This window comes from Paenibacillus sp. 2RAB27, assembly GCF_052115445.1.
In the GTDB taxonomy this organism is placed as follows: domain Bacteria; phylum Bacillota; class Bacilli; order Paenibacillales; family NBRC-103111; genus Paenibacillus_E.
This window is the reverse complement of the sequence record NZ_JBFRGR010000023.1, coordinates 1-113,612: the sequence shown is the minus strand read 5'-3', so window position 1 is coordinate 113,612 and position 113,612 is coordinate 1. Positions and strand designations below refer to the sequence as shown.

Annotated in this window: 106 protein-coding genes, 2 pseudogenes and 1 riboswitch; of the genes and pseudogenes, 53 read left to right on the top strand and 55 right to left on the bottom strand. The window is 47.9% G+C overall.

From position 1 onward, the window contains the following. Window positions 1-392: 392 nt before the first annotated feature. Both AB4114_RS25675 and AB4114_RS25670 read right to left on the bottom strand, forming a co-directional pair. Window positions 393-1,907: an ATP-binding protein gene (locus AB4114_RS25675; RefSeq protein ID WP_441991002.1), complete on the bottom strand. Its 1,515-nt coding sequence runs from the start codon at window positions 1,905-1,907 to the stop codon at window positions 393-395. Next, the gene (locus tag AB4114_RS25670) at window positions 1,904-2,587 is read right to left on the bottom strand and encodes a response regulator transcription factor (protein WP_056610663.1); all 684 of its coding nucleotides are present in this window, start codon (window positions 2,585-2,587) and stop codon (window positions 1,904-1,906) included. The genes AB4114_RS25675 and AB4114_RS25670 overlap by 4 nt, the downstream gene beginning before the upstream one ends. Before the next feature lie 214 nt (window positions 2,588-2,801). Between AB4114_RS25670 and AB4114_RS25665 the strand changes: the two genes are divergently transcribed. The 3 genes from AB4114_RS25665 (at window position 2,802) to AB4114_RS25655 (ending at window position 6,193) form a co-directional block, all read left to right on the top strand. Then, the gene (locus AB4114_RS25665; protein ID WP_441991001.1) at window positions 2,802-3,734 is read left to right on the top strand and encodes an FAD:protein FMN transferase; all 933 of its coding nucleotides are present in this window, start codon (window positions 2,802-2,804) and stop codon (window positions 3,732-3,734) included. A 212-nt stretch (window positions 3,735-3,946) separates the two neighbouring features. Next, window positions 3,947-5,206 (top strand): NAD(P)/FAD-dependent oxidoreductase, encoded by a 1,260-nt coding sequence (locus AB4114_RS25660; protein WP_441991000.1) that lies wholly within the window; start codon window positions 3,947-3,949, stop codon window positions 5,204-5,206. Window positions 5,207-6,034: 828 nt separating this feature from the next. Then, a complete protein-coding gene (locus AB4114_RS25655) occupies window positions 6,035-6,193 on the top strand; it encodes a hypothetical protein (RefSeq protein WP_171632838.1) in 159 nt (52 codons plus the stop codon). Window positions 6,194-6,258: 65 nt separating this feature from the next. On the opposite strand, the gene AB4114_RS25650 is transcribed toward AB4114_RS25655, so the two are convergent. The 4 genes from AB4114_RS25650 to AB4114_RS25635 all read right to left on the bottom strand — a co-directional run bounded on the left by AB4114_RS25650 (window position 6,259) and on the right by AB4114_RS25635 (window position 10,736). Further along, entirely contained in the window at window positions 6,259-7,614 is a 1,356-nt protein-coding gene (locus AB4114_RS25650; RefSeq protein WP_171632839.1) for a dicarboxylate/amino acid:cation symporter, read from the bottom strand. 178 nt (window positions 7,615-7,792) lie between these two features. Then, window positions 7,793-8,533 carry a hypothetical protein gene (locus AB4114_RS25645; protein WP_441990999.1) on the bottom strand — a complete coding sequence of 247 codons (741 nt, stop codon included), beginning with the start codon at window positions 8,531-8,533 and terminating at the stop codon, window positions 7,793-7,795. Window positions 8,534-9,383: 850 nt separating this feature from the next. After that, window positions 9,384-9,800, bottom strand: coding sequence for a hypothetical protein (locus AB4114_RS25640; RefSeq protein WP_441990998.1), 417 nt, complete (start codon window positions 9,798-9,800; stop codon window positions 9,384-9,386). An 87-nt stretch (window positions 9,801-9,887) separates the two neighbouring features. Next, window positions 9,888-10,736, bottom strand: coding sequence for an inositol monophosphatase family protein (locus AB4114_RS25635; protein WP_441990997.1), 849 nt, complete (start codon window positions 10,734-10,736; stop codon window positions 9,888-9,890). 170 nt (window positions 10,737-10,906) lie between these two features. On the opposite strand from AB4114_RS25635, the gene AB4114_RS25630 reads away from it, so the two are divergent. Continuing rightward, window positions 10,907-11,872 (top strand): aldolase catalytic domain-containing protein, encoded by a 966-nt coding sequence (locus AB4114_RS25630; protein WP_441990996.1) that lies wholly within the window; start codon window positions 10,907-10,909, stop codon window positions 11,870-11,872. An 86-nt stretch (window positions 11,873-11,958) separates the two neighbouring features. On the opposite strand, the gene AB4114_RS25625 is transcribed toward AB4114_RS25630, so the two are convergent. Then, window positions 11,959-12,282, bottom strand: coding sequence for a hypothetical protein (locus AB4114_RS25625; protein ID WP_441990995.1), 324 nt, complete (start codon window positions 12,280-12,282; stop codon window positions 11,959-11,961). Between the two features lie 181 nt (window positions 12,283-12,463). On the opposite strand from AB4114_RS25625, the gene AB4114_RS25620 reads away from it, so the two are divergent. The 8 genes from AB4114_RS25620 to AB4114_RS25585 all read left to right on the top strand — a co-directional run bounded on the left by AB4114_RS25620 (window position 12,464) and on the right by AB4114_RS25585 (window position 20,261). After that, window positions 12,464-13,558, top strand: a complete 1,095-nt coding sequence (locus tag AB4114_RS25620; protein WP_441990994.1) for a GerAB/ArcD/ProY family transporter — start codon at window positions 12,464-12,466, stop codon at window positions 13,556-13,558. A gap of 14 nt (window positions 13,559-13,572) precedes the next feature. Then, window positions 13,573-15,009, top strand: a complete 1,437-nt coding sequence (locus AB4114_RS25615; RefSeq protein ID WP_441990993.1) for a spore germination protein — start codon at window positions 13,573-13,575, stop codon at window positions 15,007-15,009. Next, on the top strand, window positions 15,006-16,172 hold the full coding sequence (locus AB4114_RS25610) for a Ger(x)C family spore germination protein (RefSeq protein WP_441990992.1): 1,167 nt from the start codon (window positions 15,006-15,008) through the stop codon (window positions 16,170-16,172). The genes AB4114_RS25615 and AB4114_RS25610 overlap by 4 nt, the downstream gene beginning before the upstream one ends. Then, entirely contained in the window at window positions 16,172-16,381 is a 210-nt protein-coding gene (locus tag AB4114_RS25605; RefSeq protein WP_441990991.1) for a hypothetical protein, read from the top strand. Before AB4114_RS25610 ends, AB4114_RS25605 begins: the two co-directional genes overlap by 1 nt. Window positions 16,382-16,457: 76 nt before the next feature. Next, window positions 16,458-17,327 (top strand): PIG-L deacetylase family protein, encoded by an 870-nt coding sequence (locus AB4114_RS25600; protein ID WP_441990990.1) that lies wholly within the window; start codon window positions 16,458-16,460, stop codon window positions 17,325-17,327. Window positions 17,328-17,373: 46 nt separating this feature from the next. Beyond that, the gene (locus AB4114_RS25595; protein ID WP_441990989.1) at window positions 17,374-18,114 is read left to right on the top strand and encodes a response regulator transcription factor; all 741 of its coding nucleotides are present in this window, start codon (window positions 17,374-17,376) and stop codon (window positions 18,112-18,114) included. Then, window positions 18,111-19,475, top strand: a complete 1,365-nt coding sequence (locus AB4114_RS25590) for an ATP-binding protein (RefSeq protein WP_441990988.1) — start codon at window positions 18,111-18,113, stop codon at window positions 19,473-19,475. The genes AB4114_RS25595 and AB4114_RS25590 overlap by 4 nt, the downstream gene beginning before the upstream one ends. Window positions 19,476-19,712: 237 nt before the next feature. After that, window positions 19,713-20,261, top strand: coding sequence for a C40 family peptidase (locus tag AB4114_RS25585; protein WP_441990987.1), 549 nt, complete (start codon window positions 19,713-19,715; stop codon window positions 20,259-20,261). Between the two features lie 477 nt (window positions 20,262-20,738). Here AB4114_RS25585 and AB4114_RS25580 read toward each other — a convergent pair whose 3' ends face one another. Next, on the bottom strand, window positions 20,739-21,197 hold the full coding sequence (locus AB4114_RS25580) for an Hsp20/alpha crystallin family protein (RefSeq protein WP_441990986.1): 459 nt from the start codon (window positions 21,195-21,197) through the stop codon (window positions 20,739-20,741). Window positions 21,198-21,420: 223 nt separating this feature from the next. Here AB4114_RS25580 and AB4114_RS25575 point away from each other — a divergent pair, with 223 nt between their 5' ends. The 5 genes from AB4114_RS25575 to AB4114_RS25555 all read left to right on the top strand — a co-directional run bounded on the left by AB4114_RS25575 (window position 21,421) and on the right by AB4114_RS25555 (window position 23,430). Next, window positions 21,421-21,645: a spore germination protein gene (locus tag AB4114_RS25575; RefSeq protein WP_056610720.1), complete on the top strand. Its 225-nt coding sequence runs from the start codon at window positions 21,421-21,423 to the stop codon at window positions 21,643-21,645. Between the two features lie 34 nt (window positions 21,646-21,679). Further along, complete coding sequence (locus tag AB4114_RS25570) at window positions 21,680-21,889, top strand: spore germination protein GerPB (protein ID WP_441990985.1); 210 nt, start codon at window positions 21,680-21,682, stop codon at window positions 21,887-21,889. A gap of 88 nt (window positions 21,890-21,977) precedes the next feature. After that, window positions 21,978-22,688, top strand: a complete 711-nt coding sequence (gerPC, locus tag AB4114_RS25565) for a spore germination protein GerPC (protein WP_441990984.1) — start codon at window positions 21,978-21,980, stop codon at window positions 22,686-22,688. Window positions 22,689-22,734: 46 nt separating this feature from the next. After that, window positions 22,735-22,917, top strand: coding sequence for a spore gernimation protein GerPD (locus tag AB4114_RS25560; RefSeq protein ID WP_441990983.1), 183 nt, complete (start codon window positions 22,735-22,737; stop codon window positions 22,915-22,917). Window positions 22,918-22,920: 3 nt separating this feature from the next. After that, on the top strand, window positions 22,921-23,430 hold the full coding sequence (locus AB4114_RS25555; protein WP_441990982.1) for a spore germination protein GerPE: 510 nt from the start codon (window positions 22,921-22,923) through the stop codon (window positions 23,428-23,430). Window positions 23,431-23,787: 357 nt separating this feature from the next. Here AB4114_RS25555 and AB4114_RS25550 read toward each other — a convergent pair whose 3' ends face one another. Next, the gene (locus tag AB4114_RS25550; RefSeq protein ID WP_441990981.1) at window positions 23,788-25,416 is read right to left on the bottom strand and encodes an S-layer homology domain-containing protein; all 1,629 of its coding nucleotides are present in this window, start codon (window positions 25,414-25,416) and stop codon (window positions 23,788-23,790) included. Between the two features lie 188 nt (window positions 25,417-25,604). Next, window positions 25,605-26,525 (bottom strand): diguanylate cyclase domain-containing protein, encoded by a 921-nt coding sequence (locus AB4114_RS25545; RefSeq protein WP_441990980.1) that lies wholly within the window; start codon window positions 26,523-26,525, stop codon window positions 25,605-25,607. Between the two features lie 331 nt (window positions 26,526-26,856). Between AB4114_RS25545 and AB4114_RS25540 the strand changes: the two genes are divergently transcribed. Further along, a complete protein-coding gene (locus tag AB4114_RS25540) occupies window positions 26,857-27,558 on the top strand; it encodes a response regulator (protein ID WP_441990979.1) in 702 nt (233 codons plus the stop codon). A 3-nt stretch (window positions 27,559-27,561) separates the two neighbouring features. Here the strand turns inward: AB4114_RS25540 and AB4114_RS25535 are convergent, their stop codons facing one another. After that, the gene (locus AB4114_RS25535) at window positions 27,562-28,299 is read right to left on the bottom strand and encodes a DUF554 domain-containing protein (protein ID WP_441990978.1); all 738 of its coding nucleotides are present in this window, start codon (window positions 28,297-28,299) and stop codon (window positions 27,562-27,564) included. 120 nt (window positions 28,300-28,419) lie between these two features. Between AB4114_RS25535 and AB4114_RS25530 the strand changes: the two genes are divergently transcribed. From AB4114_RS25530 to AB4114_RS25520, 3 genes are all read left to right on the top strand, one after another. Beyond that, the gene (locus tag AB4114_RS25530; RefSeq protein WP_056610744.1) at window positions 28,420-28,653 is read left to right on the top strand and encodes a hypothetical protein; all 234 of its coding nucleotides are present in this window, start codon (window positions 28,420-28,422) and stop codon (window positions 28,651-28,653) included. 123 nt (window positions 28,654-28,776) lie between these two features. Then, entirely contained in the window at window positions 28,777-29,412 is a 636-nt protein-coding gene (locus tag AB4114_RS25525) for a thiamine diphosphokinase (RefSeq protein WP_441990977.1), read from the top strand. Window positions 29,413-29,614: 202 nt separating this feature from the next. Beyond that, window positions 29,615-29,896: a response regulator transcription factor gene (locus tag AB4114_RS25520; protein ID WP_056610750.1), complete on the top strand. Its 282-nt coding sequence runs from the start codon at window positions 29,615-29,617 to the stop codon at window positions 29,894-29,896. A 126-nt stretch (window positions 29,897-30,022) separates the two neighbouring features. On the opposite strand, the gene AB4114_RS25515 is transcribed toward AB4114_RS25520, so the two are convergent. The 4 genes from AB4114_RS25515 to AB4114_RS25500 form a co-directional block, all read right to left on the bottom strand. Beyond that, window positions 30,023-30,514, bottom strand: coding sequence for a GAF domain-containing protein (locus tag AB4114_RS25515; protein WP_441990976.1), 492 nt, complete (start codon window positions 30,512-30,514; stop codon window positions 30,023-30,025). Window positions 30,515-30,819: 305 nt separating this feature from the next. Then, window positions 30,820-31,509, bottom strand: coding sequence for an L-ribulose-5-phosphate 4-epimerase (gene araD, locus AB4114_RS25510; RefSeq protein WP_441990975.1), 690 nt, complete (start codon window positions 31,507-31,509; stop codon window positions 30,820-30,822). 122 nt (window positions 31,510-31,631) lie between these two features. Beyond that, on the bottom strand, window positions 31,632-32,861 hold the full coding sequence (locus tag AB4114_RS25505) for an S-layer homology domain-containing protein (RefSeq protein ID WP_441990974.1): 1,230 nt from the start codon (window positions 32,859-32,861) through the stop codon (window positions 31,632-31,634). A gap of 209 nt (window positions 32,862-33,070) precedes the next feature. Continuing rightward, entirely contained in the window at window positions 33,071-33,520 is a 450-nt protein-coding gene (locus AB4114_RS25500; protein ID WP_441990973.1) for a hypothetical protein, read from the bottom strand. A 289-nt stretch (window positions 33,521-33,809) separates the two neighbouring features. On the opposite strand from AB4114_RS25500, the gene AB4114_RS25495 reads away from it, so the two are divergent. Both AB4114_RS25495 and AB4114_RS25490 read left to right on the top strand, forming a co-directional pair. Next, window positions 33,810-34,376, top strand: a complete 567-nt coding sequence (locus AB4114_RS25495) for an RNA polymerase sigma factor (protein WP_441990972.1) — start codon at window positions 33,810-33,812, stop codon at window positions 34,374-34,376. Next, window positions 34,363-35,673, top strand: coding sequence for a hypothetical protein (locus AB4114_RS25490; RefSeq protein ID WP_441990971.1), 1,311 nt, complete (start codon window positions 34,363-34,365; stop codon window positions 35,671-35,673). Before AB4114_RS25495 ends, AB4114_RS25490 begins: the two co-directional genes overlap by 14 nt. Window positions 35,674-36,283: 610 nt before the next feature. On the opposite strand, the gene AB4114_RS25485 is transcribed toward AB4114_RS25490, so the two are convergent. The 3 genes from AB4114_RS25485 to AB4114_RS25475 all read right to left on the bottom strand — a co-directional run bounded on the left by AB4114_RS25485 (window position 36,284) and on the right by AB4114_RS25475 (window position 40,012). Continuing rightward, complete coding sequence (locus tag AB4114_RS25485) at window positions 36,284-37,774, bottom strand: HD domain-containing phosphohydrolase (RefSeq protein WP_441990970.1); 1,491 nt, start codon at window positions 37,772-37,774, stop codon at window positions 36,284-36,286. A gap of 201 nt (window positions 37,775-37,975) precedes the next feature. Further along, entirely contained in the window at window positions 37,976-39,421 is a 1,446-nt protein-coding gene (locus AB4114_RS25480; protein ID WP_441990969.1) for a flotillin family protein, read from the bottom strand. 51 nt (window positions 39,422-39,472) lie between these two features. Then, window positions 39,473-40,012 (bottom strand): hypothetical protein, encoded by a 540-nt coding sequence (locus AB4114_RS25475; RefSeq protein WP_441990968.1) that lies wholly within the window; start codon window positions 40,010-40,012, stop codon window positions 39,473-39,475. Between the two features lie 206 nt (window positions 40,013-40,218). Between AB4114_RS25475 and AB4114_RS25470 the strand changes: the two genes are divergently transcribed. Both AB4114_RS25470 and AB4114_RS25465 read left to right on the top strand, forming a co-directional pair. Then, window positions 40,219-41,733 carry a copper amine oxidase N-terminal domain-containing protein gene (locus tag AB4114_RS25470; protein ID WP_441990967.1) on the top strand — a complete coding sequence of 505 codons (1,515 nt, stop codon included), beginning with the start codon at window positions 40,219-40,221 and terminating at the stop codon, window positions 41,731-41,733. Between the two features lie 111 nt (window positions 41,734-41,844). Then, complete coding sequence (locus AB4114_RS25465; protein ID WP_441990966.1) at window positions 41,845-42,198, top strand: acetyl-CoA acetyltransferase; 354 nt, start codon at window positions 41,845-41,847, stop codon at window positions 42,196-42,198. 57 nt (window positions 42,199-42,255) lie between these two features. Here the strand turns inward: AB4114_RS25465 and AB4114_RS25460 are convergent, their stop codons facing one another. Beyond that, window positions 42,256-43,620, bottom strand: coding sequence for an 8-oxoguanine deaminase (locus AB4114_RS25460; RefSeq protein ID WP_441990965.1), 1,365 nt, complete (start codon window positions 43,618-43,620; stop codon window positions 42,256-42,258). A 59-nt stretch (window positions 43,621-43,679) separates the two neighbouring features. After that, a riboswitch (purine riboswitch) is annotated at window positions 43,680-43,776 on the bottom strand. Between the two features lie 224 nt (window positions 43,777-44,000). Here AB4114_RS25460 and AB4114_RS25455 point away from each other — a divergent pair. Both AB4114_RS25455 and AB4114_RS25450 read left to right on the top strand, forming a co-directional pair. After that, window positions 44,001-44,201, top strand: coding sequence for a cold-shock protein (locus tag AB4114_RS25455; RefSeq protein WP_028555458.1), 201 nt, complete (start codon window positions 44,001-44,003; stop codon window positions 44,199-44,201). 65 nt (window positions 44,202-44,266) lie between these two features. Beyond that, window positions 44,267-44,467: a cold-shock protein gene (locus AB4114_RS25450; protein WP_441990964.1), complete on the top strand. Its 201-nt coding sequence runs from the start codon at window positions 44,267-44,269 to the stop codon at window positions 44,465-44,467. A gap of 78 nt (window positions 44,468-44,545) precedes the next feature. Here AB4114_RS25450 and AB4114_RS25445 read toward each other — a convergent pair whose 3' ends face one another. From AB4114_RS25445 to AB4114_RS25410, 8 genes are all read right to left on the bottom strand, one after another. After that, entirely contained in the window at window positions 44,546-44,941 is a 396-nt protein-coding gene (locus tag AB4114_RS25445) for a general stress protein (protein ID WP_171629954.1), read from the bottom strand. 77 nt (window positions 44,942-45,018) lie between these two features. Continuing rightward, the gene (locus tag AB4114_RS25440; RefSeq protein ID WP_171629953.1) at window positions 45,019-45,183 is read right to left on the bottom strand and encodes a DUF1328 domain-containing protein; all 165 of its coding nucleotides are present in this window, start codon (window positions 45,181-45,183) and stop codon (window positions 45,019-45,021) included. A 641-nt stretch (window positions 45,184-45,824) separates the two neighbouring features. Continuing rightward, window positions 45,825-46,793, bottom strand: coding sequence for a CheR family methyltransferase (locus tag AB4114_RS25435; RefSeq protein ID WP_441990963.1), 969 nt, complete (start codon window positions 46,791-46,793; stop codon window positions 45,825-45,827). Further along, window positions 46,688-49,465, bottom strand: a complete 2,778-nt coding sequence (locus tag AB4114_RS25430) for a CHASE3 domain-containing protein (RefSeq protein WP_441990962.1) — start codon at window positions 49,463-49,465, stop codon at window positions 46,688-46,690. The genes AB4114_RS25435 and AB4114_RS25430 overlap by 106 nt, the downstream gene beginning before the upstream one ends. A 101-nt stretch (window positions 49,466-49,566) precedes the next feature. Further along, entirely contained in the window at window positions 49,567-50,340 is a 774-nt protein-coding gene (locus AB4114_RS25425; RefSeq protein WP_441990961.1) for a sigma-70 family RNA polymerase sigma factor, read from the bottom strand. Continuing rightward, window positions 50,337-50,783, bottom strand: a complete 447-nt coding sequence (rsbW, locus tag AB4114_RS25420; protein ID WP_441990960.1) for an anti-sigma B factor RsbW — start codon at window positions 50,781-50,783, stop codon at window positions 50,337-50,339. Before rsbW (AB4114_RS25420) ends, AB4114_RS25425 begins: the two co-directional genes overlap by 4 nt. Next, complete coding sequence (locus AB4114_RS25415) at window positions 50,780-51,151, bottom strand: STAS domain-containing protein (RefSeq protein ID WP_441990959.1); 372 nt, start codon at window positions 51,149-51,151, stop codon at window positions 50,780-50,782. The genes rsbW (AB4114_RS25420) and AB4114_RS25415 overlap by 4 nt, the downstream gene beginning before the upstream one ends. A gap of 13 nt (window positions 51,152-51,164) precedes the next feature. Then, entirely contained in the window at window positions 51,165-51,623 is a 459-nt protein-coding gene (locus AB4114_RS25410; RefSeq protein WP_441990958.1) for a DUF948 domain-containing protein, read from the bottom strand. Window positions 51,624-51,792: 169 nt separating this feature from the next. On the opposite strand from AB4114_RS25410, the gene AB4114_RS25405 reads away from it, so the two are divergent. After that, window positions 51,793-52,260, top strand: a complete 468-nt coding sequence (locus tag AB4114_RS25405; RefSeq protein ID WP_441990957.1) for a Dps family protein — start codon at window positions 51,793-51,795, stop codon at window positions 52,258-52,260. Between the two features lie 29 nt (window positions 52,261-52,289). Here AB4114_RS25405 and rsbW (AB4114_RS25400) read toward each other — a convergent pair whose 3' ends face one another. The 3 genes from rsbW (AB4114_RS25400) to AB4114_RS25390 all read right to left on the bottom strand — a co-directional run bounded on the left by rsbW (AB4114_RS25400) (window position 52,290) and on the right by AB4114_RS25390 (window position 54,278). Next, window positions 52,290-52,733 carry an anti-sigma B factor RsbW gene (gene rsbW / locus AB4114_RS25400; protein WP_441990956.1) on the bottom strand — a complete coding sequence of 148 codons (444 nt, stop codon included), beginning with the start codon at window positions 52,731-52,733 and terminating at the stop codon, window positions 52,290-52,292. After that, the gene (locus AB4114_RS25395; RefSeq protein ID WP_441990955.1) at window positions 52,730-53,062 is read right to left on the bottom strand and encodes an STAS domain-containing protein; all 333 of its coding nucleotides are present in this window, start codon (window positions 53,060-53,062) and stop codon (window positions 52,730-52,732) included. The genes rsbW (AB4114_RS25400) and AB4114_RS25395 overlap by 4 nt, the downstream gene beginning before the upstream one ends. Window positions 53,063-53,141: 79 nt before the next feature. After that, entirely contained in the window at window positions 53,142-54,278 is a 1,137-nt protein-coding gene (locus AB4114_RS25390) for a SpoIIE family protein phosphatase (protein WP_441990954.1), read from the bottom strand. Window positions 54,279-54,541: 263 nt separating this feature from the next. Here AB4114_RS25390 and AB4114_RS25385 point away from each other — a divergent pair, with 263 nt between their 5' ends. Both AB4114_RS25385 and AB4114_RS25380 read left to right on the top strand, forming a co-directional pair. After that, window positions 54,542-54,886: a YtxH domain-containing protein gene (locus tag AB4114_RS25385; RefSeq protein WP_441990953.1), complete on the top strand. Its 345-nt coding sequence runs from the start codon at window positions 54,542-54,544 to the stop codon at window positions 54,884-54,886. 44 nt (window positions 54,887-54,930) lie between these two features. Next, window positions 54,931-55,347, top strand: coding sequence for a hypothetical protein (locus tag AB4114_RS25380; protein WP_441990952.1), 417 nt, complete (start codon window positions 54,931-54,933; stop codon window positions 55,345-55,347). Window positions 55,348-55,684: 337 nt separating this feature from the next. On the opposite strand, the gene fumC is transcribed toward AB4114_RS25380, so the two are convergent. Then, window positions 55,685-57,073 carry a class II fumarate hydratase gene (gene fumC, locus AB4114_RS25375; protein ID WP_441990951.1) on the bottom strand — a complete coding sequence of 463 codons (1,389 nt, stop codon included), beginning with the start codon at window positions 57,071-57,073 and terminating at the stop codon, window positions 55,685-55,687. A gap of 195 nt (window positions 57,074-57,268) precedes the next feature. Here fumC and AB4114_RS25370 point away from each other — a divergent pair, with 195 nt between their 5' ends. Next, window positions 57,269-57,661, top strand: coding sequence for an acyl-CoA thioesterase (locus AB4114_RS25370; protein ID WP_441990950.1), 393 nt, complete (start codon window positions 57,269-57,271; stop codon window positions 57,659-57,661). A 273-nt stretch (window positions 57,662-57,934) separates the two neighbouring features. On the opposite strand, the gene AB4114_RS25365 is transcribed toward AB4114_RS25370, so the two are convergent. Then, window positions 57,935-58,504, bottom strand: coding sequence for a pyridoxamine 5'-phosphate oxidase family protein (locus AB4114_RS25365; RefSeq protein WP_441990949.1), 570 nt, complete (start codon window positions 58,502-58,504; stop codon window positions 57,935-57,937). Window positions 58,505-58,705: 201 nt separating this feature from the next. Here AB4114_RS25365 and AB4114_RS25360 point away from each other — a divergent pair, with 201 nt between their 5' ends. From AB4114_RS25360 to AB4114_RS25340, 5 genes are all read left to right on the top strand, one after another. After that, the gene (locus tag AB4114_RS25360; protein ID WP_441990948.1) at window positions 58,706-60,145 is read left to right on the top strand and encodes a spore germination protein; all 1,440 of its coding nucleotides are present in this window, start codon (window positions 58,706-58,708) and stop codon (window positions 60,143-60,145) included. Continuing rightward, on the top strand, window positions 60,142-61,242 hold the full coding sequence (locus AB4114_RS25355; RefSeq protein ID WP_441990947.1) for a GerAB/ArcD/ProY family transporter: 1,101 nt from the start codon (window positions 60,142-60,144) through the stop codon (window positions 61,240-61,242). Before AB4114_RS25360 ends, AB4114_RS25355 begins: the two co-directional genes overlap by 4 nt. Next, entirely contained in the window at window positions 61,239-62,339 is a 1,101-nt protein-coding gene (locus tag AB4114_RS25350) for a Ger(x)C family spore germination protein (RefSeq protein ID WP_441990946.1), read from the top strand. The genes AB4114_RS25355 and AB4114_RS25350 overlap by 4 nt, the downstream gene beginning before the upstream one ends. A 128-nt stretch (window positions 62,340-62,467) precedes the next feature. Beyond that, window positions 62,468-62,632: a hypothetical protein gene (locus tag AB4114_RS25345; protein WP_441990945.1), complete on the top strand. Its 165-nt coding sequence runs from the start codon at window positions 62,468-62,470 to the stop codon at window positions 62,630-62,632. 153 nt (window positions 62,633-62,785) lie between these two features. Next, window positions 62,786-63,415 carry a DUF3298 domain-containing protein gene (locus tag AB4114_RS25340; RefSeq protein ID WP_441990944.1) on the top strand — a complete coding sequence of 210 codons (630 nt, stop codon included), beginning with the start codon at window positions 62,786-62,788 and terminating at the stop codon, window positions 63,413-63,415. Window positions 63,416-63,421: 6 nt separating this feature from the next. Here the strand turns inward: AB4114_RS25340 and AB4114_RS25335 are convergent, their stop codons facing one another. Together AB4114_RS25335 and AB4114_RS25330 are read right to left on the bottom strand one after the other, a co-directional pair. Next, window positions 63,422-64,468 (bottom strand): TRM11 family SAM-dependent methyltransferase, encoded by a 1,047-nt coding sequence (locus AB4114_RS25335; protein ID WP_441990943.1) that lies wholly within the window; start codon window positions 64,466-64,468, stop codon window positions 63,422-63,424. Window positions 64,469-64,504: 36 nt separating this feature from the next. After that, window positions 64,505-65,395 (bottom strand): LysR family transcriptional regulator, encoded by an 891-nt coding sequence (locus AB4114_RS25330; protein WP_441990942.1) that lies wholly within the window; start codon window positions 65,393-65,395, stop codon window positions 64,505-64,507. Between the two features lie 131 nt (window positions 65,396-65,526). On the opposite strand from AB4114_RS25330, the gene AB4114_RS25325 reads away from it, so the two are divergent. Then, window positions 65,527-66,597, top strand: a complete 1,071-nt coding sequence (locus AB4114_RS25325) for a branched-chain amino acid aminotransferase (protein ID WP_441990941.1) — start codon at window positions 65,527-65,529, stop codon at window positions 66,595-66,597. 419 nt (window positions 66,598-67,016) lie between these two features. On the opposite strand, the gene AB4114_RS25320 is transcribed toward AB4114_RS25325, so the two are convergent. After that, entirely contained in the window at window positions 67,017-67,451 is a 435-nt protein-coding gene (locus AB4114_RS25320) for a YkvA family protein (RefSeq protein WP_441990940.1), read from the bottom strand. A gap of 268 nt (window positions 67,452-67,719) precedes the next feature. Here AB4114_RS25320 and AB4114_RS25315 point away from each other — a divergent pair, with 268 nt between their 5' ends. Continuing rightward, complete coding sequence (locus AB4114_RS25315) at window positions 67,720-67,911, top strand: CDGSH iron-sulfur domain-containing protein (RefSeq protein ID WP_171629932.1); 192 nt, start codon at window positions 67,720-67,722, stop codon at window positions 67,909-67,911. Window positions 67,912-68,137: 226 nt separating this feature from the next. Continuing rightward, window positions 68,138-69,358, top strand: a complete 1,221-nt coding sequence (locus AB4114_RS25310) for an MDR family MFS transporter (protein WP_441990939.1) — start codon at window positions 68,138-68,140, stop codon at window positions 69,356-69,358. A gap of 150 nt (window positions 69,359-69,508) precedes the next feature. On the opposite strand, the gene AB4114_RS25305 is transcribed toward AB4114_RS25310, so the two are convergent. From AB4114_RS25305 to AB4114_RS25285, 5 genes are all read right to left on the bottom strand, one after another. Beyond that, window positions 69,509-71,296, bottom strand: a complete 1,788-nt coding sequence (locus tag AB4114_RS25305; RefSeq protein WP_441990938.1) for a glycoside hydrolase family 20 zincin-like fold domain-containing protein — start codon at window positions 71,294-71,296, stop codon at window positions 69,509-69,511. A 100-nt stretch (window positions 71,297-71,396) separates the two neighbouring features. Beyond that, window positions 71,397-76,667, bottom strand: a complete 5,271-nt coding sequence (locus AB4114_RS25300) for a cadherin-like beta sandwich domain-containing protein (RefSeq protein ID WP_441990937.1) — start codon at window positions 76,665-76,667, stop codon at window positions 71,397-71,399. Window positions 76,668-76,709: 42 nt separating this feature from the next. Beyond that, on the bottom strand, window positions 76,710-78,281 hold the full coding sequence (locus AB4114_RS25295; protein ID WP_441990936.1) for an extracellular solute-binding protein: 1,572 nt from the start codon (window positions 78,279-78,281) through the stop codon (window positions 76,710-76,712). Window positions 78,282-78,337: 56 nt separating this feature from the next. Further along, window positions 78,338-79,204: a carbohydrate ABC transporter permease gene (locus AB4114_RS25290; protein WP_441990935.1), complete on the bottom strand. Its 867-nt coding sequence runs from the start codon at window positions 79,202-79,204 to the stop codon at window positions 78,338-78,340. A gap of 16 nt (window positions 79,205-79,220) precedes the next feature. After that, window positions 79,221-80,204 (bottom strand): ABC transporter permease, encoded by a 984-nt coding sequence (locus AB4114_RS25285; protein ID WP_441990934.1) that lies wholly within the window; start codon window positions 80,202-80,204, stop codon window positions 79,221-79,223. 285 nt (window positions 80,205-80,489) lie between these two features. Between AB4114_RS25285 and AB4114_RS25280 the strand changes: the two genes are divergently transcribed. Both AB4114_RS25280 and AB4114_RS25275 read left to right on the top strand, forming a co-directional pair. Next, window positions 80,490-82,760 carry a helix-turn-helix domain-containing protein gene (locus AB4114_RS25280; protein WP_441990933.1) on the top strand — a complete coding sequence of 757 codons (2,271 nt, stop codon included), beginning with the start codon at window positions 80,490-80,492 and terminating at the stop codon, window positions 82,758-82,760. Between the two features lie 93 nt (window positions 82,761-82,853). Next, on the top strand, window positions 82,854-83,483 hold the full coding sequence (locus AB4114_RS25275; RefSeq protein ID WP_441990932.1) for a carbohydrate-binding family 9-like protein: 630 nt from the start codon (window positions 82,854-82,856) through the stop codon (window positions 83,481-83,483). Window positions 83,484-83,546: 63 nt separating this feature from the next. On the opposite strand, the pseudogene AB4114_RS25270 reads toward AB4114_RS25275, so the two are convergent. Beyond that, a pseudogene (locus tag AB4114_RS25270) lies at window positions 83,547-83,938 on the bottom strand (6-phosphogluconolactonase); the annotation flags it as partial. A 53-nt stretch (window positions 83,939-83,991) separates the two neighbouring features. Beyond that, window positions 83,992-84,315: an EthD family reductase gene (locus AB4114_RS25265; RefSeq protein WP_441990931.1), complete on the bottom strand. Its 324-nt coding sequence runs from the start codon at window positions 84,313-84,315 to the stop codon at window positions 83,992-83,994. Window positions 84,316-84,495: 180 nt separating this feature from the next. On the opposite strand from AB4114_RS25265, the gene AB4114_RS25260 reads away from it, so the two are divergent. Beyond that, on the top strand, window positions 84,496-84,828 hold the full coding sequence (locus AB4114_RS25260; RefSeq protein ID WP_441990930.1) for a PadR family transcriptional regulator: 333 nt from the start codon (window positions 84,496-84,498) through the stop codon (window positions 84,826-84,828). After that, on the top strand, window positions 84,821-85,339 hold the full coding sequence (locus AB4114_RS25255) for a DUF2812 domain-containing protein (RefSeq protein ID WP_441990929.1): 519 nt from the start codon (window positions 84,821-84,823) through the stop codon (window positions 85,337-85,339). Before AB4114_RS25260 ends, AB4114_RS25255 begins: the two co-directional genes overlap by 8 nt. Window positions 85,340-85,386: 47 nt before the next feature. Here the strand turns inward: AB4114_RS25255 and AB4114_RS25250 are convergent, their stop codons facing one another. The 5 genes from AB4114_RS25250 to AB4114_RS25230 all read right to left on the bottom strand — a co-directional run bounded on the left by AB4114_RS25250 (window position 85,387) and on the right by AB4114_RS25230 (window position 90,533). Next, window positions 85,387-85,893 (bottom strand): ankyrin repeat domain-containing protein, encoded by a 507-nt coding sequence (locus tag AB4114_RS25250; RefSeq protein WP_441990928.1) that lies wholly within the window; start codon window positions 85,891-85,893, stop codon window positions 85,387-85,389. A 177-nt stretch (window positions 85,894-86,070) separates the two neighbouring features. Next, a complete protein-coding gene (locus tag AB4114_RS25245; RefSeq protein ID WP_441990927.1) occupies window positions 86,071-87,780 on the bottom strand; it encodes a methyl-accepting chemotaxis protein in 1,710 nt (569 codons plus the stop codon). Between the two features lie 212 nt (window positions 87,781-87,992). Beyond that, window positions 87,993-88,613, bottom strand: a complete 621-nt coding sequence (locus AB4114_RS25240; RefSeq protein WP_441991006.1) for a LysE family translocator — start codon at window positions 88,611-88,613, stop codon at window positions 87,993-87,995. Window positions 88,614-88,616: 3 nt separating this feature from the next. After that, a complete protein-coding gene (gene aguB, locus AB4114_RS25235; RefSeq protein WP_173120578.1) occupies window positions 88,617-89,492 on the bottom strand; it encodes an N-carbamoylputrescine amidase in 876 nt (291 codons plus the stop codon). Window positions 89,493-89,498: 6 nt separating this feature from the next. After that, window positions 89,499-90,533 carry an agmatine deiminase family protein gene (locus tag AB4114_RS25230; RefSeq protein WP_441991005.1) on the bottom strand — a complete coding sequence of 345 codons (1,035 nt, stop codon included), beginning with the start codon at window positions 90,531-90,533 and terminating at the stop codon, window positions 89,499-89,501. A gap of 260 nt (window positions 90,534-90,793) precedes the next feature. On the opposite strand from AB4114_RS25230, the gene AB4114_RS25225 reads away from it, so the two are divergent. Beyond that, window positions 90,794-91,429 (top strand): FMN-dependent NADH-azoreductase, encoded by a 636-nt coding sequence (locus AB4114_RS25225; protein WP_441990926.1) that lies wholly within the window; start codon window positions 90,794-90,796, stop codon window positions 91,427-91,429. 422 nt (window positions 91,430-91,851) lie between these two features. Here the strand turns inward: AB4114_RS25225 and AB4114_RS25220 are convergent, their stop codons facing one another. After that, complete coding sequence (locus AB4114_RS25220) at window positions 91,852-94,014, bottom strand: hypothetical protein (protein WP_441991004.1); 2,163 nt, start codon at window positions 94,012-94,014, stop codon at window positions 91,852-91,854. 108 nt (window positions 94,015-94,122) lie between these two features. Here AB4114_RS25220 and hmpA point away from each other — a divergent pair, with 108 nt between their 5' ends. Further along, entirely contained in the window at window positions 94,123-95,340 is a 1,218-nt protein-coding gene (gene hmpA / locus AB4114_RS25215) for an NO-inducible flavohemoprotein (RefSeq protein WP_441990925.1), read from the top strand. Window positions 95,341-95,977: 637 nt separating this feature from the next. Here hmpA and AB4114_RS25210 read toward each other — a convergent pair. The 3 genes from AB4114_RS25210 to AB4114_RS25200 form a co-directional block, all read right to left on the bottom strand. After that, window positions 95,978-96,484 carry a Crp/Fnr family transcriptional regulator gene (locus AB4114_RS25210; protein WP_441990924.1) on the bottom strand — a complete coding sequence of 169 codons (507 nt, stop codon included), beginning with the start codon at window positions 96,482-96,484 and terminating at the stop codon, window positions 95,978-95,980. A gap of 73 nt (window positions 96,485-96,557) precedes the next feature. Further along, the gene (locus AB4114_RS25205; protein WP_441990923.1) at window positions 96,558-97,064 is read right to left on the bottom strand and encodes a hypothetical protein; all 507 of its coding nucleotides are present in this window, start codon (window positions 97,062-97,064) and stop codon (window positions 96,558-96,560) included. A gap of 237 nt (window positions 97,065-97,301) precedes the next feature. Continuing rightward, the gene (locus AB4114_RS25200; protein WP_441990922.1) at window positions 97,302-98,477 is read right to left on the bottom strand and encodes an ROK family protein; all 1,176 of its coding nucleotides are present in this window, start codon (window positions 98,475-98,477) and stop codon (window positions 97,302-97,304) included. A gap of 173 nt (window positions 98,478-98,650) precedes the next feature. On the opposite strand from AB4114_RS25200, the gene xylA reads away from it, so the two are divergent. Beyond that, window positions 98,651-99,970, top strand: a complete 1,320-nt coding sequence (gene xylA / locus AB4114_RS25195) for a xylose isomerase (protein ID WP_441990921.1) — start codon at window positions 98,651-98,653, stop codon at window positions 99,968-99,970. Window positions 99,971-100,950: 980 nt separating this feature from the next. Here xylA and AB4114_RS25190 read toward each other — a convergent pair. The 4 genes and pseudogenes from AB4114_RS25190 to AB4114_RS25175 all read right to left on the bottom strand — a co-directional run. Beyond that, on the bottom strand, window positions 100,951-101,673 hold the full coding sequence (locus AB4114_RS25190) for an S-layer homology domain-containing protein (RefSeq protein ID WP_441990920.1): 723 nt from the start codon (window positions 101,671-101,673) through the stop codon (window positions 100,951-100,953). Next, on the bottom strand, window positions 101,670-102,317 hold the full coding sequence (locus AB4114_RS25185; RefSeq protein WP_441990919.1) for a hypothetical protein: 648 nt from the start codon (window positions 102,315-102,317) through the stop codon (window positions 101,670-101,672). The genes AB4114_RS25190 and AB4114_RS25185 overlap by 4 nt, the downstream gene beginning before the upstream one ends. Window positions 102,318-102,402: 85 nt before the next feature. Next, window positions 102,403-102,717 (bottom strand): YiaA/YiaB family inner membrane protein, encoded by a 315-nt coding sequence (locus AB4114_RS25180; RefSeq protein WP_441991003.1) that lies wholly within the window; start codon window positions 102,715-102,717, stop codon window positions 102,403-102,405. Continuing rightward, window positions 102,694-102,831 (bottom strand): annotated as a pseudogene (locus tag AB4114_RS25175) (YiaA/YiaB family inner membrane protein); the annotation flags it as partial. The gene AB4114_RS25180 and the pseudogene AB4114_RS25175, both read right to left, overlap by 24 nt. A gap of 221 nt (window positions 102,832-103,052) precedes the next feature. Between AB4114_RS25175 and AB4114_RS25170 the strand changes: the two are divergent. The 7 genes from AB4114_RS25170 to AB4114_RS25140 all read left to right on the top strand — a co-directional run bounded on the left by AB4114_RS25170 (window position 103,053) and on the right by AB4114_RS25140 (window position 113,219). Next, window positions 103,053-103,634: a TetR/AcrR family transcriptional regulator gene (locus tag AB4114_RS25170; protein ID WP_441990918.1), complete on the top strand. Its 582-nt coding sequence runs from the start codon at window positions 103,053-103,055 to the stop codon at window positions 103,632-103,634. Between the two features lie 60 nt (window positions 103,635-103,694). Continuing rightward, window positions 103,695-105,617, top strand: coding sequence for an alpha/beta fold hydrolase (locus tag AB4114_RS25165; protein WP_441990917.1), 1,923 nt, complete (start codon window positions 103,695-103,697; stop codon window positions 105,615-105,617). Window positions 105,618-106,389: 772 nt separating this feature from the next. Further along, the gene (locus AB4114_RS25160; RefSeq protein WP_441990916.1) at window positions 106,390-107,679 is read left to right on the top strand and encodes a glycosyl hydrolase family 18 protein; all 1,290 of its coding nucleotides are present in this window, start codon (window positions 106,390-106,392) and stop codon (window positions 107,677-107,679) included. Between the two features lie 180 nt (window positions 107,680-107,859). Next, a complete protein-coding gene (locus AB4114_RS25155; protein WP_441990915.1) occupies window positions 107,860-110,460 on the top strand; it encodes an Ig-like domain-containing protein in 2,601 nt (866 codons plus the stop codon). Window positions 110,461-110,627: 167 nt separating this feature from the next. Further along, the gene (locus AB4114_RS25150; protein WP_441990914.1) at window positions 110,628-111,029 is read left to right on the top strand and encodes a hypothetical protein; all 402 of its coding nucleotides are present in this window, start codon (window positions 110,628-110,630) and stop codon (window positions 111,027-111,029) included. A gap of 146 nt (window positions 111,030-111,175) precedes the next feature. Further along, a complete protein-coding gene (locus tag AB4114_RS25145) occupies window positions 111,176-112,306 on the top strand; it encodes a carbohydrate kinase (protein ID WP_441990913.1) in 1,131 nt (376 codons plus the stop codon). Between the two features lie 4 nt (window positions 112,307-112,310). Further along, complete coding sequence (locus tag AB4114_RS25140; RefSeq protein WP_441990912.1) at window positions 112,311-113,219, top strand: pseudouridine-5'-phosphate glycosidase; 909 nt, start codon at window positions 112,311-112,313, stop codon at window positions 113,217-113,219. The last annotated feature ends 393 nt before the right edge of the window (window positions 113,220-113,612 follow it).

Below are 113,612 nucleotides of genomic sequence, written 5' to 3'. Positions count from 1 at the left end.
AGTCCAAGCCGATATCATGAGGCCTGGAAGGCAAATAAATTAGGGGTAGTGGAGATTACCCTTTAAAAAAGGTTGAATACGAAAAATGAGAAACTGCGAGAAAGCAAGTATTCAGCAGATAGACTCCATAATTAAGGGGCCGAACCGGATTTCAGTGAAATCAGCCACTTCAGCTGAATTTAGCTACATGAAATCCATCTATTTGCTCAAAAGCAGGATTTTCATCCAAATTAACTGTATGAAATCCATCTATAACCCCGCTTAGGCTGCATACTCGGCATGAACCTGCTATGCCCCCCACTCTGGGCTTCTTTAGCCATCCTATCTCCCCACTCACCACGCCAACAGACCAGAAGAGGCCAACGCCTCAGCGTCAGCCTCTTCTCTACTACCTATCCCGGCAACCGCACGATAAACGCGCTTCCCTCACCGACGCTGCTCTCCACATGAATGGATCCGCCATGCAGCTCCACGATGGAGCGCGTAATCGAAAGGCCTAAGCCCGCTCCGCCGCTGCGTCTTGCCCGCGAGGAGTCGATGCGGTAAAACCGATCAAACAGATGCGCGATATGCTCCGGCGCAATTCCTGAACCATTATCGCGTACAGCGATCTCAACGCCTGCGTCCGTTCTCGTCAGTGAAACCCTTACCTCACCTGTCTCGGGATGCGTATGCTGGACCGCGTTATGAAACAGGTTGAGGATGACCTGCTTGATTTTATCCGGGTCGCAATGACACAGCGTATCCGGTTCCAAGAGGAAGGTAACTGCCCTCTCGCCTGCTAGCAGACGCAGCTGATGCTCCATTTCATGAAGCACATCGTCCATGGCTACCTCCGTCTTATGGAAAGACGGTGTTCGGTCCAAACGGGCCAACAACAGCAGGTCCTCAACTAATTTATTAATGCGGACGGATTCACCGTGCATGCTTTTCAAAGCTTTCAACAGCGGTTCGGGCTGTTGATACGCCCCGCGCAGCAGTACCTCCAGGAAGCCATGAATGGAGGTCAGCGGTGTGCGAAGCTCATGCGAGGCATCCGCGGCAAAACGCCGCATCTGCTCCTTCGCTTCCTTTTCCGCCTCAAAAGAAAATTCCAACCGCTCTAGCATACTATTGAAGGAAGTCGCCAAGCGATCCATCTCCGCCTGCCCTTGATGGTCAGGGAAACGTTCATTCAAGTTACCGGAATCAATACTTTTTACCGTATCTACCAAATTAGATAGTGGCACAAGCGTCCGCCGCAGTACAGGCAGGAAACCTAACAACCCAATGACCATCGCCAACATCGATAGAAATAGGAACGTTAACAGCTGCCTTAGTAGGACATCCTTAATCGGCGCTGTGCTTGTGCTTGCTTGAATGAGCCCCTGGTAGCCGCGGGAACGATCCGGTTCTCCTCCCCCGATTTGATGAAACACAATTAACTGCTCATTCCCTTTGCTGTCATTCATGATCAGGTGATCCTGTTTCTTTGTACGCTTTTGCAGGATTCTCACATATTCTTCTTTGTCCAACTCTAACGTCGACTGTTCATCTTGGGAGGATACAAGTTTATAGGTCCCTTTGTCATCAATCAGTGCAATCGTTAAATCCGGTACGAAAATCCGCGGACCTTCGCCGAAATTATCCTGTCGATTGTTGCGCATGAAATCCTGCCTAGGCAGAAATGGGCTCGTATTCTTATCGCCCCCTAGCTCAGCCCGAAGCCACACGTTAGGCGGCAGCGCTGCAAGCTGGTTCCGAATTGTCTCTGCTTTATTTTGAAACATAAACTGCTGCATGAATACATATTGAAACACGCCGATCAACAGTAAGAGTGCAGACATGACTAGCAGCGTGCGAGATAAAATTTGAAACTTTAATGATCTCGTCTCCAAGACAGCTGCGAACCAACCGCGCGTCTTCATGTCAAATCCATCCGATACCCCGCCCCGCGAATGGTGCGAATCAGCTTGTGCTCCTTATCTCCTAACTTGTCACGCAGGGAGCGTATGTACACTTCCACAATATTTTCCTCGCCGCCAAAATCATAGCCCCACACTTTATCCAGAATCATCGTCTTACTCAGCACAAGACCGTGATTGATGGCCATGAATTTAAGCAACTCGTATTCCGTTGGCGACAGTTCTAAGATCCGATCATGCATACTTATCTCTTTGCGGCGATCATCCATACGAAGCGGTCCAATAACAACTTCCCCGAACAAGTTTGGAAAATGGTTCCGAATCCGCGCATAGATCCGCGCCAGCAGCTCCTCAAAGCTAAACGGTTTGATCATGTAATCATCGGCTCCGAGTGTGAGCCCTTTTACCCGATCATCGATTTCATCTTTGGCTGTTAGCATAATGACCGCGACATTGTCTGTCTTCTTGATCATGCGACATACCTCGAAACCATCCATCCCCGGCATCATGACATCCAGAATCGCGATATGCGGCTGAAATTTATTACAAGCTGTGATCGCACTAATGCCATCCTGTGCCGTCATCACTTCGAAACCTTCATTCGTTAGCCCTAGCTCTAGAAATTCTAAGATATGCGGCTCGTCATCGACGAGTAGTATTTTAATCCCTTTTAATTGACGCATCTGCCATCGTCTCCCCCGAGAAATTCATTCGTACACGACTTCTACAATTAGTATCCCATATCCTGCCTAAAAGCAATCTGAGCAGCGGCTGAAAGCTAGCTGAAAGTTCGAGAATCTTCAGCTACTTTTCAGCTAACGGTCAATTCAATCTCAGCTATCTCTCATATACTGATCTCAGAATAAGTAAGGTTTCGACAGAAAAGAGGAATTCCCGATGACAATGACGACAGGCACCTTCCTCCCCTTTCATTTTCAAACGCTGGATTCGGCTATTGAACTTCTTCTTCCCTATGGTGAGCAGAGACAACAGCTGCGAATTCATGAGATCGGCAACGAATGGTTCGGGCGTGAAGAGAAGCGATTTAGCCACAGTCTCCCTGAGAGTGAAATCAACCTTTTAAATACATTAGCCGGTGAAAGCTGCCTTGTGTCCAACGCGATGCTAGAGGTGCTCTTCCTTGCTGAAATGTATCAAGCCATTACAGATGGTAAATACACGCCTCTTCTATATAAAGAACAACCATCGCTAACGCACATGCCAGCTCCTGCATCGCAAAGCTGGAGGGTAAATCCTATGACCAAATCAGTCATGCTGCCGGAGCATACGTATATTCATTTGCAAGGACTCGACAAAAGCTGGTCCCTGAAACGATTAACCGACTACTTGAAGAAAACGTTATCCATTTCACGAGGGCGCTTGCTATCTCAGGGCGATGTCACAGTATGGGGACCGTCTAGCCCTGAGCAGGAGCCATGGATGATTGGGATCCAAAACCCGTGGAAAGAAAACATCAAGTTAGGCGCAATTGTGATGCCAGAAGGAGCGCTATCTACTTACAGCCCGCTTGAGGATCGCATTGATCCTGACTCTGACTCTGGCAGCGATGTACTGCAGTGCACAGTTGCTGGCCAAGATCTCGTGGCATGCCATGTATGGGCACGATTGTTAGGCTCACTTGGGCTAGAGGCTGGCCTGTCCCTTCTCGCCAAACGCAGTGATGCTTGTGAAGCGATTGTGCTTACCAAGCAAGATGAGCTTCACTACTACGGGCGGGAAACTTCCCTTGGGCATCGGTGGCTGGATCTTCAGATCGATCAATATCATTTTAGCGATGGACATAAGAAGGATGTTGATAGTTTCACCTAAAGGATTTGCATAGAATATCGTTTGTGGATGAAATTAGGAAAAAATGCATGTTATCCACATTTCACCTATGTTTGTCCACAGACGTTAGGTCGGTTATCCACGAAAACAGCCATTTTATCAACAAGTTATCCACGTGCTGTGTGTATCTTTTGAATATCTAGCTCTTTACATGCTATGATATGAGAAAATACGCGAGGCAGGGGCTTTATGGAATGACATATGATGTAATCGTAATTGGCGGCGGTTCTGCTGGCCTCATGGCTAGTATTGCTGCAAGCAGGAACGGCGCGAAGGTGCTGCTCGTCGATAAAGGCGATAAGCTAGGGCGCAAACTCGGCATATCTGGCGGCGGCAGATGTAACGTGACGAACAACAAAGACATGGATGAATTGATCAAGCACATCCCCGGCAACGGGCGATTCCTTTATAGTGCATTCACCCATTTTGGGAATAAGGATATTATTGCTTTCTTTGAAAACCTCGGCATCCATCTCAAGGAAGAGGACAATGGTCGGATGTTTCCCATCAGTGACAAGGCCAAAACCGTCGTCGACGCGTTGATCGGCCAAGTGCGGCGCCAAGGTGTGGAGATCCGGACCAACAGTCCGGTCAAAAAGGTGTTGTACGCGGACGGCCGCGTGAGCGGCGTCCAGTTACAAGGCGGAGAGACGCTGAATAGCCACGCTGTGATCGTCGCCTCCGGCGGATGCTCGGTGCCGCATACCGGCTCCACGGGAGACGGATATGCGTGGGCTGAGGCGGGCGGGCATACGATCACGCCGCTTTTTCCGACCGAGGTTCCGTTAACCTCGAAGGAGCCTTTCATCCGCAGCCGCGAGCTGCAAGGACTGTCCTTGCGCGACGTGACGCTCAGCGTGCTGAACGCGAAGGGGAAGCCGATTATAGCGCATCGCGGCGATATGCTGTTCACCCACTTCGGCCTATCAGGGCCGATCGCGCTGCGCTGCAGCCAGTTCGTCGTGAAGGAACTGAACAAATCCGAGCGCAAGGAAGTGCTCGTCACGGTAGATTTGTTCCCTGAGCAAAGCGCCGACGAAGTGTACAACGAGAGCATGGCGCTTGCGAGGAGCGACGCGAAGAAAGCGATCAAAAACGTGCTCAAGTCCCTGCTGTCCGAGCGGCTCATTCCGCTTCTGCTCGCGAAATCGGAGCTGGACGAGCTGCTGACGTATGACAACATTCCGAAGCAGAAATGGTTGGAGCTGTGCAAGCTCATGAAGGCCTTCCCTATTATCGTCAAGGGGACGCTGTCTTTGGAGGAAGCTTTCGTGACTGGAGGCGGCATTCAGCTCAAAGAAGTGGATCCGAGCACGATGCAGTCCAAGCTCATGAATGGGCTCTATTTCTGCGGAGAAATCCTCGACATTCACGGCTACACGGGTGGGTATAACATCACCGCAGCTTTCTCGACGGGCTATATGGCGGGTACGCATGCTGCGATGCAGGACTAAGTGATACCTCCTTTTACACAGAAAATCCACTCCCCCGACGCAATTGAACTTCATTAACTGGATAAACTACAGCTATTTTGCTCAAGAAACGCCTTTTATTTAAAATAACTGGATTTCCTCCAGCTAATTTTGCACATCTTCGTTGAAAAGGACGAATGACGAGAAATTAGCTGGAGTTTTTCCATTTAAATGGTGATTTCGATTGAAATCGGCTAGTTTAACTGTAGATTTTCCATCTATTTCCACTCTGTCTCCCTCGGGTAGCTAGGATGTGGAAGTCGCTTGGCGGAAAAGTGTTGCTTGGAAGTCGAGTGTTGCTTGCGGGTACGCATGCAGCGATGCAGGACTAAGTGGATACCTCCCTTTACACAGAAAATCCACTCCCCCGACGCAATTGAACTTCATTAACTGGAAAAACTACAGCTATTTTGCTCAAGAAACGCCATTTATTTAAAATAACTGGATTTCCTCCAGCTAATTTTGCACATCTTCGCTGAGAAGGACGAATGACGAGAAATTAGCTGGAGTTTTTCCATTTAAATGGTGATTTCGATTGAAATCGGCTAGTTTAACTGTAGATTTTCCATCTATTTCTACTCTGTCCCCCTCGGGTAGCTAGGATATGGAAGTCGCTTGGCGGAAAAGTGTTGCTTGGAAGTCGAGTGTTGCTTGCGGGTACGCATGCAGCGATGCAACACTACTATCTAAGATTCGTAATACCAAATCGATGTCAGTTGTTTTTTGTAGCAGTACCGTGATTCAGCTTCCACCCAAGCGGGTATTAGTTGGTAGAGGTCAACCCCATACCAAACAAGGGAGCTGAAAACGATGGAACCGACGAAAAGCGTGGACATTGAGCAGAAGCGCATTGAGCAAAAATATGACAAGGGACTTGTCGCATCAACCTTTATTAAATATGCAGCGTATATCATTATCATTTTCGGACTGCTGTATTTTTTGGTTCGGTTCGTATTCCCGCTGTTTTAGAGCAAAAACCAAAAAGGCGAGCAAACACCTCTTCGGTGTCGCTCGTCTTTTCTCATTTGTACCGATTAAGCAGTTGCTAATTCCAACTCTTCTTCCTCATCACGATCGAATGCAGCGCGGTCGAATTCACCTTCGGATTCAGCTACAAGTAATGCTGTAACTGTTGTTCCAGTTGCATTAACAGCTGTACGACCCATGTCGATCAAGGCTTCAACGCCTAGAACTAGACCCATACCTTCAAGCGGCAAGCCAAGTGCAGTCAATACAACCGTTGTGGAGATGGATGCAGGACCTGGTACACCAGCTACCCCGATGGAGGAGATGACAGCTACTAGAATCAACAATAGATACTCAGAAATACCTAGTGGAAGGTTGTATACTTTGGCTACGAAAATCGCTACAACCGCCGGCCAAACGCCGCCGCATCCGTTGAAGTTCATCGTTGCCCCAAGCGGTGCCACGAAGCTTGCGATACGCGGTGAAACGCGAAGGCGTTTCGTAATAACTTCCAAGTTCACAGGCAATGTTGCATAGCTGCTACGTGTTGTGAAGGCAACAGCGATAGTTGGATATGCCTTTTTGAAGAACTTGATCGGGTTCACTTTTGCCACCAGCAGTACAAGACCACCAAATACCAATACGAAGTGAATAATAAGTGCCACGTACGAAGTTAGGATGATTTTAGCTAGAGGCTCTAACGTTTCCCAACCATATTTCCCTGCCATAGCCGCGATCAACGCGTACACCCCATAAGGTGTCAAACGAATAACATACTTAACAACTTGGTGCATAACCGCAGCTGCAGAAGTTACGAAAGACTTCACGGATGCAACAGCTTCAGGTTTTTTGGAGCCTATGGATACGATCGCCACAGCTACGAAAATCGCGAAGATCAGAACCGGTACAACCTTACCACTCGCCATGTCGCTAATTGGATTGGATGGTACCAGATCCAAAATAACTTGGGAGAAAGTCGGAATTTCTTTGGCTTTAAAATCCTTCGGAACAGCCTGAGCGATCCCATTACCTGGATCAATCGCCAATGCCACGAGTAGACCGATCAAAGCCGCGATCCCCGTTGTAAGTAAGAACCAACCAATCGTTTTAAAACCCAATTTACGAAGTTGAGCCATGCTKGACAACGACGAAATACTGTTAATAACTAAGATAAATACCAGCGGCATAACAAGCATTTTGATCAGATTGACGTAAATCGTTCCGATCGTGCTAACACTTTTAAATTGCAGACCTGCTTGATTAAAAATGACCCCCGCGATGATACCTAATCCTAAACCGATAAATACGCGGTTACCGAAGCTGACTCTCTTTCTACCCAAAAAATAAATAAATCCAATCACTACTAATGAAACGACTAAACTGACCCAGTTCGTTTGAAATGCGCTTACTAAGTTGTTTTGCATGCTCAACATCTCCAATCCCTATTGGTTCACTTGGTTTAATTGTGATAAATATATGACAACTCACATAGGCTGTCAATGGTTACAATTTCCAATTAACATAAAAAACCGAACAATCCCTCTATTTATACGAAGGTCGATTCGGTTTTAGATCTCTTTTATGAAATTTCGTGTAAATCTTCTACATCGTATGCTGATCATGGACGACAGCAACCACATACCACTGTGATCCTGTATATTCAAAAACGAGTCGTAAGCTGGTCCAATCCATACCTTGATACTGGGGATCAAAGCCAGGGAAATGGTATTCAACTGTTATATAGGAAGAAGTGGGGTACACACTGAACACATTGTTGATCATATTCCCTTTGCCAATCATCGTGTTATAGCTAATTTGTGGTGCGGCGGCAAAGTTAGCGTTATACACAAATTTAGCCCAATAGTTTGGCATTGTAAGATCAATGGGGTCGCCTGACCCATCGAAAGTTCCCCAATGCGTGAGACTCGTACTAGCCCATAGCGTCGCAAGATTAGTACCTTGTACTTGAATGTCTGTCGCTGTATGAATATAGGAATACGGTGAGAACTGTACACCTTTCTGCGGATGCACGAGCCCTGCAAGCTTCGATATTTCCTTCTCCTTTAGTAGGGCCATCACTTCTTGGGCACGGGCTTCGATCACTTTCTTCGCATCTGCCGCTGTCGAAAAGCTGGGATGCGTTGCTACTGGAGACGGCTTCATGCTAGCTGTTGCCTGCGGCGTAGACGTCGCAATTGGTGTCGTTGGCACAGGAGAGGGCGACGAAGTGACACTCGTGGTTGGTTGCGTCGTTGGCCAAGAGCTACTCGAGCCCCCATTTACGGTCATCTTCTCGCTGCAGCCTGCTAGTACGCTGACCAAACTGACCATAACCACCGTCATGGCGATCTTCCTCCTACATCCCATGAGAACCACTCCTTTTTCAAATACCTTCCTTATTACACCAAACGTATGCAGGGTGTGAAAGGTTACATTCTTTTCAACACCTTATGAAATAATGTTGGAAAAGGAGGAGCAACTATTGGAGCCAGTATAAAGCTGGGGCGTTGTGATGAGCTAAGGCTGGAGGCGGGTGAGCGGTGTTGTAATGAGATAGCTTGTGCATGCGTTCGGGAGACGTGGTGATGAGATAGCTTGTGGGTGGGTTGGGGAGACGAGTTAGTTGGTGCATCAGTGAGGTTTGTTGCGTTGAGTTAGTCTGTTGCGCTGGGCCAGTTTGAGTGCGGCGAGCTACCGTTTATTCTGGGTCAGTTTGAGGGAAAGGTGAAGAGGTTTATTTTAGTTTAAGTGAGTTAGTTTGAGGTAGGGTTCAGTTCTGTCGAGTTGGAAAAAGTCGATTGGCTTACTCGGTCTAAGGAGGAGCTGTCTTGAGTTAAACAGCACAAAATAACTAACTGGAAAAAGTACAGCTACTTCAGGCAATCTCCCTTCCATATTAGGTTTAGATGGAAAAAATACATGTAATTCCCCTAAATTTGGTCATATTGACAAAAAAATCTGAATTTAACAGCAGGAAATCCATCTATTCTGGTTTTTGGAGGAAAAACTCCCGAATTAGCTGTAGAAAATCCATCTATTCTTAGAAGAACAACAGTGGCCAGGCCAAAAAAGCACGAGGATCATACCCTCGAGCTTTTTTATCTCAGTCCCTGCTCAGCTAACTCTCATTTTCTGCTCGGTCCGCGCTCAGTCTCGCTCAGTCCCGCTTCGAATCCCCAACCACCAACGCCAGCTAAATACGAATACCGGCGCTAAAGTGATTGTAATCATCCGCCGAAGGATCGAAAGCCGCCTCGTCATCGCTCGGTACCGCATCACGATCTGCAACCAACGCGGATGCGGCATAGCTGTCGGGCCAATCCTCGTTCACGGTATGTGCCGGAATGCGGATAGAGCCCTCCAGGTCATATGCCATTGCGAAAGTGGCCTGCTCGGACTGCATCTGCGACCGATCCAGGAGCCGTCCGCCGTGGGACTGAGCAATCTCGATCGCCGAGGTAATCTCCTGGGCATCTAGATGAATGTGCAGCGTTGCGCGCTCCCCTTCCAGCAGCTCAGGCTTATAGCCGAGCTCTTCTAATGTGTCTAACGCCAGCAACGCATCTCGCGTTTGACCGAATTCAAAAAAGATAGGAACAAAGTCCTTCATCTAATAGCACCCTTTCTTCAAATATAAAGAATTTAATGGAAAGTCTGCCATTAGGTTTCACTAATTGTTCCTATCCTATTCGAAAACCTATGTCACCGTCGTCATCAGTGCCTCTTGTACAAGCTGGAGCAGCTCGGCGTGGTAATCCGGTACAGCGGCGACCAGATAGATTGCTCCGTCCGTCACCGCTTCCTCTACGACTGCTGTGCCACCGAGTAAAGCAACCGGATTTCCTGCGAAATCCGTCACTTTCACACCAGCTTCCTGCGCAAGCAGTAAGCCAGCATAGAGATCCTCCCCTTCGGAGTTGTACAGAACAACCCCGTGCAGATCTCCTCTGGCCAGCATCGCCCACACAATAGAAGGCGCCCATACGCGCATCACTCTTTTGACCGAATACTCCAGATAATGTCGAAGTACTAATGCTCGCTGATCTTCCTTCGTTACAGCATGCCCTTGAATCCACGAAATCGTAGATTTCGTCAGCATCCCCGTTGGCTGCGCCAGTATTCTCCTGCTGCCTTGCCAAGCGCCTTCGTCTTGAACAGCCACGTAAGTGAGCTCCATAGCTGAATCATGCACGACACCCAGTACAATCCGACCTTGATAACTCAAAGAAATGGAAACACCGTACAAGGGGATGCCCAGTGCGAAATTGTTCGTCCCATCCAAGGGATCCACGTGCCACACCCAATCACTTGCTGCTCCACCCTCACCCGCTTCTTCACTATAGATGCGATGAGTCGGAAACACACTTAGGATGTCATCCACGATAAGACGATCCGCCTGCACATCCACCTCTGTCACAAGATCGCCACGCTCATCTTTGTGCGCAAGGATGAATTGACCACCGAAACGTTTCTTGGCCAATTCACCTGCTTTCACCGCTGCTCCTACAGCAACCTCTCTTGCTAATGTCCATTCGTTCCGATTCATTCCGTGCATCCCCCTTTGCATGATCACTTTTGTCTTTTCCATATTACCATATCCTACCTAAGAAAAGTTGTACGGAAGCCCACGCTTGCATTGACAAGCCACCTGTTCATAAGTGATAATATAGCAAAATCAGAAGGCGACAAGAGCTGTCGAAAGGGGTATTTGCGAGTATGGTAAAGCATCATCAAYACAAGATTTTGGATTGTACGATTCGAGACGGCGGTTTAGTTAACGATTGGGATTTTAGCGTGGAGTTTGTCCAAGATATGTATCGCGGCTTGAGCGCTGCCGGCGTAGAATATATGGAAATTGGTTACAAAAACTCAGAAAAGCTACTAAAAGGCGGCTCATCCGGCCCTTGGAGATTCCTAAACGAATCCTTCTTGCGTGATGTTATCACCAAAAAAACAGATACAAAACTATCCGCTCTTGTTGATATCGGACGTGTGGATGAGAAAGACATTTTGCCTCGTGAAGACAGCTTACTTGACCTGATTCGCGTTGCTTGTTACATCAAGGATGTTGATAAAGGTCTTGAGCTTGTTCAGAAATTCCATGATATGGGTTACGAAACTTCCCTGAACATCATGGCGCTTTCCCACGTAATGGAGAACGAATTAACGGAAGCCTTTGAAGAAATCAACAAAAGCGCAGTTGACGTTGTTTATGTCGTAGATTCTTACGGCAGCATGGGCAGCAAAGATATTGACTACCTCGTATCCAAATTCCAACGCTTACTTCCTGAGAAAGAGCTAGGCTTGCATATGCACAACAACATGCAGCTTGCTTTCGCTAACACGATCACAGGAGCTTCCAAAGGCGTAACTTTCTTGGATTCATCCGTGTACGGTATGGGTCGCGCTGCTGGTAACTGTACGACTGAATTGTTGCTCAGCCACCTCAAGGGTGCGCGCTACGATGTGCGTCCTGTTCTTGAAATCATTGAGAAGCACATGATCACAATGCGTGAGAAATGGGATTGGGGCTACCTCATTCCATACATGATCGTAGGTGCACTCGATGAGCACCCGCGCACAGCAATGGCCTTACTTGACTCAGCTGAAAGAAATAATTTCACTGAATTCTACGATCGTTTAACTTCCGTAGAAACATTCCCATCTGCAAGCAAGAAATAAAATAACCTCAACAACCCCTATTCGCCAGTTCAGGAAAGATTAACTCCTGACTGCACGATTAGGGGTTTTTGCACCACATGTTAATGTTACTTGATAATTTTTGCCGAAACGACATAGTTTTCTGCGAAAGCCCGATCGATTAAGAAAATAAAGTCCTCCCCTTCTCTTCGACTGAGACTCCTTCTCGGAAACACCTCGATATATTCACTATCAATTAACATCGTACATTTCTCATCCGTATAGATTAACCCATCTTCTAAGCGTTTTATAGCTTCCATCATAACTTCCCGCGATTTCAGATCCCCAAGAATTTCCACATAAACTTTCGCAGTAGCATCACGATCTTGGAGTAAAATCGCTACCTTGTGTTTGACTTTGATGCGCACCTTCTTTTTGGGAGATATGCTCATAGGTTCTACTCCTTCATTACGTCTATGGGTTTATTTTATGTCGGCATCGGGTCATGTGGACTAGGCTAATGGACAATTTCACTATCTATTCCGTATAACTTCAGGTGTTTAAAGGCAAGGAAGGATATTTTTTCTCCAATTTGAAAATAGTAAGATCATTAGCACGTCAGGGGGGTTCTGCGTGATTCAAGTGCTCTCGACATGGCAAACATTCTGTCTGTTGTTTTTATTCCAGCTAGGTACAACCATTGTATTTGGCTTCGCTGGCGGTGCTAAGCAGGACGCTTGGTTAGCTGCCCTACTCAGTGCAACCATTGGGATAGGCATCGTATGGATGTTTTCTCGTATTTATCAACGCAATCCAGGTGAAACCCTAGTTTCCCTGCTTCAAATAACCTTCGGCAAGTACGTAGGCCACCTGTTAACCTCATTCTATATTTTTGCTTTTATTTACGAATCGGGGCGCATTCTAAGGGATTTAGGCGAGTTGATGAGCACATTTCTACTCCCAAGTACACCAGCTCCATTCTTAATGCTGCTTCTTGTCGTATTGGTTGCTTATGCTTGTTATGCTGGAATTGAACGCATTGCTCGGTTAGCTGAACTCAGTATTATCATCGTATTTTTGTTTACCTGCGTCCAACTCATTCTGCTTTTCTTCTCGGATGTCATTGACTTCTCGTGGCTGCTGCCAGTGGCATCGGACTGGCGAAGTATTGGCGTAACGGTATTCCCGCTAGGCTTAACAACGACCTTCGGTGAAGTTATCGTCTTCGCCGTATTCTGGAAATTGACTGTCAGTCCTCGCAAGTTTCGCAAGGCCGCGCTGTACTCCTCTCTTCTAGTCGGCGCTGTTTTTGTCTTACTTGATCTCGTTGCCGTTAGTACGCTAGGAGCGGATCTGTTCTATCGTTCTTTTTATCCGCTTCTCACCAGCTTTCAGTTGATCCGAATCGCCGATTTCATCGACAATTTGGATCCCTTTGTCGTAACAACTTTCGTTACTGGCGGATTGTTCAAAATCATTCTGTACGCCTACGCGGCATGCACGACAATCACCATGCAGTGGAAAACGGAAAATCATCGCGCGGTTATTATACCAGTCGCTTTGCTGATTTGGTTTATTTCCATCTTCACCGCCAAAAACATTGCCAGCCATATTTTTGTTGGCCTGAAGATTGTTCCTTGGATTATCGAACTCCCTTTATTCGTCATAATCCCATTGGTTATTTTCATCCTGAACGGGGTATTTAGAAAACGCAGCGTAGGGAGCTAAGGAGGGTGAATCGGATGCAACAAACACCTGTTGATGAGGCCATCGATGTGGCTCAGCTGCAAGCTGATATCAATCAGCAGCTTGATCATGATCCAGATTTAGTCTTTGTACACATCCGTTCTACCCTTATTGCTTACATCTCAGGCTTGGTTGACGCAGATCGGATTGAACGCGAGATAACCAAACCCTTATTTGAAGCGCAGCCTACAACTGAAACGCTATCCTCCCACCTTCTGACACCTGAAGTTAAACAAACCAATTTATTTGAAACGTTGATCGATAGTCTGCTCATTGGCTTTGTTATGATCGCCGAGCAAGGGGAGATGCAGGTGATATTGGCCAATCTGGCCTGCCTGCCACATCGTAATATCGAGCAGCCTGAAACGGAATCAGGTGTCCGCGGCCCTAGGGAAGGCTTCACAGAGCATTTGGAAACGAATGTCGCCTTACTTCGACGTCGTTTGAAAACAGACAAAATGCGGATCAAAACCTGGCAAATCGGCGCGCTCAGCCAAACGGAAGTACGGCTCATTTATTTGGACGGCATCGCGGATCAAGAAATTGTCGATGAAATCATGAAGCGGCTATCCGCTATTCATATTGATGCTGTATTAGAAAGCAGCTATATCGAAGAAATGATTCGGGATCATCCCTTCAGTATTTTCCCTACCATGGAATACACAGAAAGGCCCGATGTGGTAGCAGGCGCTCTCCTAGAAGGGAAAGTATCTATTTTCACCAATAATACGCCTTTCGTGTTAATTGCTCCTTTTCAATTCTGGTCGGCTTTCCAGTCCAGCGAAGACTACTACTTGATGTTCACCAGTGCAACCTTCATACGGTTTATTCGCTCTCTGTCCATCATTCTGGCTCTGCTATTGCCTTCTCTCTATGTGGCCATTACAACCTTCCATCCCGAAATGCTGCCGACGAATTTACTGCTTGCTGTAGCAGGAGCCCGCGAAGCCTCCCCTTTCCCTGCTATGGTTGAGGCACTCATCATGGAAATTACATTCGAAGCACTCCGGGAAGCGATACTCCGATTACCACGCGTCATGGGACAAACCGTCAGTATCGTCGGCGCTCTCGTTATCGGACAAGCGGTTGTGCAAGCAGGTATCGTATCGACCCCCATGGTGATCGTCGTTTCCGTAACGGGAATCGCTTCCTTCATGATTCCGCGCTATAACATGACCTTCTCCATTCGGATCATGCGCTTGCTGCTGCTCTTGCTCGCTGGCACGCTCGGCTTCGTCGGAATCCTGCTAGGGTTGTTTACGCTTGCCATCTATTTAACGGGAATCCGCTCCGTTGGCGTTCCCTACCTATCTCCAATTGGACCTTTACGATTAAAAGGACTGCGGGACTTTCTAATCCGTTCTCCGCATTGGATCCTTGACCGTGATCTGGCTGCAACTCCGCCAGAGGCAGATACCAAGAGGCACGAATGATGAGACGAATGAGTCAACTGATGACGTATACGATGATGCTGGTCCTTCTGACAGGGTGCTGGGATCGCAAAGAAATTAATGACATTGCCATCATTCAGCTTTCCGCATTTGATCTGATGGCGGATACAGGCAAATACCGTGGCTATGTTCAAGTTGCAATTCCTAAATCGATTGGTGCTGGCCAATTGACCACAAGTGGTGGCACGCAACAGAAGACGTACATGCCGCTCGTCGATTATGGCGACAATATGGAGGCTATGACCGTGAAGCTAGAGCGCAAGCTTTCAAGAGATATGTTGCCTTCACACCGCAGGATCTTCATGGTCGGAGAATCCTTAGCCCGGCAAAACATGGCGCCATTGCTAGATTTGATTTCAAGAAATCCCAAAAATCGTTTGCGCACCTATCTTGTTATTGCCCGGAATACCGATGCCAAAAGTCTCGTCGAGACGGAGTACCCCTTAGAAGCCACGAAGGAAGAAGCCTTGCGTGAAATCATAGTTCGAAAAATGGTAGTCCCTTCGATGCTTCGCAATTTCTATGCCTCCTCCGCTGCTACAGGTATTGAGCCCATTGCAGCTGCGTTCTCCAAAGATAAAGATGATAAAATTTTATTGAACAGTGTTGCCTTGTTTAATAAAACCGCTTTGGTAGGCTATGTGGACAACATGCAAGCTGTTGCGCTTACAAGCCTGTTAGGCAAAAAGCCTTTCGGCGACGTGGAGGTAGCTCTCCCTGAACAGAAAAATAAATTGTCTGTCCGGCTCACTACGTTAACTACGAAGAAACGTGTGGAAGTCTCCGGTGAGCAGCCGCATTTTATTGTGGATATTCACGCTACTGGCCGTATCATGGATAATCGCTCGAAACTGGATCCAAGTGATCCAGCGACTATGAAGCAGCTTAATGCATCTTTCCAAGAGCAAGTTACGAAGATATATCAGGAGCTTTTTCACACCCTGCAAACGACCTACAAGACGGACAATGTCGGGTTTGGACAATCTGTCTATCGGAAGTATCCAAAGCTGTGGAAAAAAATCGAGAAGGATTGGGAAACTATCTTCCCTGAAGTCGACGTTCAATTCAAAGTTGACGCTAATATTTTTCAAATTGGTGTTCAGGGCGCTCCTTATTACTTAAGAGAGGATGAGATTAGTCAATAATGTGGATTAAATTGACCGCACTTACGATTCCATCCATCCTCATCGCCATCCAGCAAATGTCCTATTGGACGAAACAGGGAAAAGGAAACCGTAAACAAGCGTTTGTCTTTCTCATCTGGATGATCCTAGCTTGGGGAATCGGCTGCGCCTTTATCAGCGGATTCCGTCTTCCAGAACCTACAAAACCCTTATTCCCTGGCTGGAAGTAGGTCGGGTTAACACGCTTCCACTTCTGCCCACATACATTAATCTCATTGATTAATGCATTCGTGGGAGGAATTTCCTTTGAAGATATACCCGATTGATCTGCTTATATTTGCTCCACATCCCGATGATGAAATACTCGGGACAGCGGGCACGATCATGGACGCCATTGCCTGCGGCAAGAGAGTTCATGTCGTGTTCTTCACGAATGGCGATGGCTACCCGGAAGCGGCTACCCTCTTATTCGGCAAGCCGCCAGAGGAGCTAGGGCCAGCGCATTACTTAGAGCTGGCGCGTATACGCCAGCAAGAGGCTCTGACAGCCGCAGCGATGATCGGGCTTCGCCCACAGGATCTGACGTTCCTCGGCTATCCAGATGCCGGGCTGGGCCGTGTATATGCCACTACGGGCGCGATGCCGCCCTTTCAGCAGCGTTTTACGCAGCGGCAGGCAACTTACGGCGGGCTCGTGCCTGATTTTCACTCGATGTATTACGGCTGCCCCGCACCGTATCGGAAGGCTTGCGCCCTCGGTGATACGAAAGCATTGATCACGATGCTGCAGCCTCATGAGATTTATGTCACCGATGCTGCCGATACCCACCTCGATCACGCGACGGCTCATGCTTTCGTAATGGAAGCCATCCTGCAAACTGGGTATACGGGTGCGCTCTATACCTATTTGATTCATAGCGGTGCGGAATCTCAGTGGCCATGGCCACGGGGCATCACACCGGAGCTTCCTTTCGAAGCGCACCTTGCAGAGGGGCATCGCGTTCCGTTGAATGTATCTTGGCCGCCGCCGATCCGCCGACCACTGACGCTGGCCCAGGCCTATTGCAAGTGGCAGGCACTGCTTGCTTATCGTACGCAGATTCAAGTAGAACCGGAGTTTCTACAATCTTTTATCAAATGTGAAGAGATTTTCTGGACGCCGAATGCATACAAATGAATGCCGCTGTCTGTTGCAGTGGCTTTGGGAGTGAATATGAGCCGCTATGAGCCGCATTTTGCTAATTGAAGATGAAGAACGTATTGCCCGTGTGCTGCAGTTGGAGCTTGAGCATGAAGGCTATGAGGTACTTATTTGTGGGGATGGGCGATCTGGACTTCAAGCTGCTTTGAGCGAAGAAGGATGGGATCTCATCCTTCTTGACGTTATGCTCCCAGAGCTCAACGGACTTGAGGTTCTAAGGCGCCTTAGACAGGTTAATGCTTCCCTTCCTGTCATTCTGCTGACTGCGCGCGATGCCATCCCTGATCGCGTCAGCGGGCTGGATCAGGGCGCTAACGACTATGTCACGAAGCCTTTTGCCACTGTAGAGCTGCTAGCCCGCATTCGTAGTCTGCTCCGGCAGAAGAGTCTGCAAGAACAAGTGCCTGAGCAAGATCATTTGTTGAAAGTCGATGAGCTTACGATGGATTTGAAGAGCCGGGCGGTCACGCGTGAGGGCACGGCGATTGAGCTAACGCCAACGGAGTTTGATTTGCTGCGCTTCCTGATTCAGCATCAGAACGAGGTCATGTCGCGTGAGCAAATTATTACCGAGGTGTGGGGCTATGATTTTATCGGAGATACGAATGTTGTCGATGTGTATATCCGTTATTTACGTCAGAAAGTGGACAAGCCTTTCACCACTAAACTGATTCAAACGATTCGCGGCATCGGCTATTTGATTAAGACGGAAAAGACGGATTCAGAAGGCAACTCTTCCTCCGATGGACAGGAGTCTGTATGAGCTTAAGACTTAAAATTACGTTGTGGGTATCGATCGGTTTGATGGTGGTCCTATTCTTCAGTTTTACCTTTGTATATTACATGTTTATCCGCGTGACAACGAAGGGTGAGATTGACCTTTTGAAGGATAAAGCCAGGGCTTTGTTGCTGAAAGATCTACCTAACCATCCCGAATACTGGAAAGACAATATGCAAATGGATGAGCTGCTCATCCCACAAGAAATGCTGCGCTACATTACACCAGACTCGAAGGTTGCACATGAGATTTATTCCGATACGAATCTGGCCAGTTACCCAGCAAGCTATTCGACTAAGGCGTCAGAGACCCTATTAACCGATGCAGATGGCATCATATTATTCGTACGGACACCCGTGTTCAAAGACGGAAAACAAGTTGCCCTCTTAGAAATAGGACGCAGCCTGCGAAGGCTAGGCACATACTCCGAAATGTTGATCTCGATTCTTGTCCTGACTTCCATTGGTGCGCTCATATTGGCTCTGATTGGGGGTTATTTTTATACGAATGTGCTGTTTCGACCGCTCAAACAATTCATCGCGACCATGCAAAACATTGAGGAAAGCGGTTCATTCCGTCATATTACACTGCCTGCCAACCAAGCAAATGATGAACTGATGATGCTCGGCAACACCTTCAATCGTATGATTGACCGGCTGCAAGATATGTTTCGTAAACAGGAGCAATTCCTTGCCGATGCGTCTCATGAGCTGAGAACCCCGCTCACGATTATTGAAAGCTATGCAAGTCTCTTGCGAAGATGGGCTTCCAGCAATGATCAATTGCGGGAAGAGGCACTAGAGGCCATCGTGTCTGAGTCCGCCCAGCTGAAACTGCTCACACAAAATCTGCTTTCGCTCACGAATACCAACCGTGCAAACTGCGAACAGAATACTGAATTCGACCTTATCCCACTGGTTGAGCAAACCGCCGCGTCTCTCCGCGTCACTTCTTCCCGTGAGATTCGTGTACAGTTCGAGCTCAATATGAAAGAACTTCCGATGACAGGCGATCCCTATCAGATCAGGCAATTGCTTATTATTTTAATAGACAACGCTTTAAAATATAGCCAGAAGATCGTGGATATCCGCATCTGTTTGCAAGAGAAACAGGTGATTATTAAAGTCATGGATCAAGGCATTGGCATCCCTGAGGAGGATCTCCCCCATGTCTTTGACCGCTTCTATCGGTCTGATAAAGCTAGGAACCGTAAGCAAGGAGGAGCAGGTCTTGGACTCGCTATTGCCCAGCATATTGTGCAAAAACATCAAGGAACCATCGAGCTCTTAAGTAGTCTAGGACTAGGCTCCACGGCCGTTGTAACGCTTCCACAATCCTGTCAATAAGAACATTATAAGGGGATTCTCATCATTCTCTCAGAATTGAGCTTTCCCCCTGTTATAGCACGAATTACAAGGTTGCATGGTAAATAATAGGGCAATTTTCATCTGGTATACTGAGTCTCAGGTGGACAACCACATCGCCAAACTCATTGAACCATATGAAATAAGTTTACTTGAGATAACGCAGCGAGAGCTTAACTAATAGGCTTTTTCGCGAAAAACTCTAAGGAGGCATTCCCTATGAAAAACCCGCAAAAAACTTGGTACAAAAAATTAGTCGTGACGGCATTGTCCGTATCTATAGGATTATCAGTAGCTGCAGCAGCTACACCAGGTAAAGCAGAAGCAGCTACGAGTGCGTCAACAGGAGTAGCCAATGCTACAGCGCTTACAGCTTCAGCAACATCAACTTCCAGAGGCAGCCAAGTCATTTCCATTGGTAAAAGATATTTAGGAACACCTTACAAATTCGGAGCTACTGCAGGTCAAACACGTAACTTTGACTGCTCTTCCTTCACACAATATGTATTTAAAAAAGTAGGCGTTAGCCTGCCGCGTACATCTCAACAACAAGCTCGTGTTGGTAAGTATGTATCCCGCGGCAACCTGCGTGTTGGAGATTTGGTGTTCTTCTCCATCCCTGGTAAGCCGGGTGTCATTCACCACGTAGGGATCTATGCAGGTAATAATAAAATCCTTCAAACCTACGGCGCTGGCGGTGTTCGCGTTACCGATCTGAACAGCGGGACTTGGTCTTCCCGTTATATGACAGCACGTCGCGTGCTGTAGTCGGTTAGGGTGATTTAGGCAGACAAGTGTTTCACCGCTTAACATAGTAAATGGACTAGAGTCGGATTAGATGGAAAACCTCCATCTATTTCGGCTCTTTTTGTGTGATAAAACAAAATAGCTGGATTTCCTCCCGTTAATATTGGCTATTTGGCAGGTGAGGAAACGCTGAAATTAGCTACATATAATCCATTTGTTTTCATTTTCGGCTTGTTTTCTGCGGAAATAACTACAGGAAATCCATCTAGTTTGTGGAGGGGGAAGTGGCGCGGGAGGTGAACGTGCTACTTGTGGCGGGGAGCTGATAGGAGGTTTGCGGGGCGCGTGTGGCGGAGAGCTCCGTGAGTTGGGATTGTTCGGCTTATTGATCAGTTTGGGCGAATGGCCCCACCAACTAAGTCGCTCCTCCCAACCAAACCCAAAGAACCCCCCTCAGCCATATGGCCTAAGGGGGTTCTTTGGGTTACTACTCGGTGACTAGTACCGGATATACGCCTCATGATAGCTCTCCTTCAAACCGCGCTTGCGAATCTTGATCTCCAATACTCGCTGCTTATAGGTGGCATTGGCAGTTCTCGGCAGCACCAGCGTAGGCAATTTTACGATACGATTCTTACCATTCGAAAAACCTGTCAGCTTAATTTGATTTGATTTGACGAACACTTGGAGCGCTCTGGGGTCTTCTTCCTTTGCAATTTTCACCTTAACAATGACGTGCTCATGCGTCTCAAAAATTTCTGTACCAATGGTTCCAGAGGATGAAATGCTGGTATCCATGCCTGGCATCGCTTTTTTCAGCATGTCCTGTACATATCCTTCAGCCCACGTCATATTATCTAGAAAGGTCTGCCCTTGTTCGGCGAAAGGCAGCTTTTGTCCAAGAAACTTCTCGACCTGTTCCCACTTCAGCCAAGGATGGCGATTAAATCCGCTCAAGCCTATCACCTCATTTTGCTAACAGTATATGTGCCTAAGTTCCGATGTGACACCCTTACAATAAACGGCTACGCCGTCCCACTTAGGACGAGTGCGTTTATCTAAAAATATAGCTCATGTAATGTGTGAAACATATACTTCCTACTATTTCCCGAAAATTCAGAGCACCTCTAGGCGGATACCTCATATACTGTAGGTGTGATAACGCAAGGGGGATCGGATTATGCCAGCTATCGTCGGGAATGTGAAAATTATTAGTGTCGGCTCCAGTTCTGTCGTTCATTTCGGCGATTCCTTTATTATTTCACCTACTAGTTCCTCCAAGACTTTCGCCGGAGCCGGTTCATTTAATACCGGGGATTTCCCGCGTGTCTATAATACTTATAGTACGACGGTCACCAATGATTCGGACTTTATTGATGCGAACGCGAGCGGCAATATCCTCTGACAATTGTCAGCCTAGAGCGAGGTGTTCTACGAATATGAACTGGACCATCCATCAAACCATTATGATTCAGCAGCTAAAAGTAAACTCTGTGGCCAACTCATCCGTCCTCCAAATTGGCACAGCGGGATCGATTCGCTCCTTATCTAATCTATACAATACAGGCGGTTTCGTAGAGCCTGCTCCGGAGCTTGGAACAAGTGCGGTTAATCCTGTAGCCCTTGTTCCTTTGCCGGCACCGAAATAACGCTATCCAAACCTTATACATGGCGCTTCAAGATTAGCCAGGCAGTCCTTTGAATATCGGAGTCATCCGGAAGGAGGTGCACGTTCGAATGAATAATGCGATCACGTGGCAGCAATGGGCCCAGCAGATCACCGCCTGTCTCGACATGCAGAAACAGCGCATCGATAAATTAGAGCAAACCGTAAACAAGCTGCAGGCGGATCTGAAAGCCATGAAGGACGAGAAGCGCATTCACATTGATAAAATTGAATATAATTTTGATCAGCTTAAGGTTGAAAAGCTAGACGGGACGCTAACGATCGGAATCAGTCCAAGCGCCATAGATCAAATTGAGGATCTCAGTGTGAATGGTAATTCCTTGAACAAAGAAAATAACGGTGGCGGCATGACTCCCATGGATATGAATCCTTTTTATCAGGGCGGACAATATCAGGGGACAGGACCAAGTGGCGGGATCGGCGCGGGTCAAGATGCCGTGCGCAGAGAAGCTGCCAAGCAAGGAAAAGACATTCAAGCGGATGTTGCTAGCGGCATTGAACAGTATTTGCAATTTGGCGTGCAGGGCGATATTAACAACCTTGAACATAAATATCAGCATCCACTCGATGAGGATTACAAAGATTTGATCATCGAAGATATTCGCAAGCAACTGGATACGCGTATCCAGCATTATGTGAATCAATACCGCGGCGTTGGATTCAAAGAACCTTTGGAGGCTGTAACCAATAACATTATGGACAAAACAAAGCAAGACATCCTTTCCGCGATTGAGACTTACATATCCAGTCTGCCGAAATAATTACTTGCACTTAGATCACTTAACTTAAGGGAGAGAAGGGCTAAAGATGTTTAATTTACATGTAGAAAATAAACAAATCTGTGTTGGCGATGTCCGTATCGTCGGGGTATCCAGTTCGTCCATATTCCTGATCGGGGATACAGAGGTTATTTCCTTATCTTCGATGTTTGATACACCTCCTGAATCGGTCATCATCGCTCCTTTCATTCCACTTTCTCCGGAGGGTTAATCGATGGCTCGACTATCAATTGTTGGCAACATTTATCTCAATAGCATAGTTTCATCAAGCACGATGCATGCAGGGGATAATGTTTATACAGCTCTGCAGAACCGCGTTTTTGCTGTACAGCGTGAAGTACCTATTTATTATGGGAATGAGGGCAGCTTCGCAGCTTACCCTTTCTTCCAACGGCCTTTCCCTATCCCGCAGCCTCCCGAACCTTTCACAATGTGTGTGGATAACTTAGGGAGCTATATAACGGTTCGTAACATACGTATTCTCGGAGTCGCGGCTTCATCGCTTTTTCAAATCGGCAGCAATCGCGTTACGACTGCCGAAACCCGCATCAAGAATATTCGTCAATTCGTGACGAATAAACCAGGTCCGAAGGGACAAACGACGTTCGTGTATACAGGGACAGAAGATGTGATTGGCGATATCCCTACGAAGCCGACAGCTGCTGCTGAGAACAAGCCGCCGCATTTGGTGTTCGTTACTCAGCAGCAGGCTAAACCAACGTAAGGAATTGGAAAGGAGCTAAGCAGCGTAGCTCGGGTAGGCGTACTGGTAAAGTTGCAATCATACACTTATTTTCGGCGTAAAAAGCTCAACAAGAGGAATAAGTGCAAATAGGCATCCTTTAGCGCCTAAAGCTACAAAAATGGCGGGCGGAGGCAGAAATCGTTGCTTTTTTGCAATTATTTCTGTATCCAGAGGCTGATTCGGACAAAAAGGTTGCACTTTCGCACTTTTGCAAGATCCATCGCAGTTGATTCCACACTATGAACACATCTTGAACAGATAACTATCGCAAAATATCACACAATATCGCACAAAGAGGGTCCCCCGCCACACACATGGCTTGGGACCCTCTTCTGCCTACTGCGTGAGCAGCGGCTGTGCGCGGCTTAACAGCGCAGCCATCTGCGCTCGCGTCAAGGACGCGAGCGGGCGGAACGTGCCGCCCTCGAAGCCGTCGACAAGGCCCCTGCTGCTCATCGCAGCAATGGCCTCTGCCGACCAGCTGCTCGCTGGCACGTCCGTGAACGCCTTCGCCACGCCGCTAGCAGGCGTGGCCAGCTTTAAGGCGCGGGAGAGCAGCACACTCATCTGCTCCCGCGTCATGCTCTGATCGGGCGCGAAGCGATCGCTGCTGATGCCTTGCATCAGCCCGTTCTGCTGCGCGATCCCGATCGACTGCGACGCCCAGTGGGTCGCAGGCACATCTTTGAACGCGGCGCTGGAGGCCGCCGCGCTCTCTAACCCAAGCGCGCGCACGATAATCGTCGCGGCTTCTGCCCTTGTGAGCGCCGCGTCGGGCGCGAACGTGTCTGCGGCTGTGCCGAGCATCCAGCCGCGATTCGCGGCGTTGAGGACGTCGGCTTGTGCCCAGTGCTTTTGCACATCCGTGAAGTAAAAACCATCCGCCCACAGCTGATAGTAGCTCCAAGTATCGTCAGCTTCTTGATTTAAGCTCCAGCTGCCTGTTCCTTTTAATTGATATTTCCCTACCAGTTTCAGCTTAGCTTTCATAGATTGCTCGTTATCGAACCAAACCGTGTAAGTACCGGCTGCTAATTCTGTGCCGTTCACGGTTGCTTTCACATCCGTCGCTTGAATCGTGAAGGTAGCAACAGGTGACTGGCTCGCTGCATCATAACGGATGGTCCCATGATATTGATCTACCAATTTTTGAACACTCCTAGCAGCTATACCTGCCCCATTCGATGCGGGATCTTGGTTCCAATACCGGCCATATAACGGCATGCCCAATACGATTTTATTCGCTGGAGCTTGAGACAACGCATACTGAATGGATTTCTCGACAAAGGGTAAGCTAGCAACAGGCCCCGGTGTAGGATCACCAGGATAGCTCTCATCATAGGTCATGACCATCAGATAATCGCTTACCGCTGCCAATGCTTTATAGTCATACAGACCAATCCAGTTCGTCATAGAACCTGTTGGATTTGCGGCGACAGCAACCGAAACCTCCATCGTACTCGGCAGCTCTGCTCGCAACATTTTAACGAAATCAGTGTACTTATCACGGTAGTCCGCGCCTACATTTTCAATATCCAACTGGATGCCGTCTAGCTGATTAGCTTTGATGCTTGCGACAAGTTCTTTAACTAGTGTTTCGCGTTCATCGATCGCTTTTCCACCAATCGTTCTGTCAAAATCGTTACTTAGAAACGGGACAACTCTCTTCCCTTGCCTGTGCATCTCCGTTATGAAGGACGCCTGCAGATCTATGACTTCTAAACTACCATCATCTTTTATGTGATAATAACTCGGCGACACCACGTCTAAGGTATCCCCGCTCTTATTGACTTGTGACGTAAACGTACTAGGAGCTCCGCTGAATAAGTACGACATATTGAACTTCCCCTGAGCTACCGTAGCCCCTGCTAAAACCTCATTCTTGTTCACGAAAGTAACCTGGCACATCGCACCGACGACGACTAGGGCCACAACAAGCCTTCGCCATCCACGTTTGGATTTCACCTTGTCTCATCCCCTATTCGATTCGTTTTGATTCCTTCTATCATCCTAGAAAGCTGCCAAAATCGCTACGAGTAAATACTGGAGATACGCCAAAAAACCGTTACATCCAAGGGATAGAACCCTTCCATAACGGTTTTCAAATATGTGTGAGCGATCTTTTCCCTGCGTGTATCCATCGTCATAGCAGATTACCCATGACTATAAAATCGATAGTGATTTCGACCCTTGCCCTTCACTTGATATAAGGCGATGTCGGCTTCCTTCATCATTTGGGTGACATCCGTATGATCGGAACGATACATGGTAATGCCCATACTAACCGTTGATCGAAAATTGTGCCCCTGTACTTCCCATGTTTGCTCGACACTCGCTACAATACGCCTAGCTATTCCTTCTACATGCTCCTGGCAGTCCACGGCTGGTAATAGAATCGTGAACTCATCTCCCCCCATTCGGGCAAACATATCAAATTCTCGAAGGCAGCTCTTTACCCGTTCGACGAATTCCTGCAGAAATGCATCTCCAACATCATGTCCCATCGTATCATTAATGATTTTAAAATCATCGATATCTACATAAAGGAGTGCAAACATACGATCCGTTCGTTTAGCCAGTTTCAGAAGTTGATGCACATGTTCCTTAAACAATCGACGATTCGGCAAACCTGTCAGTGGGTCATGGAAAGCCATCGCAATAAGGTGACTCTCTTGATTTTTGTGCTGTGTACGATCTTGAAGTGCAAATGCAATCTCAATCAACTCACCCTTTTCATCACACAAAGAGATCGCTGTACATTCCAACCATAGGTTAGACTCACCCGCCCCTCTCACACGAAACTCAAGTTTGCTGCTAGTCTTCGTTTGCAAGGTATGCACAAACAATTTATACACGTCTAGGCGGAACTCCACATCAACCGCCTCAATAAATTGCTCAATATGAACAGGCACAGATCCCATTATTTCGTAAAATCGGCTAGAAGCATAAATCAAATTGCCATGCGCATCCAACTGACAATACAAATCCCATGCCTGCTCGATGATTTGACGTGCGAGTATCGCTTTTGGTACTTTTGAATGATTGATAAAATCTGAACCTATTTCATTGCTCATAACCTCTGCCGCCCTCTCTTATGCCATACATAGAGACTTTGGTAGCTTAACACGAATATATAAAAATCAAATTAAGACTTTCTAAAATTTTATCAATAAGAAAGTCGAAAATTAGCGATTGCTGTCAATTCACTTCCCATTTTGAATAACCCTACCCTACTTTATACCTAAATGTGTCCGTTTGGCATATGAGAAGCTGCTTATTGTCAATAAATGGATAGAAATTTCCGGGAGAATCGTTCTATAATGTAGGTAATATATGTAATATTCGAGAGAGGGAAACACCCTTCTTACTTTAGGAGTTGTTTCATCACTGAGGGGGATTTCGAACATGGCAGGAGAAACCATTTTAGTCGTTGATGACGAGCAAGAAATTGTCCAGTTAATTCAACTCTACTTGGCGCGTGAAGGCTACAAAGTAATCAGTGCCAATAACGGACATGATGTGTTTGGCATTGTTAAAGAACATAGGCCTGATCTCATTATTCTGGATATTTTGCTGCCAGGACTTGATGGTATAGAGGTGTGTCGTCAGCTCCGCAAAACGAGTAATACGCCAATCCTATTTATTTCATGTAAAAGTGAGGATATTGACATCATTCTTGGTCTTAGCATGGGTGGCGATGATTATATGACGAAGCCGTTCAGCCCAAGTCAGCTTGTGGCCCGGGTCAAAGCACTTCTTCGCCGCAACTCCATTCGTGAGCAGCATCAGGATGATCCCCAATTGGTTAAATTCCCTGGTTTAGAAATTGATCTCGTGAGCCATATCGTACGTGCCAATGGACAAACGATCTCCCTTTCAGCCAAAGAATTCGACTTGCTCTCCTTAATGGCCAAGACACCTAACCGTGTTTATAAAATCGAACACCTCTTTGAACTCATTTGGAGCTTGGACAGCATGGGCGATCCACGCACACTCATTGTACATATTAGCAATTTACGCAAAAAAATTGAGCTTAATCCAGCTGAGCCCCGCTACATCATTACTGTACGAGGCGTAGGGTACAAATTTAACGGCTCCGCTATTTAAAAACTAGCGATGCAGCCACTCCGTTATGAACTGCTGGAGAGGCACTGCTACCGCGGCAATGACAAGTGATGGCAGCATATTGGCCACGTTGATTTTTCTTATTTGCAAAATATTCATTCCTACACCTATCACCAACACGCCGCCTACCGCGGTAATTTGTACAATCATGGCATCCAGAGAGGCTTGGCTGAACGCCATGGCGATCACGGTTGCCAACAACGCAATCGTTCCTTGCATCACGAACACGGATGCCGCAGAGAAGACAACGCCAATCCCCAATGTCGATGCGAAGATGATGGATAAGAACCCATCCAGCAACGACTTGGTGTATAAAATATCATGATTATGCCGCAGCCCGCCATCCAAGGGGCCTAGTATCGCCATAGCACCGATGCAATAGACAAGTGTACAAGTAACGAAGCCTTCCGATATGCTAGTTGGCGCTGCTGGATGAGAGGCCGGTTGCTTGTTTATCTTGGTCTGCAGCCAATCGCCAAGTTTGGTCAGATTCGCTTCTATCCGCATGAGCTCTCCAAGAATACCGCCAATCACAATGCTCATGATAACGAGCACAATTTGATCTGATTTGAGTGCCATTGTAATACCTAACACAGTAATTGCGAGCCCTAGGCCCTGCAGAACTGTGTTTTTTATGCTTTCTGAGATGCGGGGCAGCCCAATGCCTAATAATCCACCGATAATAATGGCAACTGCATTCACGATCGTCCCCCATAAAGCCATGCCTTTCATTCCTCTCTGCGTACAAGCTATGATGACCTTCTCATTCTACATGATTCTTCTCATAATTTCCTGCCACCTTGGAAATGGTAAGGATAAGCAACAGGAAAGGAGGCATGTTGGATGTCGAAAAACAAATCAATGGATCCCATGACTGGCGATACGGTCGAAACCGATGGTATTTATGCCAATGAGGCTGGGCAAGAGGTTACCCTTAAACGAGGTGATGAGTTCCCTGCCGATCTTGTTCTAGGTCGTAGTACGTATGAGCTGCAAGGCTTTGCTGACGAGGCGGAGATTGATCACGATCAATCGGAACTTAACCCCATGCGTAAGCGTGTAGATGCAAGAACCTAAGCTTCACTAAGCATGCAATCCTGCACAAAAAAACCGAGTGGCCTCTATGGCTTCTCGGTTTTTCTCTCTTCTGTGCTATACTAGGGGGAATACATTGGTTAATTTTCCCCGGGGGATTCCTATATGACACGCATTATGATAATTACAGGCGGCACACTTGGCGATTGGGCGCTAGAAGAGATTCGCGCGGATGATATTCTGGTTGGATCCGATCGTGGGGCCCTATTTCTCATTCAAAACGGCCACCTCCCTCATATTTCGATGGGGGATTTCGACTCCGTTACAATTGAGGAGCTTGCCCTTATTCGAGCTTCTAGCAAAGAGTTCATAGACTGTGATCCGATTTATAAGGATCTGACGGATACGGAGATGGCTTTTAACTGGGCGCTGGATCAAAAGCCAAGCCAAATTCTGCTCGTCGGCGCGTTAGGCACGCGGTTCGATCATTCCCTTGCTAATGTGCATTTGCTTCGCAAAGGCATTGCACATGGCATTCCCTGTGCAATAATGGATGCCAATAATCTCATCATGGTGATCGATCGACCTACTCGCGTGAGGAAGGGTCCGTACACACATACTTCCCTGCTTCCACTAAGCCTAGAGGTCACGGGGATCACGCTGCACGGCTTCCAATATCCCCTACATCAAGCAACGCTTGAAATTGGGATGTCGCTTGGCATCAGTAATATTCTCCTTGAGCCAGAGGGCCTCATTGAGCTTTCCTCAGGCTTATTGCTTGTGATTCAAAGCAAGGATTAGTGAGATGCTGGTCCCACTATTTCCATCTTGGCGGCTAGAATTGGCCGTGGAATCCGTGGAATCCGCGCTCCGTAAGCTTCACTCGACAGAAGTTACATGAAAATTTGGAAATTCGACACGCCCTTCCCTGCTATTGGATAGCTAATTCTGTTATAATAAAGGATACGCTAGACATTTACTGAGATATTGAGGTCGTTTAAGCATGCCCCCTGTTCAAGAGAATCTTGTAAGAAATCTTCTTCCTACCAAACTACCTTCTGTTATCACACATTTTGCATCTCGACATGTCCTTACAACACGTGAAGCCGAAATTATTAGCCTGATCGCTTTGCGTGGTTATAGCAACAAAGAAATCGCGGATTATTGCTTTATCAGTGAGAAAACAGTCAAAGTACACATCGAGAAAATCATGGATAAAGTCGGCACGCGATCGATGCGCAAGCTTCTATCGGCTATTATCAGCACCGACGCTTACCCTTCATAATGAGACTAAAAGAACCGCCAGTTGCGTAGAGCAGCTGGCGGTTCTTTTGGAGACGTTGCTTCGCCGAAATGACGGCGGGAACTTATTTTCCAGCTAATCGCCGCGAGAGCTCACTGGACATCTACGCTACATCGCAGCGGTGAGCTTCTGCACAAACAGCTCTAGATAGCGCTGGTCGACGTCATCGAACCGATTGAGGCTCGGGCTGTCGATATCCAGCACACCGACAAGTTCGGCACCCACTACAATTGGGATCACAATCTCCGATTGCGAAGCCGCATCACAAGCGATATGCCCAGGAAAAGCGTGGACATCAGGAACAAGCACAGTTTCCATGCGCTCAGCTGCCGTTCCGCACACTCCTTTACCGAAAGGGATTCTTACGCAGGCCGGCAATCCCTGAAAAGGTCCGAGCACAAGCTCCTTCCGCTCAAGCTGCTCGTCCACCAAGTAGAATCCTACCCAGTTGATGTCCTCTAAGAACTGCCCCAGCAATGCAGATGCATTCGCTAGATTCGCAATACGATTCGGTTCATCCTGTATTAATGCGTGGACTTGCTCGATCAGCAAGGTAAATTGTTCTTCTCTTGTGCCGCTGTAATTTGATTTCGCAAACATCTGTCATCATCCTCTTCTGCCTAGTCTACTTTCATCATACCAAATGAAATGCTCCCCGCCAAAAGATACTGGAGCGACTAACTCTGGTGAAACGAAGCTGAAACCCCAGAATTAGTCTACAAAACCGACTAACTCTGGTGAAACGATGCTGAAACCCCAGAATTAGTCTACAAAACCGACTAACTCTGGTGAAACGAAGCTTAAACCCCAGAGTTAGTCTACAAAACCGACTAACTCCTCTCCTTATGTATGTATACAAAAAAGAGGACAATCCGCTCATTCAGCCGATTGCCCTCAATAAGATCTTATTTTTGTCCGTAGTATGCGTTTGCGCCGTGCTTTCTTAGGAAATGACGATCCAGCAAGGTTTGGTCCATCGACTGAATGGAAGGGTTCAAGTTGTACGTACGATATGCAATCTTCGCAACCTCTTCCAATACAACAGCGTTGTGAACAGCATTATGCGCGTCCTTGCCCCAGCTAAATGGTGCATGACAGTTCACTAACACGCTCGGAACCATCGCGGGATCCAACTCACGGAACGTTTCAATGATCACGTGGCCTGTCTCCAACTCGTAAGCCCCTTGAATTTCCGTCTCAGTCATCAGACGCGTGCACGGCACTTCGCCGTAAAAGTAATCGGCATGTGTCGTACCGAGTGCCGGAATCGCGCGGCCAGCCTGCGCCCAGCTTGTCGCCCAAGGCGAATGCGTGTGAACGATGCCGCCAATCGACGGGAAAGCACGATACAGCGCCAAATGCGTTGGCGTATCCGAAGATGGCTTCATTTTGCCTTCCACAGGGTTACCCTGCAGATCCACGACAACGAGGTCTTCTGCCTTCAAATCCTCATAAGGTACGCCGCTCGGTTTAATCACGACGAGTCCTTGCTCACGATCAATTCCGCTGACATTGCCCCATGTAAACGTAACTAGCCCATATTTGGGCAGATCCAAATTGGCTTCCAAAACTTGCTGTCTCAATTCCTCTAGCATCTGAGCTCAACACCTTCCGATAAAATGTACGTATAATACCTACATTATACACTTGTACGTACATGTTAGCTAGATGTTTATGATTAGTGGACTAATAGGCCAACTTGTATGTACAGCATCATTCACGAATGGATAATAGAGAAAACGATCGTCTTCCCATCCGACTCCAGTCGTGTTTCCACCGAATAGTTACCGATTTGCGTTGTCGTTGTTTCAAGAACACCTTTCGCTGCGGCACGTGCGCAGGCATCCGTAAATTGGCGGTTGAAAATGTCTGCATCATACCCGAATAGGAAATCCGTAAACTTGCGGATACTTTCCGTATTACGAGCAAGCACCCCGTCCTCCAATCGTACTGTGACCCCATAGGTCTTAAACTGTGGATCCAACCAGAGGGAGGCTTCATTGCTGTTGCGCGCTTCTGCCGTAACTCCGCTTAGGGATTGCGATTTGGCTTCTGAATTCCGAAATAGACGCAGCGTCGTCTCTTCCAGATCATAATTCGTCCCGCGCAGCTTGCCCGCCTGTTCCATCACTTCGTAGGCTTGCAGCATGCGCTCATCTGGGAAAACGAGCTTCTTGTAGCTGCCATCCTTGGTTGGCACGACTTTGATAAAAGCTTCGTTATCATTTTTCACGCTGACGCGCTTCGATTTTGTCTGCAAACGCGTAATAATTTGCAACGCTTCGGCACGTGTCACATATTTACCTACTCCGAAGTAACCATTCGGATACCCTTCCATGATCCCCTTCGTCATCGACTCTCCGATAAACTTCTGCTGCCTGCTCGTTGCGCTCTGTAAATCTCCGAAATGGGATGCTGCCGCAAGACTATATGTCTCGTCCTCCAAGTACTCCGTTTCCTTCAATAAATAGTACAAAATCTCCGCGACATCTTCTCGCTTCAATGAAGCTTTATAATCAGTGAATTGTCCTTTGCTTATAAAATGAAGATCACTTGCCAAATCCAAATATGGCTTAGCCCAGTAACCGACCGTATTCGGCTTAAATGTGAAATCCCGGTAGTCCTGCCCTAAAATATTTTGATTACCTGCGCTCAGCGTTTGCAAGAAGCTTGTCTTCCACTTCCGTTCCCCATTCGGGAACTTATCTGTGAAGGCTAGCAGTACAATTTTCACAAATTGGTCTGCAGTAACGGTCTCATCCGGTCGGAAGGTTCCATCTGGAAAACCATCCAGTAAACCCTGCTGTACCATTTGATCAATCGTCTGCTCCGCCCAATGTCCCCCAATATCCTTAAACCCCGCTGCCTCACTTCTACCTTGCAGACCACCTATTGATAATAGGCAACCGATCGTCGCAATTGTCACCCATTTATTCCATCGTATCATCGCCAATTTCTCCGCTTCTATCCTAATTTTCGGCACCAACTTCTACCATTCTCTAGGATAAGCCTTCTACTAGTCTTTGAGAACATGCTAAAAAGCCCATTCATTGAGGCAGGACAAGCCCTCCTTAACTGGGTCTATAGCCATATATAAGACCAAAAAGACCCTGCCCTCTACTAGGTAGAAAGCAAGATCCGCTATCGTGAACATGATTATACTTGCTTTTGCGCCCCTACTACCGCTTTAGCAGAATTGTAATAACGCATCCAGTCGACAATGTACATCATTTTAGCTAGGTAATCAGGTGCACTCCCCTGTAAATGACTATAGGGCTCTTCCTGCAGCAGTTGGTGCAGCTCGTACCCCTTTGTATAGAGAGCCTTTGTGAACGCTTCTTCCGTCTGTGGCTTGTAGAGATCCGTCCCTCGGGAAAGCTCAATTTCCTCGATAATTGTACCCCGGTAGTACGGGCAAACATTCACCTGCAGGCCCATATCGATGTAAGCTAAACCTGTATATTCATAAGGAAGCCAAATTAAATTCGTCTTCTTGTCTTCTAGCTTCACGGTGTACACTAAACCTAGGTTCAGGGCAATCGGCTGCGGATAATTGCTTATTAGCCCGGATCGCAAATGATCTGCTATATGCTCAACGAAATTCATGCTGCTCTTCCTCTCCGAAGGATCTAGTCCTTCCTTCATATTGCGTGCTAAAGCGCTTCGTTGTCAAGCAAGAACGCATACGTTCCAGTTTCTATCCTTATTGTTCTCTTTTCTAGGTACAATTTCCTGCCGATCACGCGCTAGCTATTGGGCATGAAACGTTTCAATAAAGAATACGCTCTGATGAGGCACAAAGGAGCAGGGGCTTACGAAAGATATAAGTAAAGTTTTTATTTCCAATGGTGAACTTTTCGGGAATAGATGCGTCTATATAGGAGAGGTGAGAGAATTGGAAACGACGGGTGTCCATGTATTTGATTATTTGAAGTACATTGCAGAAACAACAGATCAGAAGGTGATCCTTCGTAATTTAATGGAAACCTACGGGAATGATGTGTGGAATTATGCCTTCAGTATTTGTCGTAATAAAGATGCAGCTGACGATATTGCACAGGATGCTTTCTTAAAAGTATATCGCAATCTGACGACTTTCCGCGGTGAAGCTGCGGTTAAAACCTGGTTGCTTACGATAACCCGCAATACGGCTTATGATTATATGCGCAAAGCATTTTGGCGCAAGGTGACTCTGGTTGGATTCGTGCAATCGGGAGGTACCGCATGCTCAGCTGAAACCGAAGCGGTTGAGAATTTATATGCAAGTGAAATTTGGCAGAAGGTCATGTCTTTATCCGCAAAATATAGAGAAATTTTAATTCTTCACGCACATTATCAGATGACAACCAAGGAAATGGCAGCTATTCTGGATATTTCGGAAGGGACCGTTAAATCCAGACTTCACCACGCCAGACTTAAGGTTCTTAGTCTGAAGGAGCGTGAAGCGCTTGAACACTCCTGAGCCGGATGACTTCCAGAAGCAATTGGAAGATGCCCCCCTCGTACAGAAGGGGTTCACCTCCAAACTTCAGCAGGACATTGAGCAAACGATTCAAAAGAAGGAGCGCAATAAGTCCAAGGTAAAACMTCTTCTCTGCGTTGCTGGTTTAGGTACAGTCATGGCTGTTGTACTTCTTTTCCCATGGCATACCATGCATACACAAAGTGAGGCTGCTGCTCTCGAAGGGAAAATGATGCCGGCGGCAGTCACCGTCTCCACGCCCCCGCCTGCTCCAATCAACACAGCCTTGCTGATTGGATTACGGACGGAGCATGACGCTGCTACTAGTGGTGGCCAAGGGCGTGTGCTGTCGCCGCTTCGTTACAGCACCTATCGGACGATGCTCATAGCGCCCGTTCGCGGGCAATTACAGAAAACCTCCGAAGGCACTGGTATTTTGATGCCCTATAAGCAAAATTTCTGGAAAATCGACTCCCTCACTCATTTGACGAACAAAGGTGAGTCTCACTATTTATCTGCTCATTTGGCTGATCAGCCCATCAAGACAGAACGCTTCACAGAGCCAGAGGATCAAGAATTTAATCGCGTAGAAACACTATTGTTTGCTGGCAACCAGTACCTCTCCATTGCCGAGTCGGAGGCCGCTTGGAATGGCAATGCGCCCTATCATGCGGATCGCATCTGGGTGCGCACGCTCCCACAATTGAAGGAAGCACGTACTTTGCAATTCTACAAAAAGCCAGTGGACAAGAACCACGTGTCCTTAATGGATGTCTTTGGCACAAATACGAGTACGGATCTTGCGAGGATGTCGAGCATGGCAGACAATGCGATGAGCGAGGTATCGGGACAGAGTTGGACCGTGCAGCGTGAGGCAGGACAGTGGGTTGGCAAAGTTGCTGAAACGCCGAAAGCTAGTTTATCCAGACCTGATTCTTACGTACTGCGTGATTTCCCACGCCCATTGCCGGACAAAGTCGTTAATCACGACGAGATCTGTTGTTCTTGGACCAATATCAAGTCCTCGTGGCCGAAAGCTACGGATGCGCTAACCTCCCCCTTGGACGACATGCTTGTCATCTTCGAGGGAGATACACTCAAATTCTACTCCTATGGGCAAGCACCTGGCAGCATTCCCCAGCTTACCTTAGATCTGGAGCCTGGTGAACAGCTCGTCATGGCGCAATGGGCCACAGATCACTACGTTCAGGAGTGGATCGACAAGGTCGGGCGCTACCTGTCCACTGAGACAGAGTCTCGGCCCGCGGAAGTGGAAGCACAAGTGAAAACCCGCTAGATCATAAAACCCGCTGGTCCAATTTGGACCGAGCGGGTTTTATGTGGTTTGGGCTGGGCTGCGACTGCAGCCTCAAATGCAACTTCAACTTCACTCAGGGGCATCTCAGATGCTTTCAACTTCCTTTATTTACTCTACTACTAATTCTACTTTTACTACTACAGCAACTTACTACTTCTCTAGCTCATTAACTTCAACTTTTCTTCTCCAACTAAATTCTACTTTTACTACTATTTCTATTATTACTAATATTGCTTTACCATTTCTTACCATTACTCACTATTACTACTTCTACTTCTACTTCTACTTCTACTTCTACACCACAAGCTCCCCAGCCGCTCCCTCCGCACCTCAACAAATTTAACTGGATTTTAAGTAGCTAATATTGTTGATTTTCACTCACACGCGTGAATAACTGGATTTCCTGTAGGTAATTCCCGCCCAAATCGGCATTATCGCAAATCCCAGCCATTTTAGCTGTACTTTTTCCATCTATTCGTCTGATTCCATGAAATATCGCTGAATTAGCTGTATGTTTTCCATTTAGTTGATACCACAAGCCACTCAGCTACCTACTCCCCTGCAGCCTCCTGACTACCACTCTCAGCAACTAAGCCTTGTACGCATCCATAAAGCCCTGAACAAAACGGGGATCCCACTGGCTCCCCTTCCCGTCCGCGAGAATGGCCATCGCCTTCTCGACTGGCATTCCTTTCCGATACGGACGATCGGACGTCATCGCATCGAACGCATCGGCCACCGCAATGATGCGGCCGAACACTGGGATATCCTGGCCCTTCAGGCCATCCGGATATCCAGCGCCGTCGTAACGCTCGTGGTGCGAGCGCACGCCTGGAAGCAAGGGAGCCATCGCCTCAGCAGGCTCAATCTGTTTCAAAATCGATTCACCCAGATCCGGGTGACGCTTGATTTGCTCGAATTCCTCGTCGGTTAGTCGGCCATCCTTTAACAACACCGCATCGCGCACGCCGATTTTGCCGATATCGTGCAGCAGCGCTGTTTTGTACAACCAGTCAAGCTCCTGTTCGCTCAGGTTAACCGCTTGTCCAATTAACAAAGAGTACTTGGCGACGCGCGTTGAATGCCCTGCCGTGTACGCATCTCGCGCATCTAGAGCTGCCGCAAGTGTAGCGTAATAGCTTTGCAGGAGCTGATTGTTCATTTTTTCACKGGCATCGAGGCCCTTCACCATATGGTTAAAGCCCGCAATCAACCGCGAGAACTCATCCGAGTATAAGTCAGAGGCCCTTACTTTGAGATCACCTGACTGCACTTGCTTCATCACGCGATGTAAATCCTCAATAGGCTGTTGAATATCACTAGCCAGCAGGCGTGCTCCCAATGACGAGAAGCCAACGCCCAGCAAAAGAATAATTGCCGCCCATTTCCAATAATCAGCGATCAACTGGGACGAGTCTACACTTGTGCTCAACCGAATTTGCGTTGCTAAGCTAAAAAGAAATAGCGGCATCGTGCCGATGAGAAACGCACTCAGCTGAAACTTGCGCTGAATTGACACGATGACGCGTCCATCCAACGAGACGTCCTCCCCATGAGACTGCTGTCCTAACTCACGTATATGGATCAGCATGGGCCGAATGGCTTGCGCCGTCGTAAAAAACTCAAGCAACGCATGCATACTAGCAATCAGTATGGCACCAATGCCCGCCAGCCCAATGTAAAAAGCAGGCAGTGTCAACCACCCCCACGCAATCCCTAAGCTCGCCATGGTCATTGCTGGAATCGACAGCCCCAAAAAGTGCGGCCCCATGATCCGCATCACCGATAAAGCTGGAAAGCGATGCGTCTGTAAATAGGCTGCACGAATAGCTTCCAGCGATGGMTTCTCTTGCCCCATCATTTCGCGAATTGGCCCAATATGCCTCCGAAATACCAGAAACTCCGCAAACATCATGACACATAACGATAAAATCATAATAATTAATAAGCGGAACAATTCAACGCCCGATATCGTGAGCGTCGTCGAAATAATGACCCCGCCCACAACAAGCACAGCAATACCCGAACCCATCATATAATTTCGTAAAAGATCACGTAGAAATTTCCTATATATCAGCATACAACACCCGCCTCTATCAAAAACTTTCTTCACTGCGAAGTTGACTCGCGCCCCCTCTATTGTACCGTAATCTGGCAATTCCCGCTTGATATCTCTAATAGAATCGACTAACTTGCTAGCTGTTCTGGCAAAAGGAAAAAGCCACACTCTACAGTTAAGAGTGTAGCTTTGTTGTTCGATCCGCGCCCGCGCAGCCCCTCGCTACCCTTCCCGCTTCAACGTCGGGTCAGCATCATTTCCAAGGAACGCGCGTGCTAAGTCGGTCACGCTCTTGCCTGTGAGCGTCTGGGTGATCTCCGGCACCTGCGCGATCATTTTGGCAATATCGCCGGTGATACGGTTGACGCCAGATGTCGAACCGTCCTGTGAGATCACGGTGATCTTATCCACGTTGCTCAGCGGCGCCGCTATTTTCTCCGCCAGCTCCGGCAGGATGCGGAGAATTTCCACCGTCACCGCCGCCTGCGTGTACTGCTTGTAGGCCTCGGCTTTCTTCTCTAGCGCCTCTGCTTCCGCAAGCCCTGCTAGGCGCACAACCTCCGCGTTCGCCTTCCCTTTGGCGAGCTCCGCCTCCGCCGTGGCTTCGCCGCGCTTTCTCGTCGACTCCGCATCCGCCTCAGCCTCAAGGATTTGCCGCTGCTTGCTCACCTCGGCGCGCATGATTGCCGCCAGCTTCTCCGCTTCGGCTGGTTTAATAACAGAAGCCTCGAGCTCCTTCTGCTTCAGCTCGACCTCGATCTGGCGAACGGTTTTGTTCGCCTCCGCTTCCATCTGACGGATCCGTACCTGCTCCGTCACGAGTTGCTGTTGAATTTGCTTTTGCTTCAATTCATAAGCCAAATCCGCTTCCGCCTGACGACTCGTCGTCTCCTGCTTGAACTCTGCTTCCTTCATGCTGAGCTCCTTGCGGTACTGGGCTTCCTTCGCCGACGCCGCGCTCTCCGCTTCAATCGTCAGTTGATGGGCTTCCGCCTTGCGAATGGCCGACTCCTTCTCCGTATCCGCCTGCCGGATTTGAATATCTCGCTCGACTTCCGCTTTGGCAATGCTCGCGCTTTTGCGAATCCGCTCCACCTCAGGCACACCCAAATTCTCGATGTATCCTTGATCGTCCGCTACCCGTTTCAGCACGAAGGAAATGAGGTTGAGTCCCATTTTATCCAAATCCTCGGAACACGTTTCCCTCATCTTGCTGTTGAGCTCATCCGGGTTCTTGAGAATCGATTCCACCGTCAATTGCCCGACTAATCCCCGCAAATGCCCTTCTACAGAGTGCAGGATCATCGCTTCCCGCTCCGCCATCGAATGATCAAGGAATTGCTCAGAAGCCGTTGCGATCGCGATCGGATCACTTTGGATTTTGATCTGAGCGACAGCTTCAATTTTGAGACGAATACCTTGCAGTGAAAACATCGGCTGGTCTGGCTTCACGTCAAAACTCGTGAGCATCATCGAGATCGTTTTGTAGCTCTGAAAACCGGGGATGACGAACGTCCCGCCGCCTTGCACGACTCTTTTGCCCCCTAAACCAAACACGATCATCGCCTCATTCGGCGGTACTTTCTTATACGCTTTTACAATCGATGCTAGTAAGATAAAAACAACAACCACAATGGCAACAACCATGATAAGCACTGAATACATCATTCCTGCCTTACCTCCCTGTCATTCCTCTTTATTGTTTGAAGCAAAAATGGGCTACTCCAATTCACTAAATTCCGTCACCGTAGCCACACCTTTGCTCATGTTCAAAATAACAACCTTCGTCCCTTTCGCCAGGGACTCGCCATTCTCAGAACGAACACCGATGGAGCGCGTGGTTCCTTGGAGCACATACACCATTTCACCCATGCCTTTGCCCCTAATCGGAACTGTAAGCTTCCCCAACTGACCACTGAGCTCAAAATCGCTCTCCTTCATACTGTCATCATGCTTATAAATAACCTTCGCATACAAAAGAAAGAAGAGCCACGCCATCACTAACCCGGCAGCAATCGAAAAGAGAAGAATCAGTAAACCGCTTGTCATGCCAACTTTGTTAAGGATGTACCCCATGCCTCCGAACACCGTCAAACCCGCGAGCAATGAGGACATATTGAACCAAGATGGGCTGCTATGCCCGTGTCCATGTGTACCACCTGCATCGCCATGCAGCTCAAAGCTGTCCACACCGAAAAGTGTGATGAGCAGCGTAAGTACGAGACCTACCAAAAAACAAACAATAAACATCGTCATCATCAGCTTTACCTCCCACATAAATGTAGACGAAATTGGGAATAAAAGGTTTCGTTTCAAAGAAAAATCCCTTTGTATCGCATAAGGAGGAACGCAATTCCCCCTCATTAATTTTAAACACACAAAACGCATCCTTCTCATACTACTTGCGTATAATCATTCGATGACTTATCGTTAAATCTATTAAAACAAAAGGAGTAGATTATCCCATGCATTCAAAAAAATGGACTTGGTTAATTTCGGCAGCGCTGGTAATCATGATGTTGACGCTAACGGGTTGTCAATCAATACAAGGTTTGGAACTGGCGAAAGCCGTTCAGAATGGCGCGAATGTGAAGTCTTCCGAGTCGAAAGGTACTTTGCAGCTTGAGCTTGTCCCAGGCGATACGTCTAAGCTATCCGCGGGGGAAAAAGCCGCACTTGCAGCCCTGAAGGATGTGAAGATTGAGCTCGCAGTAAAAGCGCAGGACAGCCAACGTCTATCTGCTGAAGGGAAGATTATTTACAGTAAAGGTACTATCCCTTTCAATGTTGCCATGGAGGGTACGAAGGTCAACCTTAGTATTGAAGGTGCGAAACAGCCGATCGTTATTGATCTATTAGGCGGGGCTAATATTTCTTTCTTAAGTTTCTTACCTAAGTCCATCCAAGAACAATTCGGTAATAAATTACTTGAGATTAAATCAGGACTCATTGAACTTATTTTAGCAAATAGCACGGATCCTGCTAATCTAGCGATTACTTCGGTAACTGATAAAGTCAATAATGAATCGCTTTCGTTGCAAAAAGCACATATAGAGCTTAGCGGCACGGAATTAGCTTCCCTTCTGCAAAAGCTGCTAGCTAACGTTCTTGCCGACGAAGCTGGCCTCAAAAAAGTGCTTAGCCAATTGTACGATGCACTTGCTCCTGTGATTCAAGAACAGATCGCAGCTGGAGATAAAAGCATTACTTTGAGCCTGCTAACGAATAAAGATCTGACGCTTGGCTTTGTGTACTCCCCGATCCATGATTTCTTAGCGGGATTGGCGGATTCCATTGATCCAACGAAAGATATGTTTAGTGCGAAGGCATCGCTTCAAGCAGATCTTTTCATCGATAGTGACAAGCAAATTCGTAAGCAGAACATTGCGATCAACATGCCAATGACAGAATCAAACAATGGCGCTTCCGCGATTAAGATTTCCTATGTGAGTGAATCTTGGAATCTAAATAAACCGGTTACGGCTAGCAAGGTAGATACGGCCGGTGCACTTCAACTTAAACCAGATGCTACGGCAATCTTCAGGGTGCTTGCTACTTTAGATAAGCAATCCACGCTTTATAAAATGCTTAAAAACGATCTGCAAGTAACGAAAAAAGATATCAATATGGTTACCGACGGGTCTGGGGCTAAAGACGACGCGCCTCAACCATTCATTAATGCCAATGGCACGACGATGGTCCCGGTTCGCTTTGTTTCCGAACAGTTAGGTGCTGAGGTTGGCTGGAATGGTGATCTACGCCAAGTTACAATTACTGATTTCCTCACGGGGAAAACACTCCTTTTGACATTGGATAGCAAAAACGCAACTGTAAACGGCTCAGCTGCTCCTGAGCTGGAGAGTGCCGCTACATTGTCCGACAACTCAACGTTTGTCCCTATTCGCTTCATTGCTGAACAGCTTGGTTGCGTCGTTTCGTTTAACAATGAGACGCGTGTCGTCACGATCCACCGCGACTAAGTAATTTCTGAATAGGCGATCACCCTTTTCGTAGAGCTGAATAGTCTAGTAATGAACCTAGGCAGAAAGCCTGCTGCGAGTGCGCAGCTGAACGAGAAGGAGTGAGCGTTTATGTATACGAACCCTATGCATCCGCAAGGACCGCAAGGTCATCATGGGCACCAAGGACCTCATGTGGTGTACCAATCTGAGCCCAACTGGCAGCACATGATGAAGCACAAAAGAGACGCAGTCATGCATGCACTGCATCCACACATGGGCCGTAAGATTCGGGTGACAACAATTGATGGGCATACACATGAAGGTGTTCTTATTAATGCAGATGGTCATCACATGTATCTGCATACGGACCACCATCATGGCCACCATCAAGGTCATAACAGACCGATCTATACACCAGCACAGTATAATCAAATTATAACGCTCGTGCTTTTTGAACTCTTGGTTATTCTCCTGCTTGCCTAAAAAACTGAAAGCTCGCTCCTCAAGGCCTCTTAGGCTAAGGGAGCGAGCTTTTTTTACTTATTGCTGGATGAAGCGTTGGTAGGAGGCCTGACAGTCCTCATAGAGCCTTCCCTCGTCTGCTCCCGTCAGGTTACCTTTCTCCACGACGATTCGGCCGTTGACGACCGTGTAGTCGACCGCACGTTTGAGGCCTACTGTCCCCAACCACGACTTAGCGTCCGTATGCGTTCCGACCGCGTCTATCTGATCAACGCGCACCATGAACAAGTCTGCTGATTTGCCTACCTCCAGCGACCCAATGTCGGATCTACCCAGGATCTCAGCTCCGCCCCTCGTCGCTACTTTCAATAGATCATATCCGATTGGCGCAAATGCGCTGGATTGAAGCCTGTGCAGCAGGTAGGCGATGCGAAGCTCCTCCAGCAGATTCGAGCCATCATTAGAAGCGCTGCCGTCGACAGCCAAACCAACTGGAATGCCCATCTCCAGCATCTCCGGTACTCTGGCAATGCCAGAGGACAGCTTCATATTGGAAATGGGACAATGGGCGACGCCGGTCTTCGTCTGCGCGAGCAGCTTCATTTCATCATCGTTGAAATGAATGCCATGCGCATACCACACATCGGAGCCTACCCAGCCTAAGCTTTCCATATAGGCGAGTGGCCGCATGCCGAATCGTTCGAGCGTATAGGCTTCCTCATTCTTCGTCTCGGCGAGATGCGTATGGAGGCGCACGCCCTTGGCTCTAGCCAGCTTCGCAGATTCGAGCAAGATATCTGCGGACACACTGAACGGCGAGCAAGGCGCGAGTACGACCTGCCGCATCGAGCCTGCGCTGGCGTCGTGATACAGGTCAATAAGCCGCTCGCTATCCGCGAGGATCGTGTGGATGTCCTGCACGACGCTCATTGGCGGCAAACCGCCCTGATCCTTGCCCAGCGTCATCGATCCTCGCGAAGCCACGAAGCGTATGCCTAGTCGCTCAGCGGCTTCGAACTGTTTATCGATGAAATGCGCACTATGTTGCTCAGGAAACACATAATGATGGTCAAATACGGTCGTACAACCGTTCTTCATGAGGTCGGCAATTCCTGTTAGTGAACTGTGATAAACAGCGTCCGGCGTCAAACCTTTCCAGATCTCATACAGATAGCGGAGCCAGTCGAATAGCTCAAGCTTCTGCACCTGCGGCAGGTTACGTGTAAACGTCTGATACAAGTGATGATGAACATTAATGAGGCCAGGATACACGAACATATTGGACGCATCAATCAGTTGCGTGGAGGCATCCTTCGGAGATAACCCCTTCCCCATCTCTACAATGTGATTGCCCTCAATCAGCAAATCCGCATTCTCCAACACGCGGTCTTCTGCATCCACCGTTACAATCGCTTTCGCATTTTGAATCAAGATGGAACCCATCTCTTCAGCCTCCTCAAATAGAATAAGGGAACCAAAAAAATCCTAACCACAAACACAATATACGCATATATTGTGTTCGTAGTTAGGATTTAGGTTCCCAGTAGAGCCCCCGAACCAAATTATCGAGGTTATACGAACTATGAAATTTTCGCAAAGCTTTGGTTAAATTTAGGAATAGTATAGAGCACTTCCTAAGGTAGCGTCAAGAGCTTATCGCTGTCTGAAAATAACTTTGATGTTTTTTCAGAAAAGTGGAATAAGCTTCCTGATTAATGGATATATTATCAAAGCTGCGTTAATGATTAACAAGCTCTCTGGCAGGAATCACTTCCGCGAATGAGAAGCGCAGGCACAAATTATCTTTGGAGGTTTATGAACACATGGAAACAGGTACAGTAAAATGGTTTAACGCAGAAAAAGGATTTGGATTTATCGAAATGGAAGGCGGCAATGACGTATTCGTTCATTTCAGCGCCATTACAGGAGAAGGTTTTAAAAGCTTGGATGAAGGCCAACGTGTGCAATTCGAAGTTGTTCAAGGTAACCGCGGACCGCAAGCTGAAAATGTAGTCAAGCTGTAGTCCTTCATCACATATTGCTTCAACTGCTTGCGCGTCAGAGTCAATTATGACAAGGAGGAGTTCGATTGTACTTTTCAAAAAAATCATTGGAACCAGTACCGGAGGAACAAACCAGCATCTGGACCTGCAGCACTGATCAGTGCTCTTGCTGGATGAGAGATAACTTTTCATTCGCGGATAGTCCTGTATGTCCAATTTGCAATTCATCCATGGTCAAGGATTTAAAGATGCTCCCAACCTTATCGAACACAAGCAGCAGGCGATGAATCCGGCACCCAAAAGCCCCTGTCTCCATTGGAGACAAGGGCTTTTTTTCGATATAGGACTATTTCATAGGAATCCACTTATATTATCGTTCGCTGAAATGCTTCGCCCTGATACATCATCAAGGTATCTTCCTCACTCATATGAGGCGTGGCTAATACGAGAATTTTCCCCCACTCCAGCTCAGTTATGAGTCTGTCCGTCTCCGCTTCTGGCACGCCGAGCGCCAGGATCTTCGCTCTCAGCTCCTCGCCACGTGATCGGAACAGATTGGCGATCGACGTGAACAATCCTTCTTCGGCCATCGAAATCTGCTCTGCACCCGCATACTCCGCGACGTAATTAGTACCTTCAGCACTGTGTGTCAGAACATAAATATGATCCTTTTTAAAGCCTTCGTTATGCAGTTGTTGTACCTTGTTCTGCGTATCCTCAAGACTGGATGTCACACTTACTCTGGTATACGTCGTACTCATGGTAATTCCTCCTCGTCAATGGGTTTTATAGGGTGTATCCGTGTTACCTTGAGTTCGTTGCTCAGGTTACATGCTCACTAGAAACGTTGACGTCTTCCGAAAATCAGCGATACTACGAACATAATAAGGAAGACGAAGAACAAAATTTTGGCGATACCTACTGCTGTTGAGACAATCCCAAAGAATCCAAAAACACCTGCAACTAGCGCAATTACAAGAAACGTCATAGCCCATCCTAGCATACCCAACACCTCTCTCTTCCTTTTCGTTAGTGTTTATCTTGCTATGCCTTCTATTACCCAGACCAGCAAAGGTTGAAACAGGCCTTTAAACGAATTTGATCAAAAACGACTATGCTGTCAACTAAGAACGTGTACGTTATTCTAGAGGTATGACATCTAAGCATGCATGTGTTTGTGGCCTAGGGGTAAGCGAAGCTTACTCTTTATTGAATAAGACCGGATGAGCTAGGGTGAACGAGTTGGAGTTGGAGTTGAGGTTGAGGTAGAAGTAGAAGTAGAAGTAGAAATAGAAATAGAAATTGGAGTAGAGGTAGATATAGCAGTTGGAGTATGGAGTGCTGAAAGTTTCGTAAACTCTCCTGTGTTCCAGATGAATAGATGGATTTCCTACAGTTAAATCATGAGTTTTTCTGATCAAACGCTGAATAGATGGAAAACCTGTAGTTAATTTCACCCATTTTACCCAAGCTGATCAAAAGAGGCCGTTTTACCTACATGTTTTACAGTTAAATCGAATTTCCKAGAGAATCTCGAATAAATAGCTGTATTTTTTCCAGTTATCCCCCCTCTCTCATCCCCGAAAAGAAAAAAAGCGCCCCCGCCACATACATGGTTTTGGGGACACCTCTTCGATAACAAGGCTATGATTTCTTACGGTATATACGCTCATGTGGCACAAAATCATCATAGTGCACACCCTCAGGCACGTGGAGAATATACTCTTTCTTCCCGAGACCCAAGTAACCTTGCGGGGTTAAGCTGCTGTAAAACAAACTGTGCACCTGCTGCTGCAGTTTCGGATCGAAGTAGATCATCACATTCCGGCAAAGTATCACATGGAACTCATTAAAAGAGCCGTCTGTCACCAGGTTGTGCTGGGCAAACATCATGTTTTCTTTCAGCTGCGGTTTAAAATAGGCATACTGATGATCCGCCGAGTAATACTCCGAGAATGCTTTGGTGCCGCCAGATTCCAAATAATTCGTCGTATACAGCTGCATCTGCTTCAGCGGGAAAGCGCCTCTTTGCGCCGATACAATGGCTTGCTCATTCATGTCAGTGGCATAGATTCGCGTCTTCTCTGCCAAGCCCTCTTCTTGCATGAGAATCGCCATTGCATAGGCTTCCTCGCCTGTAGCGCAACCTGCGTGCCAGATACGAATCTCCGGATAATCCCGTAGTTCCGGCACGACTTGAGTGCGGAAAGCATTGAAGAAGCTCGGATCTCGGAACATTTCTGTCACGCGAATCGACATATCGCTTAACAGTTTATCTACGAATTTCGGCTCATGCAGTACTTTTTCCAGAAGCGCTGTTATCGTTCGCAGTTTTTCCATCTTCATTCGATTCAGAATACGTCTGCGTAAAGAGGAGCGCACATAATGTCGGAAGTCGAATCCGTACATTTGATATAAACCCTCTAGGAGCAGATTAATCTCAATATTTTCCCGCTCATCGTCAGGCGGCTCTTGGGGCTCGTTCCATCCATCCTGAGGATCACGTGTCAATGCTTCTTCACCTGCTTCGTAAGCCACACTCGCATCAGCGAGAAGAGCTGTTCCATCTGCAACGGCTTCGTAATATAGTCCGATGCTCCCGCTTCGAGACATTTCTCTTTCTCGCTCTTCATCGCCTTCGCTGTCAGTGCAATGATCGGTACATGGCGCAACTCCAGACCTTCCCGTATCTCTTTCATGGCGTCGTAACCACCCATAACTGGCATCATGATGTCCATTAATACCAAATCGTAATCTGGCTTCACAGTTAACAGTTCGATGGCTTCCTTGCCATTCTCGGCGACAACGACCGTTACCCCCTTTAATTCCAAAGCGCTGACGAGCGCAAAAACATTACGGGCATCATCATCGACAAGCAGCACTGTCTTTCCTTCGAACAGTTGCGCATCCGTGTGGATCGGCTCATCTAGGGACGGCCCAGCTTCGCTAAAGAAACTCTTCGAATAGGAAGATCCTCCCTTATACGAATTCTCTTGCTCACTTGAAGCCGCAATCTGATCTTGTGCGAAGGAACTACCAGGGTGAATCAGGCCTTCCTTGCCGTTGGGAATATACAGGGTGAACGTAGAGCCTACCTGCAGCTCACTCTTCACAACAATCGTCCCCCCAAGTAAGCGAGTAAACTCGCGGCAAATAGATAATCCCAGCCCAGTCCCGCCATACTGACGATTAGTTGTACCATCCACTTGTTGGAACGCTTCGAAGATAATATGCTGCTTATCGATTGGAATCCCAATACCCGTATCTTTAATCGAGATGGCAAGAACCGTTTCCTCTGGATCTCGGTGGAGAAGTTCTTTAATCCGCGCGGATTCCGCAAGCGCTATTCGCATGGAAACGGACCCTATTTCGGTAAATTTAAACGCATTCGACAACAGGTTCTTCAGAATTTGTTGCAGTCGTTGACCATCCGTCACGATGACAGACGGCACATCAGGCTCAAGAATAACATGGAAATCAAGCGCCTTCTTAGCGGCTACCGGTGCGAACATAAGCTCCATAGACTGCGGTAACTCCGTCACATTCACTTCTTCCTGCATAATCTCTATTTTCCCAGCTTCAACCTTGGATAAATCCAGAATATCATCGATGAGCGACAGCAAATCATGACCCGCGGCATTCACCACTCGCGAATACTCCACAACCTCGGACATTTGCATGTCTCCGTTACTCTCTGCTAGCATTTGCGAAAGAATCATGATGCTATTCAGCGGTGTTCGTAATTCATGGGACATATTAGCCAAGAAGTCGGACTTGTACTGCGAACTTGTCTTTAACTTCAAGGAATACTCTTCGAGTTCATCTTTGGCCTTCTCGAGCTCCGTCGCTTTCTGCTCGGCAAAATGGTTCTGCTCCTCCAGAAACTCATTCGTCATCCGAAGCTGCTCTTGTTGCATCTGCAGCTCTTCCGACTGCGTCTGAAGCTCCTCGGATTGAGCTTGCAGCTCCTCCGTCAGCATTTGCGACTCGGAGAGGAGTCGCTCCACTTCCATACGGCTGCGCACACTCGTAATCGCGGTCCCAAACTTCTCTTGCAGAGAGTCAATCAGAGTCAGATGCTTCGACTCAAATTGATGAAGGGAAGCTAATTCAATAACAGCCTCCGTTCTTCCATCAACAAGAATGGGTGCGACTAGTAAGCTGCGCGGCGTTGAAATCCCGAGACCTGACGTTATTTTCACATGATTATCAGGCAGGTTATCCATGAGGAAGATTCGCTTGTCGATTGCACATTGTCCAACCAAACCTTCACCTGATTGAAAACTTGCACTTGCATGATCTTGTCCAGAAGCGGCGTATCCTGCAATTTTGACATAAGAAAGCTGCCCCCCCTCATAATGTTTCAGGTAGACAACGCCATAACTGGCCTCTAACATGGGAGCAAGCTTCTGAATAAAAGCCTCACTCAGCACAGTTATATCACGTATACCTTGATACAGGGTGGACACCTCGGTAATACTGGATTGAATCCAGCTCGTTTTCTCCAAACTCGCCAATAGCCCGTTCGTGGCTTCGGCCAGCTCACGAATCTCATCATTCGTCCTCACTTCAATCCGTGAGGCCAGATTGCCCTCCATGGCCGTGATATCACGAATTTTCCGTGTAACTTGTTTGATCGTGTTTGTTATCGAATTCGATAGAATCAAAGCTACAACTATAGCAATAATCGAAATAAGGCCTAAAATAGTAAAAAGAACAACTCTAAGATTATAGTTGCTTTTGGAGATTTGCTCGACTCTTGTGGAAGTAAGCACTTTCTCTGTGACGAGGAAGGTATCCAATTGCGTCCGCAGCTGATCCATCGTTTTTTTGCCTGTATTCTGCTTAAAAAATTCATTGATAGCAGCCRTATTGTTATCTTTTTTCATACGAATAACGTACTCTCCGCTAGTTTTCAACCAACTCTTAATGGTCTCTTCGATCCCCTCCAGGCTTTGCATTTGGGAGGGATTATCACTGATAAGTTGATGAATATGATCATACGTCACCTGCCAGTTGCGACTGCCTTCATAATAAGAGTCAAGATACTGTTCATTACCTGTAATCACAAAGCCACGCATGCCTGTTTCCATATCAAGTACGTTTTTCAGTAAACTATGCAACTGATCATGTACGTCCATATCATGCGAAGAAACATAGCTAACTTCTTTCTGCAGATCGGTCACGCGACTACTTACGACCAAGAGTGCTAGACCAAGGCAAATAAGAATGAATACATAGCCAAGCATAATCTTGGGTTTAATTTTAAGAAGGGAAGTAAACATAGGAAAGTGCCTCCTGGTACAGTTGGTAGAAAATGTAAGAATATTACATTATACAAACCTACTATACCACATTTTCATCCCCCCTAGCAGGTAGCTAACCTCTATACTTTCGATGTTAAGGCTGTTTTTAATTTCATCATCGCCCTCTTCTGAATACGAGATACACTCATCTGAGAGATGCCTAGCTGATCTGCAATATGTCGCTGGGACTGCCCCTCTTGGTAGATCATCCCAATGACGGTACGTTCCTCTTCCTTCAAACAATCCATAGCTTCAGCAAGGTCCATACGGTGTTCTATGGCTTGATAGTCATCAGAGGTACCTGCAATCATATCCCCAATCGTGGCCCCATCCCCCTCACTTGTGAGCGGGGTATCAAGGGATGTGTAGTGATAATAATCGCGGCCGGCTAAGATTTCCATGGTTTCTTCAGAACTCATCTCTAGATAAGCTGCTATTTCCTCCACATTCGGCGAGCGCTCCAGCTTAGCCGTCAGTTCGTCCAACGCACGCCCCATCTGCGCTCCCTTTTCCTTAATACGTCTCGGAACTTGTATGTACCAGGATTTGTCACGCAAATAATTTTTGAGATGACCGATGAGGCTTTTCATCGCATAGCCTTCAAAAGGCACTTCCATCGCATGGTCATACTGCGTAAACAACCTGAGCATCGACATCTGACCAACTTGAAAGAGGTCTTCATAGAGGTCAGGGCGGCTTCGCGACATTTTGGCTACTGCCATTCGAACGATCGGTTCATAGTGTAAGAGCAATGCGGTAGCTGCCTCTTGACAACCGGTTTCCTTATAAATCTTCTTCTTTTCGTAGATATCATATAAAGAGTCGGAGGAAGAGACAGTTCCCTTCGCATTCATACAATCTCCTCTTTTCTATACACCTGCTTGGTCAGAATGACCTTCGTTCCTTGGCCTCCGCGAGCAAACACCTGCACATCATCCATTAAAGCTTGCATTAGAAAGAGACCGAGTCCCCCGACCGAAGCTTCTTGAATCGATTTGTGGTGCAGCGTTAATTCTTCAGGAGCCGTTTGAACATAATGAAAGCTATCGCCTTCATCCTTCACCGTTATTTTCATATAGCCCTCGCTAGGCTCAAATTGAATCTCTACGATGCCCGGCTCCCCCTCTGCATAAGCATGAAGAATGGCATTATTGCAAGCTTCCGCGACAGCAACTTTCATATCTTCAATATCTTCAAAGGAGAAACCGGCTTTGGTTGCAACGCCGTATAACGTGAGTCGAACAATATCCAAATATTCCGCTTGTGCAGGTATGGTCAGGCCAATGTATGGGCTCATATGATTTCTTCTTTCCTTTCAGTTACACGTTGATTTTCTCTTAAGCTGCCATTGTTATGCAAGTAACTGGAAACGCCAGTGATATCGAATAATCGTCTAACTTTAGCTGGAATATGGTCGATCTGGAACGCTGCGTGCATAGCAGCCCTGACTTTAATCGCGGAGACGATGAGCCCTATTCCCGTGCTGTCTATATATTTTAACTCCTTTAAATCTAGGACGAGTGCCTCTTCCTCTTTTCTAACCACCGAGTCCAGCACATTCGCTAGCGAAGACGCTGCAGAGAGATCGAGCTCCCCACTGAGATATATCCTATTTTCTTTCCCATCCGACTGTTTATAAAACATAAATTTACGTATAGCGTTCACGTGATGACCCCTCCTATTTAATCGTACCGGCTTGCGGTGATGACTTCTTCACTTTGATTTTATCCCAAATCTCGAGCGTCATGGTCGCTCCTTGCAGAATAGCCTTCAACTTCCCATTCAGCGGGGATGTTTTCCCAGACGTTTCTATTGGCTTGACAGAAGCAATCAGGGCTGAAGCTGATTGTTTAACGGAAGAAGATAGCTCATGAAGTACTTGACCAACATCCTGCACCGTTCCAAAAAGATGATTAAGTGTGGAAAGTTTCATTCGCATATCGATCGCAACCTCATTCGTATTGAGAATGACATCCTTCACATCAGAACTGATCTCCGTCACTTCATTTTTCATCTGTCCCATTGTTGAGGTTATCTCATCAAGGGAATGCTTCAAGGATTTTAAGGTTTGGATCAAATAAAAAACCAGAAACACAAACGCAACTGCTACAACACATACACTTATTTGAAGCAACATGGGAATCCCTCCTATTGTGCCTTGTTATTACGTAGTTACCCAAGTTAGAGAAAGTTGAAACACATGAGGCACAAAATATGTTCATCTAAAATTAACTGTTTCACTTCGCCCTCGTAAGGGTACTTATTTCTTGTAGACACAAATAAATCAATTAAGTGGAGGAATGATCATGGTGAATACGACTACGATAACGAAGGCTAGCCCGCTAACAGACATGCTCGATAAACAGGTCGCCAACTTCTCAGTACTCTATATGAAGCTGCATAATTATCACTGGTATGTGAAAGGTGAGAATTTCTTCACCCTACATATCAAGTTCGAGGAATTGTACACGGAAGCCACACTCCATTTGGACACGATAGCAGAGAGAATGCTTTCTCTACGTGCGATCCCGACTGCCACCCTGAAAGAGCATCTGCAAATGGCTTCAATCAAAGAAGCCAAGAAGACGGAAAGTGATGCTAATCTCATGGTGGAACAACTCGTTGATGATTTCACTATGTTATGCTCCGAATTGACCGAGGGGATCCAGCTGGCCGAAGACCAAAAGGATCAGCCTACAGCCGATATGCTCATTACCATCCGCTCCTCCTTGGAGAAACACAGTTGGATGCTAGCCGCCTATCTCGGCAAATAGGATAGGAAAGAAAAACCACGGTTTGGCGGTTATTCCGTCATTCCGTGGTTTTTGCTGTGAACATATTTAACTAAAGTAACCTCGGTGCCACCGCTTGTGTCGACCAGGACTTCATCCATTAACGCTTCCATCAGATAAATGCCCAGTCCACCCGTGCTAAGCTCACTCGGCATCGTCCCCGCGAAGGGACTCGTTTGCCGGCTTTCCCTAGACGCCTCGTAGCCAGTACCGTTATCCTTTACCTTCACCCGAAGTGCATCATCGCTAAGTTCATAACTAATGTCGATGTGACCGCTGCCATCTTCGGGCTTCGCATGCAAAATAGCATTATTACAAGCTTCAGATACGGCTACCTTCATATCTTCAATGTCTTCATATGAGAAGCCCAGTTTCGTTGCTACACCATACAAGCTAAGTCTTACGATCTCCAAATGCTCCGCTGCTGCTGGAATATGTAAGCGAATGACCTTCATACGCTGCCTTCGATCCCTTCATTCAGAAATCCAGTAATCCCCGTCAAATCAAACAACTTCCTTATCCCTGGCGGAATATCATGAACGGCGAATGGCGCTTTGATTTCATCGCGAATTTTCAAGGTAGATACCACAATGCCAATCCCCGTACTATCGATATAGCCTAAATGCTTCAAATTGAGAATTAATGCCTTATCTTCACGATGAATGACGGCCTCAAGTGCCTGGCGAAAGGCCTGTGCTGCTGCCAAATCAAGCTCCCCACGCATCATGAGCTGTATTGACTTCTCTGATTCTTCAAGATCAATTTGAAATCTTTCTGAGGACATAAGCCACACTCCCTAGTCATTATTGTCTAAATCCTACCAAGACCACTGTTAGTATTCAAGTTTCATTGAATTGTGCAAGCTAGGAGGCAGAGATCATGACTAAGCACATGTCATCCTGCGAAGGGCCGTTCATCGTTGTAGGAGTAAGCCTTTCGACTAGTCCTTCTGGGTCGTGACCATTCATATCCTGGAGGCTGCCCTTGATTTGAGCCATACCATCATGCTCCTCATCTGCGATCCATTCCGTCAACCCATCCGTATATAAGACAATCCGAGCTTGTTTCTCGTAGGTCGCGTACCCTTTGGTAATCTCAATCCCTTCAAAAAAGCCAATTGCACAGCACCCTTCAGAGAGCAGCTGCACTTCGCCATCGAGCACAGCAACGCCTGTTGGATGGCCTGCATTCACATACTCAATGGTACGCTGCTCGGTATCAAGGACCAGATAGATCGCGGTAAAGTAATAATTAATAAGACTATCCGTGACATGGAGCTGATTCATTCGCCGATTAAGCTCTTGCATCACTAACTCAGGATCGCCTTTCCCCATGATCGTATCCTTCAATGCCGAGTAAATGTACATACATACTAAGGATGAAGAAATACCATGCCCCATCATATCGAGCAAAATAATGCCATACCGATTTGGCCCAATCGGGTACCACGCATAAAAGTCTCCCGCCAGCTCTGACGATGGCTTATACACAGCTGAAATCTCGATGTGCTCATTCTTCAGCGGGTGACTAAGTACACTAAGCTGGACTTGTTTGGCCAAATCAAGCTCATACTTAATCCGCTTATCTCGCTCTTTATGCCAATCCTTCTCCTGTTTCAAGCGAAGAGTTGAACGAATCCGCGCCAGAAGCTCCACCTTGTTAATCGGTTTCATCACATAATCGAGCGCTCCTGCATCCAATGCCTCCGCCAACTTATTGGAATCCCCCATCGCCGTTACGAAAATGATCGGAATATCCCTTAACCGCTCATCAGCTTGTACCTTACTACATGCTTCTACCCCATCGATTTCCGGCATCATCATATCCATAAGGATCAGATCAACCGTTACTTCCTCCTGATCGGGCGTATCCATACCAAGCAAGTGATAGAGCTCTCTTGCCGAAGATAGCGTAATTAAATCCGTGTAGCCGGCTTTCTCCAAAATTTTTTCAATAATTAATAAATTCGTCTTATTATCATCCACAATGGCAATACTCATCGCACTAACCCCTTTCGGGTAAATAGGAACAGAGTCCCATAGGTATAATCTATCACATATACTCTATAACCCTATCGCAAACAATTCAATCAGATAATGAAGAATTTTGTCTATATCAACCAAATATCCCCATTTCTCAAGATGTAAATAAACATTGCAGGGTAACATTTGTACTTTTCCTGTTTCAATATGTTTCTAAACGGGTACATCCCAGTATGGACGTGTAACAAACACCAAACCCCAAACTAAAGGAGAGATGACGTATGAGTGAAGCAGTCGAGACGAACAAAGGTGGATTATTGTTAGGTCTAGTGATTGGTGGTGCTGTCGGCGCGATAACCTCATTGTTAATTGCCCCTAAAGCGGGGTCGAAGCTGCGCAAAGACCTCTGGAGCACCTATCGGACCTGGCAGGATAAAACGAAAGAAATCGCCTCCACTGTATGCGAAAGTTCAAAAAACCTTGCAGACACCGTTAGCCAAAAAACAGAGGACATTGTCGATACAGCCAAAGAAAAAACAGAGAACCTTGTCGATACAGCTAAAGAAAGTCAGCATCGTGTCACAGACTCGATCCAGGCAGCGAAAACAACCTTCCAAAATAATTAACACCAGTTGTACTGGGGTCGTCCCCAATAAAGGAGTGCTTTTCGATGGACAAACATACCTTGCATCAACAATTAACTGACCTTGGACTTGAACGTATGGAATACGTCGAAAAGTCCGTATACCGTATTGATATCTATAACGATGCCACCTCAGCGGCCTATCCGCTGACGTTAACCACGATAACCTCAGAGCTTGGGAATACATCCGTGCATTTCCATGAGGCTGATTTTGCAGACAACCAATTCGTTCCCCTTCAAGTTCGCCGAGCCGCGCTGGATAAATTAATTGAGCTTGAGCAGATCTGTAACGGATCGACCGGTAAATCCATTGAAGAAGCCAACAATGGCTCTATGGCTCAAAATATGGATGAAATGAAGAAACTCGGGAACGAAATGAAGCATATGAAAACCAATAGCGAGCTCATTGAGAACGATATGGTTCCTGATCCGATGCAGAAATAGGTTGGAGAGGTGGAGAGACTAGGCAGAGTCGGAGAGATGCAGAATAGTTGCGATTAAGCGTACATGGGCAAAGATGCAAAAGAGCACGCATTTTCGAGGAAACCCGCTTAACATAGGCAAATACGTGCGAAAGTGCAACCTTTAGGACCGAAAAGGCTCCAATAGATGCATGCTGGCAGAAATAGTTGCCTATTTGCACGCATGTCAGATTAGGTGCTTCATTCGATAAAAAAGAGTGTACTTTTGCAATTCTCATGCTTCACAACTGTATACATCAAGAAGAGGGTATCCCGCCACATACGTGGCTTGGGGATACCCTCTTCCCTATGTTCCAGCCTTATGCCTTCGGATGCACCATATCCGCTGGCTTCACGTAGCTGTCGAATTGCTCTGCCGTCAAGTAGCCGCTGCGCATCGCTGACTCCTTCAGCGTCAGCCCTTCCTTATGCGCTTGCTTCGCAATGCTGGCTGCCTTCTCATACCCGATATGCGGGTTGAGCGCCGTAACCAGCATAAGAGATTGCTCGAGATTGCGCTGAATCACCCTGCGATTCGGTTCCATGCCCGCGAGGCAATGGTCATTGAACGAGCGCATGCTGTCGGCCAGCAGTCGCACAGACTGCAGGAAGTTGTGTATGATTACGGGCTTGAACACGTTCAGCTCGAAATTGCCTTGGCTAGCGGCGAAGCCGATGGCCGCATCGTTGCCCATCACCTGGCACACGACCATCGTCATCGCTTCGCTCTGCGTGGGGTTGACCTTGCCCGGCATGATCGAACTGCCGGGCTCATTCTCCGGAATCGTGATTTCACCGATTCCGCAGCGGGGGCCGCTCGATAGCCAGCGAACATCGTTGGCTATCTTCATTAAGTTCGCCGCCAGCGCCTTCAGCGCGCCGTGGGCGTAAACGATCTGATCATGGCTCGTCAGCGCATGATACTTGTTCTCCGCCGAGACGAAGCGCGTGCCCGTCTCGCGAGTCAGGGCTTCGGCGACGCGGGCGCCGAATTCGGGATGCGCGTTCAGCCCCGTGCCGACGGCGGTGCCGCCGATCGCGAGCTCGCGCATCGTATCCACGGCGCTGCGCACCATGCGCGACGCCATATCCAGCATCGCCCACCACCCGCTGATCTCCTGACCCAGCGTCAGCGGGGTCGCGTCCTGCAGGTGGGTGCGGCCGATCTTGACGATGTCGGCGAAGGCCGACATCTTGGTGTGCAGCGTCGCCTGCAGCCCCTCCAGCGCAGGCAGCAGTTCTTGCTCTACCGCGATGACACCGGCAACGTGCATCGCGGTCGGGAACGTATCGTTCGAGCTCTGCGAACGATTCACATCATCATTGGGATGGATGCGCGAAGCGCCATCTCCGAGCAGTTCGCTGCCGCGGTGGGCGATCACCTCGTTGACGTTCATGTTTGACTGCGTCCCGCTGCCCGTCTGCCAGACGACAAGCGGGAACTCGTCGTCCCAGCGGCCTTGTACGATTTCATCCGCCGCTTGCGAAATCGCCTCCGCTTTCTCCGGCGGCAAGCCGCCGAGGTCGCGGTTAACGTGAGCAGCTGCTTTTTTGAGCAGCGCGAAGGCACTTATCAAGCGAGGCGGCATTCGCTCCGTGCCGATTTTGAAATTTTCGAAGCTGCGCTGGGTCTGTGCCCCCCACAACTTATCCACAGGCACTCTGATTTCCCCCATGGTATCACGTTCTATGCGATAGTCTTGTGTCATAATTTCCCTCCTTGGTCCTGTCAGACTACTTCTATTTTACTTAGTACTGTACCCACTACTACCCAAACTTGGGTACATATAAACACGCCTCGCATAGTTTCCCCAAATGTTGGAACCTTATGAGTCACTGCTGGTTATCCCGCTAGCAGGAAAGTTATAATAGGTAGACTACTCATTACAAAGGAGATCACTTATATGGAAACGAAGTTAGCGATCATCGTTCGCTCGACTGAAATTGATGTGAACGGACATGTAAATAATGCGAAGTATTTGGAGTACCTCGAATGGGGACGTGAAGAGTGGTATGAGACGTGTGAGCTATCTTACGAGACTTTCGGTGCCCTCGGTATTCAGACGGTAACTGTTAATATCAACATTAATTACCGAAAAGAGTGCAAGCAAGGAGAGCACCTGACCGTGAGTTGCCGCCCTGAGAAGATTGGCAACACCAGCTATGTGCTTCATCAGGAGATTCGCAATGAGCAAGGTGAACTTTGTGCAGATGCCCTTGTGACCAGCGTGACGATGGATAGCATAACGCGCAAAAGCCGGGAAGCCCCGGCGGCATTAAGGAAGTATTTTATTTAATCGGCCTGCCCCCAGCGAAGGGCGCGTTAGCGGGCAACTCCCCAGTGGCGGCGCATCCGGAATAAATACAGTCAGTTTCCGCATGAAATAACAGGACTCTGGAAAATGAAATCTAATAATTGAGTCAATGTTAGAGGCACAGCAGGAACCCCTTGTATCCAAAAGGAGAGCTGCCCTGCAATAGAGTCTCCATTACATGCGTTTGCAGCATCTCCAAATTAGTTGTAATTATGCATCATACAGCAATGCCATTGGCCAAATTTGCATAGGCAATCACATACCACCTGTGGATAACTTTTGGCCGATCGGTGTCGGAAGTCCGTCCATGCTCGTCATATTTTTCTTTTGCCAATAGGCGTGCAATCCTTCATCCCCTTGCTTCGCTGCCCAATTTTGCAGCGTATTCCGCTCACCCTCATAGGTGTAAAAAGGAACGCTGAATCCGCAGGATGACTTCACCTCGTGAATGTCAACGACCATGATTTGCCGCACCCCTGGCAGCAATTCGAACTTCGGCGCCAACCGATCCCACTCGTCAGATCCAGACAGTATCACACGGCCTTTGCCATACAGCCTGATAATCTGAGGCGGACCTTCGATAGCCATGAACATGATGGTGATGCGGCCATTTTCCGCAAGATGCGCGCTGGTTTCATTCCCACTCCCTGTTAAATCCAGGTAAGCCACTTGATTGACCGATAGAATCCGCAGCACATCGTGCCCCTTCGGCGAAATATTGACATGCCCTTCCGCTGATAATGGTGCTGAACCAACGAAGAAGATATGTTGCTTGGCGATAAATGCCTCATGCTCCGGTAACAGTGCCTCGAACGATTTTCCCATGTCACACTCACCTCTTTCCATTTTCTACTATTATGCGCCCCTCGACTCTATTTGTGAAATACATTAATTAATCCTATTCTATAGGTTTTACCTATAGAATGGCGTGTCCGTGATTGATCATATCCTTATTGATAACTTTTACATATTTCTGGAATTCTCAGGTTAAAGTAAGGAGAACTGATGATGAAGGAGGGAAAACGCGTGAGACAACATCCATCGATTGAAGCGGCAGAGCCCTATTTCAACCAACTGTTCTCCGAGCAAAGCGACTTTCAATCGAAACAATTACTCATTGGAGGAACAGTCTTTAAGCTGTTCTATTTCGACACGTTGGTCGATTCAACTCTCGTTCAAGATTTTATTCTGAAGCCGCTGTTTCTCCGCCCTCCGGATTCTGTCCGTGATGCCGTGACGATTCTCGACTATGCTGAAACGGAGCATTTGGAGGAAGCGGTTCAAGCCATTTTGTACGGTAAGGTCGTACTGTACCAAGAGGGAGACAGCAAACTTTACCTGCTTGGGGTGGATTTAAAGAAGGAGCGCTCCATTAATATCCCGACCAATGAACGGGTTTTACGCGGTGCGAATGAAGCGTTCATTGAGAATATAGATACCAATATCAACCTGATGCGCAAGCTAATCAACTCTACGGAATTCGTCGTCAAAACCTATACGATTGGGCGGCTCTCACGAACGAAGGTAGCTGTCATGTACATCAAGTCAATTGCGCAAACAGCGATCGTAGAGGAAATAGACCGACGGCTTACAAGCATTGACATTGACTATGTCGAGGCGCCAGGATTCATCGATGAGCTAGTCCGGGAGAAGAAATTCAGTCTATTTCCACAACTGCTCATTACAGAACGTCCAGACCGCGCACGCGCTTATTTAATGGAAGGGAAAGTCGTTATTGGAACAGCAGGGTCACCAGACACAATCATCCTACCGGTAACGTTTTGGTCTTTCTTTCAAAGTCCTGATGATTACCAAATCAGTTGGCTGATCGGCACTTTTCATCGCCTTTTGCGCATTATCTGCTTCTGTCTTACGATTAGCTTGCCTGCCGTTTATGTGGCAGTCAGTGCCTTTAATCCACAGCTGCTACCCATCAATTTCGTTAACACGTTGCAAAGTTCACTGAAATTCGTCACGTTCCCGCCGGTTCTCGAGACGCTCTCGATGATGTTCATGCTTGAAATTTTAAGAGAAGCGACCATTCGGCTAGCGAGTCCCGTGGGTCAAACGATCGGCGTAGTAGGTGGTATTGTAATCGGAACGGTGGTTGTGCAGGCCAATTTGGTTTCCAATACCATTGTTATCGTAACGGCTTTAACGGGACTCGCCTCCTTTGTTCTGCCTTCTTACGAGATGAGCAGTGCGGTTCGCCTGTTAAGCTATCCTGCGCTCCTGCTTTCCTCCATGTTCGGCTTATTTGGCCTCGCCTTCTTCTTCATGATGATTTGTATCCATCTGTGCCAAATGACAACACTAGGACTCCCTTACTATACGCCCCCCTTCTCCTTTCGTGATACGAAGGATACGCTGTTTCGGGCACCGATTTGGAGCTTGCGTAAGCGCCCTCTAGGCACGGTTGCAAGCAATCGAATAAAGATACGAAATCCAAGGAGTTGGAAGCGTTGAGAAAGGAAGAGACCATCTCGGGAAGACAACTGATCTCGCTAGTTGTTATGGTTCAACTCGGAACCGAAGTCTTATCCCTACCTCATGTTGAAGCTGACGTTGCAGGCAAAGATACATGGCTGGCTGTCTTGCTGGCTGGACTAGCCGCACAAGTAGGCATCATATTGCTTTGGTGGCTTGGCAGCCGATACCCTACGCGTAACTTTTATGCCTATCTCCCACTGATTGTAGGTAAACCGATTGGAGCAAGCATCAATTTGATTTTCGGATGCTATTACACCTTTTCCGGCCTCTTGTTGACCTTACTTTATAGTGACATTTTAAAAAGGTGGCTGTTTCAACTCACGCCTAGGTGGGTTCTCATTCTTATGCTTCTCCTTGTGTGCGGTTATGCGGCTACGTCAACGCTGAGGCAGCTTGCTAATATCTCGCAAACCTTTATGGTGTTTGCTTACATCAGCTTTTTGCTAATCGTATTTAGCGGATTCTACGGTCTAGATGTGAGAAACTTGCTGCCGGTTTTGCAAGATGGCTGGTATCCGATTATGAAGGGCGTTTACACCGCATTTAGCGCTTATGTCGGTTATGACCTGCTCCTTTATGCCTACCCATACGTACAGACCCCAAGCAAAAAAAAGCTGCTTCTTTGGATGTCACTGGCGAACGCCTTCACTGGCGTGTTCTATATTGCCGTTTGCCTGATCTGCTCTATGAAGTTCAACTTAACTCAGCTTACGCTTATTCCAGAACCCATCATTTTTATATTAAAGAACTATCAAATCCAGATCTTGCAGAGCATTGACATCTTGTTCCTCATCTTTTATGTATGCATCGTATCGGCAACGGTCTATGTGTATTTCTTCATGGCTGCTAAAGCATTCGTACATTTACGCAGTCAAGGTTTGGGGAAGCAGCATGTATGGGTATGGACGATGGTTGGCGTTTGTCTGATTGGAGGTTTCTTTATGAGGAAGCGTAACGACATTCTGCAGTTTTCCTCGATTCAGGACATCGTGTCCATCACCTTGGTCGTCGGTCTGCCAGTCATTCTCCTCATCATTTCCGGGCTGCGTGGCGCGGGGAGGAACGAGATATGAAGAGAGTGATTGCTTCATTTTTCATCTGCCTGCTGCTGACAGGATGCTGGGATGAATTACAGCTAAAGAAGCTGCTTTTTGTCGATGTGGTCGGCGTAGATTACGAGGGTGACAGTAAGCAACTTAAGGTCAGCTATGTGATTTCCTCGCTTCAGAATGCCAATCAGGGGGGAGGCAACCCGAACAATATATTCTTGGAGTCAACAGGCGATAACATCTATGACGCCGTGAGTAAAACAAATAAAGAATTTCCTGGCGTCCTCTCTGTACTGGAAACTAGGCTATTTCTCATAAGCACCCGATTCGCCAAAGATCAGCCGCTAAACTATCTGAATATTACGAGCCAATTTATAGCCAATCCGTTATACGGCTATCTTGCGATATATGACGGCGATCTTTCGAAGCTGCTGAATAAGAAGAGGATTAAAGACCAGACCTTATCGGAATTTCTCGTAGGCTTATTAGAAGAGGATGAGGAGAAGGGCAAAATCCCTTCACACAAATTAGTCCATTTTATACTTGATGGAGCAAGGTTCAATAATGACTTCGCACTTAATCGGTTCGAGCCTTATGAGAACGGGGTTCGTCTAGCTGGCACCGCGTTGTTTCGAGAAGGGAAGTATACCGGCGTCAATCTGAATGATGAGGATACCCAGCTTGCCATTCTGCTGGATGGCACATCGGGCAAAAACCAGCTGATCGCAGGTAAATTGGAAGGAGAGAATTACTCAGCTCTGGTGCAAAGCGCCCATCGAGATTTCCATATTAACGAAAAGGACAATCGTCTTCATGACATTGAAATCTCCTTAAACCTGGATCTTAAATTAATCGAAGCAGGACTTGATTCTAAAAAATATACGAAAGACATACTCGCAGAGCTCGAAAAGCAAATCGCAGCTGATATAACGACAAAGGTGTCTAACGTGATTGCAACCTTGCAGAAATCGAATTGCGATTACCTACAGCTTGGACATGAGGTTTCAGCCTATCATCCAAAGTTGTTTATAGGCATGGCGTGGTGGCGTGAGCAGTATCCAAAGATCACGATTTCACCAAAAGTGAAGGTCAAGATTCTTAACACGGGTATTTTGGACTAACGTCAGTAAAAAACTTGCGTTATATTTGCATATTTTCCCTCCATCCGAAGAATACTTAGTTGGTTGAATCTTAGCTTATGCTTACGACGCCAGTTTTCTGGTAAGAACGTAAAGGAGGTGATCATACCATGTCAACGACGAACAGTAATGACGACGTAGTCAGTCACGCGATTAATGCTGCTCAGGCGAATGCTGAAGACAGCCAATCCCAGCAACAGGTAGAAGAATTGTCTGCTTCGCTGCAAAGTGCAACATCCGATGCTAGTGATGAGGAAAACGCCTCACAGGAATAATTCGCTTCAGTTACACAAAAGAGCTTTCCCTCACGTCAATCGCGATGTAGGGAAAGCTCTTTATCTTTGGCAAGGACACGAATTCCTCCCGTGCATTGAACCAAACGCCCAGTTTTTGAATATGGTGTAGCAAAAACGTAGGGATGATGAAACATGAGAGACATGGACCAGGACTTGGACTTGGAACACCAACCGGTAAGTATACAAACCTTTAAAGTGCTAAAGAGCAAATTAGATCTGATGTACCCTGCTGTTATTCACATGAATAACCCTTTGGTCCAGCATCAAATCAATACAGCGATTGTGGGTGCCGTCAACAAACAGCTGCATGATCAGGGATATCTGCAAAATCCCTCGACCGATGTTACGGCTTATTATGAAATCAAAACGAATGAGCGCCGCGTTCTAAGTCTATCTCTGATGAACTATGCTTTTTCGGGCGGAGCCCATGGACTCACGATCCAGAATTCGTTAACTTTCAGCACGGAAACTGGTAAAAGCTACACGTTGAAGGAATTGTTCAAACCTGGCAGTGATTACGTTGCTAAGCTGAGTGCCATCATTGCAGCTGAAATCAAGCTGCGCGATATTCCTTTGTTGGTTGATTTTACAAGCATCCGCCCTGATCAGGATTTCTATATCGCTGATAAATCGCTAGTTGTATATTTTCAAGTCTATGAGCTAGCCGCTTATGTCTATGGATTCCTCTACTTCCCGATTTCCGTCTATGCGCTGCAGGATATGATTGCAGAAGATGGCCCTCTCGGAAAAATGATGTACTAAAACAGGCTAGATGCAGACGATAATTTGCCGGCTGAAATTGCCTTTGTTCACCGTGCAGCGTGAGTCAATATGAAAACCAGCTTTGATCAAAAGCGGGTCGATCTGCTCGGTTGTAATTATTACCGCGCGCCGCGCTAACCGGCGGGCGGTTTGCAACATGTCCAGCTTCTCCGCCTCAGGCAGGACGGAGCACAGATTGTACGGCATGTCCAGAATCAGCGCATCGTAGATGGGCTCTGGACTGCCTTGCAGGGCTGCAGGATGCGGAACGAGCTTCCGCATGTCAGCCACCTGGACCACATCCGGCATGCCGAAGTGGCCTAGATTCACCCGCGCGCCGCGCACGGCCAGCGGGTTGATGTCGTAGCCCACGATGTCGATCCCCATCGACATCGCTTCCACCAGCACCGTGCCGATGCCGCAGCACGGGTCAATGACCCGCGTGCCCGCCACCTCGGGCACGGCGATGTTCACCACCGCCCGCGCAAGGCGCGTCCCCAGGGCGGTTGAGTAGTTCTGTGGCTTCTGCTGATGCTGAAGCCACACGGCTTCGCCGTAGCTGCCCTCGCCGAACAACCACCGGCCTCCCAGCTCCGTCACGGCGAAATATTGCTCTGGCCTGCGCATCTCGGCCTTGCCGCGCAGCCCCAGCCCCAGTTCGCGCTCAACGTTGCGCTGGCGGTCATAGCTGACCGCCGTGTCCGTCTCCGCGAACACGACCTTGAACGTTGCGCCGCGCACGGTCAACGTCTCTAACTGCGAGGCCAGCTCCGGCAGGCTGTCGGCCTCAAAGGCAACATCCATCCGCAGCTTCAGAAACGGGCTGCGGCTCGGCTCCACCCTGCGCGCGCTGACGGCGTAGCGCGCATCAATAACAGCGTCTGCGCCCAGCAAGGTGCGCAGCTCCAGCTGACACAACGCCTGTTCATCTTCATGACAGGCAAATACATACACATATTTCCCATTTTGCTCTAAGCTCTTATATTTCTTTTGCTCGAGACTCTTATATTTCTTTTGCTCTAAGCTCTTTTGCTCTATACTCTTATGTTTCATACGCATCTGCTCCAAACCCTCATTCTTTCCTGCACACTAAGCAAATTCCTGAATGACCTGCTTCACGAACGTATCCATCGTTTTACACAAAAACATATCCTTCCGATACACAATCCCCACTTCCTTCTGCGGAATGGGATCAATAATCGGGATTGCACACAGTTTCTGCTCACGCATCCTATTGCCCATGCCCTCCACATAAGACTGTGGTAGAATCGCCCCGCACACATGATTTTTTGCCATTTGCAGCAAGGATTCCAGCGTAGACAGTTCCACAATCGGCTTCCAAGCAAGTCCGATCTGCGCACAGCAATCATCCATCATTTGCCGAACATAGAACTTCTGTTGCAGCATTGCAATGGGAATCTCAGTCAACTCCGCCAACCTGATCTCCTTCACCTGCTCTTGGGCAAATGCATGCTTCGACGACACCACAAGCTGAAGCTTCTCTTGGTACAACGGCATACACCGCAGCTGCTCGTCCTCCTCAGGCAAAAAAACAACACCCACATCCAGCTCATTGCTCAGCAGCTTTTCTTTCGTCTCCTCCGTTGCCAGCTCCATCACCGATAGCTCAATTTTGGGATATTTGGCATGAAACGTCATAATTGTCGCCGTCAGCAAATGATTCCCAGAACAGCCGATTCGCAATCGTCCGCGCTGCATGCCTTGGAGCTCATTCATCGCCGTCTGTGCTTGCTCTAGCTCATGAAAAATATTTCGGCTATGCTTGCGCAAAATCTCGCCCGCTTCGGTCACATAAATCTTTTTGCCGATGCGCTGAAAAAGTGGAGAGCCTACCCGATCCTCCAGCAATCGGATCTGTTGACTAAGTGTAGGCTGGCTAATGCCCAGCTTCTCTGCGGCTTTGGTGAAGTGAAGCTCCTCACACACCGCCAAAAAATACACCAATAACCGATAATCCACTTGAAGCCCCCCGTTCATAGCTATTAACTATGATAGTAATTGATAAATCGCAATTGATCAATGATTGCAATTTTTCTATAGTTAAGGGTAAAAGATTGTGAGAACCCTCAATGGGAAAGGTGGCACAACAGATGTACGGTAGCATTCGCATCGAACAAAATCTAAAGGGCAAGCCCCTGCCTAATTTAGACGAAAATCTGGGGTTTGGAAAACTTTTTACAAATCATATGTTTATGATGGATTACCAAGAAGGCCAAGGCTGGCATGATCCGCGCATCATTCCCTACGGTCCGATCTCACATGATCCCGCGGCAATGGTATTCCACTATGGGCAGGCGGTTTTCGAAGGTATGAAGGCGTTTCGCACCGAGAACGATGACGTTGTTTTATTTCGACCAGATCAAAATGCTAAGCGTTTGAACCGCTCTAGTGAACGTCTGAGCATCCCGCAAATCGATGAAGAATTCGTTGTCCGCGCCATTCAGGAGCTAGTTCGTATTGATGCTGCTTGGGTGCCGAAGAAGAACGGCTCTTCCTTATACATTCGCCCTTTCGTTATTGCAACGGAAGCGATTCTAGGCGTACGCCCATCTATGCAGTATTCCTTTATCATCATTATGTCGCCTGTTGATGCTTACTATGATGAAGGACTGCAGCCAATTAACATTCTGGTGGAAAGCTATTATGCTCGATCCGTGCAAGGCGGGACAGGCAATGCCAAAGTAGCCGGCAATTATGCAGCAAGCTTGAAGGCACAAATGCTGGCGAAAGAGCATAACTGCGCCCAAGTCCTATGGCTCGATGCGATCGAGAAGAAGTATTTAGAAGAAGTCGGCAGTATGAATGTCTTTTTCAAAATTAACGGAGAAGTCATCACGCCTAGTCTTAGCGGCAGCATTCTGGAAGGCATCACGCGTGGAAGCATCATCCACTTGCTGAAGTCATGGGGTATCTCTGTATCTGAGCGGAAAATATCAATCGATGACATCGTCAGCGCTCATGCAGATGGGACGCTGGAAGAGGCGTTCGGTACCGGCACTGCTGCGGTTGTATCGCCAATTGGCAGCCTGTTATGGAACGGAACGCCGATGGTCGTGAACCATGGAGAGATCGGCGAGCTTGTGGAACGACTGTATACAACGATCACAGGTATTCAAAGTGGTAAGCTGCCGGATACGTTCGGTTGGTTGTTAAAGGTTTAAGATCTGTATTGTCGCGCAATAACTGCGCAGCAAATAACCGACGAATTTTCTATTCGTCGGTTATTTGGCCATTTTGATGCTACTTCAGTAGATACATGTCAGTCAAAGACTACCACAACTCCCTCATCTACCCCAAACACCTCAACCGCTTCACTTACGGTTACCCCATCAGACGAATAGCTGGAAAAAGTACAGTTAAATCAGCGCTATTCCACGACTTTTGTGAAATAGCTGGAAATTATGTAGTTAATTCTGCTCGTTTTAAGCAAGACCGGTGGATTCGCCGAAAATAACTACGTATTTTCCATTTAATCGAGATTTTCACCCGATAAAAGTGAATTTAGCTGTATATTTTCCAGTTAGACACAGAGCGATCAACCACTAAAACCTGGCTACATCTACATCCACTTCCATACCAACTACTTCTCCACATGCACATCATCAACCTTCGTTTTCCCCTGTTCCTCCACCACGTGACCATCAATATCGATAATATCTTTGCTGCTCACGACATCATCACCGAGGAAATCCCTCAGCTTGCTCTTCGCTTTCCGCCTGACATCGTCATCGATACTCTTCGACACAGCCGCCAAGGCGAAGCCTAGCGCACTCAGATCATCCACATAACCCACAATCGGCAGCAAATCTGGCATGAGATCGAGCGGCAAGATGAGATACCCCAACGCACCATAGATTTGAACCTTCGCGCGAAGCGGCGTTTTCGGACTATCCAATGCGTAAAAAAGCAACAATCCACTATAAATCACTTTACTGCCGGCCTTCTTAGCACCTTTTTTCAACTTGGACCAGAAGCCATCAATAGAGAAGTATTTTTCATATTTGGAAGGATTCATTTCACGATCACTCCATTCATCGGCATTTACCTTGTATATACCACCATTCTACACCTATCTAACGCAGGAAGTCTCGGTTTGTGCTCATCTGATATTGTTATGCCTCTAATTGATTATAGTTAATCGCATCTGGCAACAATGGTGAGAAACCTCTACCCTAGTCCCAGCAAGACTGTGACCGTATTAGATGAGGTATTATCGCCAAATAGAAAGATGATTGCGGGAACCAAAAACTCATACTTTCTATTTAGGTACAAATTGGAGGCGTATGGTTGTGGCAGAAATTAAAGTTCTTGATAATGGTCCTTTGCTTGTAAGTGGTGTTACGTTAATGGATGGTGAAGGAGATCCGATGGAAACGAAAGAACAGATTTACCTATGTCGCTGCGGACTCTCTTCGAACAAACCTTATTGCAACGGTGCTCACAAAGGACATTTTGAAAGTCAGGTTCGCGATTAACTTTTCTTCTGACTGACAAAGGGCTGTTCTCAAGTTGATACTTGAAGAACAGCCCTTTTGTTTACCATTAAATGGAATCAACTGTCACGATTTCATCCACATCACAAATGCAAACAGCCTCAACTAATTTTTACCCAAGTCCATCCAAAGAAAGCCCTATACAACGTATAGCATATCCTGTATGGTGTTGAAATCGACATCTTACAGCATGAATCGAGGCGATCTTATGATTTCAGCCCTACGTAAACTTACTTCCATTCGGCTGCCGTTCTGGGTCATGTTTATGAATACGTTCAGTATGGCCGTTGGATTTTATATGATGATCCCCCTGCTTGCTTCTTATTTATTAAACGACATCCTGCTGACCGTCTCCATGGTTGGTATCATTTCCGCTATCCGCAGCTTCAGCCAGCAAGGTCTTTCCGTCCTTTGCGGCACATTGGCCGACAAGCTTGGCTATAAGCGCACGATTCTGATTGGTTTGCTCATCCGTACCTTTGGGTTTGGTATGTTCGGCTTTGTCGACAGCATCCCAGGATTTATCATCGCTTGCTTCTTCTCTGGCTTAGGCGGATCACTGTTCAACCCAGCTAGTTATGCGTATTATGCAGCACTATCGACTTCGAACAATCGGATCACGATTTATGCCATTCGAGAAATGTTAAGCAATATGGGATTCGTCGTGGGTCCCGTCCTGGGTGCCTTACTCATGGGCTTTCATTTCAAATACGTTAGTTTGGCCGCTACTCTTATTTTCGCTTTTTCCTTTTTCTTTAGTCTTTTCTTTTTGCCAGCTATCCAAAGTGAACAATCTCGCAAGGCCTATACGKGGATCTGGTCTCAGATGCAAACCRTGTGGCGTAATCGCCCTTTCCGACGCTTCATGCTCTTCACGATGATCTCGTGGTCCTTGGTCACTCAGTTATACATTGCCGTTCCGTTTCGTGTCCATCAACTTGCATCGGGTGCGAATATCGGGCTCATTTACAGCTGTGGCGCCATTGTCATGGTCTTGCTGCAAGTTCCACTTTCCAAATTAGGCAACCGTAAATTACTGCCTTTTGGCGTGATGTCATTAGGCACGGCATTGCTCGCTGGGGGCTTATTTACAATGGGGATGATCGGGTCCATGTGGGGGATTTATGGGGGGGTTATCACCTTCATGATTGGACAGGTTTTTCTACAGCCGATGATGAATACCATGGTTTCCGATTATGCCGGGGATGAGCAGATTGCCAGCTATTTCGGTTTTAACAGCTTTGCGCTTTCCATCGGAGCTATTATCGGAAACGTAGGTGGGGGCTATCTGTATGATCTAGGAAATATACTCGGCTGGCAAGGCCTTCCATGGGTATGTTTCTTGGTATTTGGGCTTATGAATATTCGGTTTATGCTCAAAGAGCAAAGAACGACGGGCTCAGGTACCTCGATTCGCAGAACCTTCTGAGGAACCCATTGCCAAGTTCGCGGACGATCCGTTTACCCTTGAAAAATATAGGGTGGCACATCCCACGGTTGGTTCAACCAGGCATGTGCCACCCTTTACTGCTCTGTTTCTGTTTTCGTGCTTCAGCCTTCCTTTGCTGCCCTCTTCGAATCAGGCAAGGCTCAATCCCATTTTACTGTATACGTTTTTTTCCAGATAATCATGCAAGTAAAAACGAGACATCACGAAATGATCAGCCATTTCTTCCGGTTGGAAATGCCTCAAAATTGCGCTCATTTGCGGACGCACTTTGGTGCGGCCAGCCGTATTCCTCTGGTAATAACTGAGCAAGGACTGCCATTCGGCCTCATCACCCGGGAACAGCTCCCACCGGTACAAATATTTATGAATCGTTCTCATCCTGTCTGACGAATGCTCGAACGCGTTCATAATGCCGATCAGCTCGGCTACATCTTTGTGTTTCACCACTTCATCAAGCAGGGAGCCAATGATTAAATAATAGTCTTCATTTAAGTAATTCCCCAGCTTGTTCTTAGCCGTCTCCTGATCCACGCCGTGGAACAGCCTAAGAAATCTATCAACGAAACGTCCCGTATCCGCCTCCCGGTTCCAGTGGACATCCGCAAAAAGGGCCATGAGATACCAAGTCGTTTCAAAAATGCCGTACGGCAGACCGAAACTAAACGACGTTGACCAGTTCGTCGCAACGACGCAGTCGATGCCGAGTTTGCCTGAGGTTTGGGACCACTGCAGCACATTGTCAATCCGACTGGCCACGACGGGATAATTCTGATGCTCTTGGTCGTCAAAGCATCTAACCGCAGGGGCGCCCATGACCTCGAAGCCGGCATTGCGGAATGTGGCCGTCAGTCTGGACACGTCGGAATCGATGTTGCGGCCGTTATAGATCCAGATCATGACCGCTGCCCGTTTGTCCAACAGCTTCAAGTCCTCTTCGCTGCATTTTTTCAGCATATCATGCCAAATAATCGGGGTTTTCCCTTTGCCGGCCGCATACGCAATCAACCGGTTGACGAACGCGATGAACGTCTTTTCTCTTGCGCCCTGATAGGTGTCGCGACACGTCTCACACTCGCAAAGACTGTACACCTCATCGCAGCCAAGGTGAATGTATCTAGAGTCTGGATGCATCGCGATCATCTCATCCAACAAGCCAGTGGCGAGCTCATATGACTCGGGCCGAGAAGGACAAAGCTCCCCAGTAGACGACTCTATTTCCCTTAACCATTTGTACGCATCATAACGAAGCACGTAGTCCAAGTGTCCGAATGATTGCTGGAGCGGAATGATTTCGATAAAGTTGTTTTTCGCCGTTTCCTTGAGCATCTCGAACTGCTCTCGGCTAAACGCGAAATTGGGGTGGCACACTTGCTGATACCGCTCGTACGGAAGCTTATCCTCATACTCGATCAGAAGCCCGTTGACTTTGAATTTGGCGAACTCCGCTATATAAGCCAGCAGCTTCTCCGGTTTGGAGAACGTTTGCCGCAAATCAAAATTCATACAACGCAAACCAACATCGGGCCAATCGGTGATTACCGCAGCTGGAATGCTGTCGTGGTTATCCATGATTTGCCGTAAGGTCTGAATGCCGTAGAACAATCCGGCAGCTTTCGCTGCCGCGATTGTAACGGACGCGTTCTCCATCCTCAAAACGTAGCCTTCTCTTTGATCTTCCAGGCGCAACTCGCGCAAAAGCTCCGTTCCATTCAATCCTTGGATACTGAACGTATAGCCTTTCACACCCTCCAGCTGCTCGCAGACGACGGATTGCCCTGGGAACAGACGACTCGCCAAATCGACGAGTCTTGGATCCTTCTCCTCAATTCGGAGAAGGATATCGGAGCTTACATCGGGCAGAAAACATGCTCCCTCGAGATAACGGATTTGTTTCACTTGCGGTATCGTTTGAATCATAGGGGTCTCCTTCAACGTTATTTGATGACTAAATAGGCTGCGTTCGTGCTTTCTTTGCTGTTGATTTTCGCCAGACGGTCCTTAGAGGTATTGTCCCTTATTATTTGGACGCAGCTTCAATATATCCGTAAGCCCAGTGATCTGCAGGAACGTCTTTCCAAGTGATATGATCCGTGTTGTTCACTGGCAAACGTCCAGTCATCCGGTTGATGATGACAACCGCCTCGGCACGGGTCACATTGCCGTCTGGTTTGAACGTGCCTTCCGGATATCCCGTCAGCCAGCCGCTCTCACTTCCTGCGGCGATCCAACCCGACGCCCAATGTCCAGCTATATCGGTAAATGGTTGCGCTGCGGAGGACGCCTTGAATCCATTCCATCTGGCGGCGATCGCAGCCAGCTCCGCACGCGTAACCATCTCGCCTGGTGCAAAGCTTCCCGCTGTGCGTCCTTCAACGATGTGCGCTGCCGACAATCTGTTGACCGCTGCTGCCGCCCAGAACGTATCTAGCACATCGGCGAATGTCATCTGGCTGCTGCCACCCGCTAGCTGCTCGTCATCCAGCAAGCCATTCAGCATAGAAGCAAGCTCGGCGCGGCTTAGATGCTGCTCAGGGCGGAAGGTGCCGTCCTCATAACCGAATACGTAGCGCGGAAGCGGTTTGGATTGCGACTTCGGCAGCTTTACTACTGTAAACGTACTGAATTTCTCCACTTCGATAGCAATCCCGATCGGATGGCCGTTCACATCCGTATCAATGGTGCCTTCCTGCAGCACTTTCTCGCCGTCGCTATGCTCGATATACACGGCGAGCGTATGTCCGTTCAAATCCAGATCGGCATCCGTGAGCGGGAAATACAGTTTCGTTTTGTGTCCTGTATAGTTGGTTTCGATGTCCATCGGCTGCCCGATGACCTTTGCGCCAGCATTGATGACGTGCACGGCGGCTTCCTTGTTTCCACCTTCACCTGCAAGCGACTTCATGCGGAAGATGGCATCTTGCGAAGCTTCCTTCAATCCGCGAAGAGCATCTACCGACAGTTCAATGCGCGCATGGGCTGAAGTGATTTCGAGCTTTAGCTGTTCTTTCATCAACTCCTCCATAAATGCAGGATTCACCGAGATTGCATATTCATCAGGCTGGTCCGAAGCATCCGAATCCAGACTAATCCGCACGGTTTTTTCTGTATTTGCCGGAGCTGCGGCCAACACTTGCTTGGCAATCGACTGATTGAGGATAATCGCGTCCACTTTTGCCCCGTTTGACCCAACCGTGCGTACGATTTCAATATGAACCGCTTTTTCGCCCGATGTGGCCTGTCCAGTGCGCGTGCCTGGAGCCGATCCTGATGAACCGTGCTGCTCTTCATCTTGGCGAATGACCCGGATTTCGTATTCCGCATGGTCAATCCCATTTGGAGCCATTACTGCCACCGTAATGGTATTGACGCCAATTTTCAGCGGAATGGCCGCTGATGCTGCTCCGCTTGCCACAATGTCACCGTTAATCGTAACGACCGACAGAGACTCATATGCAGATTGCGTCACCGTGATGGCATTTACGCTGTTTGCTACCGTTGCCTCATAGCGCATTACATTCTTTTGGAAGACAGGTGTTAACATACCACTGCTAATCGCGAGTGAATTCAAACTTGCATTAGTAGAAGGCAAGCGTGTAACGGTTATACCGAATGTCTGGGTATCGCCGTTTTGCCCTGTAACGACAAGGCTCACCTCATTGGCGCCGACATGCAACGGAATGGCTTGCGACGCTGTACCATTCATTGTTGCAGTTCCATTCACCGTAACCGTAGCAAGCGGATCTTCCAGCACTGGTGTAACCGTGATCTCATAAACTTCGTTAGTTACCGTCGACGAGTAGTACTGCTCGGCGGCATGGAACGCCGGAGTCAAGGTACCTGCGCTCAAGAACAACGCATGCAGGTCCGTCATGCCAGGAAGCTGGCGGGTCACATGGACAGTGTACGCATGGATCATGCCGTTTTGCGACGTAACTTGAATGGTAATCGTATTGACGCCTACGATTAGCGGGATCGCGGACGAACTTTGACCGCTGGCGACAAGCGTTTCGTTCACCATAACTTGCGCATGAGGCTCATCCGCCACCGGCGTAACAGTCACCGCATCGACCGCATTCGTGACAACCGTGTCATACATGCCGTCAAGTCCCTGCGATACAAGGGTATCGTTGAGCATGAGTGAACGCAGGTTGGTGTTGCTGGACGAGTTCACTACAATGTATGGCTGATTTTCGGCATTTTCCCGACTGTTGATTTTCACAAGATTCGGGCTGAGCGGCAGGAAGCGGAACGACGCCTTTTTATCCAACGCCATCTGCGCTTCTACGAAGTTCTTTACATCCACACTGTACCAGCCTGTGTGATTGATATTACTCGTAATCAGTTTCGTAGCGCCAGTGCCGGTCAAGCGATTGTTCCAGTTCATCGTGTTCTCGACCCAGTTATCGCCATCATACACGTAGATTTCCACATTATTCGTGCCGCTGGACGCTTCGCTAACGTAAAAGTTCAGCTTGGCGGTTTGGATGGGCTCCGAGTATGCGCTGAAATCGAATTTCATAAACGAGATCCGGTCCCCGCCGCCGGCCAAAGACGGCACATCGACCACTTCCAGTGTCGTTTCACTACCATAATTGGTTGTCGGGAAATTCTGATGCACATACGTATCCGCCGTCACCGTAAATACATTATTGACATACACGGAACGCGTTACTTTGACGGCATAACTATCCGTTACACCTGTGTTGCCAGTCACGACAATCGTAATCGTCGTTCCCCCTTCGTTCAATGTGATGCTTTGCGACGCGCTGCCGCTGGCGACTTTTTGCCCATTCACCGTAATCGCACTTCCGTTCACTAATGCAGTCGGCGTGACTTGGAGCGAGCTTACACCGTTTGGCACCGATACCGTATAGGAAGCTTGATTTGTCGAAAATGCCGGAGACAAGCTACCGGTGCTCAGTGTCAATCCACTTAAGCCGACCTGCGGATACATCCCCGTCATATGCGGCTGATCGTAGGCCTGAGCCCAATAATGGCCAGGCGCCGTAACACGGCGGGGCTCAAATCCGGACTGCTGCCCGTTTGGAATGCTTTCCGAAGTAAAGGAGATCATTCCGTTACCGTCGGCAGTACCCGTTACATATTTACCACCTGCAAAATGGAAACGTCCTTCGACTGCGGCGCCGCCTATCGCTTGAGACGTCGCTTTATCGACGACCTTCATGCTGGCTGCTGAATTCCCCGCGCCGCCCGTTACATGCAAGCCAGTCACGATCATCGGCTTCAGCGTCGTGCTGCCCGTTTTGGCAGATGCTTCCGCTGACGCCGGCCCGATATTGCCCTGCATATCCATGGCAGCGACTTTGTAATAATAGGTCGTATTTGGCAGCAGGCCGATATCATTGTACGATAAGCTTCTGGCGAGTCCTGCCACATACTCAGAGCCCGGCGTAAAGCCGCTCTGTGTGCTGCGGTAAACAATATACCGGTCAATTTCGGAGTTATCCATCGCCATGCCGAAGCTGATACGGATCTGCTGGTAATCGAGCGCCGTCGCAGATGGTGTACCGCTTACAGCGCCAGGCGGTTCCGTATCGGCCGGTGGCTCCCAGAACACGCCGCCAGCTCCCCAATAGGATGGCAGCTTGCGGATGTCGTCGTAGTGATGCATGGCAATGCCACCGAACGATGCGTCGTCATTGAAAGCCGTATACACTTTATCAAGCTCAGCTTCCAGAACTGCACGGCCTTCTTCCTGAAACGTGATCGTCTCAGGATCCCCGCTGTTCGCGATATCTTTCGTCTCAACGCCAATGACGACAGAGTTCGGCTTATTAATCGAATTCGCATAATCGATTTCGCCTTGCGCACCCGCCGTAATGCCGGCTGTGCCATCGGCCGTATCGCGGTAGTCCATGATGGAGATATAGTCACTGATGTCCTGCACATGCTGAGACAGCCATTTGGTGCTGCCGTTCCACATAATGTCCTTGGAATTGTCACTCGAATCGTACCACTTCGGTATGGCTGGACCGAACGGCAGATTAATACCGGCGGTTTGAATGCGGTTCTTCATTTTCTGAATGCCGTCCAAATATTGAATCTGAAGCGATGGTTTCTTCGCATTAAATTCCGCGGATATGTAAGGCTCGATGTCAACGTTCACGCCGTCGAACCGCTCATTTGCGCCTGCAGCCAAATTATAGTTGATGACACGCTCGATCTCGCGGATCGCTTTATTGTGGTATGCTGCATATGCGCCCAAGTACGGCGGAGATGTTCCGCCCGATATACAAGCCTGAACTTCATAGCCATGTTGATGCGCCCAGGCGACGAATTCGCGCAGTTTGCCCGGATCATCCTCCAGAATGTCCATAGCAGCAAAAGAGCCAACTGCCAAATAAAACGTCGTGATCTTATCGGAGCCGAACGTCGCCGTATCTTGAGCAAGCGCATCGAGCACCTGGCGGGAATTCGGATTGAGCAGCAGCTTATATGTCTCCGGCTCCCATATCCACATCGCACGGTCCTGCCGGGACATGTGAAACGGCTCGTTCGTGCCAGCTCCTACTTTGGCATAGGTCGTCATGCTGAAGCCGACATTGCCTTTGGTGTCCGAAGCCTTCGCTTCGATACTCACCGTTTTGTCGCCGATCCCGTCAGACTTCCAATTGTAAACGTATTCATTTTTATTCAGAACTGTATTCAACCAGGCGCCGTTATTGATTCTGACCTGCACGCTCTGAATTGTTTCCGTACTTGTGGCGGAGATACGAATCGGCACCGTGCCGCTGATATTCCCACCGTCAGCTGGATTGATGACGGTCACTTGAGGAAGACCCGCCTCGGGGTTATTCACATTTACATGAATCGTAGGGCTCCAGACCGCGTACCGTGAGATCATGTCGCTGGCTTTGGCGAGCACCTGCACATCGCCACTGTAGGAACTAGCATCAAAGTCATAATACCAAGTGCCCGTATCGTCCCCATCTGGGTCGATCATCACCGTATTAACCTGCTTTTCCCCGTTAATGTACAGCATGACCTCATATGCGCCCGTATACGTTCCAGAAAAACGAGTGACGCCTTTGACCAGCTGTGCGCCGTCGGTCGGCGTATCGATCGTAACGCCCGGGACTACAACCGCACCGGCATGAGACGGCATTCCAGCCGTCACAGCCAGCAGAAGCAAGCATACAAGCAATCCTATGTGACAAAGTTTTTTCGCGAGCATGACCAATGTGTCCACTTCCTTTAATTTAACATGATCAAAAATTTGAAAAATCGGATGCTGCTTCTCCAGCATGAAGCTCGAGCCAAACAGCATCCGTCCTTTCTCAGCGAGTCCTGTCTTGTTGCTAATTTCGAATTATTTCGATTTCAATTCGACCGACTCTACCCGTTTATTTGCCGTTTTATACGTATCTACCAGCTTCTGCACGCCCAGTCCTTCAATTTCCTTGACGTACTTATCCCACTCGCTCAAGCTGCGGGAGCCCGTAACGAACTTGGCGAAGTTTTCATCTCGGCTCTTTTTCACCGCTTGACCGGTCACGGCCAATCCCTCGTTCTCCGCTTCCGTAAACGCCGGTTTCGGCTGCATCGCTGGCAGATCGTATTTCACAACCTCCTGATACGCCGCACGCAGATCTTTTGAGAACAGGGACAAATGCGCCCCGAAATCGATCCAAGTGTAACCGCCACTCGTCTGAAGGCCTGTTTTCTTACGCATTTCCGTTACATCTGTAAATTCAGGCTTAAATTTCTTCTGGCCGTTCTCCAACGTGAACGTCTCGCCTTCTTTCCCCCAGCTCGTCAACGTTTTGCCTTCCTCGGAGTAGAAGAAATCCATGTATTTCATAATATCTTTCACGTTTTTAGACGTGGATGCCACCGTTAAACCGCCCTCCAGATAATGGAAGTACGGATTCAGTTGCTTGCCACCCGCAATCCCTGCTGGAGGCGCCATGAACTGCATGTTATACTCTGGATTGTCCTTTCTCATGGCGTTGTTGAAGAAGTCAATACGGCTGATATAGTCGATCGTGATAAACGAGTTGCTATTGGAAATCATATCCTGCCATTGTTTCGTTTGCGTCGTCAGGAAATCAGGTGGGATCAACCCTTCCTTATAGAACTTGTTCCAAGCGCCTAACATCGCTTTATACGCGTCTTCTGTCGGTCCGAATCCCCAATCCTTTTTGTCAAAGTTATAGTAAACGTTCTCACCAGTATTGAAATTCGTCGTCAGGTTGGCATACATTTCGTCCGGAATTTGACCGAAACGCATGGAGAGTGGGTAACTGTTCGGATACAGCTCCTTCAGCTTCTTCATAACGGTATACAGCTCATCGTAGTTTTTCGGCGGCGTCAAACCGTGCTTGCGGAAGATGTCTTCTCGGTACAGCCAAATCATCCGGTTTGTTTCCCCGAAGCCTTGGTTCGGGAACATGTACATCTTGCCATCCGTGGAGAGAGTAGCTTTGCCCTCTTCTGGATATTTCTTCAACCATGCCGACAGGTTCGGCATCTGGTTCAAATAATCGAGAATGTTGACGAGTGCGCCTTGCTGACCGAATTTATTCGAGGTCACGCGGGTCGGAATATACAGCAAATCTGGCATATTATTGGAAGCCACGACCAAATTAAGCGAATCGGCCAGTTTACCAGACGGTGTCTGGACGTCAAGCGTCACACCGGTTTTTTCTTCGATCCATTTCCAAATCGGCCAATCTTTACTGTAAGGAAACGTTGGGTTGCTATCCAACAAAGCTTTGAACGTTTTCTTCTCTGTGGCTGGCGCCGACGTTCCCGTAGTACTCCCCGATGCCGTGCTCTTCAGTTCCCCGCTTGCATTCCCCTCCGTCTTGCCGCCTGAACATCCCGCTAGAACCGATAATCCGAGCATCAAAGTTACAAGTATCATTGCGTTTCTTTTCATTTTCTTTCCCCCTCGTCATCGTTTTGGTTACTGACTACATTCCGTGCGATTGTGCATTATCCTTTTACTGCGCCAATCATGACACCTTTCACAAAATATTTCTGGATGAACGGATAGACTAGTAAAATTGGCAGTGTCGATACCATGATTGTCGCGAATTTCAACGAGTCCTCTACAATGAGATTATCACCTCCAATTCGAGTTACATCGCCGGATGCGACGTTGCCGGCCAATACCAGATTGCGCAGAAGCACCTGAAGCGGAAACAGATCTGGGTCTCTTAAGTAAAGCAGCGGCAGCATAAAATTGTTCCATAGCCCCACCGCGTAAAACAGGGAGACGGTCGCGATGACCGCCTTCGACAGCGGCAGGACGAGGCGAAAGAAAATACCGATATCGGTCAGCCCGTCCATCCGGCCGGATTCTTCAACTTCCTTCGGCATGTTGCTAAAAAATGTGCGCATAATGATCAAATTCCATGTACTCACCGCACCCGGAAGCACCATGCCCCAAACGGTGTCGATCAAACCCAGCGAGCGTACGACCAGGAACGTAGGAATCATGCCTCCGCTGAAAAACATCGTGAAAATGATAAGCACGGTCATCGACTTATGAAACCCCATGTCCTTTCGTGACAGCGCATACCCCCCCATAGAAGTAATAATGACGGAGATCAGTGTGCCCAAGCCGACATAGATCAGCGTGTTTTTATAGGAGGTCCATATTTTCGGATCTTGAAACACCAATTCGTACATCTTCAGGTTGAAGCCTTTGGGCCATAGGCTAATCTCCCCTTTCATGACATATATATCCTTGCTTAATGAAACGGCCAGCATATATATAAATGGATAAAGCGTAACGACAATGACAAGGAGCATGATCAGAGAATTCACTAGGCCGAGAAGGCTGATCCGATTTTTCATACCGTTAGTTCCACCTTTACCATAAGCTGTTTTCTCCCACTTTTCTGCTGATGTAGTTCGCCGAGTAGATAAAGATCAGACTGATGATGCCCATGAATAAGTCAATCGAGGCCCCGTAGCTGAAATTGCCTTGCTCCAGACCTACACGGTAAACATAAGTGCTGATGATATCCGCCGTCGAATAGACGGCCGCATTGTACATAAGAAACACTTTTTCGAAACCGATTTCCAGTACTTTCCCAACATTTAATATAAAGAGGATCACGATCGTCGGCGCAATACCAGGCAGTGTCACGTTCCAAAGTTTTTCCCAGCGTCCTGCTCCATCAATACTGGCTGCTTCATAGAGCTGCGGGTCCACAGCGGTCAGTGCCGCCAAATAAATAATCGATTCCCAGCCGGTTTGCTGCCATATATCCGAAGCGACGTAGATGGAACGGAACCAACCGGGCTCCATCATGAAGTTAATCGGCGTGAAGCCGAGCTTTTGTATTATCTGATTGATCAGGCCTCCGGACGGAGACAGAAACATAATGACCATGCTGGCCACAATCACGTTCGAGATGAAATGCGGCAAATAGCTGACCGTCTGGACAAACCGTTTTAAAGCCATATTTTTCAATTCGTTCAGCAGGATGGCCAGAATAATGGGGGCGGGGAAGCCGAACAGCAGCTTGTAGAAGCCCAGTAAAAGCGTGTTGCGCATCAGGAGAAAGAAATCCGGATTCTGAAAAAACATCACATAATATTTGAACCCTACCCATTCGCTAGCCCAGATGCCCTTGAAGAGATTGAAGTTTTTGAACGTGATCACCAAGCCAAACATAGGGATATAGCGAAATATGACATAGTAGAGCAAGCAGGGCAGAACCAGCAGCCATAAATATTTGTTATGGTTCCATGACTTTCTCAGCAGACTCGTTGTCTTGATCTGATTGAACGATTCGGCGGATACTTGCTTTTGCTTATGCTCGATTGCGTGCGTATTCGTTTGGGCCATGCGCATATCTCCTCATTCAGTTATAGATGCTTGCCTGCTGCTGGCGCCTTCGTGCAGCGGGCTTTGATACCGTCATTATACGCACGCCATTCTCGGGAAATAAATCTCCACATTTACCAGAGAACCCGCAATTTATTGGATAAGCAAAGAAAGTGTGTATGATTTAGAAGAAATGAATATTGTTCCCGTACATTCCGTTCCCGTAGTATAGTGGTATGATAAATGTAAGTATAGATCCAGCGGGAATTGACGGAAATCGGCATAGAGAACATGGGGGTCTATCGGATGTTGAGATTGAAAAGATTCAGTTGGAAAACCAATTCCTTGTTCGCCAAGTTAATGATCAGTTTTCTTGTTGTAATTGCCGTGCTCGCGCTCTTCAATTTCGCATCCTTTCTATTTTTGAAATCGAAAATCCACCAGGAGATCGTCAAATACAACCAATCAAACTTGAATCATACGGTGGAGCAATACGAGAACCATTTCAGACTGACCTGGGAAACGATCATCAGTTTAAATCAAGATGACATATTCAGGGCGAATCTGAATCTGTTGCGGAATGTACAGAAATTTAACGCTTATGACAAAGTAGGCAGCGTCATGTCAGCGATCAAAGTGCTGATTGCCAACCCGTTTCTTTCTATAGAAAATATCATGCTTTATTTCAAGAACGATTCTTATGTGGTGGAGAAGGAAGGGACGAGCGGGGCTAAGGACTTATTCTCCAGATATTATGCCAGCAGCGAGTATCCGCCGGAATTTTGGTTCCGCCAGTTCGACGAATCCTATACATACCAGTTATTCCCTGCCTCCTCATTCACGGAAATCTCAGCTAATACCCAAAAGAACAAGGGGCAGCTGCTTCCAGCTGTTATCAAGCTGATGCCATATAAAGACATGTATTTCATCGTCATGCTCGATCCGAAAAAAATGTTCAACTCGTATCATTACTCAGATCATTCTGATTTCTACATATTAAATGAAGAAGGCGCGCCAATTTTCTCCTCGTCTCCCAGCGTGAAAGGGCCTCTTGGCCAATCATTTGAAGGGCAGAACGGAAGCTTTACCAGTAATAAACTCTATTACTTTTATCAAAAAGGGGAGCAGACTGGCTTAACCTATGTTAGCGTCGTTCCGATCACGAGCATTTCCAATCAGTTGATGCGGTTGAATATTCTTTTCATAACTTTACTGCTAATCATCATCCTGCTAAGTATCGTAACGTCTGTGGTACTCACGATGCGATTGAATAGGCCCGTCAAAAAAATCATCGAAGCCGTTCAGCAATGTCACCCAGCAGCCATGCTGGTGAGCAGCCCTATCCACGAATTTAATATGATTAGCGAAAAAATGAGCAGCATCCTCCGAACGAATGACCAGATGACGGAGGATTTGGACAAAAAGAAAGATCAGCTTCGCTATTACGCTTACACAAATAAATTGCGAAACATCCATATGAACCTAACCGACTTGCGGGAGCTGGTTGTTGCCGATACCCCTTTTACGCTCGTGCTGTATCAATTGACGATGAAAGAAAAATTTGCGGAACTCGATTCCGAGCTCGAAAAAGCTGTATACTTTATCCGGGAATATATCAACATTTTCCTGTCGCAGGCATACAAGGACACGATTACGTTCCAAATGGATAAAGATACGGTGCTTACCCTATTCTTCTTCCCAGACGATACGGCAGGCATTGAATCTGCGTTGGAGCAATTGATTCAGGTGCTCGAAGTGGACCGTGATCTGTTTTTCCTGACTATGGCCGTAAGCCCGATTTATCCCGATTCTGGCCATTTAATTTCGGCTTATGAATATGCCTCCACCATGCTGCTGCAGCGAAAATTAAACGACGAAACGCAATTCATCCGCACGTTTCGTCCTGCTAAAGGGGCAATTCATTTCACCGTGCTAGAAGAAGAGGAGTTCTCCACCCGGTTCATGTCCGGTAACGAACAGTCGGTATTGGACTGGATCCACCGGCACCTGGACGCACTCTGCAAGAGAGAAGCCTCCGTGGACGAATTCAGACGGTTCGCCAAAGAAGTATACGGCCAACTGAACAAGTCACTCATGAAACTGAATTTGCATCGGGAACAAGGCGAGTTGCCTCCTCTGGTGTTGGATCACCTGAACAGCTTTTACAGTATCGACACATACAAACAATGGTTCAAACAGCTTCTGTCACCCGCCATAGAAAGAGTGAATCACAAGAAATCGGATCATGATCCGACGACCCATTTTATCCTCGAGTATTTGAACCAGCACTTGGAGCAAGATATCACGCTGGATATCATGGCGGACAAATTGAACATTACGCCAGGCTACTTATCGACTTATTTTAAGGAAAAGACAGGAGCGAACTTCAGCGATTACTTGAACGGCTTGCGCATGCAGAAAGCGAAAGAATTGCTGAATAACCTGGACCTAAAAGTCCAGGAAATCTCCGTCAAGGTTGGCTACCAGAACGTAAATTCGTTTATCCGCATGTTCAAACGCTACTCCGGCATTACGCCTGGTGAATACAGGAAGATGTACGGCACGCAGAAGGCGTAATTCCGTAAAAATGAAAAATCCTCCTGCTTTTTGCTAAGCGCTGGAGGATTTCTGTTATATGATCAAGACGCTGAGCATAATCAAGGAGGAACTATGAAATATCTTATTCAACCTAGGGATAGGGACTATCCCATTTCCTGGAATGGTATTCCTGCGTTAACCATCGATCATTATCTCTGGCTTGACAATGGCTACACGCCGACAGTAAAGGCAAAGCTAATGTACACATCCGAATGTATCCAACTTCACTACAACATTTATGAAGCGAACCCCACGATCCTCTATCACACGATGAATGAACCAGTATTCAAAGACAGCTGTGTAGAATTTTTCTTCCAGCCGCTGCCGGAGTCCGATCCTCGGTATTTAAATTTCGAGATGAACGCCGCTGGCACCCTTCTGTTGAAATTGGGTAGCGACCGGAATGACCGGACTTATTTGCAGGATGTGGATCCAGCTCTTTTCCTGATCCATACATCGACAGGCTGCTATGATTCGATTGCCGATATGCCATATTGGCAACTTGAAATTTCCATCCCTTTCAACTGGATTCAGGCAATGTTTCCAGATTTCCGACCTGAGGCCGGCCGTACGTTTCGCGCCAATTTTTACAAATGCGGGGATGAAACGCCTCTTCCACACTACGGATGCTGGAATCGAATCACTTCATCCGTGCCCGATTTCCATCGAAGCTGCGATTTCGGTGAGCTGGAGTTTGGTTAACCTTACTAACGCTTAGCCATAGACTTTTATTCCACGGGTTCCCCTGTCCGATAATGTATCGCCTTAATCTCCATAAGAATCCCTGTCTACAAACAAGAGACAGTCCGGATGTTGTCTCAGAATCGTAGCTGGACATGCTGTTGAACCGCTTCTTCCAGTGTCCTGCGCACTGCATCCCGCTTCGTCGGTCCAGGAACTATACAGAATAGATGAGCTCCCGACATCAGGGCAGGAACCGTTAAGGTTAGCGCATGAGTCGGGACCTGTGCGATATCCCCAAAACAGCCGTCGTTTACCTGCTGCTGCCTGCACGCTTCTTCCAGCTCAACCCGCTTTACGGTTGCAGAGTCCAAAAAATCCGCCACTGGAGGATCGTTAAAGGCAATATGCCCGTTTTCCCCGATACCCAGGCAAACGATGCAAGAAATCCTTCTACGCATTAGCCGAGTACTACGGGAAATCCCACTGATGGAAATCCCACCGATCGAATCACTTAGGCCCGCAGGAGTCATGCTTGGAACGAAGCCACAACTTCCTCGATATAAATATCCTGCTCCCCGACATAATAGTTCGCAACATCATCCTTCAATTCCTGAACGCTAGGATCGCTGATGAACTTCTCTAAGGCTTCTTTCGTTTCAAAATACAAGCTGAATATGAACGAATACCTTGGAGTCGTTCCATCTGCTGAGGATAGGACCTTCTTGACCTCATACTTGGTGGCCCCCATTTCAAGCACTGTCTTCTTGGATAACAAAGCAACATGTGTATTCAAATAATAAGCTTCATCGAAAGGGATACCTTGTTTGTAGTGAAACGTTAGGACTAGCATGCAATCATCTCCTTATATAGATATACAATCATCATAAACGATGACATTAGTGGTAGTGTCAAATTGCAAATGCCTATTGCACTCTATATCACGCGGTGATATACTCATTTCATGATATATCATGACGTGATACAACGATGGGCGATACAACATAACCTGATATAAGAAGAAGGAGACTTTATGGATAGTGAGAAGCTCTACCGTCAGTACTTGCCGATGTCTGAAACGGCTTATTACATTTTGCTTTCCCTGACTACAACTCGGCATGGTTATGGCATTATTCAGTGGGTGGAGGAGCTCACACAAGGTCGAATTCACCTCGGTCCTGGCACGATTTATGGCAGCTTATCTCGGATGGAGAAGGATCGTTTGATTCAAGCTGTAGCTGAGGAAGAGCGTCGTAAGCTGTACCGCATCACCCCTTCTGGTAAAGAACTGCTCAAGCTGGAGATCGCCAGAATTACAGAGCTTTACGAAAATGCGAAGAAAGTAGAGGGATCTTTACATGAATGAGACCAAAAAGGTGTTTAAATGGTGGGACAGTTCACAATCGGAGACAATTACAGCATGGTTGGAGGATATGGAGGCGCACGGCTGGCATTTACAACGTGTAAATTGGAATGGCCTGCGTTTTCACTTTGAGAAAGGTGCTCCTCGCAAAATGAGCTACTGCGTAGATTACCAAACGAAGGTGGATCCCAACTACGCTAGCATTTTTGAAGACACAGGTTGGGATAAAATTTACAGCGGCGCAGGCTGGTATATCTGGAGACAAACGTATCAGCATACAAAGCCTGAAATTTTCACTGACATTGACTCCATGATCGAACGGAATAAACGACTCATTGGTGTATTTACGGCGGTTACTGCCGCACAAATCCCAGTTTTCATGATAAACATAAAAAATACGTTTTTTTATCCCTTGCTAATCCTCTATGTACCAGTTCTTGTCTTACTAGTCATTAGTCTATACCGTTTAGTCGCAGCCAATAAAAAACTACAAGCCAAAAAGGACATTCTTTGAACCGCTAGCCGGCTAGTTGAATGTCCTCTATTCACTCTTCGCGATCCTTACCCGATAGCCCCGTGCTCTCGCAACAAGCCAATCACGGCAGTATGTCCCTGCTCTTTGGCCAAATCAATCGCATAGGCGCCACCCTCTGACTTCGCATTCACATCCGCACCTTGGTTAATCAAAAGCTCAATGATCTGTGTACTATCCTTATGAAAGGCGGCCACATGCAGACTCGTATGCCCATTGCTATCCATAATCGTCGGCTTCGCACGGTGAGCGAGCAGTAATTGTATGACCGCTAAGCTCCGCTCACCGGCAATAGCCGCATGCAGTGCCGTATTCGACGGAATGTAACTAACGCTAGAATGCGATAAGGCATTCACATCAGCGCCATTTTCCAAAAGCAGCCGAACCACTTCGCTCTGACCGAAATGCGCTGCAAATCCCAGAAGGGTAAGGCCATCGCTGTTCTCAGCATTGGCAAGCGAAAGATCCGTGTCCAGCAAATCCTTGACTCGGTTTACATCGCCTGTGCGTGCTGCTGTAAATACATCGTTGATCATGTAGGGGGGGCCTCCTCTAATATATTCGCTATTTCAATTCGGCAAATATCTAGAAATTTCCTTTTTTCCCTTTTAAATAAATCGTGCCGTCGCCGTATACGAGAAAGACCCACAGCCGTATCGCTGTAGGTCTTTCTAATCTTGATCTACTTCGTTCGTTCAAGAAGGAAAATCTTTCTATAGCTTGAACTTACCAACGGCTTGCTGCAGTCTCAGTGACATACTGTTCAAGTCGTTCGCGAAAGCAGCAACTTCTTGCAGCGCTGCAAGCTGCTGCTCCGCGCTCCCCGCTACATTCTGAGCAGCGGATGCGGATTGCTGGGCAATGTTAGAGGATTCGATCACCGAAGCCGTCACCTGTTCGGATCCTGCTGACATCTCTTCAGCCACTGCAGAAACATCACGGATCTGGTCAGCCACTTGATCGATCGCCTGCAGGATCAATTGAAAGGCCTCACCTGCCTCATGCACAACGACGATCCCCGTATGAACTTCTCTGGTTCCCTCATTCATCGCCTCGACAGCTAGCTGAGTCCCTTGCTGGATTTGTTCAATCAACCCGATAATCTGATTGGCCGAGGTGCCTGATTGTTCAGCTAGCTTCCGTACTTCACCAGCAACAACGGCAAAACCGCGACCATGTTCGCCGGCACGAGCCGCTTCAATAGCTGCATTGAGCGCGAGCAGATTCGTTTGCGTGGCGATACTGGAGATCACACTGACAATGCTGCCGATTTCAATGGATTGCTTGTCGAGCTTCTGCACCATGGAAGCTGTACGATCGACTGTCGCCCGAATGGATTCCATCTGACGAATGACTTGCTGCAAGGATTCGTTGCCATGCCTTGCTTTCTCGGAGGCATCCATGGAAACTTCCGACACGGAAGAAGACGTTTCTGCAATCCGTTGTATGCCTATTGACATTTCCTCCATGGCTCGAGCGCTTTCATTGGAAGTTAAGCCCTGAGACTCAGCCCCTCGCGCTACGGCCTGGATGGAAGTCGCAATCTCGTTCGAAGCTGCCGAGGTTTCTTCAGCGCTTGCCGAAAGCTGCTTCGAAGAATCAGCTACATCCTGCGAGCTTGCGTTCACCTCTCTAATCAACTCTTGCAAATTAAGGATCATTCGACTGAAGCTATCGGTTAATTTCCCAACTTCATCCTTACTCCGACTCGTAATCGTGCGCGTTAAGTCTCCCCCAGCAATACTTTGCGCTACATTCATCAACACATTAATAGGTCCAATGATGATTCTGCTAAGCAACAATGCTATGCCTATGCCAAGTAAAACATCGATAATACAGGAAATAATGAGTGTAAAATTGACGGAATGAATTTCCTCAATTAACTGATCTGTTGACTCCTTAGATTCTTGATTGAAGCTGTTAATGTATTGATCTGCCACGGTATAGATCGTTTGTTTGAATTGGTCTGTCTGATCATCTGCCTTCTTATTTTCATCGCGAAGCTGCGCAGCCGTCAGTTTACTGTCTTTTTTATTAATGTCCCTGACCACATCAAATGATTTGATAAAACCCTCGCTGGCGGTTCGCAAACTTGCAGCCAACTCTACTTCCTTCGGACTCTCCGATCTTAACGCAATGAACTCGAGGTATTCTCTGAATTTCACTTCGTTTTCCTTGTACGCTTTAGCTGCTTCATCACTTTGATTGATAATGACATCGGCTTGATTACTGTACAGGATACCTACGTAATTCTTAAGCTCGTAAGCAGCCTTTACCTCCGCATTTCGTTCCGTTTCCTGATCCAACGCACTTTCGACTTGAGACAGTTTAAAGTAATTGTTCCCTGCAGCAATTGTAAATAATAAAATAACCAAAAGCATACCAGATAGCAGTTTCGTTTTTAATGACCAATTTTTAATCATGAAAAGACCCCTTCTTTCTTGTTTCGAATTCTAGCCGCTACCTTAACGTTAATCGTTCTATTGCCATTGAATTCAAGAAAGTCCTTTTCTCATCTAAGTCGTCATCTAAGAGGTTTTCGTCCGACAAATCTCGCGAGCTATTCTATCTATATCGACAAATGCTATTGAAAAAATAAGGTGCTATGTCATCTTCCATAACATAACAAAATAGGCTACCCCCGGAAGAGTAGCCCCATAACTGCAAACAAACCAAATACCGATAACATCGCACCAGAGACGCGATTAATCCACAGGAACGCCGCTCCTTTGAGCCGTTCCCGCAACAAGCCAACCAACAAACTGAGTAACAGCCACCATAGCGCCGAGCCTGCAAACACGCCGGCCACCAAGGCGATCGCAGGCGTGAAGCCTGCATCCGCGCTGTCTCCCAGCCCGAGCCCCGCAAATGCGCCAACGAACGACATGATCGTCATCGGATTCGTAATGGTGAGCAGCAGCGTCGATACATAAGATTTGAACAACGTGTCCCCGGTTACTTTGGCTGCGTGGGCTGCAGGCTTGGAGCGAAAAGTTTGCGCACCCAGATAGATAAGGAAAAGACCTCCGACCAACTGGAGAACCACCTTTTGATCCAGAAGAAAGCTGGTAATCAGCGTCAAACCGAACCCTGCGATGAAGCCATAGATGGCATCTGCCGTAGCAGCGCCTAACCCTGACAGAAAGCCGTGCAAACGGCCAAGCGTCAAGGTCCTGCGCATGCATAGGATCCCGATAGGACCAACCGGCGCTGCAATCGAAAAACCCAGCAGAAGCCCTTTTAACAACGGGATCAGCAATTAGAACACCTGCTCACCGTCATACGTAGCGATTTTCTTGTATAGATCTGGACGACGATCGCGGAAAATTCCCCATTCGATACGCTGAATCTCCAACTGATCCAAGTCAAACTCGGCAACGAGAACCGTTTCCTCGTCACGCCCCGCTTCCTCAATCAGATTGCCCTGCGGGCCTGCAATGAAAGACGAACCATAGAAGTTGATGCTGGAATCCTCATCTTCTTCCTTCCCGATACGGTTCGATGCGATTACCGGCATCAAGTTGCACGCCGCGTGACCGCGCATGCACATTTGCCAGTGATCCTTCGAATCGATGGAACCATCCTGCGGCTCTGAGCCAATAGCAGTCGGGTAGAACAACAGTTCTGCCCCCATCAGCGCCATTACGCGAGCAGCTTCCGGGTACCACTGGTCCCAACACACGCCTACACCGATTTTGGCGTAGCGAGTTTTCCATACCTTGAACCCCGTATCTCCCGGGTTAAAATAGAACTTCTCCTCATACCCTGGACCGTCAGGGATGTGGCTTTTGCGGTACGTGCCGAGCACGGAACCATCGGCATCGATGACGGCAAGCGAGTTGTAGCGAGCGTAGTTCTTTTTCTCATAGAAGCTGATTGGCAATACAACGGCCAGTTCCTTGGCAATCTCACGGAAGTGATTGATCGCTTTGTTCGTTTCCAGCTCCGTTGCGTAGCGGTAGTAGTCGGATTTTTCTTTTTGGCAGAAATACGGTGTTTCAAACAACTCTTGAATCAAAATCACTTGCGCACCCTTCGCCGCGGCTTCACGCACCAATTTCTCTGCTTTGGCAATGTTTTCTTCTATATTATCGGAACAGCTCATTTGTGTAGCTGCTACAGTCACTTTTCTCACGTGAAATCACCCTTTCTTGCAGGCTGGCATTTGCTGCGTCGTGCAGTGAACATTGCCGCCTTCTTTGATAATGGACATGCCGTTAATTGTACGGATTCGACGTTCTGGGAACGTCGCTTGAAGCACTTCAATCGCCTTGCGATCTGTCTCTTCAGCTGTACCACCAAACACCGGCAAAATAATGCCGCCATTTACGAAATAAAAGTTCAGATAGCTCAGCGTCAAGCGCTGCTCTTCAAAGAATGTCAGTGGCGGTTGCTCGATTTGGATAATCTCAAATGTACGGCCTTTGGCATCTGTCGCGCTGCGGAGAATTTCCAAATTCTCCTGCGTAATCGCATAGTTGGCATCCGAAGGATCGCCACAAACTTGCAGAATGATTTTGCCTGGAGCAGCGAAGCAAGCAATATTATCCACGTGACCGTCCGTCTCGTCGCCGTCGAGCCCTTTGTTCAACCAGATAATCTTCTCTACGTTCACGAAGTTGCGGACATGCGCCTCAATCTCCTCACGGCTCAGATCCGGGTTGCGGTTCGTGTTCAACAGACATTCTTCTGTGGTCAAAAGCGTACCTTCCCCATCCACATGGATGGAACCGCCCTCCATGACAAGCGGAGCGTCAAAACGTTTCAAACCATGGTGCTCCGCGATTTGTGGAGCTACGTTATCATCAAGATCCCAAGGCGCATACTTGCCGCCCCATGCGTTGAATTTCCAGTTAACTGCTGCGATTTCTTGCTGCTCGTTCAGGACGAAAGTTGGACCGTTGTCGCGGAACCAAGCATCATTGTGCTGGATCTCAAGGAAATCCACGTTGGACTCTGTGAACATCGCCTTCACTTGCTCTGCATCGGACGGGTTCACAATCACGGTTACAGGCTCAAACTCAGCGATCGCTTTGGCTAGGTCAGCGTAGCCTTGAGAGACAACCGCGTGATCTTCTGGGTACACCATTGAAGCTTGCACCGGCCAAGAAATAAAAGTTCGCTCGTGCTCTGTCCATTCTGCTGGCATGCTATAGTTTTCATCTTTAGGTTTCATCATCATCGGTCATCTCACTTTATCTCAATTTAGTTAATTAGCTCATAGGAACATTCAAATAAAAACATCGTCTCCCATCATAACTCAAAAGCCGCCAACGCTCAATGTAAATAGGTAGTTCTGTGACCAAATCTTTGTCGAAAGGAACTCGCTATAAGGCATGCTGCCGCGTCACCATTACCTACCAGCATATTCAGAGTGCTTTTAATACACATTAGAAGAGGATTTCATAGACTGCATACCCGAAAGGATGGATCACTTTGGCAACTGTTCTGCATATCACCGCGCATCCTCATGATCATCAAACGTCTTACAGTATGGCCGTAGGTAAAGCTTTCATCGATGCCTATCGAGAAGCAAACCCCAATGACGAAGTGATTCCTATTGATTTGTATCGTGTCCAAGTGCCGCATATTGATGCGGACGTGTTCAGCGGATGGGGTAAGCTGCGCAGTGGACAAGATTTCTCCTCCTTATCTAGCGAGGAAAGCGCCAAGGTAGGACGCATTAGTGAACTCACCGAGCAGTTCATTGCCGCAGACAAATACGTATTCGTTACGCCGATGTGGAATTTCTCCTTCCCTCCTGTGATGAAAGCTTATCTGGATGCTCTTTGCGTGGCTGGCAAAACGTTCAAGTACACCGAAGCAGGCCCTGTTGGCTTACTTTCTGGCAAAAAGGCACTCCACATTCAAGCGCGCGGCGGCGTGTATTCCGAAGGGCCTGCGGCCAGCATGGAGTCTGGTCATCGGTATATCAGCATTATCATGGCATTTTTCGGGATTATGGAGACGCAAGGTTTGTTCGTCGAGGGGCATAACCAATTCCCAGATAAAGCGGCGCAGATTAAAGAGGACGCGATTATGCGTGCGAAGGATTTGGCACATACGTTTTAATAAGGAGCTGTCCCCCAAGATGGGGGACAGTTTTTACTTTTTGGGTTGGCCGCTCTGCTCGGTAGAGCAGACAATCTCTAATTAGCAGGAGTTGAGCTGTTTAACGGACACAGAAGACCCTAATTGGTTCAACACGACCCCTTAGCATAGCTAACGGACATGAGAGTCGCTATTTGCTTTATTTGCACATACTAATCACACAAAATGATGGAATAACATCGCTGGTGTCCGTTTACGTGGAAGAAGGGCTTCCTTTCTGCGGAATAAGGTCGCTAGTGTCCGTTAGATAGGTGGGAGATAGGTGGTGGATAGAAAATTAGAATCCACAGGCAAGACAAGCCGGCAAGTACCACTCTCCCCCCTCAGTATAGCAAATAAACCTCCAACGCCACTCACATGGACATTTGGAGGCTCACTCATCTTTACAGGGATCTAACTGCCGTAACACTTGTGCCCCCTTTACCTACGAGATAGGGATAAGTTAAATATAACCCCGCTAGATAGAGCAGTACCGCTATGTAGACAGGCAACAAATGGACAAAATCCGTGTATCCAATATGTGCATGTACGAAAATCCCTGCTATAAAGCCTGGTAGCCCACCCCAGAGGAATGTCCACCATAACCAGCCCTCACCTTGATTAACACCCCACAGTGCTGAAGCGGTTATCGCTACTGCCAAGGAAAACAATGCACCACCAAAGCCGGCACGATCATGGGCGATAAGCGGAATTATGGTCTCACTCCACGCCGACAGCTCCGAAGAAGTTACGCCTAAGTAAACCAAATCACTTGGGACGAATACCTCCGTAATGCCGACAACGGATATGGTAAGCCCCCCGATTCCCAGACCAAAGCCAAGAATCACGAAGCAGCACTGCCCCCATTGAGCTCTTAGCCAAATTCGATCATTTCGTAAACCTGGCGGCTTACGAGACGGATGATCCTTCAAGCCACGCAACGTCAGCAGCAACATTGGAAGCAAAACAACCGCTGCAGCCGCATGAAGCGGATCAAAATAGCCATAACCTAGATAAAGAAAGAAACTGCTAAAACCGACAACGCATGAGGATATGACTGCCGTTCTCGCCCAATGTAGCCCGTAACGTAAACCGTGATGAGCTAGCTGATAATAGAAAATGCCAATGGAGATCATTGTACCTGCTAAAGTAATGCGATCATGCGACATGAAGTGTAGTAAATGGTCATTGAAACGAATAATTTCATTGCGAGTTTTGCCCAAGAAGTCTTCATCATAAGGCAACAGCACTGTCGTCGCTGCAATAAACCACGCAAGCACACCACCGATCATCATCCCTAATCCCAGCAGGCTCATCCATCCCCAATTCGCCCAGAAGGAAGGGGTGGATGAAATGGCCGGTGAAGGCGGGAAGGAGGAAATCTCCCTACGCTGGGGAGCCGTCGAAGGGTCGGAAGACGTAACGACAGACGCTCTGGAATTGGAAGCCTGCTCGTTAGCGTCAACGCTCACATCGTACGGCAAAGCCTCAGCGTCAATGGAAGCCACACGAGCGGTGAAGCGATCATATAGGATCGCTTCATTGATCCGCTTCGGCAGCCCTGGCCCCGCGTAGACGAGCCCGCTGTGCAGCATGACGCTAGTCGCTCCTGCTGCCAACAGCGCGAGCGCGTCCTCCGGCTGGTGCACGCCGCCGGCAGCAACAACCGCGCTGCGCTCGCCCAGCGACTTGCGCAGCAACCGGACCTTGCTCAGCTGCGCGCTGAGCAACGAAGCGCCGCCGCCGACGCGCTCGCGGCGAGTGCCCGGCTCCCGCTGCGCGTCGCCGAGGACGACACCGCTGAAGCTTCGCGCGGTGTCCAAGATCGCCCGCAGCTCCTCCTCCGGGAGCTGCCGCGGCACATACATAAGCACCGGCTTCCCCGGGGCCGCCGCCTCCGCCAGCTGGCGCACCTCCGTGAGGTACGCCAAAGCCGTTGCCGTTGGCCAGCCTTCGGCTAGGCCATCGAGGGTGAACCCCGCCGCGTACGGCGCCAGCTTGAAGAGCAGCTCCCGCTGCTCTTCAAGCGCTTCGCGCGGCGAACTTCCCGGCATCGGCCGCAGCCGCACGAAGTGCGGCAGTCGATGCCCCGTGCCCTTGCGTAGGCGCGCAGCGATCGCGTCCGGGCCGTCGTTCTCGTAGCCATCGGGATACACGATGGCTTCCTCCTCCGTCATGCGAGATATCGATGCATGACTCTGCACAGCTCGGACCGTCACAGGTCCGAGTTCGATGAACCCGAGCCCGAACTGGGCGAGGGCCTTGTGTGCGGTGCCGTGCGGGTCAAGCCCGCCGCTGAGGCCGACGGGGCAGGCGATCGGCACGCCTGCCAGCTCGCTCGCCAGCAGCGGCGACATTTCCATGTGGCCCATCGTGCGGATCACGAAGGTCCCCCCAGGAATGCGACTTAGCCCGCCTATCGCATGCAGGGTAAGATCTCTTGCCCTCCGCCCGCTAAGTCGGAATAACAGCGGTTTAAATAACGTATGATACGACCAATCGGGCATAGGCCGCCTCCTCTTTTGGATGATAGTTCCAGTATACCGTGTATCTTTCCCTCTGCACATAGACACACTTTGTTGCGATTCCCTGTGATTCTAATCACAGGGGTTCCCTCCACTTGTTCGCTATACTGAAGGCATCAAGTCATTCTACTGGAAATGAGATGATCCGACATGTTAAGCGAACAAACCATCCGAATCATTACATCCACCGTGCCTGTATTAGAAGTTCATGGTGTTGCGATAACCAAGCGTTTCTACGACAAGCTGTTCACGTCTCACCCTGAGCTTTTACATCTATTCAATCACGCTAATCAAAAACAAGGCCGACAACAGACAGCATTAGCGAATGCTGTTTATGCGGCAGCGAAGCATATCGATCGATTGGAAATAATCCTGCCAGCTGTTAAACAAATTGCTCATAAACATCGCAGTCTCGGTGTAAAACCCGAACAATATCCCATCGTCGGGGAACATTTGCTAGGTGCGATTAAAGATGTACTGGGCGATGCCGCGACTGATGACATTCTCGGGGCTTGGGCTGAAGCCTATGGGGTCATTGCCAGTGCATTCATTGGCATTGAATCTGATATGTATACGAACTCCGCTCTTCAGCCTGGGGGATGGTCCGATTTCAGACCTTTCGTCATCGCCCGCAAGGACAGAGAAAGCGACGTCATCACCTCCTTTTACCTAACGCCGAAGGATCAAGGTCCGATTGCTGGATTTGAAGCAGGACAGTATGTCAGTGTTCGTGTCCAAATCCCCGGCGATGCCTACACACACATTCGGCAATACAGCCTCTCCCATGCTTCTGGGCAACCGTTCTACCGGATCTCGGTTAAACGGGAAGATACCAATCCAGCTGTGCCTGCGGGCAAAGTTTCCGTCTTTTTGCACAATCAGGTTCAAGAGGGTGATGTTCTCTGGCTCTCCGCGCCAGCAGGCGACTTCACATTAGATCAGACGGATACACGACCTGTTACGCTTCTAAGCGGCGGCGTCGGACTTACCCCTATGGTGAGTATGCTGCATGCACTCGTCACCACCCAGCCGAATCGGAAGGTTACTTTCATCCACGCTGCTCAAAATGGGGCGCATCACGCTCTTCGCAGAGAGGTCGAACAGTTGGCTGAGAAGCATCCTCAAGTCACCATTGCTTGGTGCTACACGCAACCGACAACTGCTGATACCAATGCGCAGTCCTACCACAAAGAAGGCTACCTAGATCTACCGTGGATTCAAAGCCTAGTGCCGTCTGTGGATGGCAGCTTTTACTTCTGTGGACCCCTGCCGTTCATGAAAACCGTGAACCAATCGCTCATCGCGTGGGGGGTTCCGGAATCAGACCGTCATTACGAATTCTTCGGTCCCTCAGGTGCGCTTTCCTAATTCGCCCAATATGCAAAACGGCTCTGCTCGCATGTTGCGACAGGGCCGTTTTGATTTTGATGGCATCTGAGTAGTGCCGGGGATCTCTTCACAGGATTGAAAATCCAAATAACTGGAATTTGTCCATCTAATTGAGCTCATATTGAGCGTAAAAGGTGTTTAACTGGATTCTATACAGGTAATTTTGCTATTTTTCACAATCTGGGCGGATATCACTGAAAATAACTACATATAATCCAGCTATTCCTCTTTTGGCGCTAGATTCCACCAATTTAACATCATAAAATCCATCTAATTTGTTGGAGGGGGGAGGAGGCGTTTGTCGGAATGTGTGGGGGGCGTTTGTTGAAGGGTGAGTAGCCCGTTTGTCGGAATGTGTGGGGTTCGTTTGTTAAAGGGTGAGCGGCCCGTTTGTCGGAATGTGTGGGGGGCGTTTGTTGAAGGGTGAGCGACCCGTTTGTCGGAATGTGTGGGGGGCGTTTGTTAAAGGGTGAGTAGCCCATTTGTCGGAATGTGTGGGGGGCGTTTGTTAAGGGTGAGCGGCCCGTTTGTCGGAATGTGTGGGGGGCGTTTGTTGAAGGGGGTCTGTCCTTTGCTGGAGAGTACGCGGCTCGTTTGTTAGAGGGTGTGCGGTCCGCTAGCTCTCTCTCCCTCTTTCACGTAACAACCGATTCACCGTTTCTCGGCGAAGCCCAAGGAACTGCCCTATTTCCTCTTGGGTTAGCACGTCGGTCAGCTTCAAAGTTCCAATATACGTTTGGAACCATGCCTCCATTTTCAACAATTTGGCTGCTGGAGCAACTGCGGTTAGCTGATCAATCCGCTGCTGCATCATGCGCAGCTTCTCCTGCAATTGACGCGCAATGGTGCGAAAGTGGTCTGGATTGCTTTCCAGGTCCTCGTACCAGCGCTCTGCAGGCAGCACTTCAACCTCGCTTGTCACTAGCGCAACCGCCGTTGCATAGTAGGCACTCGGACTGATCAGGGAATGATGCGGAATCGTTTCACCAGGTACAATGATATTCACAAGGGTAGTGTTACCATCTTCATGTGAACGAACAATTTTCAGCAGACCCGAATGCAGTTTGAATAGTGAACCTATCTCGCCTTGGCGGAACAGGATTTCCCCTTTATGCAATTTCATCTTCGTATCCCCTTTAATGAGAAAAAGCGACAGCACGCTCGGGGCTGATCGCTTTTATGGATATCTTGAACGACTATACTTCTTTTTTCAATGGCTCAAAAGGTGGCCGAATTGACTGATGTGCCTGTGTTAGTTTACCCGATAAGCTCACGTACCAATTCAACTGCTCGACCTTGCCAATCAGCCAAATGGATACCAGTAAACCTGTAAGCGAGACGAGAACTGCAATCGGCAATGCCCACATGGAGACTGGATGAGCGAAATAAGGGATGAATGAAACCGCCAAGATTGGCGCCGCATTCCATTTGAAAAATTGAATTAACGTAATCGTCACAAGGGCTGTCAGGAAAAAGGAAACAGCTCCCGTGCTAATGGTATAAAAAATACTGCCCATCGTAACCGCGATAATGGCTCCGATAATAATGCGACGTATTTCTCTTATGTTGTCTACACGATGCATGAAAAGAAAACTAAATGCGCCCAGCGTTGGGTAGAAAACCATCTTCATCGATGGAAAGTGATAGGATGCCCAGTAAGCTCCCATCAGATAACAGCAAATGATAAGTGAACGAAGAAACATCGTTGGCTCCCGTCCTTTTCTAAAATATAAGATTGTATCTGTTTCACACGATAAGTCGGCTATATTTCTTGATAAACGCACTCGTCTAAGAAGACGGCGTAGTCGTTTATTTCGTGTGGGATTCATGAGGCCGTTCATGTTCTAAATCAGACCTTTCCCATTTTACAAAATAGACAGAGAGTCAGTCAATAACTTCACAAGCCATGTTATGTCATTTTTCCCTTAATTTTAACTTGATTAATTCCGTTCAACCGACACCGTTGTCGATGCAAAGAACTTTGTCACCGCAAAAGACGCTGCCCCAAGCACCGTAGACCGATCACGAAGCTCCGAAAATTCCACCTTCAACTGCTTGCGCGGATGCGGTAGAGATCGCTTCTCTAGCAGATCCAAAAGCGGCTTCATCAGCCACTTCTCGCCACCGGCCAACCGGCCACCAAGAATAATAAATTCCGGATTATACCCGTTAATGATGTTCACCACACCGACCCCAAGGTAGTAGCCCAGCCGTTCAAAAAGCTTGATGACCCCTGCGTCGCCGCTCTCGGCTTTTGTTAATAAAGACTCTAGGTCGACTTCGCGCCCTAATTCTTTACCCGCTTGTTCCAATAAGGCATGCTCCGATGCGTAAAGCTCCCAGCAACCTAAGCTGCCGCAGCGGCACTTCGGACCATCATGTTGAATCGAGATGTGGCCAATCTCGCCGGAGAATCCTGTCGCCCCGCGATACAGCTCGTTTTTGATAATAATGCCCGCCCCGATCCCCATACCGATGGACACATAAATGAGATTCGCAGTGTCTTTCCCTGCGCCGAACTGTTTCTCGCCTACTGCCCCAGCGTTCGCTTCATTATCAATCACAACCGGAAGTCCGAATTCGGCTTCTAACTGGCTCTGCAACGGCACATTCTCCCAGCCCAGATTCGGGGCAAACAACAAATTCCCATCCTCATCAACGATACCTGGCACGCCAAGACCGATGCCAATCACACCATAAACACTCTCTGGTGCTGTTTCGATGAACTCACGGATCGTCGTTTTGAGTAGCTGCGTAACCTGCTCTACAGACTCATTATGATGCTGGATGCGGTTTTCCCGAATCACTTTACCCGTCAAATCGGTGAGAACAGCCAACATATCATGCACACCAAGATCAACGCCAATCGCATATCCCGCCATCCCATTAAAAAGCAGCATCATCGGCTTACGCCCGCCGCTTGACTCCCCTGCTCCGATTTCCTCAACGAGTGAGCTCTCGATGAGCTCATTCACAAGACTAGATACCGTCGCTTTCGTCAGCCCTGTAATCTCAGCGATTCTAGCGCGTGAGATCGGTGAATCCGTGCGGATGTGATGCAAGACGATTGTTTTATTTATCTTTTTCACGAGGTTTAAGTCGCCTGTTTGTTTCATAATTAGCCTCCATACCGTTCCAAATGCTGCGAGTCATCGCTATGGAAATGATTCTAACATAGAAGACTTTTTCATGCACCAACTAAGTTTGTTTAATGAATTTACAAACTTTCGGAATGATGCTATGATGACTTCATAAGCACTTATCATTCATTTATACGGAGGCTGAATTCATGAGCTACTTTGACAATGTTCAACCAGTTAAATACGAGGGCCCGACATCCACGAACCCACTTTCCTTTAAATTTTACAACCCGGATCAACTTATTCTAGGCAAAACAATGCGTGAGCATATGCGTTTCGCAGTCGCTTACTGGCACTCCTTCTCCGCTAATGGCTCCGATCCATTCGGTGCGGGTACGAACGTCCGTGCATGGGACAAATACGATGGTCTAGAGTTGGCAAAAGCTCGCGTTGACGCTTGCTTCGAGCTTCTAAACATTCTAGGTGTCGACTATTTCGCATTTCACGATCGCGATATCGCGCCTGAAGGCAACACTCTGCAAGAAACGAATGCCAACCTCGACGAAATCGTTGGTTTGATCAAAGATAAAATGGCTTCCACAGGCAAAAAGCTGTTATGGAACACAGCCAATATGTTCACCAACCCGCGCTTCGTTCACGGGGCTGCGACTTCCAATAATGCAGAAGTTTTTGCTTATGCAGCCGCACAAGTGAAAAAAGCTTTGGATCACGCGAAAGAGCTTGGCTCTGAAAATTACGTTTTCTGGGGTGGGCGTGAAGGTTACGAAACGCTTTTGAACACGGATCTTGGTCTTGAACTCGATAACCTTGCTCGCTTCCTGCACATGGCTGTTGCCTATGCCAAAGAAATCGGCTATACAGGTCAATTCTTGATTGAGCCTAAACCGAAAGAGCCTTCCAAGCACCAATACGATTTCGATGCAGCGACAACACTTTCATTCCTGCAAAAATACGACCTGCTTCCTTACTTCAAATTAAACCTTGAAGCTAACCATGCAACACTTGCTGGTCACACGTTTGAACACGAGCTTCGTGTAGCTCGCGTTAACGGCATTCTTGGTTCCATCGATGCTAACCAAGGCGACTTGTTGCTAGGTTGGGATACAGATGAGTTCCCAACTGACTTGTACTCGACAACGATGGCGATGTACGAAATCCTTTTGAACGAAGGCGGAATCGGCAGCGGCGGTGTGAACTTTGACGCGAAAGTTCGCCGTACTTCTTTCGAGCCCATCGACGTTGTCTATGCACATATCGCAGGTATGGACGCATTCGCTCGCGGCTTGCAAGTAGCAGCTAAATTAATCGAAGATAAAGTATTCGAGGGCATCCTTGATACACGCTACGGTTCCTTCAAGTCCGGCATCGGCGCAGACATCGTCTCTGGCAAAGCTGACTTCAAATCACTTGAAGCTTATGCCCTTGAGAACAACGCTCCGATTGTGAACCAATCCGGTCGTTTGGAATTGATCAAAGCAACTGTGAATCAATATTTGCTCAACGCTTAATTTGTTCTATACCAAAAATCCCGCTTCAGCCCTTGGGCTGGGGCGGGATTTTTTTGGGATGCTGGGGGCTTCTGCTTCCATGACTACAACTACAACTACAATAACTACTACAACTATCCCTATTACAAATCCACTTCAATATTACTTTTTGTCTAATGGCGTCTATCTCCATCAATATTTGCTACTCTTCCACGCTGTCACTCCTTTTGCCACCTTTCCATCACCTTACACCAGTACTCCCTTGCCGTATCTCATCACCTTTCACGCCAGTTCGACCTTCGTCGCTATCCTTCACCTTCCACACTTGTCCTCCCTTTGTCACCTTCTCATCACCTTCGACACCAGTACTCCCTTCGACGCCATCTCATCACCTTTCACACCAATCCTCCCTTCGCCGCCATCCCATCACCTTACACACCAGTTCTCCCTTCGCCGCCATCTCATCACCTTACACAGCCGTTCTCMCTTCGTCGCATCCCTCACCTTTTACACTAGTCCTCCCTTTTGCCACCTTCTCACTACCTTCTACACCAGTTCCCCCTTCGCTCCCGTCCCTCCCTTTCAAACTAGACGGGTAGCTTGAACCAGTAATGAAACAAAATAAAAAACTGGCAAGTTGGAGAAGCTGACAAATCGGCTAGCATAAGCAATTAGGGTCAACTAGCTCAACTCAAGCGACTATTGAAACATAGCAAACAGGATTAGATGGGTTTTATGTAGTTATTTCTGCCCTAAACGCTAGTTTAATTGAAATAAATGGAAAATATGTAGTTAAAATCGTCGCATTTGCTCGAAATCAACGAGATTGGCAATTTTAACTGTAGATTTTCCATCTAATCTTCTAAACTGGCCGATTAGTGAAAAAATAGCTGTAGGTTTTACAGTTAAGTGTCCATGTGTCCCCATCTCGACGATGCGAGCTCGTTTGTGGAAGCAAAAAAATCCCGCTTCAGCTCTACGACTGGGGCGGGATTTCTCGCTTATTTCAATGCATCGCGGATCGCATCTTCGATCTGATCCATCGGGTCGCTGCTCGGCGCTTTGTAAAGCCCGCTTCCCACTGCGGCGCTGACGCTCACCGCCTTGTCATCCTCGACCAGCTTCTGCAGCAGCGTGCGCGTGCTGCCCTTGAGCTTGGTCTGGATGGCGCGATACGCCACCGCGACCATCTCGTCGCGGCGAAACGCTGCGCCTTCCGCGATCAGCTGCGCCTCACTCGCGCTGAGCAACTCGCTTGTCGCCGCAAGCTCGCTGGCCGACTGCGGCTCTGCCTCTGCATAGCCGAGCGCGCGCAGCGTCAGCGCCAAGAACTGCTCGCCGGTGATGCTCGCATCCGGCGCAAAGTGCACGTCGGTGACACCGTGCACCAACGCTTTACTGAACGCGAAGCCAACGGACTTCGCGGCCCAGTGCGTCGCCGGCACATCCGTGAACGGCGAGCTCAGCCCTTGCGCATTCGCGGCGGCGGTCTCCCAGCCAAACAGACGCAGCAGCATCGTGGCGCCTTGCGCCCGTGTCAGCGTCTGCTCGAGCTCGTAGCCGCGATCCGTGCCTTGGAACAGCTGCAGCTTGTTCAAGCTGTCGGCTTCTGCCGTGTGCTTCACCCCAGCGTCCGCAGCCCAAGCTCCTGCGGCAAGCAATGTCGATAGAAGCAAGGCTCCAGCTACGGTCATAGCCAGCTTTTTAACAAAGGATTCCCTCATCGCTGCACCGCCTGATTCGCGCCCTTATGACGAAGCGTGGTAAGGTCGATCACGTAGGAAGTCTCCGTTAGCTTTTGAAAAAAGGAATCCACCGAACCCACCAAATCCCATTTGAAACTAATAGTAAAATCTATTGGATTGGCATAATCATCCCATTTTCGCGTCAGTCTAATCGTTTTCCAGCCATCGGAGTAGTCTTTTACGACGCTTTTATCGGTTAGCTTTTTACCTGTAACGAACTCGGTATTCTGCCCTCTTACTTGGTTATTCAAGTTGTAAATAGGACCGCCACCATTGGACAAACCCCGAGCAATATTCACGCCATCCGTCACGCTAATGAACTCCTCTGTGAAGGAGTAGCCCGTCGGCATCGTCAACTTAACCACACCATACAACACTTGCAATGGCTTAGCAGAGTCGCTGTAAACCGCATCGTACACTGACTTGGATACCGAAGGTTTCCCCACCATGGCTTGCGGATAAGCGGTAAATTCCGCCGCATACTGCACCTGAATATCCTGCATCTCATATGTGATACTGCCAGGCTTAGTGACAACTTGCTCAGCCCCCCACACAGGAACTGTAAAGCCAAGACAGCCTATCAGCATGAACACAGAGATTACTTTACTTATTTTCCTAATCATACCAAATCCCTCCCAACTCATAGATTACTAGATGAGCGGGAGGTTGGCAATATGTCATAAACTATAGACTGCTAGCAAATTAAGACTACTCTTCTACTTTAATTTCATTTGAATGAAAAGGTGTATTTACAGTAGAAACAAGCGCATCATCATCGTTATTATCACGAACTGTTTTTTGCAAAACAAACGAGGACATAGTCAGGAACAAAGCCGTTACAGCGTAGTACCCTTTAACCGAAAGAATCTGATCGAGATTAATGATGCCGATGAACATGCCTAGCAAAGCTAAGGCAAATGAACTCCACGCCAAGAAGGTAAAAGCCGATGTATTCCGTTTGCGAGATTCGTAACCATCCTCCAAATTATCCCGAATGACCTTCTGCAGCACGAACGCCGACATGGTAAGAAACAGTGCACACACCGCGAAATACCCCTTCACGCTAAGCGATTCTTCAAGTGTATATATCCCAATAAACATTGCTACGAAAGCTCCAATAAAGGACGCCCACGCCATAAAAGTAAACGCCGTTGTATTCCGTTTCCGCTGATTCATCATGTTAAAATCCCCCTATCGTTGCCAAGCAACGTTATGAATGACTTGCTCTTGATACTTAGTATAGGGTGCCGCACCTTTTCCAAATAGTACTATCTTTCGATAGTACCTACTCCTAAGACTAAGCCTAAATAACATGGAACAATTTGACATCCTATTTTTAGTACTGTATAGTACTATTCATGACAAAAACAAAAAAAATAACCAATCGTGATGTTGTACTTCTGACCGCTAGGAATCTCTTTCTGACTCAAGGCTATTTGGCGACGAGTATGGATGAAATCGTGATCACTAGCAAAGTGTCTAAGACGAATATTTACTATTATTTTAAAAGTAAGGAAGAGCTCTTAGGGGCAATTCTCGATCAGCTTATTCAAACTTATACACGGCAGATGCAAGAGCTCGCAGCTCGTTCAGATCTGTGCGTACAGGAACGTTTCGATCTGTTCCTTCAAGGCATGGCAGGCCCGGAAACTAGCTTCTTAGCCGGCTGCCCCTTTCTCACCCTGTATACCCAAATGCCGCAGGAAGCGGACGAACTTAGACGGAAAGTTGGGTTGTTTTTTCAGGATCAAATGCGCCTAGTGGAAGATCTGCTCCTCGAAGGTGTGCGCAAAGGAGAATTTTCTCCTACTCTTTCCACCAAAGCTGTCGCAGGGCTTATCGTTTCAACACTCGAGGGTGCTCTTTTTCTACAGCATGCGAATCAAGATCCAGCTTTGCTGGGTCAAACACTTACTACTTTAGCCCAATTGCTAAAGTAATTTTTTTACGCACAATTAGTACTATTTAGTACTAAAATACGCAAATCGGAGGTAATTCATTTGGCTCATATTTTTATGACTGGTGGTACAGGATTTATCGGGACCCACACGTTAGCGCAGCTTTCCCAAGAAAATCACACGGTGTCTGTGCTCGTACGGTCTAGTTCGCGTTGGGAGCAGATTTGTAAGGGGCTCGGTTGGTCAGAGAGCGCTGATACAGTCCTTAGTCGCATCCGCCCAGTCATTGGCGATTTGGGCATGCCCGGCCTTGGCTTGAGTCACTCTGACAGGGAGAAGGTTCTGACCGCAGATGTCATTATCCATGCGGGCGGGCCGATGGATATTCGGATCAGCGAAGCGGAGGCACGCGTGGTTTTCCTACAGGCTGCAGAGGAAATGCTTCGATTGGCTGCGGACATTCAGCTGCGCGGGGGATTACAACATTTTATCCATGTGGTCGGATTCAAAAGCCCCTGGACGAACGAAAACATGCGCAATCCCGCTCCCGTCATCGCACATTTAGAAGAAGGTCCACCGTATGAGCTGATGAAATGCCTTGCAGATTTGCGCATTCGGGAAGGCGCTCAGGAGCTGGGATTCCCTCTTTCCATTGTTCACCCCAGCGTAGTCATCGGCAGTTCGCAGCATGGAGAAACGCCTCAGACAGGCGGTCTCGGTATCCTTGTCCGAGCTACAGCGCGCGGCTTAATGTCGATCGTACCTGGCGGTTCTACTCATTGGTTGCCGCTCGTCCATGTCGATCATGTCGCCTCCTTCATCAACTTATTAACCAAAGAAGCTACACCGCCGCCTACGCAAACGTACTATTTGTTGGACGATCCTAAGATAAGCCCTTCCATGCAAGAGCTAGTTGCCATGATCGCCAAAGAGCTGCGTGTTCGTAAGCCTCATGGATCCATCTCGCCAAAGTGGCTCAGTAAGCTTTTAGGTACATCGTTAGGACAAAAGTTAGGCATCCCCAAAGAATCCCTAGAATTTATCGTGAAAACGAGCACTCCTTTTCCGATTGCACCGAAAGAAAGCTTGCTGCTCAAACATAAGCTCCCGAATAAGGTTCAGGGTGAGATGCTGCCTTTTACGATGGCAGATCTTGATTTTCAGCTTGTACATGGTCATATGCCTACAGAAGGGTTTATGCGAGGAAAACGAGGTCCACTGGCTAGTCTGGAGCGAAGAGGAACTGGGCTGCGTACAACCGAAGAGGGGTTGGTAAGGAGCGACTCGGAATTACGACTGGCACACAAGTCCCCCGTAAAGCAAAAATCCACCCTTCTCTTCGTGCACGACACACTAAGCGGAGCAGATTGCCTGCTCCCTCTGGCGGCGCAGTTCCCAGAGCAGGACGTTTGCCTGGTCGATCTGCCAGGCTTCGGGCGCTCACCCTACCATCACGCTGCCGACGTGATGGAKGGCCACATCGCAGCGCTCGTCGAGGCGATCCGCGCCTTCGACAGCCCGGTCACGCTCGTGGGCCACTCGCTGGGCGGCCTCCTGGCCGCCCACGCCTACGCTCGCGTGCCGGAGCGGATCCACAGGCTGCATCTGCTGCAGCCTGCCCTGCAACCGGCCGCGCGCATGTACCGCAGCGCGCGCCTCAACCATCTCGTGCTGCGCCGGCTGCGCGAGAAAGACCTGCGGAAGCAGCTGCTGGCGCAGCGCTGCTTCGTGGACATAAGTGACATACCGACTTCGTATGTCACTTATGTCCTGCAAGACCTGCAGTCGCCGCGTGTGCGGAAGACGACTGCCGGGACCCTCTCTGCGCTGGCACGCGCAGAGGTGTTACCTCCGCAGCAGCAAGCGGAGCTGCTGCGGAAGGCCTCGATCCTGTGGGGCACACAGGATCGCGCCCTGGCGGAGGAGCTTCGCTCCGCCCATACGTTGGAGATCGAGGCGGCGCACCATTTCCCGATCTCGCATCCAGAACTTACAGCCCAGCTGCTTCGGCAGCAAGGGCTGTAAGTCAGCAAGGGCTGTAAGTCAGCTCATCTACTTCATCCGTCATCATTCTTCTTACATTCTTCTTACATTCTTCTTTCATTCGTCTTTCATTTGTCTTTCATTCGTCTTTCATTCGTCTTACATTGGTATTTCTTCATCTGCATTCATCTTTCGTCCCTCTCTCCCTACCGGCCCCGACTCTCCCCCTTTTTGAGTAGTGGGTAATTAAGACAGTACTGTGGAGTTAGGAGTGTAATTAGAATAATTGGAGAGTAGTAACGACAAGAAGAATGCGGGAAAAGTGGAGTAATGTAGCAAGTGCTCTCCCCTGTCAAAAATGCAAAAGAGCACTTTTCAAATGGGCTCCTCCCTCCATTATTGAAAATGGATGCAAATAGGCATCAATTTGGAGTGATCTCAGGAGATTATCATGAAATTCGTTAAAAAGGTTGCCTATTTGCACGCATTTACTACTTCCGACCATAAATTAGTAGAAAAGGTTGTATTTTTGCATTTTTGAAAAAGGGATGTGGAAAAAGTTCCCCCAAGACATTCACCTAAAGCCTACCTTCGGAATAACATATGAGAAAACCTTTGACGAGGTCATTCCAGGGATGAGCGACCACGGTTAAGAGGTTAGTTTTATTGAAAAGCAGGCTCGGATACAGTCATTTCCGACTCCCCATTTCCTGAGCCTCCCACTTTGGGTGTCTCAGTTGCGCTTTAGTGAGTTTCAGCCACTGAGACTACCATGTAGGGCGGCTCGGTCATTTTTTTCAAGGAGGCATAACCTATGCAAATTCACGTTGTCCAAAAAGGGCAAACGTTGTATCGTATTTCGCAAACCTACGGCGTGTCGGTCGAGGAGGTCGCAGAGGCGAATGAGTTAACTCCCTCTCAATCGTTAGTCATCGGACAGGCATTAGTCATTCCGATTGTTGGCTCCTACTATTGGGTACAGCCTGGTGAGGGCCTTTATCGAATCGCACAAAAGCTTGGCATCGACCTAGACGCACTCGCGTCTGCCAATGGACTTACGCTATATCAAACTTTGCCCAGCGGTTTCCGATTATATATCCCCCCTCCCCCGCGCAAACAAGCCGAAGTCAATGCCTATATTGAGCCTAGAGGCGCAGATGTGTCACCTGTTCTCGTTCAAGCTGCCCGCGAAGCCGCACCTCATTTGACCTACTTAGCTCCCTTCAGCTTCCGCATTAACCGAGATGGCACCTTAGTCCAGCCGCCGCTTAACGATTTGCGCGAAATCGCTCAGCAGCATGGCGTCACCCTCATGATGGTAGTCACCAACCTCGAGAATGACCAATTCAGCGCAGAACTTGGGCATGTGATCTTAACCGACGAAGCTGTCCAAAATCGTTTGCTACAAAACATCGAAACAACTGCTGATAAGCTTGGGTTTAAAGATATTCATTTTGACATTGAACATCTGCTGCCCGCGGATCGGGAGGCTTACAACAAGTTCCTGCGCAAAGCGGTAGATAGCTTTCATCGGAAAGGCTATCTCGTATCCACTGCCCTCGCGCCAAAAACAAGTGCCACACAAGCAGGAGCTTGGTACGAAGCTCATGATTATAAAGCCCATGGCCAAATTGTCGATTTTGTCATCATCATGACCTATGAGTGGGGCTACAGTGGCGGACCGCCTATGGCCGTTTCCCCTATTGGACCTGTTCGCAAAGTGCTGGAGTACGCACGCAGTGAAATGCCCTCTTCCAAAATCATGATGGGCCAAAATTTGTACGGTTACGACTGGACGCTGCCCTTTGTCAAAGGAGGGGCCTACGCCAAAGCAATTTCGCCACAGGCAGCCATTGATCTAGCCCGTAAATATAACGCGCAAATTTTATATGACTACACGGCACAAGCGCCGCACTTTAACTATTGGGATGACGCGGGTAAGGAGCACACCGTCTGGTTCGAGGACGCTCGCTCAATTCAAGCTAAGTTCCGTTTGATCGAAGAGCTCGGACTTCGCGGCATCAGTTATTGGAAGCTTGGACTCAAGTTCCCGCAGAACTGGCTGCTGCTTGAAGATAATTTCAAAATTGTGAAACGCGGTTGAACCTTGAATCCCCGCAAGCGCGTGAAAACCGGGGTTTTCTTTTTTTCGACATATTCAGCAAACTTTCAGGGAGAAAAAACATGATTTCCCTTCATTTTGCGCGAAGAAATGCCGATGAAAATAGATATCTATTTTCAACAAGCAGATTCTAGCAACAGCTTTAATGGAGGGAAATGAAGCATGAAATGGTTTTCTCAAAGTAAATGGTTGTCCCTAGTCGTCATTTTCATTCTTGCAAGTCAGGCTATTTTCACGGGAAGTGCTTTCGCCGCGACTGACATTTCGAAATTAGTTCTGAACAAAAATGAGCTTAACTTGCAGGTTGGCGATACAGCTAATCTGACAGCAACGGCCGTTTTCACAACTGGCTCTACGGAGAATGCAACGGTCAAGACAGATTGGAACTCCGGCACGACCGATGTAGCATCTGTCTACGCGGGTGTCGTGACAGCCAAAAAAGAAGGTAAAGCCGTCATTACAGCCACCTATCTTGGAGAGACTGTCATCGTTAACGTAACCGTTACGAAAAAAGTAAAATCGTTAACCACCGACAAACAAGCCCTTGATCTTCGTCTCAATGGAACGAGCCAAGTGCTGATAACAGCTTACTATGACGACGGTACTTCTGCAGATGTAACAAGTAAAGCAGACTACACAGTCGCATCCAGCTCTGTCGCAACGGTGACGAATGGTCTAGTTAAAGGACAAAACCCGGGAAGCACGACCATCACGGTAACTCATATGAATCAATCGATCGTTTTGGATGTCGATGTGGAGGTTGTACGTCGCCTTGATGCAGAAAAATCCAATGTTTCCTTACTACTGAAGGGGACTACCGTGCTTGAATTAACGGCGACATACCCGGATGGCACCAAAGATAACGTAGCAACCAAAGCAGTATGGACATCAGACAAGCCAGAGGTGGCAGATGCCCTTAAAGGAACAATTACCGGATACAGTGTAGGGAAAGCGACGTTAACTGCAACCTACGGTACCAAATCAACGACAATTACGGTTGATGTGGATAGTACGTTGAAACTTGAGTTAGATAAACAAAGTATTTTGTTAAAGAAAAATGGGACAGGCACGTTAAAGCTTAACGCTACCTATCCAACAAGCACGACACCTACGGATATTTCGGATCGTGCAGAATGGACATCCAGCGATGAGAGTATCGTTTCTGTAACCAAAGGCAAGCTCATCGGTAATGCAATTGGCGAAGCAACGATCTCTGCGAAGTATGGGGATAAAACAGTCACAGCCAAAGTTGACGTTGAGGTTCCACGTCGTTTGGTCGTGAGCAGCGAGCTCGTTGTCTTGAAAACAACCGAAACGCAGCAACTCGAGTTATTTGCAACCTATGCCGATGGTACAACAGACAATCTTGTAAAAGATAGAGCCGTATGGAGCATAGATAATGAAGATATCGCTACGGTAACGAATGGACTTATCAAACCATATAAAGCCGGTGTTGTTAATGTAACTGCTGCCTATGGCGGCAAAACGACGACAACCCGAGTTGAAGTTGACGTCCCTACCAACATCACACTAGACAAGAAAATAGTGAATATGCAAGTCGGAGACTCTACTACGGTCACCATGACTGCGAATTTCAAAGGCCGCATGGATGACGAACTGAATGACAAAACCAAATGGACATCAAGCAACAAAGATGTTGTTGAGGTTCGTGACGGTATCATTACGGGTATTGCTACAGGGGCTGCTACGGTAACTGCCGAATACGGTACGCGTAAAGCAACTGTGCAAGTTTCGGTAGGCGAGTTGAAGACTCTTACGATTAGCCAAGAGAAATTAACCATGAAAAAGGGCGAAACTGCGACCCTTACTGCAGAAGCGGTGTATACCGATGATACCAAGAAACCTGTAACTACGGATGTCATTTGGACAAGCAGCAATGTTAAAGCCGCTACTGTTGACAAAGGTGTCGTAAAAGCCATCGCGTCCGGCGAAACGACAATTACCGCTCAACTGGACAACAAAACAGTTACGATTCCAGTAAAAGTAGATATGGCTAGTGAGTTGAAAGCCAATGTAACTAGCTTGGTTTTTGATTTAAATGAAACAAGATTAATCAAAATTACAGCAACAAATGACGACGGGGAAGATGTTGTCGTTACGACCGATATCGAATGGAAGTCAAGCAATACAGGCATTGCTACCGTATCTAAGGGTCTTGTTACACCCGTTGCCCGCGGTAAAGCAACCATCACAGCAACTTATGGCGGTAAATCAATCTCTATTCCCGTAGAAATCGGTGTGATTGATAGCTTAACAGCGAATAAATCCTTTTTTGTAACGAAAAGCGGATCTGAAACACAACTGAAATTAACCGCAACTTTGTCCGATGGCTCAACGAAAGACGTCACGGATAGCGCAACTTGGAAAGTTTCTTCTTATAAACTCGGTACTATTGAAAAAGGATTGTTCACAGCAACAGCTTCAGGGAAAACAACCATCACTGGATTCTTTGGAGGTAAAACCGTATCCATTCCTGTGGAAATTGATTCTTTGAAGTATTTGAAGACCAATGTTGTTAAACTTACGCTCAAAGAAGGCGAAACAGCGAAAGTAGAAGCCTTGGCTACGTATACAGATGGATTCGAAGAAGATGTGACCAAGCCGGCACTCTGGACAACTTCCAACATCATGAATGCAGACGTAAAGGATGGCACGATCAAAGCAACTGGCAAAGGGACTGCACGCATTACCGTTACTTTTGCCAACATGAAAACGACCGTTCAAGTGACGGTCACGAAGTAATCCATGCATACAGAACCGTTGACTCCTAGTTATCTAGGGGCAACGGTTTTTTCTTTGTATACAGAGTCACACCTACTCCTCCATGCATAACTTCTCATTCGCAGGGGAATATATGCTTACCTACACTGAATGACCCCTATCTACAAAATACCTGGAGGCATGGAAAAATGGTTCGCTCTGTCAAATTAGCTTCGATTTCTTTCCTTACTTTTTCGCTTCTGCTCGGTGCACATCAATATCGCCTGCATGCCCACGACCATAATACACAGGTGTCACAGACCGACAATCTGCAGCATCTAAAGAGTGGCTCTGCCACGATGTATCAAACCAATTCCTTTGGTATGCCAGGGGCGGAAACAAGGTTACTCCCATCTAACAATTTGAATGGCTACGCTGCTGCTTATGGGATTACACCGCCAACAGCGTTTAATGTTTCAACCTTACAAACTCAATCCGTCGCCGCTACGCCAAAAAATAAAACGAGACCTTGGTATAGCTACCTCGGTTTATTAGGCCTACTCGGCTTGCTCGGACTAGGTTCACGCTCCAACTCTTCGTATTCGAAATAGTTTTTGTTTGGGCCAAGAAAGAAGCCTAGTTCCTGATGGGGAACGGGCTTTTCGGCATGGAAAAATAAACATTTGTTTATATGATGGACTTTTGTTTTGTTGTGCGCTAAAATAAGGAGAGAAACGACGAAGGAGGGACGCTTTGCATGGATCGTGAACAGCAAATCCTAGCGCTTATCCGTCAAAATCCATTCATTTCCCAGCATGAAATGGCCGGTATCATCGGGATCTCCCGCTCTGCCGTTGCTGGTTATATAGCCTCTTTGACCAAAAAGGGAACGATTCGCGGCAGAGCGTATGTCACCTCGGATGAACATATGATTTACTGCATCGGCGGAGCCAATCTCGACAGTAAAGCCACTAGCAAGCATGCGATCCGCCTAGCTTCCTCTAACCCTGTAACAGTAACCGAGTCTTGTGGCGGCGTTGCTCGCAACATTGCTGATGCTTTGGCCGGATTAGCTTGTCAAACGGCGCTTCTAACTGTGGTTGGCGACGACAAAGCAGGCCAATGGGTGCTGGAGGAAACGAGGCGCCGAGGCGTCGATGTCAGCCAAGCCATCGTATTGAATGGCGAGAATACCGGAACATACACCGCACTCCTCGATACGTCGGGGGAGATGTTTCTCGCTTTTGCCAATATGGACATCTACGACAAATTGTCACCAGCGATGCTTCGGGATAAATGGTCCCATATTGCCGCTGCCAAGCTCGTGATTGCAGATACGAATCTACCCAGCGATACCTTGGAAGAGCTGATTCGTCGATGTCAGGAGGAGAATATCCCCCTTTTCATTGATCCTGTCTCCTCGGAGAAATCGAAGAAGCTTCCAACCGATCTGTCTGGTGTAACGGCTATTTTCCCGAATTTAGAAGAGGCTATCCAACTCACCCACACACCACTATCCATGAATCAGGACGTTATTGATATGTTCTATGTAGAACCTGATCATGGCAAAATTGCTAATACGATTCGAGACCGCGGCGTGCAGCATGTTTTCATTACACTCGGGAGCCGAGGGGTCTACTATTCTGGAGAAGAAGGCGAACATTTCTTTCCTTCAATTCCAACCCAGGTGGTTGAGGTTACAGGCGCAGGTGATGCCTTCTTAGCGGGTATTGTCTATGGGGTTAGCCATCAACATTTGTTTATGAAATCCTGTGAATTCGGTCTTGCAGCTGCGCACATTACGCTTCAAACCAGTCAATCCACGTCCAGTGAACTGAACGAGGAACGCTTACACCTTACGATTAACACCATGACTAAAGGAGACTAAACACATGAACTCATATTTAACTTTTACCGATGAAGTGAAGGAAGCTCTCGCGAACAATAAACCGATCGTGGCATTGGAAACGACGATTATTTCTCATGGCATGCCTTACCCGCAAAATATTGAAATGGCGAAAAAAGTGGAGCAAATTATCCGCGATAACGGTGCTGTACCGGCAACAATCGGCATCATGGATGGTAAAATCAAGATTGGCTTAAACGAGCACGAGCTTGAAGCTTTTGCCACGAACGGCCATGTGGAAAAAGTAAGCCGCCGCGACTTCCCGTACATCCTCTCCTCTGGCAAAATCGGCGCGACCACGGTATCTGCGACGATGATCGGCGCTGCCCTTGCTGGCATCGAAGTATTCGCTACCGGTGGCATTGGCGGTGTCCACCGCGAGGGAGAAAGCTCCATGGACATCTCCGCTGATTTGACGGAGCTGGCGGCAACCAACGTCGCTGTCGTCTGCGCCGGCGTGAAATCGATCCTCGACATTGGACGCACGCTCGAGTACTTGGAAACCCACGGCGTGCCCGTGGTTGGTTACCAAACGAGCGAGTTCCCGTCCTTCTACGCCCGCGAAAGCGGCTATGGCGTAGACTTCCGCCTCGATGAGGCGGCTGACGTGGCCGCTATGCTCCGCACGAAGTGGGAGCTAGGCCTGAATGGCGGCGCCATCATCGCCAACCCGGTCCCGGCGGAATCCGCCATGGACCATGCTGAAATCGAGGCCGTCATCCAGCAGGCGCTGAATGAGGCCAAAGAGCAGAACGTGACCGGGAAGAAGGTCACGCCGTTCTTGCTAGCGCGGATTAAGCAGCTGACGGAGGGGCGCAGCCTGGAGACGAACATCGCGCTCGTTTATCACAACGCGCAGACCGCCGCAAGGATTGCGGTTGCGCTGAAGAACTAAAGAACGGAAAAAGAGGCTGTCTCAAAGGTCAATTTAGACTTTTTGAGACAGCCTCATTTTTCGTTAATGCCGATGAGTAATAAACCAGCTTCCCGCAATCTAACTGGAATTTCTCCATCTATTTGAAGTGGATTCCTCGAATTCGAAGGATTTACTGTATTTCCTGCAGTTAAATTCATTCGATTTGCTCGATTATTGAAATTCAATACAAATTAGATGTATTTTTTCCATTTAATTGCGAAAACCGGTTCGGCCCCTTAATTATGGAGTCTATCTGCTGAATACTTGCTTTCTCGCAGTTTCTCATTTTTCGTATTCAACCTTTTTTAAAGGGTAATCTCCACTACCCCTAATTTATTTGCCTTCCAGGCCTCATGATATCGGCTTGGACTC

Excerpts from the sequence above, each read along its gene's own strand:
- AB4114_RS25445 (WP_171629954.1), bottom strand. The coding sequence starts at position 44,941 with ATGAGTACGACGTATACCAGAGTAAGTGTGACATCCAGTCTTGAGGAT.
- AB4114_RS25625 (WP_441990995.1), bottom strand. The coding sequence starts at position 12,282 with ATGAGCATATCTCCCAAAAAGAAGGTGCGCATCAAAGTCAAACACAAG.
- AB4114_RS25520 (WP_056610750.1), top strand. The coding sequence starts at position 29,615 with ATGCCCCCTGTTCAAGAGAATCTTGTAAGAAATCTTCTTCCTACCAAA.
- AB4114_RS25615 (WP_441990993.1), top strand. The coding sequence starts at position 13,573 with ATGCAACAAACACCTGTTGATGAGGCCATCGATGTGGCTCAGCTGCAA.
- AB4114_RS25660 (WP_441991000.1), top strand. The coding sequence starts at position 3,947 with ATGACATATGATGTAATCGTAATTGGCGGCGGTTCTGCTGGCCTCATG.
- AB4114_RS25365 (WP_441990949.1), bottom strand. The coding sequence starts at position 58,504 with ATGGGAAAATCGTTCGAGGCACTGTTACCGGAGCATGAGGCATTTATC.
- xylA (WP_441990921.1), top strand. The coding sequence starts at position 98,651 with ATGAGCTACTTTGACAATGTTCAACCAGTTAAATACGAGGGCCCGACA.
- rsbW (WP_441990956.1), bottom strand. The coding sequence starts at position 52,733 with ATGAAGGTCATTCGCTTACATATTCCAGCAGCAGCGGAGCATTTGGAG.
- AB4114_RS25475 (WP_441990968.1), bottom strand. The coding sequence starts at position 40,012 with ATGATGACGATGTTTATTGTTTGTTTTTTGGTAGGTCTCGTACTTACG.
- AB4114_RS25570 (WP_441990985.1), top strand. The coding sequence starts at position 21,680 with ATGAACTGGACCATCCATCAAACCATTATGATTCAGCAGCTAAAAGTA.
- AB4114_RS25140 (WP_441990912.1), top strand. The coding sequence starts at position 112,311 with ATGAACTCATATTTAACTTTTACCGATGAAGTGAAGGAAGCTCTCGCG.
- AB4114_RS25610 (WP_441990992.1), top strand. The coding sequence starts at position 15,006 with ATGATGAGACGAATGAGTCAACTGATGACGTATACGATGATGCTGGTC.
- araD (WP_441990975.1), bottom strand. The coding sequence starts at position 31,509 with ATGCTAGAGGAATTGAGACAGCAAGTTTTGGAAGCCAATTTGGATCTG.
- AB4114_RS25275 (WP_441990932.1), top strand. The coding sequence starts at position 82,854 with ATGAAATATCTTATTCAACCTAGGGATAGGGACTATCCCATTTCCTGG.
- AB4114_RS25320 (WP_441990940.1), bottom strand. The coding sequence starts at position 67,451 with ATGAATCCTTCCAAATATGAAAAATACTTCTCTATTGATGGCTTCTGG.
- rsbW (WP_441990960.1), bottom strand. The coding sequence starts at position 50,783 with ATGAGCCCATACATTGGCCTGACCATACCTGCACAAGCGGAATATTTG.
- AB4114_RS25435 (WP_441990963.1), bottom strand. The coding sequence starts at position 46,793 with ATGTCTCGAAGCGGGAGCATCGGACTATATTACGAAGCCGTTGCAGAT.
- AB4114_RS25170 (WP_441990918.1), top strand. The coding sequence starts at position 103,053 with ATGACAAAAACAAAAAAAATAACCAATCGTGATGTTGTACTTCTGACC.
- AB4114_RS25185 (WP_441990919.1), bottom strand. The coding sequence starts at position 102,317 with ATGATTAGGAAAATAAGTAAAGTAATCTCTGTGTTCATGCTGATAGGC.
- AB4114_RS25440 (WP_171629953.1), bottom strand. The coding sequence starts at position 45,183 with ATGCTAGGATGGGCTATGACGTTTCTTGTAATTGCGCTAGTTGCAGGT.
- AB4114_RS25335 (WP_441990943.1), bottom strand. The coding sequence starts at position 64,468 with ATGAAACATAAGAGTATAGAGCAAAAGAGCTTAGAGCAAAAGAAATAT.
- AB4114_RS25635 (WP_441990997.1), bottom strand. The coding sequence starts at position 10,736 with ATGAATCGGAACGAATGGACATTAGCAAGAGAGGTTGCTGTAGGAGCA.
- AB4114_RS25390 (WP_441990954.1), bottom strand. The coding sequence starts at position 54,278 with ATGAGTATTGCCATTGTGGATGATAATAAGACGAATTTATTAATTATT.
- AB4114_RS25675 (WP_441991002.1), bottom strand. The coding sequence starts at position 1,907 with ATGAAGACGCGCGGTTGGTTCGCAGCTGTCTTGGAGACGAGATCATTA.
- AB4114_RS25290 (WP_441990935.1), bottom strand. The coding sequence starts at position 79,204 with ATGAAAAATCGGATCAGCCTTCTCGGCCTAGTGAATTCTCTGATCATG.
- AB4114_RS25160 (WP_441990916.1), top strand. The coding sequence starts at position 106,390 with ATGCAAATTCACGTTGTCCAAAAAGGGCAAACGTTGTATCGTATTTCG.
- AB4114_RS25340 (WP_441990944.1), top strand. The coding sequence starts at position 62,786 with ATGAGAGACATGGACCAGGACTTGGACTTGGAACACCAACCGGTAAGT.
- AB4114_RS25200 (WP_441990922.1), bottom strand. The coding sequence starts at position 98,477 with ATGAAACAAACAGGCGACTTAAACCTCGTGAAAAAGATAAATAAAACA.
- AB4114_RS25545 (WP_441990980.1), bottom strand. The coding sequence starts at position 26,525 with ATGAGCAATGAAATAGGTTCAGATTTTATCAATCATTCAAAAGTACCA.
- AB4114_RS25470 (WP_441990967.1), top strand. The coding sequence starts at position 40,219 with ATGCATTCAAAAAAATGGACTTGGTTAATTTCGGCAGCGCTGGTAATC.
- AB4114_RS25350 (WP_441990946.1), top strand. The coding sequence starts at position 61,239 with ATGAAGAGAGTGATTGCTTCATTTTTCATCTGCCTGCTGCTGACAGGA.
- AB4114_RS25640 (WP_441990998.1), bottom strand. The coding sequence starts at position 9,800 with ATGAAGGACTTTGTTCCTATCTTTTTTGAATTCGGTCAAACGCGAGAT.
- AB4114_RS25395 (WP_441990955.1), bottom strand. The coding sequence starts at position 53,062 with ATGTCCTCAGAAAGATTTCAAATTGATCTTGAAGAATCAGAGAAGTCA.
- gerPC (WP_441990984.1), top strand. The coding sequence starts at position 21,978 with ATGAATAATGCGATCACGTGGCAGCAATGGGCCCAGCAGATCACCGCC.
- AB4114_RS25255 (WP_441990929.1), top strand. The coding sequence starts at position 84,821 with ATGAATGAGACCAAAAAGGTGTTTAAATGGTGGGACAGTTCACAATCG.
- AB4114_RS25230 (WP_441991005.1), bottom strand. The coding sequence starts at position 90,533 with ATGAAACCTAAAGATGAAAACTATAGCATGCCAGCAGAATGGACAGAG.
- AB4114_RS25370 (WP_441990950.1), top strand. The coding sequence starts at position 57,269 with ATGGAAACGAAGTTAGCGATCATCGTTCGCTCGACTGAAATTGATGTG.
- AB4114_RS25530 (WP_056610744.1), top strand. The coding sequence starts at position 28,420 with ATGTCGAAAAACAAATCAATGGATCCCATGACTGGCGATACGGTCGAA.
- AB4114_RS25345 (WP_441990945.1), top strand. The coding sequence starts at position 62,468 with ATGTCAACGACGAACAGTAATGACGACGTAGTCAGTCACGCGATTAAT.
- AB4114_RS25540 (WP_441990979.1), top strand. The coding sequence starts at position 26,857 with ATGGCAGGAGAAACCATTTTAGTCGTTGATGACGAGCAAGAAATTGTC.
- AB4114_RS25665 (WP_441991001.1), top strand. The coding sequence starts at position 2,802 with ATGACAATGACGACAGGCACCTTCCTCCCCTTTCATTTTCAAACGCTG.
- AB4114_RS25575 (WP_056610720.1), top strand. The coding sequence starts at position 21,421 with ATGCCAGCTATCGTCGGGAATGTGAAAATTATTAGTGTCGGCTCCAGT.
- AB4114_RS25585 (WP_441990987.1), top strand. The coding sequence starts at position 19,713 with ATGAAAAACCCGCAAAAAACTTGGTACAAAAAATTAGTCGTGACGGCA.
- AB4114_RS25305 (WP_441990938.1), bottom strand. The coding sequence starts at position 71,296 with ATGATTCAAACGATACCGCAAGTGAAACAAATCCGTTATCTCGAGGGA.
- AB4114_RS25325 (WP_441990941.1), top strand. The coding sequence starts at position 65,527 with ATGTACGGTAGCATTCGCATCGAACAAAATCTAAAGGGCAAGCCCCTG.
- AB4114_RS25295 (WP_441990936.1), bottom strand. The coding sequence starts at position 78,281 with ATGAAAAGAAACGCAATGATACTTGTAACTTTGATGCTCGGATTATCG.
- AB4114_RS25300 (WP_441990937.1), bottom strand. The coding sequence starts at position 76,667 with ATGCTGTTTGGCTCGAGCTTCATGCTGGAGAAGCAGCATCCGATTTTT.
- AB4114_RS25205 (WP_441990923.1), bottom strand. The coding sequence starts at position 97,064 with ATGTTTCTTCGTTCACTTATCATTTGCTGTTATCTGATGGGAGCTTAC.
- AB4114_RS25645 (WP_441990999.1), bottom strand. The coding sequence starts at position 8,533 with ATGACGGTGGTTATGGTCAGTTTGGTCAGCGTACTAGCAGGCTGCAGC.
- AB4114_RS25385 (WP_441990953.1), top strand. The coding sequence starts at position 54,542 with ATGAGTGAAGCAGTCGAGACGAACAAAGGTGGATTATTGTTAGGTCTA.
- AB4114_RS25150 (WP_441990914.1), top strand. The coding sequence starts at position 110,628 with ATGGTTCGCTCTGTCAAATTAGCTTCGATTTCTTTCCTTACTTTTTCG.
- AB4114_RS25410 (WP_441990958.1), bottom strand. The coding sequence starts at position 51,623 with ATGTTGCTTCAAATAAGTGTATGTGTTGTAGCAGTTGCGTTTGTGTTT.
- AB4114_RS25595 (WP_441990989.1), top strand. The coding sequence starts at position 17,374 with ATGAGCCGCATTTTGCTAATTGAAGATGAAGAACGTATTGCCCGTGTG.
- AB4114_RS25605 (WP_441990991.1), top strand. The coding sequence starts at position 16,172 with ATGTGGATTAAATTGACCGCACTTACGATTCCATCCATCCTCATCGCC.
- AB4114_RS25180 (WP_441991003.1), bottom strand. The coding sequence starts at position 102,717 with ATGTCGGCGTTCGTGCTGCAGAAGGTCATTCGGGATAATTTGGAGGAT.
- AB4114_RS25380 (WP_441990952.1), top strand. The coding sequence starts at position 54,931 with ATGGACAAACATACCTTGCATCAACAATTAACTGACCTTGGACTTGAA.
- fumC (WP_441990951.1), bottom strand. The coding sequence starts at position 57,073 with ATGACACAAGACTATCGCATAGAACGTGATACCATGGGGGAAATCAGA.
- AB4114_RS25145 (WP_441990913.1), top strand. The coding sequence starts at position 111,176 with ATGGATCGTGAACAGCAAATCCTAGCGCTTATCCGTCAAAATCCATTC.
- AB4114_RS25590 (WP_441990988.1), top strand. The coding sequence starts at position 18,111 with ATGAGCTTAAGACTTAAAATTACGTTGTGGGTATCGATCGGTTTGATG.
- AB4114_RS25500 (WP_441990973.1), bottom strand. The coding sequence starts at position 33,520 with ATGAATTTCGTTGAGCATATAGCAGATCATTTGCGATCCGGGCTAATA.
- AB4114_RS25265 (WP_441990931.1), bottom strand. The coding sequence starts at position 84,315 with ATGCTAGTCCTAACGTTTCACTACAAACAAGGTATCCCTTTCGATGAA.
- AB4114_RS25155 (WP_441990915.1), top strand. The coding sequence starts at position 107,860 with ATGAAATGGTTTTCTCAAAGTAAATGGTTGTCCCTAGTCGTCATTTTC.
- AB4114_RS25535 (WP_441990978.1), bottom strand. The coding sequence starts at position 28,299 with ATGGCTTTATGGGGGACGATCGTGAATGCAGTTGCCATTATTATCGGT.
- AB4114_RS25210 (WP_441990924.1), bottom strand. The coding sequence starts at position 96,484 with ATGAAATTGCATAAAGGGGAAATCCTGTTCCGCCAAGGCGAGATAGGT.
- AB4114_RS25505 (WP_441990974.1), bottom strand. The coding sequence starts at position 32,861 with ATGATACGATGGAATAAATGGGTGACAATTGCGACGATCGGTTGCCTA.
- AB4114_RS25460 (WP_441990965.1), bottom strand. The coding sequence starts at position 43,620 with ATGGGTTCCATCTTGATTCAAAATGCGAAAGCGATTGTAACGGTGGAT.
- AB4114_RS25525 (WP_441990977.1), top strand. The coding sequence starts at position 28,777 with ATGACACGCATTATGATAATTACAGGCGGCACACTTGGCGATTGGGCG.
- AB4114_RS25245 (WP_441990927.1), bottom strand. The coding sequence starts at position 87,780 with ATGATTAAAAATTGGTCATTAAAAACGAAACTGCTATCTGGTATGCTT.
- AB4114_RS25405 (WP_441990957.1), top strand. The coding sequence starts at position 51,793 with ATGGTGAATACGACTACGATAACGAAGGCTAGCCCGCTAACAGACATG.
- AB4114_RS25515 (WP_441990976.1), bottom strand. The coding sequence starts at position 30,514 with ATGTTTGCGAAATCAAATTACAGCGGCACAAGAGAAGAACAATTTACC.
- AB4114_RS25560 (WP_441990983.1), top strand. The coding sequence starts at position 22,735 with ATGTTTAATTTACATGTAGAAAATAAACAAATCTGTGTTGGCGATGTC.
- AB4114_RS25315 (WP_171629932.1), top strand. The coding sequence starts at position 67,720 with ATGGTTGTGGCAGAAATTAAAGTTCTTGATAATGGTCCTTTGCTTGTA.
- hmpA (WP_441990925.1), top strand. The coding sequence starts at position 94,123 with ATGTTAAGCGAACAAACCATCCGAATCATTACATCCACCGTGCCTGTA.
- AB4114_RS25285 (WP_441990934.1), bottom strand. The coding sequence starts at position 80,204 with ATGGCCCAAACGAATACGCACGCAATCGAGCATAAGCAAAAGCAAGTA.
- AB4114_RS25220 (WP_441991004.1), bottom strand. The coding sequence starts at position 94,014 with ATGTGCAGAGGGAAAGATACACGGTATACTGGAACTATCATCCAAAAG.
- AB4114_RS25480 (WP_441990969.1), bottom strand. The coding sequence starts at position 39,421 with ATGATGTATTCAGTGCTTATCATGGTTGTTGCCATTGTGGTTGTTGTT.
- AB4114_RS25425 (WP_441990961.1), bottom strand. The coding sequence starts at position 50,340 with ATGAATGCGAAGGGAACTGTCTCTTCCTCCGACTCTTTATATGATATC.
- AB4114_RS25190 (WP_441990920.1), bottom strand. The coding sequence starts at position 101,673 with ATGAGGGAATCCTTTGTTAAAAAGCTGGCTATGACCGTAGCTGGAGCC.
- AB4114_RS25280 (WP_441990933.1), top strand. The coding sequence starts at position 80,490 with ATGTTGAGATTGAAAAGATTCAGTTGGAAAACCAATTCCTTGTTCGCC.
- AB4114_RS25455 (WP_028555458.1), top strand. The coding sequence starts at position 44,001 with ATGGAAACAGGTACAGTAAAATGGTTTAACGCAGAAAAAGGATTTGGA.
- AB4114_RS25465 (WP_441990966.1), top strand. The coding sequence starts at position 41,845 with ATGTATACGAACCCTATGCATCCGCAAGGACCGCAAGGTCATCATGGG.
- AB4114_RS25260 (WP_441990930.1), top strand. The coding sequence starts at position 84,496 with ATGGATAGTGAGAAGCTCTACCGTCAGTACTTGCCGATGTCTGAAACG.
- AB4114_RS25670 (WP_056610663.1), bottom strand. The coding sequence starts at position 2,587 with ATGCGTCAATTAAAAGGGATTAAAATACTACTCGTCGATGACGAGCCG.
- AB4114_RS25250 (WP_441990928.1), bottom strand. The coding sequence starts at position 85,893 with ATGATCAACGATGTATTTACAGCAGCACGCACAGGCGATGTAAACCGA.
- AB4114_RS25655 (WP_171632838.1), top strand. The coding sequence starts at position 6,035 with ATGGAACCGACGAAAAGCGTGGACATTGAGCAGAAGCGCATTGAGCAA.
- AB4114_RS25555 (WP_441990982.1), top strand. The coding sequence starts at position 22,921 with ATGGCTCGACTATCAATTGTTGGCAACATTTATCTCAATAGCATAGTT.